At 39.5% G+C, this 115,343-nt stretch carries 89 protein-coding genes, 29 pseudogenes and 3 other annotated features (1 of these 121 only partly in view); of the genes and pseudogenes, 64 read left to right on the top strand and 54 right to left on the bottom strand.

What is annotated here, in order from left to right; all coding sequences use genetic code 11:
- From FOC32_RS01035 to FOC32_RS01000, 8 genes and pseudogenes are all read right to left on the bottom strand, one after another.
- Window positions 1-2,282 carry the beginning of a site-specific integrase gene (locus FOC32_RS01035; RefSeq protein ID WP_175965983.1) on the bottom strand. It extends 2,770 nt beyond the left edge of the window, so 2,282 of the gene's 5,052 nt are visible here — the first part of the coding sequence; the start codon lies at window positions 2,280-2,282; its stop codon lies off the left edge, out of view.
- The gene (locus FOC32_RS01030) at window positions 2,279-2,947 is read right to left on the bottom strand and encodes a hypothetical protein (protein WP_004779994.1); all 669 of its coding nucleotides are present in this window, start codon (window positions 2,945-2,947) and stop codon (window positions 2,279-2,281) included. Before FOC32_RS01030 ends, FOC32_RS01035 begins: the two co-directional genes overlap by 4 nt.
- A 162-nt stretch (window positions 2,948-3,109) precedes the next feature.
- Window positions 3,110-3,358 (bottom strand): annotated as a pseudogene (locus FOC32_RS01025) (IS5 family transposase); the annotation flags it as partial.
- Window positions 3,359-3,523: 165 nt separating this feature from the next.
- Entirely contained in the window at window positions 3,524-6,190 is a 2,667-nt protein-coding gene (locus FOC32_RS01020) for an excinuclease ABC subunit UvrA (RefSeq protein ID WP_104427064.1), read from the bottom strand.
- Between the two features lie 42 nt (window positions 6,191-6,232).
- Window positions 6,233-7,454, bottom strand: a pseudogene (locus FOC32_RS01015) (IS256 family transposase).
- 94 nt (window positions 7,455-7,548) lie between these two features.
- Window positions 7,549-8,526, bottom strand: coding sequence for an MDR family oxidoreductase (locus tag FOC32_RS01010; protein WP_004812046.1), 978 nt, complete (start codon window positions 8,524-8,526; stop codon window positions 7,549-7,551).
- A gap of 99 nt (window positions 8,527-8,625) precedes the next feature.
- Window positions 8,626-9,252: a TetR/AcrR family transcriptional regulator gene (locus FOC32_RS01005; RefSeq protein ID WP_004812047.1), complete on the bottom strand. Its 627-nt coding sequence runs from the start codon at window positions 9,250-9,252 to the stop codon at window positions 8,626-8,628.
- A 341-nt stretch (window positions 9,253-9,593) separates the two neighbouring features.
- Window positions 9,594-10,493, bottom strand: coding sequence for a LysR family transcriptional regulator (locus tag FOC32_RS01000; protein ID WP_004779974.1), 900 nt, complete (start codon window positions 10,491-10,493; stop codon window positions 9,594-9,596).
- Window positions 10,494-10,594: 101 nt separating this feature from the next.
- Between FOC32_RS01000 and FOC32_RS00995 the strand changes: the two genes are divergently transcribed.
- From FOC32_RS00995 to FOC32_RS00965, 6 genes and pseudogenes are all read left to right on the top strand, one after another.
- Entirely contained in the window at window positions 10,595-11,038 is a 444-nt protein-coding gene (locus FOC32_RS00995; protein ID WP_004779973.1) for a CidA/LrgA family protein, read from the top strand.
- Between the two features lie 2 nt (window positions 11,039-11,040).
- Window positions 11,041-11,724, top strand: coding sequence for an LrgB family protein (locus FOC32_RS00990; RefSeq protein WP_004812048.1), 684 nt, complete (start codon window positions 11,041-11,043; stop codon window positions 11,722-11,724).
- Window positions 11,725-11,952: 228 nt separating this feature from the next.
- Window positions 11,953-12,117 (top strand): annotated as a pseudogene (locus FOC32_RS00980) (transposase-like zinc-binding domain-containing protein); the annotation flags it as partial.
- 12 nt (window positions 12,118-12,129) lie between these two features.
- A pseudogene (locus FOC32_RS00975) lies at window positions 12,130-12,767 on the top strand (IS3 family transposase); the annotation flags it as partial.
- Window positions 12,405-12,521, top strand: a sequence feature (AL1L pseudoknot). (Overlaps the previous pseudogene by 117 nt.)
- A 7-nt stretch (window positions 12,768-12,774) precedes the next feature.
- Window positions 12,775-13,443: pseudogene (locus FOC32_RS00970) on the top strand (IS5 family transposase); the annotation flags it as partial.
- 106 nt (window positions 13,444-13,549) lie between these two features.
- Window positions 13,550-14,474: pseudogene (locus FOC32_RS00965) on the top strand (IS5 family transposase).
- Between the two features lie 132 nt (window positions 14,475-14,606).
- Here the strand turns inward: FOC32_RS00965 and FOC32_RS00960 are convergent.
- Window positions 14,607-15,779: a replication initiation protein gene (locus FOC32_RS00960; protein WP_034424580.1), complete on the bottom strand. Its 1,173-nt coding sequence runs from the start codon at window positions 15,777-15,779 to the stop codon at window positions 14,607-14,609.
- An 860-nt stretch (window positions 15,780-16,639) separates the two neighbouring features.
- Here FOC32_RS00960 and FOC32_RS00955 point away from each other — a divergent pair.
- From FOC32_RS00955 to FOC32_RS00910, 10 genes and pseudogenes are all read left to right on the top strand, one after another.
- Window positions 16,640-17,413, top strand: coding sequence for a ParA family protein (locus FOC32_RS00955; protein WP_001274705.1), 774 nt, complete (start codon window positions 16,640-16,642; stop codon window positions 17,411-17,413).
- 13 nt (window positions 17,414-17,426) lie between these two features.
- Complete coding sequence (locus tag FOC32_RS00950; RefSeq protein WP_004812054.1) at window positions 17,427-18,338, top strand: ParB/RepB/Spo0J family partition protein; 912 nt, start codon at window positions 17,427-17,429, stop codon at window positions 18,336-18,338.
- A 643-nt stretch (window positions 18,339-18,981) separates the two neighbouring features.
- Window positions 18,982-19,270, top strand: a pseudogene (locus FOC32_RS00945) (transposase-like zinc-binding domain-containing protein); the annotation flags it as partial.
- A gap of 87 nt (window positions 19,271-19,357) precedes the next feature.
- On the top strand, window positions 19,358-19,741 hold the full coding sequence (gene tnpA, locus FOC32_RS00940) for an IS66-like element accessory protein TnpA (RefSeq protein WP_005100737.1): 384 nt from the start codon (window positions 19,358-19,360) through the stop codon (window positions 19,739-19,741).
- On the top strand, window positions 19,738-20,073 hold the full coding sequence (gene tnpB / locus FOC32_RS00935; protein WP_004642106.1) for an IS66 family insertion sequence element accessory protein TnpB: 336 nt from the start codon (window positions 19,738-19,740) through the stop codon (window positions 20,071-20,073). The genes tnpA and tnpB overlap by 4 nt, the downstream gene beginning before the upstream one ends.
- A gap of 74 nt (window positions 20,074-20,147) precedes the next feature.
- Entirely contained in the window at window positions 20,148-21,773 is a 1,626-nt protein-coding gene (tnpC, locus tag FOC32_RS00930) for an IS66 family transposase (RefSeq protein ID WP_175965981.1), read from the top strand.
- Between the two features lie 29 nt (window positions 21,774-21,802).
- A pseudogene (locus FOC32_RS00925) lies at window positions 21,803-22,187 on the top strand (IS1 family transposase); the annotation flags it as partial.
- A gap of 338 nt (window positions 22,188-22,525) precedes the next feature.
- A complete protein-coding gene (locus FOC32_RS16935) occupies window positions 22,526-22,690 on the top strand; it encodes an IS630 transposase-related protein (protein ID WP_228761251.1) in 165 nt (54 codons plus the stop codon).
- Window positions 22,691-22,697: 7 nt separating this feature from the next.
- Window positions 22,698-23,093 carry a transposase gene (locus FOC32_RS17220; RefSeq protein WP_155757634.1) on the top strand — a complete coding sequence of 132 codons (396 nt, stop codon included), beginning with the start codon at window positions 22,698-22,700 and terminating at the stop codon, window positions 23,091-23,093.
- A gap of 827 nt (window positions 23,094-23,920) precedes the next feature.
- Window positions 23,921-24,610: a GntR family transcriptional regulator gene (locus tag FOC32_RS00910; RefSeq protein ID WP_004812055.1), complete on the top strand. Its 690-nt coding sequence runs from the start codon at window positions 23,921-23,923 to the stop codon at window positions 24,608-24,610.
- Window positions 24,611-24,837: 227 nt separating this feature from the next.
- Here FOC32_RS00910 and FOC32_RS00905 read toward each other — a convergent pair whose 3' ends face one another.
- Entirely contained in the window at window positions 24,838-25,050 is a 213-nt protein-coding gene (locus tag FOC32_RS00905; RefSeq protein ID WP_004812056.1) for a hypothetical protein, read from the bottom strand.
- Window positions 25,051-25,293: 243 nt separating this feature from the next.
- Between FOC32_RS00905 and FOC32_RS00900 the strand changes: the two genes are divergently transcribed.
- Window positions 25,294-25,506, top strand: coding sequence for a hypothetical protein (locus FOC32_RS00900; RefSeq protein WP_004812059.1), 213 nt, complete (start codon window positions 25,294-25,296; stop codon window positions 25,504-25,506).
- 276 nt (window positions 25,507-25,782) lie between these two features.
- Here the strand turns inward: FOC32_RS00900 and FOC32_RS00895 are convergent.
- Window positions 25,783-26,787, bottom strand: a pseudogene (locus tag FOC32_RS00895) (IS3 family transposase); the annotation flags it as partial.
- Window positions 26,396-26,512: a sequence feature (AL1L pseudoknot), on the bottom strand. (Overlaps the previous pseudogene by 117 nt.)
- A gap of 34 nt (window positions 26,788-26,821) precedes the next feature.
- Between FOC32_RS00895 and FOC32_RS00890 the strand changes: the two are divergent.
- The 5 genes from FOC32_RS00890 to pnuC all read left to right on the top strand — a co-directional run bounded on the left by FOC32_RS00890 (window position 26,822) and on the right by pnuC (window position 31,865).
- Window positions 26,822-27,040: a hypothetical protein gene (locus tag FOC32_RS00890; protein ID WP_004812062.1), complete on the top strand. Its 219-nt coding sequence runs from the start codon at window positions 26,822-26,824 to the stop codon at window positions 27,038-27,040.
- Between the two features lie 170 nt (window positions 27,041-27,210).
- A complete protein-coding gene (locus FOC32_RS00885; protein WP_004812063.1) occupies window positions 27,211-27,537 on the top strand; it encodes a hypothetical protein in 327 nt (108 codons plus the stop codon).
- Between the two features lie 300 nt (window positions 27,538-27,837).
- Window positions 27,838-29,043, top strand: a complete 1,206-nt coding sequence (locus tag FOC32_RS00880) for a phosphotransferase enzyme family protein (protein ID WP_034424589.1) — start codon at window positions 27,838-27,840, stop codon at window positions 29,041-29,043.
- A 40-nt stretch (window positions 29,044-29,083) separates the two neighbouring features.
- On the top strand, window positions 29,084-31,267 hold the full coding sequence (locus FOC32_RS00875; protein ID WP_004812065.1) for a TonB-dependent siderophore receptor: 2,184 nt from the start codon (window positions 29,084-29,086) through the stop codon (window positions 31,265-31,267).
- 28 nt (window positions 31,268-31,295) lie between these two features.
- Window positions 31,296-31,865: a nicotinamide riboside transporter PnuC gene (pnuC, locus tag FOC32_RS00870; RefSeq protein WP_004812066.1), complete on the top strand. Its 570-nt coding sequence runs from the start codon at window positions 31,296-31,298 to the stop codon at window positions 31,863-31,865.
- A gap of 172 nt (window positions 31,866-32,037) precedes the next feature.
- Here pnuC and FOC32_RS00865 read toward each other — a convergent pair whose 3' ends face one another.
- Window positions 32,038-33,549 carry an aldehyde dehydrogenase family protein gene (locus tag FOC32_RS00865; protein ID WP_004779936.1) on the bottom strand — a complete coding sequence of 504 codons (1,512 nt, stop codon included), beginning with the start codon at window positions 33,547-33,549 and terminating at the stop codon, window positions 32,038-32,040.
- Between the two features lie 201 nt (window positions 33,550-33,750).
- On the opposite strand from FOC32_RS00865, the gene FOC32_RS00860 reads away from it, so the two are divergent.
- Entirely contained in the window at window positions 33,751-34,932 is a 1,182-nt protein-coding gene (locus FOC32_RS00860) for a hypothetical protein (protein WP_004779935.1), read from the top strand.
- Window positions 34,933-35,446: 514 nt separating this feature from the next.
- Here the strand turns inward: FOC32_RS00860 and mdh are convergent.
- The 9 genes and pseudogenes from mdh to FOC32_RS00825 form a co-directional block, all read right to left on the bottom strand.
- On the bottom strand, window positions 35,447-36,619 hold the full coding sequence (mdh, locus tag FOC32_RS00855) for an iron-dependent methanol dehydrogenase (RefSeq protein WP_004647793.1): 1,173 nt from the start codon (window positions 36,617-36,619) through the stop codon (window positions 35,447-35,449).
- 255 nt (window positions 36,620-36,874) lie between these two features.
- Complete coding sequence (locus FOC32_RS17170; RefSeq protein WP_004779934.1) at window positions 36,875-37,147, bottom strand: hypothetical protein; 273 nt, start codon at window positions 37,145-37,147, stop codon at window positions 36,875-36,877.
- Window positions 37,144-37,353: pseudogene (locus FOC32_RS17165) on the bottom strand (PepSY domain-containing protein); the annotation flags it as partial. The gene FOC32_RS17170 and the pseudogene FOC32_RS17165, both read right to left, overlap by 4 nt.
- Window positions 37,354-37,405: 52 nt before the next feature.
- Window positions 37,406-37,654, bottom strand: a pseudogene (locus FOC32_RS16930) (IS5/IS1182 family transposase); the annotation flags it as partial.
- Between the two features lie 50 nt (window positions 37,655-37,704).
- Window positions 37,705-38,040: pseudogene (locus tag FOC32_RS00845) on the bottom strand (IS481 family transposase); the annotation flags it as partial.
- A 64-nt stretch (window positions 38,041-38,104) separates the two neighbouring features.
- Window positions 38,105-39,205 carry an ABC transporter permease gene (locus tag FOC32_RS00840; protein WP_004812067.1) on the bottom strand — a complete coding sequence of 367 codons (1,101 nt, stop codon included), beginning with the start codon at window positions 39,203-39,205 and terminating at the stop codon, window positions 38,105-38,107.
- A complete protein-coding gene (locus tag FOC32_RS00835; RefSeq protein ID WP_004812069.1) occupies window positions 39,202-40,332 on the bottom strand; it encodes an ABC transporter permease in 1,131 nt (376 codons plus the stop codon). The genes FOC32_RS00840 and FOC32_RS00835 overlap by 4 nt, the downstream gene beginning before the upstream one ends.
- Window positions 40,332-41,462 carry an HlyD family secretion protein gene (locus tag FOC32_RS00830; RefSeq protein ID WP_004812071.1) on the bottom strand — a complete coding sequence of 377 codons (1,131 nt, stop codon included), beginning with the start codon at window positions 41,460-41,462 and terminating at the stop codon, window positions 40,332-40,334. Before FOC32_RS00830 ends, FOC32_RS00835 begins: the two co-directional genes overlap by 1 nt.
- Before the next feature lie 11 nt (window positions 41,463-41,473).
- Window positions 41,474-42,955, bottom strand: coding sequence for a TolC family protein (locus FOC32_RS00825; protein WP_004812073.1), 1,482 nt, complete (start codon window positions 42,953-42,955; stop codon window positions 41,474-41,476).
- A gap of 368 nt (window positions 42,956-43,323) precedes the next feature.
- Here FOC32_RS00825 and FOC32_RS00820 point away from each other — a divergent pair.
- The 3 genes and pseudogenes from FOC32_RS00820 to FOC32_RS00810 form a co-directional block, all read left to right on the top strand.
- Window positions 43,324-43,509, top strand: a pseudogene (locus FOC32_RS00820) (transposase); the annotation flags it as partial.
- 250 nt (window positions 43,510-43,759) lie between these two features.
- Window positions 43,760-45,850: a TonB-dependent siderophore receptor gene (locus FOC32_RS00815; RefSeq protein ID WP_004812079.1), complete on the top strand. Its 2,091-nt coding sequence runs from the start codon at window positions 43,760-43,762 to the stop codon at window positions 45,848-45,850.
- Window positions 45,851-45,962: 112 nt separating this feature from the next.
- The gene (locus tag FOC32_RS00810; protein WP_004812080.1) at window positions 45,963-46,673 is read left to right on the top strand and encodes a hypothetical protein; all 711 of its coding nucleotides are present in this window, start codon (window positions 45,963-45,965) and stop codon (window positions 46,671-46,673) included.
- 511 nt (window positions 46,674-47,184) lie between these two features.
- Here the strand turns inward: FOC32_RS00810 and FOC32_RS00805 are convergent.
- Window positions 47,185-48,465 (bottom strand): annotated as a pseudogene (locus FOC32_RS00805) (tyrosine-type recombinase/integrase).
- A gap of 178 nt (window positions 48,466-48,643) precedes the next feature.
- Here FOC32_RS00805 and FOC32_RS00800 point away from each other — a divergent pair.
- The 3 genes and pseudogenes from FOC32_RS00800 to FOC32_RS00790 all read left to right on the top strand — a co-directional run bounded on the left by FOC32_RS00800 (window position 48,644) and on the right by FOC32_RS00790 (window position 51,425).
- Window positions 48,644-49,512 (top strand): annotated as a pseudogene (locus FOC32_RS00800) (IS982 family transposase).
- A 147-nt stretch (window positions 49,513-49,659) separates the two neighbouring features.
- Window positions 49,660-50,649 (top strand): biotin synthase BioB, encoded by a 990-nt coding sequence (bioB, locus tag FOC32_RS00795; RefSeq protein WP_004812090.1) that lies wholly within the window; start codon window positions 49,660-49,662, stop codon window positions 50,647-50,649.
- A 64-nt stretch (window positions 50,650-50,713) separates the two neighbouring features.
- A pseudogene (locus FOC32_RS00790) lies at window positions 50,714-51,425 on the top strand (alpha/beta hydrolase).
- Between the two features lie 125 nt (window positions 51,426-51,550).
- Here FOC32_RS00790 and FOC32_RS00785 read toward each other — a convergent pair.
- Window positions 51,551-52,491 (bottom strand): annotated as a pseudogene (locus tag FOC32_RS00785) (IS5 family transposase).
- A gap of 107 nt (window positions 52,492-52,598) precedes the next feature.
- Here FOC32_RS00785 and FOC32_RS00780 point away from each other — a divergent pair.
- The 3 genes and pseudogenes from FOC32_RS00780 to wecB all read left to right on the top strand — a co-directional run.
- Window positions 52,599-52,733, top strand: a pseudogene (locus tag FOC32_RS00780) (IS5/IS1182 family transposase); the annotation flags it as partial.
- Between the two features lie 166 nt (window positions 52,734-52,899).
- Window positions 52,900-54,072 (top strand): tetratricopeptide repeat protein, encoded by a 1,173-nt coding sequence (locus FOC32_RS00775; RefSeq protein WP_104427059.1) that lies wholly within the window; start codon window positions 52,900-52,902, stop codon window positions 54,070-54,072.
- 2 nt (window positions 54,073-54,074) lie between these two features.
- A complete protein-coding gene (wecB, locus tag FOC32_RS00770) occupies window positions 54,075-55,220 on the top strand; it encodes a non-hydrolyzing UDP-N-acetylglucosamine 2-epimerase (protein ID WP_104427058.1) in 1,146 nt (381 codons plus the stop codon).
- Here the strand turns inward: wecB and FOC32_RS00765 are convergent.
- The 5 genes from FOC32_RS00765 to FOC32_RS00745 are packed head-to-tail and all read right to left on the bottom strand — an operon-like array spanning window position 55,217 to window position 60,564.
- Entirely contained in the window at window positions 55,217-56,092 is an 876-nt protein-coding gene (locus tag FOC32_RS00765; RefSeq protein WP_045796775.1) for a hypothetical protein, read from the bottom strand. The genes wecB and FOC32_RS00765 overlap by 4 nt on opposite strands.
- On the bottom strand, window positions 56,092-57,912 hold the full coding sequence (locus tag FOC32_RS00760; protein WP_175965979.1) for a hypothetical protein: 1,821 nt from the start codon (window positions 57,910-57,912) through the stop codon (window positions 56,092-56,094). The genes FOC32_RS00765 and FOC32_RS00760 overlap by 1 nt, the downstream gene beginning before the upstream one ends.
- A complete protein-coding gene (locus FOC32_RS00755; RefSeq protein ID WP_004812106.1) occupies window positions 57,909-59,162 on the bottom strand; it encodes a glycosyltransferase family 2 protein in 1,254 nt (417 codons plus the stop codon). Before FOC32_RS00755 ends, FOC32_RS00760 begins: the two co-directional genes overlap by 4 nt.
- Complete coding sequence (locus FOC32_RS00750) at window positions 59,159-60,052, bottom strand: hypothetical protein (protein WP_004812108.1); 894 nt, start codon at window positions 60,050-60,052, stop codon at window positions 59,159-59,161. Before FOC32_RS00750 ends, FOC32_RS00755 begins: the two co-directional genes overlap by 4 nt.
- Window positions 60,049-60,564, bottom strand: a complete 516-nt coding sequence (locus FOC32_RS00745) for a hypothetical protein (RefSeq protein WP_228127312.1) — start codon at window positions 60,562-60,564, stop codon at window positions 60,049-60,051. The genes FOC32_RS00750 and FOC32_RS00745 overlap by 4 nt, the downstream gene beginning before the upstream one ends.
- Before the next feature lie 808 nt (window positions 60,565-61,372).
- Here FOC32_RS00745 and FOC32_RS00740 point away from each other — a divergent pair.
- From FOC32_RS00740 to bioD, 5 genes are all read left to right on the top strand, one after another.
- The gene (locus FOC32_RS00740) at window positions 61,373-62,098 is read left to right on the top strand and encodes a hypothetical protein (protein WP_004812113.1); all 726 of its coding nucleotides are present in this window, start codon (window positions 61,373-61,375) and stop codon (window positions 62,096-62,098) included.
- Between the two features lie 73 nt (window positions 62,099-62,171).
- Window positions 62,172-63,449: an adenosylmethionine--8-amino-7-oxononanoate transaminase gene (bioA, locus tag FOC32_RS00735; RefSeq protein WP_034424591.1), complete on the top strand. Its 1,278-nt coding sequence runs from the start codon at window positions 62,172-62,174 to the stop codon at window positions 63,447-63,449.
- Window positions 63,446-64,615, top strand: a complete 1,170-nt coding sequence (locus FOC32_RS00730) for an 8-amino-7-oxononanoate synthase (protein ID WP_004812117.1) — start codon at window positions 63,446-63,448, stop codon at window positions 64,613-64,615. The genes bioA and FOC32_RS00730 overlap by 4 nt, the downstream gene beginning before the upstream one ends.
- Window positions 64,612-65,367, top strand: coding sequence for a malonyl-ACP O-methyltransferase BioC (gene bioC, locus FOC32_RS00725; RefSeq protein ID WP_004812119.1), 756 nt, complete (start codon window positions 64,612-64,614; stop codon window positions 65,365-65,367). The genes FOC32_RS00730 and bioC overlap by 4 nt, the downstream gene beginning before the upstream one ends.
- The gene (gene bioD, locus FOC32_RS00720; protein WP_004780106.1) at window positions 65,364-66,017 is read left to right on the top strand and encodes a dethiobiotin synthase; all 654 of its coding nucleotides are present in this window, start codon (window positions 65,364-65,366) and stop codon (window positions 66,015-66,017) included. The genes bioC and bioD overlap by 4 nt, the downstream gene beginning before the upstream one ends.
- Here bioD and FOC32_RS00715 read toward each other — a convergent pair.
- Both FOC32_RS00715 and FOC32_RS00710 read right to left on the bottom strand, forming a co-directional pair.
- Window positions 65,995-66,240 (bottom strand): annotated as a pseudogene (locus tag FOC32_RS00715) (ATP-binding protein); the annotation flags it as partial. The gene bioD and the pseudogene FOC32_RS00715 overlap by 23 nt on opposite strands.
- Window positions 66,230-66,352, bottom strand: a pseudogene (locus tag FOC32_RS00710) (ion transporter); the annotation flags it as partial. The pseudogenes FOC32_RS00715 and FOC32_RS00710, both read right to left, overlap by 11 nt.
- A gap of 232 nt (window positions 66,353-66,584) precedes the next feature.
- Here FOC32_RS00710 and FOC32_RS00705 point away from each other — a divergent pair.
- The 3 genes from FOC32_RS00705 to acnA all read left to right on the top strand — a co-directional run bounded on the left by FOC32_RS00705 (window position 66,585) and on the right by acnA (window position 70,827).
- Window positions 66,585-67,502 (top strand): DnaJ C-terminal domain-containing protein, encoded by a 918-nt coding sequence (locus tag FOC32_RS00705; RefSeq protein ID WP_004812122.1) that lies wholly within the window; start codon window positions 66,585-66,587, stop codon window positions 67,500-67,502.
- A gap of 11 nt (window positions 67,503-67,513) precedes the next feature.
- Entirely contained in the window at window positions 67,514-67,825 is a 312-nt protein-coding gene (locus FOC32_RS00700; RefSeq protein ID WP_004812124.1) for a chaperone modulator CbpM, read from the top strand.
- 245 nt (window positions 67,826-68,070) lie between these two features.
- Complete coding sequence (gene acnA / locus FOC32_RS00695) at window positions 68,071-70,827, top strand: aconitate hydratase AcnA (RefSeq protein ID WP_004812125.1); 2,757 nt, start codon at window positions 68,071-68,073, stop codon at window positions 70,825-70,827.
- A gap of 664 nt (window positions 70,828-71,491) precedes the next feature.
- On the opposite strand, the pseudogene FOC32_RS00685 reads toward acnA, so the two are convergent.
- From FOC32_RS00685 to FOC32_RS00670, 4 genes and pseudogenes are all read right to left on the bottom strand, one after another.
- A pseudogene (locus FOC32_RS00685) lies at window positions 71,492-71,731 on the bottom strand (integrase core domain-containing protein); the annotation flags it as partial.
- Window positions 71,732-71,906: 175 nt separating this feature from the next.
- Window positions 71,907-72,191 carry a putative quinol monooxygenase gene (locus FOC32_RS00680; RefSeq protein ID WP_004281848.1) on the bottom strand — a complete coding sequence of 95 codons (285 nt, stop codon included), beginning with the start codon at window positions 72,189-72,191 and terminating at the stop codon, window positions 71,907-71,909.
- 20 nt (window positions 72,192-72,211) lie between these two features.
- On the bottom strand, window positions 72,212-73,210 hold the full coding sequence (locus tag FOC32_RS00675; RefSeq protein WP_004812129.1) for a zinc-binding alcohol dehydrogenase family protein: 999 nt from the start codon (window positions 73,208-73,210) through the stop codon (window positions 72,212-72,214).
- Window positions 73,211-73,281: 71 nt separating this feature from the next.
- Entirely contained in the window at window positions 73,282-74,022 is a 741-nt protein-coding gene (locus FOC32_RS00670; RefSeq protein ID WP_004812130.1) for an SDR family oxidoreductase, read from the bottom strand.
- Window positions 74,023-74,157: 135 nt separating this feature from the next.
- Here FOC32_RS00670 and FOC32_RS00665 point away from each other — a divergent pair, with 135 nt between their 5' ends.
- Window positions 74,158-75,057 (top strand): LysR family transcriptional regulator, encoded by a 900-nt coding sequence (locus tag FOC32_RS00665; RefSeq protein WP_004812132.1) that lies wholly within the window; start codon window positions 74,158-74,160, stop codon window positions 75,055-75,057.
- Between the two features lie 50 nt (window positions 75,058-75,107).
- Here FOC32_RS00665 and FOC32_RS00660 read toward each other — a convergent pair whose 3' ends face one another.
- A complete protein-coding gene (locus FOC32_RS00660) occupies window positions 75,108-76,124 on the bottom strand; it encodes a zinc-dependent alcohol dehydrogenase family protein (protein ID WP_004812134.1) in 1,017 nt (338 codons plus the stop codon).
- Window positions 76,114-77,109, bottom strand: a complete 996-nt coding sequence (locus tag FOC32_RS00655; RefSeq protein ID WP_004812136.1) for a zinc-dependent alcohol dehydrogenase family protein — start codon at window positions 77,107-77,109, stop codon at window positions 76,114-76,116. The genes FOC32_RS00660 and FOC32_RS00655 overlap by 11 nt, the downstream gene beginning before the upstream one ends.
- Before the next feature lie 467 nt (window positions 77,110-77,576).
- On the opposite strand from FOC32_RS00655, the gene FOC32_RS00650 reads away from it, so the two are divergent.
- The 4 genes from FOC32_RS00650 (at window position 77,577) to FOC32_RS00635 (ending at window position 80,693) form a co-directional block, all read left to right on the top strand.
- Entirely contained in the window at window positions 77,577-77,852 is a 276-nt protein-coding gene (locus tag FOC32_RS00650; protein WP_001133624.1) for a metal/formaldehyde-sensitive transcriptional repressor, read from the top strand.
- Window positions 77,853-77,873: 21 nt separating this feature from the next.
- On the top strand, window positions 77,874-78,986 hold the full coding sequence (locus FOC32_RS00645) for an S-(hydroxymethyl)glutathione dehydrogenase/class III alcohol dehydrogenase (RefSeq protein ID WP_000842149.1): 1,113 nt from the start codon (window positions 77,874-77,876) through the stop codon (window positions 78,984-78,986).
- 228 nt (window positions 78,987-79,214) lie between these two features.
- On the top strand, window positions 79,215-80,045 hold the full coding sequence (fghA, locus tag FOC32_RS00640; RefSeq protein ID WP_004812138.1) for an S-formylglutathione hydrolase: 831 nt from the start codon (window positions 79,215-79,217) through the stop codon (window positions 80,043-80,045).
- Between the two features lie 333 nt (window positions 80,046-80,378).
- Window positions 80,379-80,693 (top strand): putative quinol monooxygenase, encoded by a 315-nt coding sequence (locus FOC32_RS00635; RefSeq protein WP_004812141.1) that lies wholly within the window; start codon window positions 80,379-80,381, stop codon window positions 80,691-80,693.
- A 73-nt stretch (window positions 80,694-80,766) separates the two neighbouring features.
- Here FOC32_RS00635 and FOC32_RS17215 read toward each other — a convergent pair.
- Window positions 80,767-81,063: pseudogene (locus FOC32_RS17215) on the bottom strand (hypothetical protein); the annotation flags it as partial.
- A 190-nt stretch (window positions 81,064-81,253) separates the two neighbouring features.
- Here FOC32_RS17215 and FOC32_RS00630 point away from each other — a divergent pair.
- The 3 genes from FOC32_RS00630 to FOC32_RS00620 all read left to right on the top strand — a co-directional run bounded on the left by FOC32_RS00630 (window position 81,254) and on the right by FOC32_RS00620 (window position 84,495).
- Window positions 81,254-82,411: an iron-containing alcohol dehydrogenase gene (locus FOC32_RS00630; protein WP_004812142.1), complete on the top strand. Its 1,158-nt coding sequence runs from the start codon at window positions 81,254-81,256 to the stop codon at window positions 82,409-82,411.
- Window positions 82,412-82,486: 75 nt separating this feature from the next.
- The gene (locus FOC32_RS00625) at window positions 82,487-83,164 is read left to right on the top strand and encodes a type 1 glutamine amidotransferase domain-containing protein (RefSeq protein WP_004761253.1); all 678 of its coding nucleotides are present in this window, start codon (window positions 82,487-82,489) and stop codon (window positions 83,162-83,164) included.
- A 203-nt stretch (window positions 83,165-83,367) separates the two neighbouring features.
- Window positions 83,368-84,495 carry an alkene reductase gene (locus FOC32_RS00620; RefSeq protein ID WP_004812143.1) on the top strand — a complete coding sequence of 376 codons (1,128 nt, stop codon included), beginning with the start codon at window positions 83,368-83,370 and terminating at the stop codon, window positions 84,493-84,495.
- An 83-nt stretch (window positions 84,496-84,578) separates the two neighbouring features.
- Here FOC32_RS00620 and FOC32_RS00615 read toward each other — a convergent pair whose 3' ends face one another.
- Both FOC32_RS00615 and FOC32_RS00610 read right to left on the bottom strand, forming a co-directional pair.
- Window positions 84,579-84,809: a hypothetical protein gene (locus tag FOC32_RS00615; RefSeq protein ID WP_001087973.1), complete on the bottom strand. Its 231-nt coding sequence runs from the start codon at window positions 84,807-84,809 to the stop codon at window positions 84,579-84,581.
- Between the two features lie 111 nt (window positions 84,810-84,920).
- The gene (locus FOC32_RS00610; protein ID WP_004281836.1) at window positions 84,921-85,529 is read right to left on the bottom strand and encodes a TetR/AcrR family transcriptional regulator; all 609 of its coding nucleotides are present in this window, start codon (window positions 85,527-85,529) and stop codon (window positions 84,921-84,923) included.
- Window positions 85,530-85,672: 143 nt separating this feature from the next.
- Here FOC32_RS00610 and FOC32_RS00605 point away from each other — a divergent pair, with 143 nt between their 5' ends.
- Both FOC32_RS00605 and FOC32_RS00600 read left to right on the top strand, forming a co-directional pair.
- The gene (locus FOC32_RS00605; RefSeq protein WP_004812144.1) at window positions 85,673-86,692 is read left to right on the top strand and encodes an NADP-dependent oxidoreductase; all 1,020 of its coding nucleotides are present in this window, start codon (window positions 85,673-85,675) and stop codon (window positions 86,690-86,692) included.
- A gap of 16 nt (window positions 86,693-86,708) precedes the next feature.
- On the top strand, window positions 86,709-87,347 hold the full coding sequence (locus FOC32_RS00600; protein WP_004812145.1) for a glutathione S-transferase family protein: 639 nt from the start codon (window positions 86,709-86,711) through the stop codon (window positions 87,345-87,347).
- A 557-nt stretch (window positions 87,348-87,904) separates the two neighbouring features.
- Here the strand turns inward: FOC32_RS00600 and FOC32_RS00595 are convergent.
- The 10 genes and pseudogenes from FOC32_RS00595 to FOC32_RS00550 form a co-directional block, all read right to left on the bottom strand.
- A pseudogene (locus FOC32_RS00595) lies at window positions 87,905-88,233 on the bottom strand (transposase); the annotation flags it as partial.
- Window positions 88,234-88,584: 351 nt separating this feature from the next.
- A complete protein-coding gene (locus FOC32_RS00590; RefSeq protein WP_004780074.1) occupies window positions 88,585-89,070 on the bottom strand; it encodes a hypothetical protein in 486 nt (161 codons plus the stop codon).
- A 56-nt stretch (window positions 89,071-89,126) separates the two neighbouring features.
- Window positions 89,127-90,401, bottom strand: coding sequence for an MFS transporter (locus tag FOC32_RS00585; protein WP_004812146.1), 1,275 nt, complete (start codon window positions 90,399-90,401; stop codon window positions 89,127-89,129).
- Between the two features lie 72 nt (window positions 90,402-90,473).
- Entirely contained in the window at window positions 90,474-92,108 is a 1,635-nt protein-coding gene (gene mqo, locus FOC32_RS00580; RefSeq protein ID WP_004812147.1) for a malate dehydrogenase (quinone), read from the bottom strand.
- Window positions 92,109-92,543: 435 nt separating this feature from the next.
- Window positions 92,544-92,726: pseudogene (locus tag FOC32_RS00575) on the bottom strand (IS5/IS1182 family transposase); the annotation flags it as partial.
- 49 nt (window positions 92,727-92,775) lie between these two features.
- The gene (locus FOC32_RS00570; RefSeq protein ID WP_004812148.1) at window positions 92,776-93,762 is read right to left on the bottom strand and encodes an IS110 family transposase; all 987 of its coding nucleotides are present in this window, start codon (window positions 93,760-93,762) and stop codon (window positions 92,776-92,778) included.
- Window positions 93,763-94,003: 241 nt separating this feature from the next.
- Window positions 94,004-94,725 (bottom strand): annotated as a pseudogene (locus FOC32_RS00565) (IS5 family transposase); the annotation flags it as partial.
- 158 nt (window positions 94,726-94,883) lie between these two features.
- A complete protein-coding gene (locus FOC32_RS00560) occupies window positions 94,884-95,666 on the bottom strand; it encodes a thioesterase family protein (RefSeq protein ID WP_004780052.1) in 783 nt (260 codons plus the stop codon).
- Between the two features lie 137 nt (window positions 95,667-95,803).
- A complete protein-coding gene (locus FOC32_RS00555) occupies window positions 95,804-96,640 on the bottom strand; it encodes an SDR family NAD(P)-dependent oxidoreductase (RefSeq protein ID WP_004780050.1) in 837 nt (278 codons plus the stop codon).
- A gap of 14 nt (window positions 96,641-96,654) precedes the next feature.
- The gene (locus tag FOC32_RS00550) at window positions 96,655-97,566 is read right to left on the bottom strand and encodes an alpha/beta hydrolase (protein ID WP_004780048.1); all 912 of its coding nucleotides are present in this window, start codon (window positions 97,564-97,566) and stop codon (window positions 96,655-96,657) included.
- Window positions 97,567-97,713: 147 nt separating this feature from the next.
- Between FOC32_RS00550 and FOC32_RS00545 the strand changes: the two genes are divergently transcribed.
- From FOC32_RS00545 to FOC32_RS00530, 4 genes and pseudogenes are all read left to right on the top strand, one after another.
- Entirely contained in the window at window positions 97,714-98,721 is a 1,008-nt protein-coding gene (locus tag FOC32_RS00545; RefSeq protein ID WP_004812151.1) for an AraC family transcriptional regulator, read from the top strand.
- A 135-nt stretch (window positions 98,722-98,856) separates the two neighbouring features.
- Window positions 98,857-100,086: pseudogene (locus FOC32_RS00540) on the top strand (IS3 family transposase).
- Window positions 99,132-99,248: a sequence feature (AL1L pseudoknot), on the top strand. It overlaps the preceding pseudogene by 117 nt.
- A gap of 150 nt (window positions 100,087-100,236) precedes the next feature.
- Complete coding sequence (locus FOC32_RS00535; RefSeq protein ID WP_004780042.1) at window positions 100,237-100,587, top strand: hypothetical protein; 351 nt, start codon at window positions 100,237-100,239, stop codon at window positions 100,585-100,587.
- 202 nt (window positions 100,588-100,789) lie between these two features.
- Window positions 100,790-101,777, top strand: a pseudogene (locus FOC32_RS00530) (IS481 family transposase).
- 118 nt (window positions 101,778-101,895) lie between these two features.
- On the opposite strand, the gene FOC32_RS00525 reads toward FOC32_RS00530, so the two are convergent.
- Window positions 101,896-102,327, bottom strand: a complete 432-nt coding sequence (locus tag FOC32_RS00525) for a PPC domain-containing protein (RefSeq protein WP_004780041.1) — start codon at window positions 102,325-102,327, stop codon at window positions 101,896-101,898.
- A 302-nt stretch (window positions 102,328-102,629) separates the two neighbouring features.
- Here FOC32_RS00525 and FOC32_RS00520 point away from each other — a divergent pair, with 302 nt between their 5' ends.
- From FOC32_RS00520 to FOC32_RS00505, 4 genes and pseudogenes are all read left to right on the top strand, one after another.
- Complete coding sequence (locus FOC32_RS00520) at window positions 102,630-103,835, top strand: tyrosine-type recombinase/integrase (protein WP_004812156.1); 1,206 nt, start codon at window positions 102,630-102,632, stop codon at window positions 103,833-103,835.
- 50 nt (window positions 103,836-103,885) lie between these two features.
- Window positions 103,886-104,002, top strand: a pseudogene (locus FOC32_RS00515) (transposase); the annotation flags it as partial.
- Between the two features lie 54 nt (window positions 104,003-104,056).
- A complete protein-coding gene (locus FOC32_RS17210; RefSeq protein ID WP_302699567.1) occupies window positions 104,057-104,128 on the top strand; it encodes a hypothetical protein in 72 nt (23 codons plus the stop codon).
- A 188-nt stretch (window positions 104,129-104,316) separates the two neighbouring features.
- Window positions 104,317-105,708, top strand: a complete 1,392-nt coding sequence (locus FOC32_RS00505; protein ID WP_004780039.1) for a methylenetetrahydrofolate reductase C-terminal domain-containing protein — start codon at window positions 104,317-104,319, stop codon at window positions 105,706-105,708.
- On the opposite strand, the gene FOC32_RS00500 is transcribed toward FOC32_RS00505, so the two are convergent.
- Together FOC32_RS00500 and FOC32_RS00495 are read right to left on the bottom strand one after the other, a co-directional pair.
- Window positions 105,705-106,373, bottom strand: a complete 669-nt coding sequence (locus FOC32_RS00500; RefSeq protein ID WP_004647714.1) for an epoxyqueuosine reductase QueH — start codon at window positions 106,371-106,373, stop codon at window positions 105,705-105,707. The genes FOC32_RS00505 and FOC32_RS00500 overlap by 4 nt on opposite strands.
- A gap of 173 nt (window positions 106,374-106,546) precedes the next feature.
- Window positions 106,547-107,622, bottom strand: a protein-coding gene (locus tag FOC32_RS00495) for an IS3 family transposase (protein ID WP_175965977.1) whose coding sequence is annotated in 2 segments (ribosomal slippage) — window positions 106,547-107,370 and window positions 107,370-107,622 — 1,077 coding nt in all. Because the reading frame shifts where the segments join, the coding sequence is not laid out codon by codon here.
- A gap of 256 nt (window positions 107,623-107,878) precedes the next feature.
- Between FOC32_RS00495 and FOC32_RS00490 the strand changes: the two genes are divergently transcribed.
- A complete protein-coding gene (locus tag FOC32_RS00490) occupies window positions 107,879-108,355 on the top strand; it encodes a hypothetical protein (protein ID WP_004780038.1) in 477 nt (158 codons plus the stop codon).
- 71 nt (window positions 108,356-108,426) lie between these two features.
- Here the strand turns inward: FOC32_RS00490 and FOC32_RS00485 are convergent, their stop codons facing one another.
- The gene (locus FOC32_RS00485) at window positions 108,427-108,699 is read right to left on the bottom strand and encodes a hypothetical protein (protein WP_004780037.1); all 273 of its coding nucleotides are present in this window, start codon (window positions 108,697-108,699) and stop codon (window positions 108,427-108,429) included.
- Between the two features lie 539 nt (window positions 108,700-109,238).
- Between FOC32_RS00485 and FOC32_RS00480 the strand changes: the two genes are divergently transcribed.
- From FOC32_RS00480 to FOC32_RS00460, 5 genes are all read left to right on the top strand, one after another.
- Entirely contained in the window at window positions 109,239-110,222 is a 984-nt protein-coding gene (locus tag FOC32_RS00480) for a putative oxygenase MesX (RefSeq protein ID WP_004647848.1), read from the top strand.
- Between the two features lie 51 nt (window positions 110,223-110,273).
- Window positions 110,274-111,317: a methionine synthase gene (locus FOC32_RS00475; protein ID WP_004281804.1), complete on the top strand. Its 1,044-nt coding sequence runs from the start codon at window positions 110,274-110,276 to the stop codon at window positions 111,315-111,317.
- A gap of 97 nt (window positions 111,318-111,414) precedes the next feature.
- Window positions 111,415-111,909: a flavin reductase family protein gene (locus tag FOC32_RS00470; protein WP_004780032.1), complete on the top strand. Its 495-nt coding sequence runs from the start codon at window positions 111,415-111,417 to the stop codon at window positions 111,907-111,909.
- Window positions 111,910-111,952: 43 nt separating this feature from the next.
- The gene (locus FOC32_RS00465; protein ID WP_004780030.1) at window positions 111,953-112,753 is read left to right on the top strand and encodes a sulfite exporter TauE/SafE family protein; all 801 of its coding nucleotides are present in this window, start codon (window positions 111,953-111,955) and stop codon (window positions 112,751-112,753) included.
- 107 nt (window positions 112,754-112,860) lie between these two features.
- On the top strand, window positions 112,861-113,778 hold the full coding sequence (locus FOC32_RS00460) for a LysR family transcriptional regulator (RefSeq protein WP_004780028.1): 918 nt from the start codon (window positions 112,861-112,863) through the stop codon (window positions 113,776-113,778).
- Between the two features lie 78 nt (window positions 113,779-113,856).
- On the opposite strand, the pseudogene FOC32_RS00455 reads toward FOC32_RS00460, so the two are convergent.
- Window positions 113,857-115,142: pseudogene (locus FOC32_RS00455) on the bottom strand (ISNCY family transposase).
- Window positions 115,143-115,343: the final 201 nt, after the last annotated feature.

Below are 115,343 nucleotides of genomic sequence, written 5' to 3'. Positions count from 1 at the left end.
AATGTTGGAATATCCTTGATTTTTAAAAAATCAAAATCTTCAAGACACTCGAAACCTAATTGTTTTTGCAAGTTTTCTTGTACATCAAGCCACTGTTTTTTAAAGGCTGATACAGGAAATACGGATAACATATCCCATGGATGGCGACCCCTTACCCAGTGCCCAAGTCCAGCGTCCTTGAACCGTCCAGGTAACTGATTATAATCAGAGCGAACCAACTTCCGTGCCCAATTTCTAACTAAACCTTCAATCTGATGAGGAGCACAAAGTTGCACAGCATAAGATGATAAATCAACACGTGGTTCAACTTGCTCCCCTAGCATTCCCATCAAACCACGTAAACCTTGAATCTGTTTGATCAACGCTTGCGTCAATGGCACATAACGATCGGTTGATTCATCTTGATGATGTTTATCTTGAATCAATGCCCAGCCTTGCTGACTGATCCACTTTGGAAAGGGCTGCTTAATTCCTCGTCCTGCAGTTGCAAGATTCATCCATAATGCTGTATACAATGTTAAGTTATCAAAGAGTGTCTGCCAATCTTTCTGTTCGGCAGCATGATTTATTCTCTTTTTTATTCGTGTAATTTCATTTTGTATTTCAATAATCTTTATTCCAATTGGGCTACCCACCCGCTTATTGGAAGAGTATATATATTCAGGAATATTAATTTTTATCGTTCTTAAACAAGCAGCCCAGAGTTGCTCAAGTTGCCTCTGTTCAAAAGAGGCATAATGAATCAAGTTATCATAATTTCGACCTGATGCATTAGTCACTGCTTTAACGACAGCTAAATCACCTTGGCTATGATCATATAACAAACGTGGAAGAATATCTCGAATGCTTTTGAGGCTGATTTCTAGCTCTTTAGGTACACGGTTAATCAGTTCACTCACGTCACGTTCAACTGCCATATGATGTCTTGTAATCCCAAGATTTTTGACTTGACTCACTAAATCATTGAGTTCAATCGGTAAAACCAAATGTAATTCATTGGTCCATGGCACATGAAATTTAGAATCTTCTGGTTTTTTTTTGAGTGTCGGTGTCCCTGCAAACACACTTAATACATATGCAGATAAAGTATGATCATACTGAATAGCAATATTATTCTGATCTGCATTTTGACTAAAACGAGGCGCTGTTAATTCACTCACCGAACGTCCTGTGAGTAAACTTAATATTAAAGCTAATTTTGCGCGTAAAATTAAGCTGGTATCAGTATGAGATGGTTGACAGAGCCTAAACACTTCTTGAATCGAATTTAATGACAATCGCCATTTGGTCCAAACTAAACCAACATTTGCAGCTTCAACATGCTGAGAAGTAGACTTAGATGCATAAAACCCTCGAATTAAATCGGATTGTTCTGCCAAAAAAAATGTAAACAATGGCTCCAATGGTGGTTCATCTTCTTCAATCTCATCATCCTCAAATACTTCAGATACTAGACCACGATGAATTTCATCTACATCCTCTAAAGGTTGAATAGCAATACTTAATGAGCCGTATCGTTGCAAGATCAGTTTTCTATGCTTTAAACCTATACGGTGTAAAAATTCTCGACGTTTTTTGTTATTTTTTTGCCGATTATTTTGCCAGATTTGTGATAAAAATAGCTTTAATGCATAATAAATTTTATTTAATTGTTCATCTTTATTATGAACAGACATTAACTGAATCAGTTGTTTCGGCGAATTTTGAAGCAGTGATGCTTTTACATCTTCTAAATTCTGTGTATTACCAGCATCACCTAATAGCCTAATCGCTAAAAAGGCATTGTACACACGAGATCCTTTTTGATCTTTCAGCTTTATGCTTCCATCACTCGTTAAATAACTACTATAAAGCTCTAGAGTATGTACTTTTTTTTGAAAGTTAAATATTTGCTCTAAAAACCAAATAATTACTTTATCAAAACTCTCATTATTTCGACTTCGTCCTGCTTGAATCAATAGCAAATCACAAATTCCACTGTCTCCAGTGTATGGACGTAGTGGCGTGGGTGTATGTCTGTTTCTATCTATTGTTTCTGAGAAAAAATGTGAGTATTGATCAGAATACTGTAATGTACTAATGATCTTTAAAGTATTAAGCTCATCACGAAATTCTGGTAATTCATCATCACCAACCAATGTGAAAATTCGCTGACAAATGACAACAATACCAGCTAAGCTATAATGTACACGTAACAAAAATAATGCTTGGATAAGTACTTGTTCTTCTATGCTCGCATTCTGATTCATCCATTCTAGAAGCTGCTTAAAATAAATATTCATGGCCTCCTCCTAAGACGATAGATCCATGCTTTCTTAAAGTCTGTTAAAGCTAAAGCAACTTCTGCCGTTGGTGCCACACGAACAATTTGCTGCTGATGTTTTTGATAAAGTTCCTCTAATCGAGGTAAAAATACAAAAAAGTCAGCTATGTGAAAATAGGGTTGCACAGACTTGCAAAGCTCCTTTACTTTAATTTTTTCTAATAGCAAAAGCTTCTGGGCGATATAACCGGCTAAAACATTTTCGATTAAAAAAATACCACTAACTACCGGTGGTGCCCAATCTACCAATTTTTTAACAAAGGAAATCGGCAGCTGTTTAAAAAAATGCTGTGTATTTAAAAATAAAATCATTTCTTCTAAATCTAAATGCTTTAGTCGAAGTTGGTCTGCAATCACCATCTTATCCTGTGCTTTATCCGCTTTCCCCCAATGTCTTTTTTTCACACTGTTCTCTATAGTTTTTACATTACTTAAATCCCTAGCGACAGCACGCAGTAATTTGCGATATGTCGCGAGCAGTAGTAATGCTTGATTTTTAATCACCTCTGAAAACCCGCTCGTTTCCTCATCAAGTAACAGCATTTTCAAAACTAAAACAGGGCATGGTTTTTTAAACCTGCCTTCAGAAATTGTTAATGCGTCAATGAGCAATGGAGTCATCATTTTTTTCTGCACCGGTAAATTATTTTTAGCGTTACAATAATAGAATAACACAGTCCCAAAATTAAAAAAATTAATTCAAATAGATTTTATATTTAATAAAAAAGTATTTGATTTATATGGTTTATATTATTTATTTACTAACTTTATTTTTATACTAAATCAAAGTTTAATCAGACTTTGCACAAAGCCAGTGACCATATCTAAAGATAGGCGGAATAAGGATTTAATCATTAAGCAGCATTGGATAGCTGCGTCGGAGTAGGTTTGATTTCGTCCTTGTTTGCCTTTTGATGGAGCATACCATTGCGTAGCAGGATCAAACCAAATGGCAATATTTCCGCGACTCATGAGTGCTCGGTTATATGCGGGCCAATTGGTTGTGCGGTAGATTTTGTGTGTAGGCTTCTTCATTTGAAAATTATATCGCTGAAAAAGCCGTTACAGATAGGTTTGTGCAACAAAGCCCTTAGTTGAAAAAAGCTTTTAGATTTCATGCTCACACACCACCTAAACGAAAAATATCTAATTGATTTTACAGGATTTTAATTTAAGGTTTTATTCTACCCACTCGCAATATCAACGTTTAGTATCACGACTCACTAACTCATTAACTAAATATGGAGCAGTACGGCTATCTTGATTTTCTGTTATTTGTTTTGGTGTTCCTGCCACAACAATGTTCCCACCAGCATTTCCAGCACCTGGTCCCACATCAATCACCCAATCTGCTTGTGCAACGGCACGCATATCATGCTCAATCATAACCACGGTATTACCCGCATCGACTAATCGCTGCAATTGAACTAACAATCGATCTACATCTGATGGATGCAAACCTGTAGTTGGCTCATCAAGTATATACAGTGTATTTCCACGCTGATTGCGTTGCAGCTCGGTCGCCAATTTAATACGTTGCGCTTCTCCACCAGATAGTTCAGTCGCTGGTTGCCCTAAACGTAAATAACCAAGGCCAATTTCCTTTAATAATTGTAGTGAACGAGCAATCGAGACCTCTCCATCAAAAAAATCACGTGCTTCATTGACGGTCATTCCTAATACTTCAGCAATATTACGTCCATTCCAGCGAATTTTCAGAGTGTCATCATTATATCGAGCACCATGACATGTCGGACAAGGGGCATATACACTTGGCATAAACAATAATTCTACACTGACAAAGCCTTCACCTTCACAAGTTTCACATCGCCCTTTAGCCACATTAAACGAAAAACGTCCAGCATCATAATGAGCTTGGCGAGCTTCAGGAGTCCCAGCAAATAACTTTCTAACATGATCAAATAAACCCGTATAAGTTGCCAGATTAGAACGTGGAGTACGGCCAATTGGTTTTTGATCAACCTGTACCAGACGCTGTATAGCCTCCACATCACCAGCCAGAGAACCCTGTGTAACCTCGGTAACCAACATTCCTTCATTTAAAGGATTATTTTCATTATTGTTTTCAGTTTCAGATTCATTGCCTAAATATGAAAGTACTAACTCGGGTAAAGCTTGAGAAACGAGACTAGATTTACCTGAACCTGAAATACCTGTAACTGCTGTAAGTACACTAAGAGGTATACGAGCATCAATATTATGCAGGTTATGTCGGTAAATATTGTTAAGTTCAAGCCAACCAGAGGGTGTACGTCCATAACTTTGAGTAACTGGGATTTTATTAAATAAATAACTTGCAGTACGTGAAGCTGAAATCTCACTTAAACCCTGAGGTACTCCACTATATAAAATATTACCACCTTGCTCTCCTGCATCTGGTCCAACATCCACTAACCATTGAGCACGACGCATGAGCTCTAAATCATGCTCTACAACAAATACGGAGTTTCCAGCATCTCTTAATTTATCGAGAGAATCATATAATGACTGACTATCTGAAGGATGTAATCCAGCAGATGGTTCATCCAGTACATAGACTACACCAAATAGCATAGAACTTAATTGTGTTGCTAACCGCAAACGTTGTAACTCTCCCGCTGAAAGAGTCGGTGTGGCTCTATCTAATGTTAGATAACCAAGACCTAACTGGCGTAATTGATTTAAACGCCTCACCACACCATTTGCTAAACGCTGGGCAGCAATTTTCTTTTCATCTGAAAGTGCTGACGTACGTCTTACATCTGGAGATACAGAATGCACTGCTCTACCTGTTGCTGCTCGTTCAGATCTATCAAGTTGGGTTACTTTATTATTAGTCTTTTCTCCAGCATCATGAGCGTCGAAATTGCCAAGAACAATGGGCTCAAGCAGGCAAGTTAACTTATCCAAAGAAAGTTGCATAAACTCACCAATATCTACTCCAGCAAAGGTAATAGATAAGGCTTCTGGTTTAAGGCGTTTACCATGACAGGAAGGGCATATTTTTCCTTCCATAAAACGTGAAACACGTTTTTTCATCAACGTACTTTGGGTATTAGCAAAAGTATGAAGGACATAGCGACGAGCACCAGTGAAAGTGCCCATATAGCTGGGTTCTAGTTTACGTTTAAGTGCAGATTGAGTCTCAGCGGGGCTTAAACCAGCATAGACAGGAACTGTTGGGGTTTCTTCAGTAAATAAAATCCAGTCTCTATCCGATTGCGGTAAATCTTTCCATGGTCGATCAACATCATACCCTAGGGTTACTAGGATATCGCGTAAGTTTTGCCCGTGCCAAGCAGGTGGCCATGATGCGATAGCTCTCTCACGAATACTGAGTGTTGGGTCAGGAACCATTGTCGATTCTGTAACTTCATAAATGTGACCTAAACCATGACAGGTAGGACAAGCACCTTGAGGAGTGTTCGGTGAAAAGTCCTCGGCATATAACATTGGCTGATCGGCAGGATATGCACCAGCACGCGAATAAATCATTCGCACGAGATTTGATAAAGTTGTTACACTTCCAACAGAAGAACGGGTATTACTTGCACCACGTTGTTGTTGCAATGCTACTGCTGGTGGTAGACCATCAATAGCATCAACATCTGGTACTCCGGCCTGATCTATTAAGCGTCTTGCATAAGGTGCAACAGATTCGAAATATCTTCTTTGTGCTTCAGCAAAAATAGTTCCAAAAGCAAGTGATGATTTTCCTGAACCCGATACACCTGAGAAAACAACAAGTGCATTTCTTGGGATAGAAACATCTACATCCTTAAGGTTATGCTCACGTGCACCTCGAACTTCAATACAATTATTAGATAAAGTAATGTTATTGTGTTCACCAAAAGAATGTATTTTCATGTTTCTACGAGCCTGTAAATTATTTTGTGTAAGTCTCATTTTTTATAAATGATCTTTTAAGCGATCATCGAACTGAATCGTAAACCAATTCATTGCTAAACGCCAATTTTGAATTGGCATGGTCCATTTTTTAGCAGCATTTGAAGTTGCTAAATAAATGACCTTTTTCACTGAATCATCAGAAGAGAAGATCTTTCTCTTTTTAGTTGAATGGCGGATCACGCTATTCAATGATTGAATTGCATTTGTTGTATAAATCGCATGACGTATTTCAGCAGGATAGCTAAAGATCGTTCGGATATTTTCCCAATTTGCCCGCCAGGATTCTCCAATTTTTGGATACTGGTGATTCCATTGATCGCAGAAGATATCTTGGGACTTTAAAGCATTTTCCTCTGTACTTGCCTGATAGATCGCCTTCAATCCTGCTGTTACAACTTTGTAGTCCTTCCAGCTCACAAATCTCAGGCTATTGCGTACAACATGTACGATACACAACTGGATATCAGTATGAGGGTAGACAGAGGCTATCGCATCAGGAAAGCCTTTTAGTCCTGAGAAGCGCTGCTTCGCAAGGCAGGCTACAAGAATATCTTGCACTCCTCGATTTTTAAGCTCTGTCATGACTGATAGCCAGAATTTGGAACCTTCTGTTTGAGCAAGCCACATGCCAAGAAGTTCTTTTTGGCCATCCAGGTTAATGCCTAATGCTAAATAAACTGATTTATTGATTACTGTTGAATGCTGACGAACCTTAATAACAATGCAATCTAAATAGACAATAGCATAAAGACTATCGAGTGTTCTATTTTGCCATTCTGTCACTTGTTCAATGACAGCATCCGTCACCTTACTAATAAGGGAGGCAGATACATCGGCATCGTACATTTCTTTAAAAAAGCAACAATTTCTCTATTTTTCATTCCTTTCGCATATAACGAAAGAATTTGATCATCCATGCTAGTAATGCGAGTTTGATGCTTCTTAATAATCTGTGGTTCAAAAGAGCCATCACGATCACGAGGGATATCTAAAGCAAGCTGCCCATCTTGTGTTAGAACTGTTTTGGAGCTAAAACCATTACGTGCATTAGATCCTTTCTTAGGTTGATGCTTTTCAAGCCTAAATGTTCAGAAAGCTCAGTATTCAGAGCGGTTTCGATCATGAACTTTTTAAATATGGCTGTCATTTGGTTTAAATCTTCAGGAATTTTTAAACCTTTAGCTAATTCAGCTGCCATACTTTTGATTGTAGCTTCATCCATGTGAAGTACCTCTTTTTATTATGCTCAGTAGGATAAATGAAAATTAAGTACTTACACAAAATTTAGAACAGTCCCCACAACTCATTTTGTTGAACTATATCTGTACAACAACTCTACCTCGAATTTTTCCATCTAAAATTTCATTTGAAATATTTAAAGCATCTGTCAACTGAATTTCAGTCGTTACTGTTTCTAATTTTGTCTGATCTAATTCTGTAGCCAAACGTTCCCATGCTTCTTTTCTTAATTCGATTGGTGCCATCACGCTATCAATTCCATATAAGGTAATCCCTCTTAGAATAAATGGAGCAACTGTTGCTGGAAAATCCATTCCGCCTGCCAAACCACACGCAGCAACTGCACCACGATATTTTGTACTAGCACATGCATTGGCTAAAGTATGGCTTCCAACAGTATCAATTACGCCAGCCCAAACTTCTTTGTTTAATGGCTTTCCTGGGGAAGATAATTCAATACGATCAATAATTTCACTCGCACCTAGATAGGTTAAATATTCTGACTCTTGAGGTCGACCAGTTGAAGCTGTAATCTCATAACCAAGATGATTCAAAATAATAATGGCAATACTACCTACTCCACCATTTGCACCTGTCACTAAAATTTTTCCATCACTTGGTTTAATACCATGTTTTTGTAAAGCCATGACACACAACATTGCGGTATAACCTGCTGTACCAATAACCATCGTATCTTTAAAAGAAAAAGCAGAAGGTTTTTGTATGAGCCAATCACCAGAAACAGTGACTTGCTCGGCTAGACCTCCAAAATATTTTTCACCCACTCCCCAACCATTCAGTAGAACTTCATCTCTTTCTTTCCATGCTGGATGTTTTGATTCAATCACAACACCCGAAAAATCGATGCCTGGGGTCAAAGGAAAACTACGCACCACTGGTGAACGCCCAGTAATGGCTAAAGCATCTTTATAATTGAGTGTTGAATATTTGACTTCGACTCTAACCTCTCCTTCTTGTAAAGGCTTTGATGCAATCTCAGTAATTTGTGATGTGTAACCTGCTTCATCTTTATTAATTACAATACCTTTGTACATAGAACTTCCTCTCCATTTAATTAGACTGATTGTCTAGAATTAATTAAAAAATAAATACAGACGTCTGCATTTATTTTTTAATTAACTTTTTACGTGATTTTATTGTTTTACAGCTAAAGTAAACAAGCGATAAAATGCATCTAAGGGACTTGTTGATTTGACCAAACGTGCTCTTAGAACTGCACCTTCCCACCCAATCCAAAACTGATAAGCAGCTTCATCGCAATCAGCTAGGCTATATTGTGAATTTGACTGATGTAGGCAATCAGAAACTAATTTCTCCCATACCTTAAAGATACTTTCGATTCGGGCAATGATTTCTTGTGGCAAATACGACACTTCTTGTCCTAAGTTACCTAAAATACAACCTCGTTTAAAATCATATTTTTGCATTTTTTCACCCGCATCTTTTACAAAATTTTGTAGCTTTTCTAGTGGGGAAAGATCAGTTTGACTTAAAAACTTATTCAATCGCTTCACAAAATAAAGTTCATAAGCATCTAAGACTTCTAAAATAAAAGCCTCTTTATTTACAAAATAATGGTAGAAAGACCCTTTAGGAACTTGGACTGATTTCATGAGATCATCCAAGCTCATAGCATTCATTCCACGTTCGGTCAGTAACTCGATACCTCGGTGGATTAAAACTTCTTTAGTGTCTGCATAGTTACAACCGTGTTTGGTTGGTCGACCACGTGGTCTTTTGGGTGAGGAAGAATAATTCATATAATAAAAATAGACTATGTGACTAGAAATAACAACAATAAGATTATTTGACTGAAAATTTTATCTAAACGTCATCTAGTTCTCTTTTTTCACAGTACTTAGTCATTCATATAAATGTTCTTAAAAATCCTATAAGTTCATGAACTAATTTTTTATAACTTTCTATTATTTTTCTTCAAAATATTGAAATTAATAAATATATTGTAAAAATAATTTATAAACTAGATTTTAGGTAAATATAAGTTAAATGGACCTAAATTCCTTAATGCGATAGAACCGATGAATTAAACAGCCAAAACTGATTGTAACGACAATCAAAAACTGGTTGTAAAAGCATTGAACTAAAAGTGAATTTTCTGTTTATGATCTTTTACAATATTTAGCCATGCTCTAGTTGCAGGACTCATTGCTATAGTCGTATTCCAGGCCATACTTAAAGTCCAATTTAAACCTGGATTTTCCAATACGGCAGTGTTGAATTTTTCCTGATCTAATTGCTGGCAATATATTTGAGGAAGTAATGCGATTCCCATATTTGATTCAACCATTTTTGCAATAAAGTCCCATTGACTGCTTTTACAGACAACTTTAGGTTCAAAACCTACTGTATTTGCTGCTTTAATAATCATACTATTCAAAGTAAAGGTATCAGAAAATAATAGAAAGGATTCTTCTTTTAATTCAATCAAATTTACAGTTTTCCTATTTCTCCACTGTGAATCTTTTATGGATAGTAAGCACATTGCTGAATCAACAACTGGGATTGACGCAAAAGTCGGTCGAAAATTACCAAGTAAAATACCAACATCAATACGTTTATCTGCAATTGCTTCCTCAATACTATTTGAGCCTACCTCTAAAAAACTAAGCTGTATATCCGGATGTTGCTTATGAAATAAGGCAATAAGTGAACTAAATAAGACAGAACCTAATGGTGGTAAACCTAAAGTCAGTTTACCCTTTTTAAGTAACTTAACTTGCTCAATCGTGTTATATATTTTTTCATGTTCTGACAGTATGTTTAATGCATGCTGATAAATCAGTTCGCCTGTATAAGTCAGTACGACTTCACGTTTTCTTCCTGCTTCACCTTTTTTAAATAGTGCTGTTCCCAACTCTTCTTCTAAGCTTTTAATGATCTTGCTTAAAGTCGGTTGCGTCATAAACAAGCGTACTGCAGCTAAACTAAAACTCTGGCTATTAACAGTTTCAACAAAAATTTTAAGTGATTTTAGATCCATAAATTATTCCAATATAGAATAATATTTATAAAATTATTCATTATTTCACATACGTACAGCATATAAAATTACCTTATCTTCAAAATCAAGCTGTGATATTAATGCCTGTACAAATCGAACATCCGACCCGACTCAAATATATCAGTAAAATCATTTTGCAAATCAGTTTATTACTTGCTTTCTGGTGGATTGGCAGCATACTTCAATCCTTATTTAAACTTCCAGTATCTGGTGCAGTGATCGGGCTTTTTATTGTTTTAGCAGGTTTATTGACTGGATTTTTTAAACTTGAATGGATCAAGAGTGGCTCCGATTTTATTTTGGGTGAATTGGTTTTATTCTTTATTCCCTGTTTTGTTGGACTAATTAAATATAAACATCTTTTTTTAACAGAAGGCTGGCAATTAATCTTTGCTGTTATTCTGGGCACCATTTGTGTCATGGTGGTTACAGCATATAGTGTACATCTTGGCTTTCATTTTGAAAATAAAATCAAGAATAATCGCTCCCAATCTCTGCGTAATATAGATCAGGATGGAAAATAATCATGACTTTAATCGCCATTGTTTGTCTGATTTCAACTTTACTTTTTTATACTGTCGTAAAAAAAATCCATCAAAAATATTCTTATCTCATTTTATCACCAGCGATACTACCCCCTATCCTTCTGATTATTTTAATCTTATCTTTGAATATATCCTATGATACGTATATGCAAGATAACCAATGGATTGTCTGGATGTTAGGCCCTGCAACAGTCGCCTTTGCCATTCCAATTTATGAATACCGTGAAATAATCAAAACACATCTACTTTCTATCAGTATGGGCGTGGTGATAGGGATGCTAGCAGGAATGATCAGTTCATTTTATTTGGCTAAGCTGTTTAATTTTGATCAGTCAACGACCTATAGCTTAATGGCGCGTTCCATTTCTACACCTTTTGCAATGGAGTTGAGCAATCATATAGGTGGCTCTGTCGAACTGGTTATTTTGTTTACCATGATTACTGGTGTTATAGGTATGATCATTGGTGATATTGTGCTAGCCGCCTTACCGTTAAAATCTCATTTTGTCATGGGTGCATCTTTGGGCAACGCAGCACATGGATTTGGAACGACTAAAGCCTATAGTCGTGATAAAGAAGAAGGGGTGATTGCCAGCTTAACAATGGTACTTGCTGGTATTTTTATGGTTTTGGTAGGTCCTTTTCTGGTTCATCTGCTTGTATAGTTTGGTTCTGTCGTATTAAGGAATTTAGCTACATTCAAGATAGTGGTGATAATGCAAAAATGCGAGCTTATACCTCCCATTTTAGTCTTTAATTCACTTTTTCGCTTCGTCATAAACTATGCTATCAGCTCGTTTTCTAACGGTGTTCAGCAAGATAACTACCTAATCATCTTCGGTGGTGTTTCAATATGCTGAAAAAAATAGGTTGGCTTTTGATAAGATAGTGAGATGCAAATAACACTAGAAATCAAATGTCCAACCTGTCTAAGTGACAGTATAAAGAAAAATGGCTTCAAACTATATGGTAAGCAAAAATATCAATCCAAAAACTGCAAGCGTCACTTTATTGGTGATCATGCTCTTAGTTATCGAGGTTCTCATTCTAATATAACGTGTAGTGTTCCGATGAAAGAACCCAAATATACCCCTGAAATCAGAGAAAGAACGGTTCAATTATTGATTGAATCTGAAAAAGATTATCCATCGAATTCGGCTGCAATCACAGCAATTGCGCCTAAGATTGGTTGTACTCCTGAAACACTACGTGTTTGGTATCAAAAGCATTTAGATCAACAAAATCCTATTAAAGTACAACAGATATCTGATCAAGAAAAAATGAAGCAAATGGAACGTGAAATTAAAGAATTAAAGCGTGCCAATGAAATTCTACGTAAAGCAGCCGCTTTTTTCGCCCAGGCGGAGCTCGACCGCCCACACAAATAATGGTGGATTTTATCCATAACAATAAAGATCGATATGGTGTTGATGCGATTTGTAGGATTTTACCGATCGCAGCTTCAACCTATTACCGAACTTTAGATCTCGCTGATGAAAAGCATCGCTTTGCAAGGGAACATCGAGCGAAACGAGATCTACATGATGAGCATCATGCTGAGGAGATTAAACGAATTTGGAAGGAAAGTTCAGGTCGGAATGGTGTGCGTAAAGTCTGGCAAAAACTGAAACGTGAAAGCTATATTATTGCACGCTGTACTGTTGCTCGATTAATGAAAAAGCTAGGTATACAAGGTGTTGGGTGTGGTTAAGACTAAACAAAATCTTGAAAATTTTATTGAAGTTATTCTTTTTAGGATTCGTACGGGCTGTCCATGGAGGGATTTACCTGCTGCTTTTGGAGAACCAAATTCCATATTCAAGAAGCTTTCCCCATAGTCAAAAGACAATAACTTATTAAAAAATATTAAAGTTAATTTGATCTGATGCTGATTCGGAATAGGTGTCTAATGATGCCCGTAATGTGAGGGCTCTGCAGCACGCTACAGGAATCAAGGATCAAGCAATCTCAAAAAGTATCAGTGGAAACAGTTTTAAAATTCATTTGGGGGGGATTCTAATGGGAATCCTGTTTAGTTTCTAATAAAGGATGGCACAATACACGATATAAAAGTGGCATAGAACTTAGTTAACAACATAGACCTAAATAAGACAAAAATTCTCTATGCTGATAAAAGGTATGACTCTGAGTCATTGAGAAAACAGATAGAAAATACTGGTAATAAAACCAATATTTCCAAAAAATCTAATACGCTTTCAAATAATGATCATATGGGTTGTTATTTTTATAAAATCAGGCATTTAATTGAGAATACCTTTGCAAGGCTAAAGCAATTTAAAGTAATCGCCACACGCTATGATAAATTGGCTCAAAACTTCTTATCAGCGATCTACCTGGCTTCAACAATCATCTGGCTTAATTGATGACACGCCCTAGTAATTTTAGAAATAGATTTACTAATAAGATTAAAAGTTCTAAAACGATTTTGTTGCACGAAACTACTCTACTCTTAAAGGCTTCTTTAGCAATATAGTTTCCAGGACGCCTACATCTAGAATCCACCGTATAACCAATTGGTCCTCGTATAACTAAACTTTAATCAAGCGAGGAAATATATCAATCTGGTTTGACCCTAAGACCCAATGGTGCACAACCACAAGGCAAGCACGAACGAAATCAAACTTATTCCGATAAAGCCATTAAATGCTATTTAATGATCAAATCCTTTTTCCATCTTTTTTTATTCATGGCCACAGGCTTTGTTCGAAGTCTAATTAAACTCTGTAGCTTGAATTGGAGAGTACTAGATTACTCTGTCCTCTATAGATGACAAAAGCATATTGATATTGCGATAAGCTATTAAAAAATTCGTGATAGGTTACTGATAAGTTACACCTATTCATCGACTCTACGGGTTCAAGATCTTTAGGTGAAGGTGAATGGAAGCGTAAGAAACATCACCCAGAATACCGTCGAATGAGATAAACTTATTGTATAGATGTTGAAACCATGCAAATTCGAGCCGTTCACCTTGCGACAAATAATGTGAGTGATTCACAATTACTCAGGATTTGCTGGACCAAATTCAGTCAGATGAGCGAATAGATTCTGTCTATACCGATGGGGCGTAAGACATAAAATGCTGCAGAGAAGTGATTTCAGACCGATGAGCACATACTGTCATTACTCCAGAAAAAAATGCAAAATTCTAAAAAGATCAAACAACAGAATCTTTAGAGAAAAACGAATTATTAAAAACAGTCAAATGTCTAGGTAGAGCTGTTTGGAAAAAAGCCAGGTTATCATCGATGCAGTTTGATTAAAACCAAGGCGCATTGCATTAAATTATTAGGAGATGAGTTGACGGAAAAACATTTTTAAAGTCAGGTATGAGATTCATCTACGGGTAGCAGTTTTGGATAGATTTACGAAATTAGGCAAACTTTATACCTAATTTGCCTAACTTAGGAAGGATCTATCTCTAAAGCCTATATGCAATAGAGCCGTTTTTCTTCTATAGTCCTTACCACTTGTATTTTTTAAGAACATATATCTCCAAAAGTGTAGCAAGTTGCTACACTTTTTTCTAAATAAGGTCTTTACCAAAAATATCATTCAATCTTTCACGAATACTTTGAACGAATTCCGGGTTATTTTTAAGTTTATGCTTCATGTTTCGTTTAAAGTCATTCAGCCCTATACCAATTTCAGCAAAATCCATTTGGAATAAAGTGTCATTAATGACAATATTTGCTTGAGAGTCAGTGAGACACCCTACTTTTTTAAACCACTTCTTGAACTGCTGATAATTTTCATCATTATTAAAAATATACCAGGAACGTACATTCATATCGAATTTAGCACCTAACTCTTTTACGAATGCATTGTCTTCAAATGGAACATCAAGATAGATTTTTTCAATTACTGCCATTTCATCCGGTGCTTTATCAGCAATCCGATGATGCAGTTTGAAATTCACACCTACAATTGGACGGCCTTTCTTAACAGTTTCATACTCTAATTGTAGATCTGTATTTTCGTTAATTTCTGCCACTATTTTGTCTAATACATAGCGTCTAAAATCTACCCAGCGATCATATTTGGTTTCATTAATATCAATCAGTGCTTTCAAGTTTTCTAAAAGTAATGGCACTTCATAACTCTTTTGATTGGCGTACTTAAATTCGTTTTTAATGAAATAAGTATAAAGACTCATACTGGCAACAGAATCTAGGGCAAAAAGATGTTTTAGCTGATAGGTAGTAAAATTACCCCCAGCCAGTTGAGTGAAATACGGCAACACCTCACTAGTAAAACGAATCTGAATCGCATTTTTAGAGTCATCTTCCCATCTTAACTCACGGATAATGGGAACGACAGAATGTACTTTTTTAGTCTTTCTCTTACCATTATCAGCAGGCTCCTCAATAATAAAATGAGCTACCCGGGATGAAAGCTCTTTATAGATCCGATCTATTGCAACATTAATTGAGTTACGTTTATTTAATCCTAGTAAATCTGCCAAATCATCCTTATACAAATAAATATAAGTTTGTTCGGTAATTTCACCATCTACCCTATTTTTCTCACTATAGTTCGCAACCGCCATTGCATATAGAAGTGCCTTATATTCATTGGATGACAACTCGATTGGGCGAATTAAGCGGTTACTGGTACTGACAACGCCATTATGGCGAATGTTGCCTATACAGTAGGGAATATAATTCGTTTCTTCTTGCAATGGTTCAGATTCTGTCATAACCGTGATATTTATAATTTGACTTAAGTTTTTATATACAAAAGTGGAAAAACTTTCAAGACTTTCACCACAAGATTCTAAAAGTGGAAGGTCCGTCATCAAAAAAAAGCGTTATTATCTGGTTTTTTGCCTTTAAAGTGGAATTAAATACAGTATTTCCACCTTACAGTGACAGACCTTCCACCTTTAGCCCCCGAAATTACAGTTCAAAATGCTTATTTTTACTTTTTTTCTTCTAGATTTAGGTAAGCTAGCTCAAATAGAAACCCTCATGTGACAAGGCTTCCACCTTTCAGTTAGATTTGAAAGGTATAACTGCACATATAATCATCAGGAAATATCCAATAAAAACAGATTATCCACAGGTCAAAAATACACAGTGACAACCTTTCCACCTTTAAAGCTTATTTACGAGACTTTATTAACAACCTAAATTATTGTTTTTTTATATATTTTTAAAAAAAAATAGCAGTTTAAAAAGTAGCAGTGACAAACCTTCCACCCTAGTGACAAACCTTCCACTTTAGAGTGACAGACCTTCCACTTTACGATGACAAACCTTCCACTTTAGAGTGACAGACCTTCCACTTTAGAGTGACAGACCTTCCACTTTATGGTGACAAACCTTCCACTTTTAAAGAAATAAGTATTTGTTTTATATAATAAAAATATGCTCTTAATTATTAATTAGCTAAATAACTAATTATTCTAATTATTAATTAAGCTAGCCTAGTTAAAGATTTATTTTTAAAGCTGTTTTACATCTGAACAAATAGGATTTATAAATTTAAAAACTATAGTAAGATGAGTGAAAGTTATTTATATTACTAGACATTCAAATACGGAAGCATCTGACACGCATGTCTGCAAAAATTATTACTGTTGCTAACCATAAAGGCGGATGTGGCAAAACAACGACTGTTGTGCACCTCGCCTCAGAACTTGCCAATCTGGGCAATAAAGTTTTAGTCATTGATTTAGATCCTCAAGCAAACGCAAGTTTACATATTGGGATCCAACATCCAAGCGAAATTGTTGTGACTACAGCAGAATTACTGGTGGGCGATATTTCGTTGTTGGCAGATGCATTACAAGAAGAAACGAACTTTGAAAAAGTATCATTAATTTATGGTTCCTTGAATTTAGGAAAAACAGAAGACCAACTAAAAGAAGAAGCTCCCCGTCCTTCTGAAGAGTTAAATATCAAGCTAGAACTGTTAAAAGATCTTTATGACTTCATATTGATTGATTGTCCACCTAGTCTTAAATTATTAACCAGCAATGCGCTGGCATCTTCAACCCATGTCATTATCCCTATCGAATCCGGATCACAATATGGACTGTATGGGGTAACAGATCTTTTAAACCATCTTGAAAAGATCAAACGTATTAATCCAGATTTAGAGCTTTTAGGCGCTTTACTGATTAAGCATGATGAACGTCAGAATGTTTGTAAACTGATTCGAGATGAAGCCTTGAAACAGGTGGGAAAAATTTTAGAAACCACCATTCCTCAAAGTACTAAAGTCAATCAAGCAGCGATTCTGCAACAATCACTTTTGAAAGTAGAAAAAAATTCAAAAGTACGTAAGGCTTTTGAAAGCCTTGCCAATGAAATTGTAGCGAAAGTTTAAACCTGAGAGCATTATGGCAAGTACCAAGGAGCTTTTAGCTCAGAAACTGAAACAGAATACAGAAAAACACCAGCAAGCACAGAAAGACAATATTAAAGAGCTAAAAGAGTTTAGACGTAATGTCCCTATTGAGGATATCAGCCGCAGTCCAAACCAGCCGCGTAAAGTCTTTGAAGAGTCACAGTTAAAGGAACTGGCGGATTCTATTAATGAAATCGGCCTCTTGCAGCCCATTACAGTGCGTAAACTGGATAATCTGAAATATGAACTGATTGCAGGCGAGCGACGCTTACGGGCGCATCAGTTACTCGGTAAGTCTGTGATTGAAGCCATTATCATTGATGCAAATAATGTAGAAGCATCTTTGTTAACCTTGGCAGAAAATTTAAAGCGTCAGGATCTAACAGATTATGAAATTTTTATTGGCCTGAACTCTCTCGATGAGAAATTAAAGAAAAACAAGCAACGTTTAGCCAATTCACTGGGTTTAAATCGCGAAGATATGTACAAGTATTTAGCGTACGAAAAGCTGCCTCAAGCAATTTTAAATGACCTTGATGTGGAACCAGGCCTGCTAGGTCGTACTGCTGCAACTGCATTCAAAAAATTTCTATCGGATCATCTGGAACAACTTTCTGAGGCCGAAACGGCTTTACTCGGGGCTTGGGAAAAAGTAAAAGACAAAAAACTTGAGCAAAGTAAAGTTACTGCCTATGCTGAAAAAATATTGAGTCAGGATCCAGGAAAACTGACCACAACATCTGTGGTTAGAAAAATTGAATATGCAGGTAAGATTGCGGGGAATATCAAACTCAATCAAAAACAGCTTAAGGTTTCTCTGAATATCTCGGAAATTGACGAAGCTAGTCTCTTACAACTAGAAGATTTTTTAAAACAGCTTATTCAGAAAAGTGAAAAAGTGTAGCAAGTTGCTACACTTTTTTAGCACCCTCAAACTAATTACATCCTCATGCATTATTGAGATTTATTTTCTTAAGTATGCTTCTTTACATTTAGTCTTTGAGAGTGCTGTTACTTTCGACTAAGATTAAACTCTAACTTTCTTCTTGGGGACTAGTTTTATATTTATCCGGAAATATTTTATATGTCCATATAAGCCCCTCAGTTTTCACGTTTTGTATCAAAAAAAAATCAATTCCTATCAGATTTTCCGATAGGGAAATTTATATGCTGGTCGAACATAAATAATTTAAACTCGCTTAATGATAGCTTTTAACTTCAAGCTATTCGTTCTTTCTGGAGACCAGTTAAGCCAACATTAATGTTAGGTAAGCCTACTACTCGAAAAAAATTACAGGATTAATTCTTAGTACATCTTGTAATAAAAATAGTTTGAATCCGCTTTGAATTCGGCTAAACATTTAATGAGAATAAAATAGCAACTAATAATATATAGTTGTTTAAGTTTAGGTTTTAGTTCATTTAGCAGATAAATTTGACTGAATTAAATAATTTCTCTTTGATTAAAGTTCAATCCCTATATTCATTTGGTGGTGTCTCAAAAAGTATGCTGAAAAAAACAGGTTGGCTTTTGATAAGATAGTGAGATACAAATAACATTAGAAATCAAATGTCCAACCTGTCTAAGTGACAGTATAAAGAAAAATGGCCTCAAACTATATGGTAAGCAAAAATATCAATGCAAAAACTGCAAGCGTCAGTTTATTAGTGATTATGCTCTTAGTCATTGAGGTTGTCATTCTGGTATAACAAATAAAATACTACACCTGATGGTTAGAGGTAGTGGTGTAAGACATATTGCAGGCATTGAGTAAATCCACTTATCAAATTCCTCCTGAGCAAAAATATTATGAATGTCTTGAAGTTGATGAGTTTTGTAAGCGTCCGCTGAACACACCTTATGAATTCGTCCTATAAGCCTTAATTTAGTCCTCACTTAAAAACAAGTGGGAACTTAAATTTATGACTACAAATAACCAGACATCCATCGCATCTCTTACGATAAAACGAAGAACATATAGTGCTGAATTTAAACAGCAGATCGTTCAGGCGTGTAAAGCATCGGAGGTTTCAATTGCTTCGGTCGCTTTGCAACATGGATTGAATACAAATCTTGTATCCAAATGGATTCGCTTAATTGATGCTAAGCCAGGGAATGATCGCTCACTACTACCGAATAAACCTGCATTTATTGCCTTATCTTGCTCTGCACCATTAGATCCTATTTCTACTGGCATGTTAACGGTTCAAATTACTTTACCCCACTCAAAAGCAGAAATTGGCTTGAAATGGCAAGTATCAGAAATGTCTGCTTTAGCAAAATTACTCAAGGCACTTACAACATGATCCGTATCGATGAAATCTGGTTGTCTACTCAGCCCATGGACATGCGTGCAGGTATGGATACGGCCATGGCTCAGGTGGTGAGAGCCTTTGGCTACATCAAACCGCATTGTGCTTACCTGTTCTGTAATAAACGTGGCCATCGCATGAAAGTGCTGGTACATGATGGACTGGGGATCTGGCTGTGTGCTCGGCGGTTGGAACAGGGAAAATTTCACTGGGCTAAAGTTCACCAGGGTGAAAGCGTAGCCCTCAGCCCAGAACAGTTACAGGCACTGATCCAGGGTTTGCCTTGGCAGCGCATTGGACGACAGCAAGTGGTCACAATGCTCTAAACTAGCTTGGTCCAAGTTGCTATTCTCCAAACGTTCTATTTCATTCTTCTCATGACCTCAGGCATACTGCGGTCATGAATACACTGCCTGATTTAAGCCAACTGACCCATGAACAACTGCTGGAATTTACTAGACAGTTGGCAATGCAACATCAGTCTCTGGCACAATCAAACCAGCAATTAGATGCCAAAGTTCAGCATCTTGAAGTATCCAATCTGCAATTAGATGCCAAAGTTCAGCATCTTTCCATTCTCAATCAAAAATACGAGCATGAACTTGCGCTGTTTAAAAAGCACAAATTCGGCAGTAAAAACGAACATCTCACCGCAAAACAAATCCATCTCTGGGATGAAGCGGTCGAAGAAGATATTGCCGCTGTTGATCTGGAACTGGAACGGCTGAATGCAGATAAAACTGATGCAGCGACACACAAAGCCACAGTCAACAAACCTAAACGTCGACTGCTGCCCGATCATCTACACACCATCCGTATTGAGCATGAACCTGCATCAACCCAATGCAGTTGTGGCTGCCAGTTACGTCGTATCGGCGAAGATATCAGTGAAAAACTGCATTTCAGACCGGCACAGTTCTATAAGGAACAGCATGTACGTGGCAAATGGGTCTGTGATCAGTGTGACACCCTGACTCAGCAAGCGATGCCCGCCTATGTGATTGATAAAGGTATTGCCAGTCCTGAACTGCTCAGCCATGTGCTGGTATCGAAGTATGCCGATCATTTGCCGCTGTACCGTCAGCGCCTGATCTATCAGCGGGCGGGCATTGATCTGTCCAGATCCACGTTATCTGACTGGATTGGTCGCTGCGGTGTAGAACTGGAACCTCTGGCCAATGCCTTAAAACAGGTGGTGCTGCAACAGCGGGTGATCCATGCCGATGAAACACCAGTCACCATCATGCGGATGGGTGATGATGAGAAAAAACCGAAGAAAGGTTATGTCTGGGCCTATGCCACTACACAGTACAATCCAGTTCAAGCGGTGATCTATGACTTTCAGGATAGCCGTTCAGGTCAGCATGCAGAAGAGTTCCTGAATGGCTGGCAGGGCCATCTGGTCTGTGATGATTACAGTGGTTATAAAGCACGCTTTAAATCAGGCGATGTCATTGAGGTGGGCTGCATGGCGCATGCGCGTCGTAAATTCCATGAGCTACATGTGACTGGGAAAAGTCAGATCGCTGAACAGGCATTAGTGCTGATTCAGAAACTGTATGCGATAGAAGCAGAACTCAGGAAAAAGACCGATAGTACAGCAGAACACCGCCGCGAATACCGACAACAGCATAGCCAACCGGTGATGCAACAACTGTATGAATGGCTCAACCAGCATCAACTGACGGTGCCATCGAGTTCTCCAACCGCCAAGGCCATCAATTACACTCTGAAGCGTTGGCCAGCTTTAAGCCGCTATCTGGATGATGGCAATCTACCGATTTGCAATAATTGGGTGGAAAACCAAGTGCGGCCTTGGGCGTTGGGACGTAAGAACTGGTTATTTGCAGGTTCGCTGCGTAGTGGTCAGCGAGCGGCAAACATCATGACTTTAATCCAGTCAGCAAAGCTGAATGGGTTGGATCCGTATGCCTATTTAAGTGATGTGCTGAAAAGATTGCCGACCCATAAAGTGACCCAAATAGAAGAATTGCTACCACACCGCTGGAAATCCAACTCAAATTAAAAAATAGACATGGGGTTCAGCGGACGCTTACTGAGTTTTGGACTTTTGTAGGGATTAAGAGAATAAATAATTACTTATTTACGCTTACCATAGAGAAACAGGAGAGATTGTGACTTAATTTTGGGATAAAGAGATCTAGCTACAGTCCAACGACTGAAGGAAAAGTGGAAGCAGTTAGGTATTCATTATACCCGAATTTCAAGTGATCAATCGGATAGTTTTATCACTGCATTTAAAGATTGTGAGAAAAGTATTGGTAAGTTTTTTCACTGTAGGTATTGAAGGAAATAATTGCAAAATAAGGCATCAGATTAGATGTTGCTTTAGGAGAAGTTGTAATTTTCAAAAAAGCTTGAAAACCACTTTAAAGCTTTCGACTTAACCTTATTTTATATCAATAATGGCTTCATTTAATCTCAGCATACTTTTTGGAACACTACCTATTTATTTAAATCAATATAGGAATTAAAAAGTGTAGCAACTTGCTACACTTTTTAGTAGCGAACAAATCGCAGTAAATGAAATGCTGGCTTATATAGCCAAGTTCTAAAATATTAACTACGATGCAAACTATGGGATATTCAAAAGATTTTAAAGACAAAGTCATTGAGATTATGACTAGAGATAAAATGTCTGTGCGAAAAACAGCACAGCATTTCAGTGTTTTTACACGTATGATCTAACTGTGGCAAAAGTCCACAGAGCGAAAACCTATTCCTGGGCGTCCAGCTAAAATTATTGAAGCACAAATATTGGCAGATATTGAAAAATATCCTGATGATTATCAGTATAAACGAGCTGAACGTTTGGGAGTGAGTACTCATGCTGTATTTAATGCATTACATAAAGCAGGAATATCACGTAAAAAAGACGTTAACTCCTCCAAAATCAGATGCTCGTTAATGAGAACAATTTAAAAATTTAATTGAAGATTTAGGACCTGAACTTCCCTTAACTTATATTGATGAAAGTGGGTTTCAGAGTAATGATACCCGCTCCCACAGCTATAGTCATAAAGGTGCACGAGCAGAAGGTACATTTAATTGGCAAATTAAGAACAGTTGTAATGCCATTGGAGCCTTGATTAAAAATAAGTTACTGACTGTGAGTTTATTCAACTGCTCTATCACGACAGAAGTATTTGAGGGTTGGATTGAGCATGATCTATTGCCGAAATTAAAAGAGAAAAGTGTTCTCATCATGGATAATGCGACGTTTCATAAAGGTAAAAGTCTTAAAAAATTAATCCAAGAAGCAGGCCATTACCTTGTATGGTTACCCAAATATAGCCCTGACTTAAATCTGATAGAAAAAATGTAGGCTCAAATAAAATCAGTTAGGAAAAGACTTAGAATTAAGGATATAGATTTATTATTCAAAGAACATTGCAGTAACTTATTTGGAATTTAGCTATAGTGTATGGAGGTCTAAAAAATTAATTAATTTATGTCTATGAAAAAATAAAAATAAATTTTCATATATCAATGATGTATTGTTATTTTTTATAATAAATAGCCTAAGCAATTATTAGTAAATAGATGTTTTTTGGATATGGTATAATTAGCTAAAAATCCAGACATCAGTGGTAAATTAAAATAAATCTTAAAGGATGCCAGCCTTAAACTACAGCTTTAATTTTTGTCTACATACGACGTTACCCAGTGTCACGTTACGGAACTGCACTCAGTGCGCTTGCCGGATTCAACAGTCTGGAGATCTTAGTATATTGCCCTATAAAGCTCATTTTATTAAAGATAATCTTTAAGAGTCAAAGGCATTCAAATGTATAAATAGGGACTGTGTCAGGAAATGTGCTAGTAGAGGTGGGCAATAATGTCTAGAATCAAGGTACGTAATTTTCTCAGTCGATTATTACGAATAGCCGCCGATTTTGTAGATGCCTTTTAATTAGATTAGACTGTCACCACTCTCCTAGACAAATTTAGTTTATTCTTTTTGCATAAATGAGAACATTATGAGTGGACAACGATATTCTCTCAGAATCACGTATCAATCATGCTGCTAAACATTCTCATTAAAACAAGGGAATGCATCTTTTTACTGATCTGTACCTTGTTTTCAATTTTCCTCTGTTCTTTAATTTAGTACTATCTTTATCACTTATGAGCACTCACTGGATTCACTGAATGAAGTATATGGAAATCAGAGATTTGATTGAGGCTGAATTAAAAAATTACAGTTCTAATCAAATGATTCCATCCGAACGGTACTTGGCATTAAAATTTGACTGTTCAAGGGAAACAGTGCGTAAGGCCTATGAACAGCTTCGTGCCGAAGATAAAATTTTCAAACGGCAAAATCTCGGCTGGTTTGTGAGTAATAAAAAAATTCAATACTATCCAAACTCAATTGAAAATTTTCGTTCTTATATGAAGGCACAGGGTTTTAATGCCAAAACTGAACTGATCTCGACCAGACAGCTGGAGCGATTTGATCACAGTGATCTTTTTAGTGAAGAAAATCGTAAATTGGGCTTTATTGAAATTATCCGTTTACGTTATGCTGATGATGTACCAGTACTTCTAGAATATAATTATTTACCTGTTGCGCTGTTTCCAGATGTGCTGAATTATAATGTGATTACTTCGGTCCAAGACGTCATTAAAAATCACTTTCATTATAATTACACGAGTAGTCAGTTAAAAATTAAAAATACCGGTGTGTCTCATTTTGAGAGCCAGCACTTAGGTATTCCTTTAAGTCAAACCGCCACTTATATTGAACGTATTTCAAAATCAGATGATCTAGTGATTGAATATGACATCGAAATCTGGTCACAGGACAAAATTGAAATGACCTTAGATATTCAAGCATAAGCTTATATTTATATCCTGCCTATTCAAATCCTAAGAAGTTAAATGGTTTTAGGATTTTTTTTATTTTCTTAGATTAGACCTCCTTCATAAATCATTCTTACTCAGTTGCAAATTATAAATTCCAGCAACTAGATTGAATCTCAAAAGAGGGGGGCTTTTAGCTCTATTGCGATAACGTTCTGAAAGCATTTTGAAAGTTTTTAGACTGCCAAATACATACTTAATTTCTATTCTTCTTTATTGATTTCCTGATTATAGATTTTTAGTTCAGGATCCAGTTTACAGCGGCTTTTGGCCTCTAATGGCAACAGGGTATTGGGATACAAAGTATAAATCCTTTGATAACCTCTATCTGTAAGAACAAAGGCTCCTGATGGGATCTGGTTTAAATTGTGTTTGAACAATTCTAAATCAAGCGTAATTCTCAGCATGACTTTCATATCAGGATGCCAATATCAGTAAATGCCAAGAAACTTAATCCAATATTAGAGGGTATTGGGAAGTGCATTTGATTGAAGTTGAGCAGGAAGGGAAAATTAGACGTTATATCACTTCATTAATGGATCCAAGTTATAGAACCTTGGGTTTATGTAAGAATACTTATCAGATGAGCTTTTTTGTAGTATTGATCGGCCAAATACGGACCGATTTTCTTGAAAATCTTTTATAGGGAATAAAATTTAATGGCAAATTATAAAAAGAGCATAGCAATGGTCAACTACAATAGAATCCAAGAAGACATAAACAATATGAAACTAGGTACGATGAAATGGCTCGGCAATAATATTGAGTTAAATGATATGCAGGGTGTTCATACTTTCTTATTAAGTTTAGAAGAAGAAGGTGGTGTTGATATGATCGCAGTAGGTCATGAGTCTTATACAGGACATCGCTGATACATAAGGTTAAGTTTGAAAAGAATTAGCACCTCCTCTGAGAGATTTTTCTTTACCAACTCCATCTTTGAAACATCAAGTAATTTTTTGTAACTTTATTGTTATTTATCGTTTACTTTGTTTATCATAGAGAACATGAAAGGTGGAGAATTTAAGATGCTCACTAAGGTCGAAGCCATTGTTATTTCACTAATGGTAATTGCATTAATACTCATTATTTATGAGATGGGACAAGGACTTAATTGGACTTTATAAAGGTTTTCTCGGCTTAAAAAAGTCCTCATATGAATCACCAGTTGTACCGACTGATGCTCGTAAATTTGCAGCTTCTAAACGATTGGTATAGCGAATAGAAAGATATTGAACACCTCTATCGGAATGATGAATCACATTCTTTGGCATGCCTCGATCGTGCAATGCTTGCTCTAATGCATCGAGCACCATATCTGTATTCATCCGTGTCGATACTTTCCATCCAACAATTGCTCGTGAGAACACATCAATAATAAAGGCGGTATAGACCCAGCCTGAATGAGTTTGAATATACGTAAAGTCACTCACCCACAGTTGGTCAGGATGATCAGCATTAAAATTACGTTTCACTAAATCATCTGCTCTTTTTTGATCATCTCGGCTACGGGTGGTTTGTTTATTCTTACCCACGCCAAACACCTTGTATACCTAGCTTCTGCATCAATCGAGCAACTGTACAACGTGCGATAACATAACCTTCACGTTTCAATTGTTGCCAGACCTTACGCACACCATATCGACCTGAACTTTCTTTCCAAATTCGTTTAATTTGTTCAGCATGATGCTCATCATATAGATCTCGTTTCGCTCGATGTTCTGGATTGTCAGCGAGATCTAAAGTTCGGTAATAGGTTGAAGCTGCGATCGGTAAAATCCTACAAATCGCATCAACACCATATCGATCTTTATTGTTATGGATGAAATCCACCATTATTTGTGTGGGCGGTCGAGCTCCGCCTAGGCGAAAAAAGCGGCTGCTTTACGTAGAATTTCATTGGCACGCTTTAATTCTTTAATTTCACGTTCCATTTGCTTCATTTTTTCTTGATCAGATATCTGTTGTACTTTAATAGGATTTTGCTGATCTAAATGCTTTTGATGCCAGGCACGAAGTGTTTCAGGAGTACAACCAATCTTATGCGCAATTGCTGTGATTGCAGCCCAATTCGATGGATAATCTTTTTCAGATTCAATCAATAATTGAACCGCTCTTTCTCTGATTTCAGGGGTATATTTTAATTTTGTCATCGGGATACTACGCTTCGCTACGTCTTTCGAAGCAATGCTTCTCATCTCAAGAAAAGTGGTCTCCGACAAACCCGGTACGGTTCAATATGATCAACCTAAATATTACGCTGCAAATATTGATGGTAAGCTGGGTATTGGTTATTGGGAAAAGGATCCAAATACTGTACTGCAAAAAACATTGAAAGAATATGAAAATATGCTTCATCAATCATATGTTAGCCAAGAGGATCGTATTTCCATTAATGCACAATAGAAGAAGTTAAGTGTGAGTGTGCATACTTTAATGATGTTGCCTCTAATACTATTGAGAAACTGATTGATCAAAGTATTTCAAATTAAGAAATAAATAATTTTATATTTAGCTCTGATGGGATAACCATCAGGGTATTTTTTTGTCATTAAAATCTAATTTGAGACATCATTATGAATGATTTTTTTCTAGAAACGAATCGAAGCATCAAAATCAATGACATTGAAGTTCGTCAGATACAGATGAAAGACTTCGATACTTGGGCAATCCCTGCTAAGCCGTTAAAGAACTTCATTAAAGACCAAAATCATTCAAATGAAATTTTGAGAGGGTTATTCAAAGCTCATAGTGTACAGGTCATTTCGACCATGGCATGTGTTACTGATCTGAACAATGAATCACTGGTAGAATTTGCTGCTGATAAACAGGGATTTAAAGAGCTACTTAGTGAAGTCATGAAAATGAATTACGGTACATTTCAAAACTACGTTATCGCTTGAACTGAGGATAAGAAAGCTTGTTTGAATCGATATATTTTCATCCGCAGATTATGCGCGAATGCTAAGAAATCTGGAGTTCGAATATTAACCAAAAAGAAGATCATTTTTTGATTTATGCGAGAGATCTATTCTATTTTTATATTTATAAGGCTAAACTTGCCTTCAATTTAATACTGGTATGTACCACTTAATTTTAGGGCGTGTCTTCAATATTAAATGTATTTAAAAATACTGTTTGCATGTTCGCCTAAACGATGATTTTCCATTATTAGATAATGATCTAGCTCAGGAATAGTGATGATGACCATAATTACCAATGATTTAGGTCATGGTATGGGCAATGCCTGGGAAAATAAAGACTGGGCACATATTTCTGATCCAGAATTACAAAGCCTGCAGCAGCACTATTCCTGTTTACAAGGTCATTTTGAGATTTTGTGGTATAGTCCCCGGCCATTTTCATCTGCGGCGCTGGTCAAGGTGGAGCAGGATTTTGTGATCAGGGATGAAGCAGTCGCGCATCAGTATTTGATTAAGCGCAGCCATTGTTCCTTTCGTCGTGCCCGCGATATTTTACAGGAGCATGCTGTTCTTCAGCATTTAGCTAGCAAAGAAATTCCTGTTGCAGCATTGATTAGCTCAAATCAAGGTCTGACTGCTTTAGAGCTAGGTGACTGGACCTATGAAGTCTATGCAAAAGCAGTCGGCTTAGATCTGTATGCAGATCAGCAATCCTGGAAACCTTTTTTCTATGCTGAACATGCTGCGAAAGCGGGGCAATTACTGGCAAGGTTACATATGGCGATGCAGGATTTTCCCGAACAGCAGGGCAGATCAGCATCTTATTTGGTTTCCAATCAGCAGCTTTTAGACAGTGAAAATATCATTACAGCCATTCAACGGCGCATTGCAAACAGTTCAGAATTAAGCCGTTATTTTGCCGATAAAAATTTAGATCCTTACTTCTTAGATCGAATCTTACAGGTTCACCAGCGTATTCAGCCTGTATTGCAACAGGCAAGCAAAATTTGGACCCATAACGATTTACACGCTTCTAATCTATTCTGGTCAGCGCCGGATGCCAAAGCTGAAATTACTGCCGTAATTGATTTTGGTTTATCTGACCGAAACTCTGCACTTTATGATCTGGCTGTGACGATTGAACGTAATTTCATTAATTGGTTGGAATTAGAGCAGAGCCCACATATTCAGATTGATGAAGCTGGTTTAACTGCCTTTCTACATGCTTATTTTTCTGAAGTACATCCACAAGAAGATTTTAGTATTTTGCCAGAACTACTGAAAATCGTGCATTTGGATTTCGCTTTTTCAGAGCTGGAGTATTTTGTGGGTATTACCCACAACCTCAACCATGCAGATGCTGCTTATTACGACTGGATTATCGGTCATGTGGACTGGTTCTTTGGCGAACAAGGTCAACAATTTACCCAGACCTTAACCCGGCTCATTCAAGATGAATTGCAATCTTCTCAATGCTCTCTCTAAACCCAGCATCATCACCCACTTCACAGACATAAGGTTTCGTATGAACACTCGTCAACTCAAACAGAATGTATTAATCCGATCTTTAAATATGATCATTCTGTCGCAGCTGTGTTTAGTCCCGCTGACTTATGCTGAAGACGATGTTCAAAAGCTTGACACGATTGTTATCACAGCCGATCAAAGCATTCCTTACTCGAGTACCAAAGTGAATATTGAAGGTTTTGGTACGGAGAATTTGCAAAAAATACCTGCATCAGTTTCTATCTTGACTGCCGATCTCATTGCTGAACAACATGCTCGTGTGCTGAGCGATGTGGTAAAAAATGATGCAGCCATCGGTGATGGCTATGCTGCAATTGGCTATTATCCAAACTTTGTCTCGCGTGGCTTTGCACTTGATTTGGCATCAAGCTACCTCATTAATGGCAATGTGATTCGTGGTGAACAAAACGTTGCACTTGAAAATAAAGAGCGTGTGGAAATTTTAAAAGGCATTTCCGCGATTCAAAGTGGGATGTCAACCCCGGGTGGGGTGGTTAATTATGTCACCAAGCGACCGAAAGATATTCAGGCACTGACATTCTCGGCCGATCAACACGGCCAGTTTTCAGTGGCAACTGATCTCGGTGGTTTTTTGGGTGATGAGCAACAATTCGGATATCGCATCAATCTGGTGAATGAACAGATGGATTCTTATGTCAATCATGTGGAGGGTGAACGCTATTTAGCGGCATTGGCATTGGATTGGAAGATGTCAGCGCAATCCAAAGTAGAACTTGATCTTGAAGCACAGCGTTCCGAACAAAAATCAGTGCCAGGTTATCAATTACTGGATGGCAAAGCCCCAGAAAATGTGAAATGGGATCGATTGCTGGGTTATCAGACTTGGGGCAAACCGGTCACGATCGATAGTCTGAATAGCAGTTTAAAATATAGTTATGCTTTGAATGATGACTGGAACTTGGGACTCGTTGCAGCCCACAGTAAATCCAGAGTTGATGACTATTCAAGCTTTGCTTATGGATATTATCGGGAAGGCTGTCTAGAAGCGTATTCCTGTAATACGTTTGGTAAAGCTGGCGAGTATGATATTTACGATTATCAGAATCCAGATGAAACCTTTAAAACCAACCAATTTAAAGTCAAACTAGATGGGGTGATTGATACCAATTGGGCGCAACATTATCTAAATTTTGATATTACACAAACCAATAAATCGCGAGATCGTTTTGCTGGTGTCAATGAATGGATTGGTGTAGGTAATATTTATACAGAAACTATAGATTTTTCCCCAGTAACAGCGAATGCTGGACCAAAATATCAAGCACTTAAAAGTAAACAAACTGCATTTACAGCATTAGACCGTATTGAATGGAATGAACATTGGACCACTTTAATTGGCGGAAAATGGATCGAGCTTGATGAGCAAGCACATGCTTATGATGCAGAGGGTAAGCAGGTAATAAAAGTTCGCGATACCGATTTAGCTAAATTTTTACCGCAATTCGCAATCAGCTATAGCCCCTTGGAATCGACTACCGTCTATGCCTCGTATGCCAAAGGCTTGTCAGATGGAAAATCAGCACCTTGGTTTGCAGAGAATGCTGCTGAAACCCTAGCACCGATCTACTCAGAGCAATATGAAGTTGGTTTCAAACAACAGATCAAGCAGTTTTTATTGACTGCCTCGCTATTTGATTTACGCCAAGACAACCAATATAGCAAGCCGATTTCAGGACTTCGCTATTTTGTTGCGGAAGGCGAACAACATAGTCAGGGTCTGGAGCTCGGACTGAATGGTGCATTAACCGATCATCTGGCCTTAACTTCATCTTTTGCCTTGACTAAAGCCCGTTTAGAAAATGTAGAAGCGGTTGAATATGGTAATCATCAGGCGCAAAACGTGCCAAAAGCTCGTTTCGCAACACATCTTCGCTATAACGTACCGAGCATTGCAGGTTTCACTGTTCTGGCAGGTGGTCAATACAGTTCCAGCAAATATGCCAATAAAGAGGGTGCTGCGAAAGTTGCAGGTTATAGTGTGGTTGATTTAGGCGCTGCTTATCAATTTAAGCTAAATACGACCGATGCATTGCTGCGCTTGAATATTAATAATCTGTTCAACAAGAAATACTGGCGTGATGCAGGTGAATTTTTGGGTGATGATTATTTATTCTTGGGTTCGCCGCGTACAGCAACCTTGTCATTCAATCTGAACTTCTAAATTGGCTGCTTAATCAGGTTATATTGCTATGGAAAATATAGAAATTGCAGCGTTCATTTTAAACGTTTTAGGTGTCTGGCTGACCTCCAAACAATATAAAGTCTGCTGGTTGGTGAATATTGTCGCTGTATTTTTATATATGATTATTTTTTATCGTGTCAATTTATTTGCAGACGCAGCATTACAAGCCGTATTTATCTTGATGCAACTGTATGGCTGGTATAGCTGGTCGAAGAAAAATCATGACCAGGCTATCACCGTGCAGATTGGCTATTTGAATAAAAAAATCTGGGTATATAGCCTGATTGTGGGTATTGTCGCCGGTCTGGTGATTGGCGCCTTATTTGCTCATTTCACCACAGCATCACTCCCTTGGTTGGATTCCATGTTGGCCTCTTTTAGCTTGGTGGCAAGTTATTGGGCAGCCAAAAAATATATTGAAAGCTGGGGATTATGGTGTGTTCTAGATGTAATTTATGTCGGTATGTACACCCATAAATCATTGTATTTAACAGCCGTACTCTATTTTCTCTTTATTCTTCTTGCACTAAATGGCTGGAGGATGTGGCGAAATCTTTATAGAGTGACATTATCTTGAAATGACACTATTGCAAATAGAAATTTGAGGTGATGCTCTTTCCTTTAAAAAAAGTGTTTATAGACTAAAAACTTTATTTGAATTGGCCGCAGCTTGAAGATGTTGCTGATATTTTGTGAAAGCTAGCTACCATACATTCAAAGCGAACCGAAGTTCGCTTTTATTTCACTTCTTAAAAGAACCCGGCTGGTTTGGTCGAATAGCTGACTAGCAAGTTTTTAGTCTGCTGATAATGATCCAGCATCATTCTGTGATTCTCACGCCCAATCCCTGATTTTTTATAACCACCGAAAGCCGCATGGGCAGGGTAGATGTGATAACAGTTGGTCCAGACCCGGCCGGCCTGAATAGCACGGCCTGCACGGTAAGAGGTATGCGCTGAGCGTGACCAGACACCGGCACCGAGTCCATAAATCGTATCATTGGCGATCTTGATCGCATCATCGAAGTCTTTGAAGGTGGTCACAGCCAGTACAGGCCCGAAGATTTCTTCCTGGAAGGTTTTCATGTCATTGGTGCCTTTAAAGATGGTCGGTTCAATATAGAAACCTTGACCCACTTCATGACGTGCTTCACCACCGGTCAGGATCTGTGCGCCTTCTTCACGGCCAGTGGCAATACAACCCAGAATCTTGTCCTGCTGTTCCTGTGAGGCTTGCGCACCAATCATGGTGTCGGTATCTAACGGATGACCAGTCTTAATCCGTTGCACCCGCTCTACTGCACGCGCCAGAAATTCATCGGCAATACTTTCCTGTACCAAGGCACGGGAAGGACAGGTACAGATTTCACCCTGGTTCAGGGCAAACATGGCAAAGCCTTCCAGAGCTTTGTCCAGATAATCGTCTTCCTGATCCATAATGTCGGCAAAGAACAAGTTTGGTGATTTACCGCCAAGTTCCAGCGTTACCGGAATAATATTTTCAGTTGCATACTGCATTATCATTTGGCCGACGGCAGTCGAGCCGGTAAAGGCAATCTTGGCAATACGGGGATTGGTCGCCAGTGGACGGCCGACTTCGACCCCGTAGCCATTGACGATGTTCAACACGCCCGGCGGCAAAATGTCCTGAATCAGTTCAGCTAGCACCAGAATACTGACCGGAGTCTGTTCTGCAGGTTTCAGCACAATACAGTTGCCTGCAGCCAAGGCTGGCGCGAGTTTCCAGGCGGCCATCAGAATCGGGAAGTTCCAGGGAATGATTTGTCCGACTACACCAAGCGGTTCATGGAAATGGTAGGCGATAGTATCTTCATCAATTTCGGAAATGCCACCTTCCTGAGCCCGGATACAGCCGGCAAAATAACGGAAATGGTCAATGGCCAGTGGAATATCGGCAGCCAGCGTTTCACGGATCGGTTTTCCATTGTCCCAGGTTTCTGCTACAGCCAACATTTCCAGATTTTGTTCCAGACGGTCGGCAATTTTCAACAGAATATTGGAGCGGGTGGTCGGCGATGCTCTGTTCCATTGTTCTTTGGCTTTGTGCGCTGCATCCAGGGCCAATTCAATGTCTTCTACAGAAGAACGCGGTACTTTGGTAAAGACTTTGCCATCTACCGGAGAGAGATTGTCAAAGTATTCGCCTTTGACCGGAGCGACCCATTCGCCGCCAATGAAATTATCGTATTGTGCTTTAAATTGAATTTTTGAACCAGGTTGATTGGGATCGATGTAACGCATATTTATTTCCTTTGCTTATTTTCGTATGGCAAAACCGCTTCTACAGCTTTGGTATAAGGTACTTCTGCACCTTATTTGATTAATATAAATGAGGTAAGGTTGGAAAAAGGTTGGAGCTAGCATGTTCACGATCTTTTCATCTATTTTAAAAGAATAACGATTACAGCGGATGTAAATCATGAATTGTTGTGAGAATAAGGAATGATGACAAAACAAGATTTGGCGCAAAAAAGGCACAATATCGATCAGCTTCGGCAAAGTAGCAGTTTATCTCCCCTGCATGCAGAACAGCTGGGACAGAGTATTGCTAGTTCTTGGCAGCGCTCATCCTCGGCTGAAATCCCTAAGAATCGTTTAGCAGCACCACTGACAGATATAAAAAAGACCACTTCTTCTTTAACTTTAGCCTATGCTCTACACCATTGTGCACAAGACTTGAAACATATTGCAGAGCAGTCATCGATGGTGTTGGCAGTCGGTGATATAGGCAGCACCATCATCTGGACAGCGTCCAGCCCGCAAATGCAAAGTGCCGCAGAAAGTGTACATTTTATTGAAGGTGGACAATGGCGCGAAGAGCTAGTCGGAACCAATGCATTGGCACTATCCTTAAAAACTCAACAATCCAGCTGTGTCTTTTCCAGTGAACATTACATGTCCTCCATTCATGATTGGGTTTGTTACGCTGCTCCGATTATTGATCCCTATTCAAAACAGGTCTTAGGTGTCATTGATCTGTCAACTACCTGGCCAAAGCATAACAGTTTAGCACTACTAGCTGCGGAGCGCTGTGCTACGATCATCCAGTCGGCTCTACTAGAATGCCAGAAGCAGCGCCTGTTTATTCGGGCTTTTTCAGTACCTCAAGTGCTGTTTAATGGCAAGGTACTAGTTCTGACCCCTCGACAGATTGAAATTCTAGCCATTCTGGCCTTATGTCCGCAGGGCCTGAGTCTAGATACCTTGCATCAGGCCTTATATGGCGAACGCAAGGTCAGTATAGGGACTTTAAAAGCAGAAATGTCACAGTTACGCGATGTACTAGGTGGTATGCTGGGTTCCAGACCCTATCGTTTATTGGCGGATGTAGAGGCTGACTTTTTAATGATGGAGCAATCCCTAGATGCTGGATATATTGATTCAGCCTTGAAATTATGTACCGGCGTATTTCTGGCTAGAACAGAAAGTCCATTTCTATGCGCTTGGAGAGATTGTCTGGAATCACGCCTGAGCGATGCCATTTTCAAGGCTAATGAAACCGATGTCCTGCTGAAACATGTGGCACATTTTCCTGAAGCGATTGATGCTATAGAACGCCTGATTGAACTGATGCCCAAAATCCATCCCGTTCATCAGACTCTGTTAAAATATAAAAATCTTTAAAGCTGATGTAACTGTCGGTAAAGCTAAACAGTTAAAATAGGAAAATTCTGGAATATTAAGTATTATCCTTGCTTACTGTGGGTTTACTTATTGATTTAGACTGAACCTGATCCTAAAATTTTTATCAGTGGCTACCCAGTTTGCCTAGCTGCTTGATGGGATGCTCTTCATTAAAATCAGCTACGCTCACCTTCATGTCATTTGAAGGACGCGCAGTTTATTCCTCAGGGATCAAATATAATCGTAAGATAATACGCTATGAAATTTTATTTGTGGCTGAAACGGGCTAAAAAAATCTTGGCATTTTTCTACCATGGGATTAATGTCGATAATCATAATGAAAGGGGCTTGATAAAAAAGAAACACCCCCCGTTTTTATCCTCTTATGAAGGCAAAAGGATCAGCCAGGAACAGGAAAATGCATGTCTGCTCTTGGCACACTTCCTCAGAAAGTGAAACAGGGGCTGTTAAAAATGTAAGTCAGATGATTGGAAAGAAGACTTACATTGAGGCACTACATCGCCGCTTTAAAAATATCTACCACTTGGGCATGGCTGGCTTTACGTGGATTGGTCAGCATGCAGGCATCTTTTTGTGCATTTTCCGCCATGATGGCCAAGTCAGCTTCTTTTACATTCAATTCCGTCAGCCCAGATGGAATACCAATTGAAGCCGAAAGCTGACGAATGGCGCCAATCGCTTCATAAGCTGCTTCAGTTACGGTTAAGCCTTCTGTATTCACCCCCATCAATTGGGCAATTTTGGCATAACGTTCAGGACAAGCAATCAGGTTAAATTCACAAACATGGGGGAGCAGAATTGCATTACAAACACCATGCGGCAAGTTGTAGAAGCCTCCGAGCTGATGTGCCATCGCATGCACATATCCTAAAGAGGCGTTGTTAAAGGCCATTCCGGCAAGATATTGGGCATAGCTCATGGCATCCCGTGCTTCCAGATTATCCCCATTCGCCACTGCCGGGCTAAGCCATTCGCTGATCATGGTAATCGCCTTTTCTGCACAGGCATCAGTGATTGGGTTTGCTGCTGTAGACACATAGGCTTCTACTGCATGCGTCAAGGCATCCATACCTGTTGCCGCAGTCAGCCCTGCAGGTTTGGCCAACATAAGTTTAGGGTCATCAATCGCAATGAGTGGTGTACAACGCCAATCTACAATCGCCATTTTCACATGGGTATCGGTATTGGTAATGATACAGAAACGTGTCATCTCCGAAGCTGTCCCTGCTGTAGTATTGATTGCAATCAGTGGTGTCATCGGGACGGTACTTTTATCAATCCCTTCATAATCACGGATATGTCCGCCACCTGCAGTGACTAGGCCAATGCCTTTGGCACAGTCATGTGATGAACCCCCACCTAACGATACAATAAAATCACAGGCATTTTCATTATAAGCTGTAACTCCATGATGCACGTTAATATCAGTTGGATTGGGTTCCGCGCCTGGGAAAATATAACTGTCAACACCCGCCTCTTTCAAATAGTTTGCAATATCATCTGCAACACCAAATTTAAACAGCCCCGCATCAGTTACAATCAGCGCTTTCTTGGCACCTAAATTTTGTGCTTTTATCCCGATTTCTTTAGCACAGCCCGGACCAAAAAGTGAAACACAGGGAATATAAAAACCGTTAGTTTGATCTGAAATATTTTTAAAAGCCATGGTGTGATTCCTTCTACCATTCATTGATTATTTTATCGGTGACCCTCACCGTAATATGAGTATTGGATGAAGTTAAAAAGAATCCTACCTACCAAATACCTACCAATTTAAATTTTTGATTCTAGCCAAAATAATGAATCTGAAATATTTAAAAGTAGGTTGGCAAGGTTTAGCAGATACTGGGTAGATTGGTTCAATAGAGGGCATGTAAGTAGCGCACTAGGCTGTTTGCTACTTTCTGATTTTAAATAAATACTAAAGTGCTTTATTCATTTTTAAGATAAAGATAAACAGTACAGGGCTTAGAAATATCCATAGAGCCACAAAGCTGATACTGGAGCTAAACCGGGTCCGTAATAAAACCATTGCAACGAATAAGAAAATACCTGCTGCGAATTTAGTGTACGTAGGAAAATTCGCTAAAAAAGCGTACCGAGATTTTCGGGTTTTTAGAATCTGCTTTGCACTTACAGTATAAAAGGCAAAGCAGCTTAGCCAAAGCAGACCGATCACTGCAATCCATATCATGTTGATGATTCCTGTTGCGTAACTTTTAGTTTGGCGTGAATTTTATTGACCGCCTTTTGATGAATAGGGGTAATTTTCTGGTGTAACAATAGGGCGAGAAGTGCCAAGCTCCACAACATCAGATCGATTCGCAGAAATGGCCAATAAGTCGCAAAAGAATCAACATATTACTGGGAAACTAAATAATAAATATCAATCAGGGGAAGGGCTTTGTTGCACAAAGGTTTGAAAGACAATGCTGCCCTAATTGAGCTAAATTCAAGTGACAACTTGGGTATTAGGGCGATCTAATTCTATGAATTTATTCAAAACTGCTACACGTGCATGAATCTCATCCACCTGACTAGCAAAACTCCTTGCTGTTAATTTATCGCCTAATCATTTGATGCAATGCATTTTGGTTTCCACTAAACTTCGATGATGATAACCAGACCATTTTTTCCAAAGTGACCGACCTAGCCGTTTGACTGATTTTAATAATTCATTCCTCTCTAAAGATCTCAATTTCTTATGAAGCGCTTTCTGACAGGCCGATCACCTTGTACCTTAGGCAGTCATGAAATACCATGCCGCTGCAAGCAGCGGTGTAACGACCAGCGTGTCAGATAAGGAATACTCGGCTGCAATGTATAAGGGCAATCGTCTAGCGGCAACAAAGTGCGTTTTCGAAAAGCAACAATTGCCGCCTCATTTTCAGGCGATAACACGCTTGAGCGAGGATTCTTTGGCCCTGTTGTAAGATCATCTACTGAAGTAAGTTTCTTCCATTTTGCGACAGTCTTTTGATTGATGCCGTAACGCTTGGCTAGCGTTATTAAGCTCTCTTAACTATTTTGTATTGCTCGACGCACTGTCTGTGTCGTTGTGGCGCTGTTGTGTAGAACTTGTCCCATAGTGCTGCATCTTTCCATTTCTCTGAGAATATTACACCATTAAAATCTGGGACTAAACACCTAGCTAGAAAGTTCCACAGTTTGAAATTAAACGTCGATAAGCCAAGAAAAAGCACAAGCTGCCGATCATTCCGAGATAAAGCAATTTAGGCAAGACTAGCTCTGTAGGTACACCCATCTGATTGAGTTGAATAAACATCTGCACAATTTGGGTGGAAGGCAGGATTTCGCCAACGACTTGCATCCAGATAGGCATTGCAGCATGCGGCCAGGCCGCACCAGATAAAAAGAACAGTGGAATGGAAGTGAATACAATCACATGACCCGCACGTTCCGGCAAATCCAGAAAACTGGCGAATAGGCAGGTCATGCCAATTATTGTATAGATAAAAACTGGAACAGCCAGTAGCATCCCGAACAGGTTGCCACCACGTGGATAATCAAATAGCCAGAAGCTAAAGCCGAATAAATAGAAACATCCCAGACAGCCAATAGTAAAGACCGCTAAACACATCCCAACCAATGCATTTGCGTTTAATTCTACTTTTCTTTCCCGATATACTAAAATTAGCATACTCAAACCCAAAAGAATGGTTTGGTGAATAATTAAAGGTGCAACCGCAGGAAAGACATAGCTGCCATAGCCGGACAGCGGATTAAATAAAGGAATTTGATGCACAGAAAGGGCAGGTGAAAAATCCGAGACCTTGCCAAAGCGTTCAGTATAATCTGCCAAAGTTTGCTCAACTGATGTAGCTAAGCCCAGACCAATTTGTTTGGTCACTAAAAAGTTGGCCGTGCTTAAATACAGTCCAATTCCGCCTGTTTCACCATGCCTTAAGCTTTGCGATAAATTGTCCGGTAGTAACAAGATACCATCGGCTTTTTGAGATTCCATCCATTGTTTGGCTTCGGCAAAATTTCCGGTAATCGCCTGAATTTCGACATTGGGGCTTTGTGCCACCTGACCAATAATGCGGGTACTTAAGCTACTTTGTTCTTCATCGACAATAATAATCGGTAAGGCTTCAGCCTGCTGTGCCTGATAAGCGGTTGGATAAAAAAAGCTGTAAAACAAGACAGATAGAATCAGCGTGGTAAAGATCGTGCCGTGACTGACGATATCTTTAAAGCTTTGTAGATAGTAAAACCAAAGGGATTTCATGGTGTTGCTCCTTTGGCGATTTTTTTAAGAAACAGATAAGCCAGCAGAGCGTAGACTAGGGCATAGATCAGCAGCATTAATCCAGCTTGCAGTGAAATATGCAATGGACTACCAATCACCCATTGTTCAGTTTGTAATTTGGCATAGGGCGTGAACGGAATAATATTGGACCAGAACTGGGTGAATAGGGGCGCATTATTTAAAGGTAAGGTCACACCGGCAAAACTTAAAGATGAACCACCATAGACCGCAATGATGCCAAAAGATTTACTTAAATCTTTGGTTGCTAGAACCACTGCACTGCTTAAAAATGCATAAGCGCTATATAGCAGAAATTGTGCCGATAGAATCAGAGCGAGCGAGCCGGCAACAAACCAGCCGCGAATTTCAATCAGCCAGAACATCCAGATCCAGGTCCATAGACTAAAAATAGCCACATAGACCAGGTTCTTAGACAGTAATGTCATCCAGATGGATGAGTTGCTAATCCAGCTTGTTAAGGTCTGCCGCTTCAGTTCCTGACCGACGGAAAATGCCACACAACAACACAGCAGTAAATGCAGAATTGCCGGAATGACATAGAGTTCCAGATAGAATTCATAATTCAGTTGTGGATTATACAGCGGCGATATTTTGATATGCGGTGACGGTGCTTCGAGAGAAGGCAGCCGGTTGCCCAGATATTGCTGTCCGCTAAATTCAGCCAGTGCTTGCAGGGTACTGACCAGCATGGCAGAGGAAATGGTATTTCCGATACTGAAATAACTCTGGTTAAAGGCAATACTGATGTCAGCATCCCGGGCACGAACCAGACGTTGCTCGGCACCGCTGGGAATATGGATATAACCCCAAATTTTATTTTGATTTAACAGGCGCTCAATTTCAGCTGTTTGTTCCGACACCGTAGCAATTTTAAGAGTATGATTCAGCGCCACATGCTGATAAATGCTTTGACTCAGCGCACTCTGGTCTTGATCAATAATCGCAATCGGTAAATGATCCGGTTTCCCTTGAGCAAACATGCTGCTGAATAAAATAATCACCAGTGCAGGTGCGAGCGTGACCAGACACAGATCCCATTTTTCGCGGAGCAGATAGCGCAGTTCGCGCCATATACCCGTCCACATTATCGGGTCTCTTTCAGTTTAAATAACACGCTCATCCCAACTTTCAGTTCAGGAATCGCTGGTGTGGGCACAAGATGCAGCTTAAAACTTCGCACATCATAACCGCCGGTTTGGCGTGTGGTCTTAATGGTGGCAAATTCACCTTCAGCACTGATCTGCTTGATTTTAAAAGTGGCGGTTTTATCTAGGGCGGGAATATAACCTTCAATACTGCTCATTTTCTGAAACGGGGCATATTGGTCTTCACGAATATTCAGGCTCACCCACATTTGATCTTCAAACAGGCTGACCACAGGGACTGCGGTGGCTACCAGCTCCGAGACTTTGCCATAGGTTTTAGACACCGTTCCGTTTACAGGTGCTACTAATTGGGTTTCTGCTTCTAAAGCATTGGCTTCATTCAGCGCAGCCTGGGCAATATCTACCTGTGCATCGGCGGAACTCTTTTGCTGCGAAGTGCTGCCACGTTTGGCACGTGCGTATTGCTGATACGCCGCCTCTGTCATTTGCGCCGCTGATTGACTGGCTGCATACAATTCATCACGGCGCTGGCGTGAAATCACACCTTCCTTCAATAAATTTGCACCACGCTCATAAGAAACTTTGGCTAAATTTTGCTGTGCTTTCAGCGCTTGCCAGTTGGCATACAGACTGGCGATATTTTCTTCCTGCGAGCCGCGTTCAGCAGTCGATTGTAAGGCTAGCGCAGATTGTAAAGCCGCTGCGGCTTGCTGTTTTTTGGCCTGAATTTCCGGGCTGTTTAAGCGCACCAGTACATCGCCTTTTTTGACCCGCTGACCTTCTTCTACATAAATTTCTTCAATACGGCTTGGCACTTTGGTCGCCACCTGAACTGTTTCAGCTTCTACACGACCCTGCAATTCAAGCGGAGCCGGTTGGTAGCTTTTCCATAATCCAAAAGCGATGACTGCCAGCAGAACTGGAATCAGGGCGAGCAATAAATATTTTTTCTTTTTAGCGATTTCAGGAGCTTGTTGTTGCTCGGTCGAAGTCGTCGCGTTGTTTTCTATTTCAGTTTTTGTTTCTATCTGTTGCGCAGGCGATTTATCTGTATCGCTGGATGAAGCCGCTTCATTCACAGGATCATTGGATTGTTGATCTTCGTTCATGTTCGGCTCCATTAGCGAATATAGTGAGTGTTGGTATGTTGGATGTAGTTCGGAAATTCTGCAATCGAGCCATGGCTTTGTAATAGTGTGGCCAGTGACATCACATATTTGTAAGCATTCAAGGCAGTTTCGGCTCGTAGTCCGCTCAGCATATTTTGTGCATCGATGACCTGTATGGCGGTGCCCGTATCTTCTTTAAAAGACAATTCTTGGATGCGTAAATTTTCCTGTGCGGCTTTCAAGTTTTGTGCCAGAAGTGCATCACTTTGCTGTGCGCTGAGTGCTTCGCTATAAGATTTATAAATCAGATTTTCAATTTCCTGCTGGGTGCGTGCAGTGAGCAGTTCTGTGGCAGAGCGTTTGAGTTCGGCAGCCTGAATATTTTTGTTTTTATCGATCCCGGAAAACAGGTTATAGCGTGCGGCAACTCCGACAATCCAGTTTTCATTTTGATCCAGACTATATTCACCAAAAGCAAAAATATTCGGTTTTTTAGCTGCTTGCTGGGCTTTGACATTGGCTTGGGCCAATTGGGTATCCAGCTGCATTTTTTGAATCAGCGCAGAGTTTTGACTAAAGGTTTTCAGCAGATGATTTAAAGCCTGTGGCTCAGTTTTATTGACAAATAAAGGCGTCGAAAGTTCGGTGATGCCGCTTTCCTGAAGCAGATTATTCAGCTGGAACAGGGCAGCATTCAAATTGGCTTGCGTATTTTGCTGGCTGCGCTCGGCATTATTGCGTGCTACTTCAAACTGCATGCGTTGGCCTTTACTGATAAAACCTTGCTGTTCCATCTTTAAGGCATTGCGATAATGCTGCTGCATAGCATTCAGATTAAACAGCGCTGCTGCATGCAGTTGCTTTTGGAGCTGCACATTGAAATAACTTTGAATCAGTTCAAAACGCTGCGTGTCTTGCTGCTGTTTGTTGCTGAGCTGACTACGACCGACCTGAATATTGGCAATTTCTTTGGCACTACGGGTGAGGCCTCCGGTATATATTGGCATAATCACGGAAACAGTGGGGCGAATCACCTGATCTTCAAGGATGACATTAGACGTATCCGGAATCAGACCAACTCCGCTATGAATAGTATTGTTAAGTCCATCACGCAGTGGATCGGTAATACCTGCAGGTAGATCCACGCCATTACTGGCCTCCCACTCATTAAGCCGGCCATTCACGCCTTGGGAGAGTGAATTCTCCAGATTATTTTTAAATTGCTTTAATGGAATATCGACTTCACTGTGAAAGGCATAGGCACGAACATTCAGATCGACACGCGGTAGACCTACGCCTTTTACTGCTTCAGCTTCAAGTTTTGAAGCCTGTTCCAGACTTTGATAGGCTTGGCTGCTATAAGAATTTTGCAACAACTGACGTTCAGCGTCCTGAAAGCTGATGCTCTGTGCATGAGCAAAGCTGCCATACATCATCGATGCAAGCAGATTTAAACCCCAGACAAGCTGTCTTTTATTTTTCTTTAAGTTCATAAAGTCGCTAAACTGATTTAAAGCCGGTGATGTTATCCGGCTAGTATAAATCAAAGGTTCGTAGATAGAACTAGTGTAAAGTTATAGTATTGTTTCTTGTACATTTGTCTATAAAAAAGGAAGCTTATGCATCCTTAATTAACCCGAATCGCGGATAAGAAATTGACTTGAAAAATAAGAGGACTAGAGGCATCAGTTGAGTTACCACTGCTTCCGCCAAATGTTTAAATAAACCCTTGTTTTTAAAAGGTTTTATTTTTTATCTAGGGTTTTACCCCTCAACCTACCCCTCATCAAATTTTGGATGTGAAAAGGGCTTTGTTGCATAAACCTAGCCTAGAAAGATTATTCAGTCCTATAATTTCAATATGAATAAACCTGCTCCTAAAATCTATCGTACAACTAACTGGTCTTCCTACAATCGTGCCCTCATTAACCGAGGTAATATTTCCATTTGGTTTGATCCAAACACTCAGTGGTATGCACAAGACAAGCAAGGTCGAAATCACACTTACTCTGATACCGCTATTCAATGCTGTTTAATGATCAATACTCAGCAAGTTTTATATAGACCGCAATATTCGGGGAAATTTTTACTGGAAAATAACGAAAATGGTGGAAAACGATTCATTCTAAGTCATCTTGACGATGTGATCAGATTCAAATTTTGTAATATCTCGATTTCTAGTCTCCCAAAACAGTGCATATATTTAATAAATAGTAAATATAAATAAAAATCATTATTATTTGTTGTTTTGGTTTTTTTATAATGCTTCCATACATTTCCATTCGTTCTGCCGCCAAATGCCATATAGATTACTCCCACTTAGTTCAGCAATATTAGCAATCATTAATGTGTCGACTCATGCTCAGGCAACGGATACTGAAACAGCTCAAAGTTTACCGACGATAACAATTCAAGCTCAAGCCGAACAAAAGGAAAATAAAGAGTATGCTGCAAAAACTGCATCCTCTGTATTGCGTTCAAATGATCCTATATTTGAAACGGCACAATCCATTAGTGTCATAACGAGTGAGCAAATTCAAGAAAAACAGCTTAAAACTGTTGCCGATGCTTTAGAAGGCGTTGCTGGTGTTACATCAGGTTCATATGGGCGTCGTGGTTGGGATGATTTTATCATTCGTGGTCAAATTTCGAGTGCGCAAACCTATGTTGATGGATTGCGCGTGCAAACTTCAACAAATGTCTTAAGATCTGAAGATATTAGTGGATTAGATTCTATTCAAGTTGTGAAAGGGCCTACTTCTGTGGGTTTTGGTTTAGCTCTGCCAGGGGGCTTGGTGAATTTAACGACAAAGCGCCCCGAAGCGGAAACGTTTTATCGGACCAATTTGAGCTATGGAAGCTATGGGCTTAAAGAAGGCACATTTGATATTAACTATGCGCCAAATCAAACTGAAAAAGGGGCATTTCGTTTCGTTGGCCGTGTGTCTGATCAAGATGATCCGACAGATTATGTATATTTTAAAAATCAGTATTTAGCATCATCATATAACTTTGATTTAAATGATAAAAATGATCTTTCTGTGATTGCTAGCTATCAGCACAGAAAATATATTCGAAATCAGGGAATTCCGCAAAACTATCAAAATTATGGACGTAACATTTTTATTGGAGAGCCTGATCGCTATTATGATGTGGACGTATATCGTGTAGGCAGTAACTTCACTCATTATTTTGATAATGATTGGATTTTTAAGCAGAATTTTGCTGTGACGAAAAATAGCAGCTGGAGTAACTCAGTTTTTGCGGCTTCTGGAGCGGCCTTCCCAATTGTGAAACGGCAAGTCAATTATCAAGATAAGCAGGATACTAATTTTGCATTAGATAATTATCTGCAGCGAAGTTTTAAAACAGATCATATTGATTACGAAGTGACAGCCGGAGTTGATATGATGAAAGAGCGCAGTGACTACTATCAGCGGGTTGATAATGTAAACCCGATTGATGCAGATAACTTAGAGCATGGCATTACCCCTACGACGCAAGGCAAGCCGTCATGGAATTTGACCTATAATCAATATACCGGGCTTTATTTAAGAAATACCATTAAAATTGATGATCAGTGGATTTTAGGCTTATCTGGACGCCATGATTGGACGCAAGTGAGTGTTGAAAACCAAATAAATAATACAACCGTACAAAACTCGGATAATGCATTTACGGGCAGTGCATCATTGATGTACCGCATCAATGATTTCTTTGCGCCCTATATTAGCTATTCAACTTCATTTATGCCTGTAACCGATACTGGAGCGAATAGTACATTACTCGACCCCGAAGAAGGTAAACAAACGGAAGTTGGTATGAAGTTTCAAGGACTTGACCAGCGTTTACAAGGATATATCGCTTACTATGATCTCACGCGCCGCAATGTTACAGAAAATGATTCAACTCTAGGCTATTCAATTCAAACCGGTGAGCAGCAAACCAAAGGCTATGAAGCAGAATTATCTGCAGCTCTGTCTAACCAATGGCATGTATCCGCTGCCTATAGCTATATCCCAACTGCTGAAGTCACCGAAAGTTTAACCAGTAGTGAGATTGGGAAGCGCATTAATCATGTCCCTAAAAATGCAGCATCATTGTCTAGCCAATATTATTTTAGCCCAGATAAACTGGGATGGAATATGGGGGCAGGAGTACGTCTTCAAGGGGAACGAACAGCACAGCGTGGAACATATTCTGTCCGTATGCCGAGTTATACGTTATTTGATGTGAATGCTGGCTACGATGCTCAACGTTGGGGCATGGGTTTAAGCATTAAAAATTTATTTGATAAAGATTATATTCAAGGTACAACACCCAATGCCCAGTTGCTCAGTTTTGGCAGCCCGCGAACTTTTCTCTTTAATGTGAAGTTTAAATATTAATCAGTTCTTGTTTTTCGTCCATTGAACATTTTGTAGTTAAATTTAACCATATATTTTTGAGGAACTTTGATTTGAACGATCAAAGTTCCGATGTCTTTCAAGGTATCACACAGTGAAAAAACTTTTTTTAATGCTGATTGCTGCACTGAGCCTAGGTTTTTTAACAGCATCCATGAGTGCATTTGCAGCTAAAGTGAGTACGCATATCGCATTAATTTCTCAGATAAACGGGCCATCATACGCAAATGATTTGGCTATAAAACAGCACTTAGAAGCCTTGGGATATGCCGTTCAAATATTAGACCAGCTCCAAGATCCAAAACAAATTAAACAAGTTGATGCAATTATTTTGTCTTCAACAGTTGGATCAAAAAACTTAAAAGCAGGGTGGCGTCAGTTAGAAATTCCACTGATGACATGGGAAAGTGATTATATTGATGATTCAGCCATGACGGGGAAACGCTCAGGTCAGGATTTTGGTGAAGTCGATAAAGCTCGATATTTATGGCTTGTAAATGCGCCACACCGCTTATCTGCGAATTTACCTGCGGGCACGCTGAATGTTTATAAAAAACAGACCATGATGAATTGGGGGAAACCTGGATTAGGGGCTACGATCATTGCGACGGTCTACGGCGAACCTGAAAAAGCAGCGATTTGGGGATATGAAAAAGGTGCAACTATGGATTATGAATCTTTAGCGCCAGCTAAACGGCTGATGTTCTTTCTTCATAATGACACTTTTTCAGACTTGTCTTCAGATGGGGTTAAGCTATTCGATGCGAGTGTAAAGTGGCTGATGGCGCCGGAAAATTCAAAGTGATGGCAATATAGTTACAATTTTTAGGGTGTATCCTTATTTGATGTATATATTCCATTCTTCTCATCTATTGAAATAAAATATTTTTATGCCCTGTCTAAAATTAATTATTTGAATAGATTTCGCAGAGTTTGAACTGATGAAATTTGGATAAAAATCTAACAAACCACGAAATTTTATGGTAGCTACTTGTTGGAAGATTATGAGGCGGGGCAACTACAAAAACTTACCTTGCCTTTGAGGTAGATGTATACCCGACTTATTTTGAAATGATTGTGGAAATTCCACAATTGTCAAGTTGCAAGTTGATTGAAGTCGTAGGAATTATCGATGATCTGATTGTCGATAAAAGCTATGTCTGAAACAGCACTTCTTGCAGTAAGCAATTTGTTTGGAAGTAAAAATATTGAATAGTTATGTTTCGATACATAAAATAAATTTTGTGCCAAATTGACATCACAACTTTATTTTTAATCTAAGTCTTTGTAATAATATAATTATATTTTTTAATCCATCACTGGATAATATTTTGATAGCAAAACTTTGCCCAATCACTCATCAATCCTTTTCGTTTTTCTAGATAAGCACCACGTAAATAAGCCGCTTCTACTTCATCTGGTAATTTATGTGCAAGCACATGCTCACAAACTTCACGTGGATAATCGGTTTTGTCAGCAGACCAGTCACGAAATGTAGAGCGGAAGCCATGTGTCGTGATTACTCTATTCTGTTTAGGGTCAAGATAGCCTAAGCCATTTTTCTTTAAACTTCTGTTCATGCATTCGTTTGATCAGAGTGGTCAATTACATGTCAGAAAGCATCTGCCCATTACGAGGTGCAGGAAAAATGAAATCTTGTGCTTGAGTATATGCTTGAATTGATTTAAGCAAATTAATAGCTTGTTGAGACAAAGGAACACGATGCTCTTTATCTGCTTTCATTCGTTCTTTAGGAATAATCCAAACCTTTTTCTTAAAATCAATTTCTTGCCATTTTGCCCCAAAAATCTCACCAGAACGGCAAGCAGTTAAAATTGCAAATTCTAGGGCTTTAGGAGAAATACCTTTTTTCTGTCTTAGGTGCTGAATAAATTCAGCAAGATGTTCATAGGGTAACGATGGGTGAGGGCGTGATTCCTGCTTTAAATTACCTAGAATTGGTTCTAGATTGCCTTTCCATTCAGCAGGGTTATCACCTACAAAATATCCCATAGCTTTGGCATAATCAAAAATGGTTTCTATACGACCACGAATACGTTTAGCTGTTTCATTTTTATCAATCCAGATAGGCTTAAGAACTTCGGCAATATCAACTTTAGTAATGGTACTAATACTCATATCACTTAAAGTTGGGTAAATATAAGTTTCTAATGTAGAAGTCCATTGACCAATATGTTTTTCATTTTTGAGTTCACGGGTTTTATTTGCTATAACAACTTTTGCACACTCAATGAATGTTTTGTCACGTAGTTTCTGAATATGAAGCTTGTTGAGCTGTTCTTGTTTATGTGCAATTGGATCAATGCCATTTCGAATTTGTATTCTTAATTTTATTGCTTTAGCACGGGCTTCAGCTAAAGAAACTTCGGGGTAGGGACCAATACCAATATCACGGCGATGAGGCTTTAACTTTCCGTCTTTATCTAGACGTTTTCCCACTACTGCACGTAAAATCCAGACACGAGAACTATTCACAATACGTAGGTGCAAACCATCTACACCACCGACAGCATGCCTACCATTTTTTTGATTTTTGCTACACTGAGTGCCGAGAGTTCTTTGGCTTTTTTAGGCATAGGGTTATTCTTGTCCCACATAACAACCCACATAGAATATTGGAAATGGTTGGATTAAGCAAGACGTGGTTGGGAAGTTTTTGTTTTAAGTTATTGAAAGATAAATTTATATTGGATTGAGGCGGACTGTGTAAAACAAGTGTTATACGGACACACCAAACTCAAAACTCTAGTTCTGATGTTCAATAGTACCGAATTATTCTGCGTAATTGATGATTTTTCTTAAATTTGAATCAACTTATTGAGAGTTTCTCAAACAAAACCGTGGTTCCTTAAGAATCAGAACTGCTCAATTTACAATTTCAGAAATCTGCTTTATTGCCATTTGATACAAATGCTCTCATTTCAATAATTTCAAAGCCTTTTTTTAGCTGGGTAAAAGAAGGTAAAAGCCATTTATTTAAGTACTTGCCTTGCTATCAAAGGATGATTCATCTAATCAATATGCATGAATTAGCTCTACAAGCCTTACATGTGACACTGATGAAAGGCCAAGGTACACAATATCTATGGATTGATTCAACAACTCTGCCAGTTTGTAAAACTCAACGTATTCAGCATCATAAATTATTAGTCCAAATTGCATCTCGTGGTAGAAGCTCAATGGGCTGATTTTATGGCTGTAAATTACATATTGCGATGAATCAATTTGGTGAAATTGGCTGTTCTGCTTTATCGAATGGATATGTTGCTGACATAAAAATGGTTGAGCAATTGGTTGCTGGTGTAGAAGCAAAACTTTACGGGGATCGAGGTTACATCAGCCAAGAATTAAAAATTAGATTGAAATATCAAGGTATTGATTTAATTATTTATCATCGAAAGAATATGCAGGCTATTCAACTTTGTGTATCAGATGAATATCACCTAAGACAACACAATAAGATAGAAACATTATTCAGTTTATTGAAGGGGCAATACAATTTAGTGACGAGTAAAGCACGTAGTCTTCATGGATTTCTGCGTGGAATTTACGCCTCACTATGTGCATATCAACTCCCTCATCAAAATAAGCCAACAATTCAAATTAAGGAATCATCGGCTTAAGCAGGATTCGAGTTAAATAAGCTTTCAAAATAGCTTGATAAACTAAAGCTATTTTAAGCAGGCAATGAATATGAAATAAAACGCTAAAGAAAAATAAAAAAAACAGCGTATGATTTACTCAATTGAATTTTAGATGATGCAGACAAGATGATCCGTAATGATTGGTCACGTGCCGAAATACAAGAAATTTATGACTTGCCTTTAATGGATTTACTGTTTCAGGCACAGCAAATTCATCGCCAAAACTTTGAACCGAATACTGTTCAGGTCAGTACTCTGCTTTCAATTAAAACGGGCCGTTGTCCGGAAGATTGTAAATACTGTTCGCAATCTGCACATTATGATACTGATCTGGAAATTGAAAAACGCGTAGAAGTACAAAAGGCGATTGCTGAAGCCAAACAGGCCAAAGCTTCCGGTTCGACCCGTTTTTGCATGGGCGCAGCATGGCGTAACCCGCATGAACGCGATATGCCGTATGTGCTGGAATTGGTGCAGGAAGTCAAGAAACTGGGCATGGAAACATGTATGACCCTAGGGATGCTGAATGCCTCACAAGCGGAACGTCTGAAAGATGCAGGGCTAGATTATTACAACCACAACCTTGATACCTCACGTGAATATTATGCCAATGTCATCAGTACACGTAGCTTTGATGACCGCTTAAATACGCTTGATCATGTGCGTAATGCCGGAATTAATGTCTGTAGTGGCGGTATTGTCGGCTTGGGCGAAGGCGTACAAGACCGAGTCGGTTTGTTATTTGAACTAGCGACTATGCCGATTCACCCGGGTTCGGTGCCCATAAATATGCTGGTTCCTATTGAAGGCACACCACTGGCCGATGTTGAAAAACTGGATGTGATTGACTGGATTCGTACTATTGCGGTAGCACGGATTATTATGCCGAAGAGTTATATCCGCTTGTCGGCAGGTCGTGAATCTCTCTCTGACTCTGATCAGGCACTGGCATTTATGGCTGGAGCTAACTCATTATTTTCAGGTGATAAATTGCTTACTGCCCCGAACAGTGGTGAAGGTAAAGACAAAGCCTTGTTTGCTAAATTAGGCTTAAAAGCTGAAGCTGCCAAGAAAACAGCTAAAGAATTGGCTGTAGATGCGATGCAACCTGCTTAATTAATCGTGTAACAAACAGGGATCATTTCAACTTGAATTGGTCCCTTTTATTGGAGCAGACAAAATGAAGATACTGATGATTACGGGTTGGGGGCTAGGAACAGCGGTCTTAACCCCCGTTTGTAGAACAGTTACGGCAGCAGCATCAAGTTGAAGTATGGGATATTTTTGATCCTAACGTGGAAAGTATTTTGGCCGAAAAAGTTAGGCAGGCGAGTTCTTTTGATGTCTTGATGGGATGGTCTTTGGGTGGACAGTTGGTACTTTTGCTGACTAATGAAATCCAGCAACAATTGAAAATTGCCAAGCCAGTGATTTGCTGTATGTCAAATCCCTGTTTCGTGGCCAACGAAGCATGGCCACAGGCAATGCCAGTTGAACAATATACACAATTTAAATCCTCCATACTGGCTGATCCCAAACGCGGGATGCAGTGCTTTTGTACCTTGGTCACTTTAGCTGGCGCAGCAGCACGTGAACGTACAAAATTATTGCACCAACAGTTAAATAGTATTGATTTAAACTATCAGGTTAAGCATCTTTATCTATTGCAGCAATTAAATCTAGTGGATATCTTAAAAAATCATTCAGTCAAGATGCTATTTATATTTTCCGAGAATGATATGTTGGTTCCTTACAAAGTTAGTCAAGAATCTGTGTTTTTAACAACCCAAAATCTGAATTTGGTAAAAATACAGGGCACGCACGATGCCATCCTTTTTGATACCAAGTTACTCGTTGAGCCAATTTTAAAATTTTTAGCCGATCTGGCTTAAGCAAAAAGAAATTGGTAGCTCTTGACGTTTCATTTTCAGATTTAACGCGCTAAGATCAGTTTTAGTTTTAATAGGCTTTGTTGCACAAAGATTTAAAAGACAGCACCTGCTTATCTGAACAGAACTCAAGTGACAACTTGGGTATGAGGACGACCTAATTCTGTAAATCTGTTTAATACTGCTATGCGTGCATGAATCTCATTGACCTGACTAGGAAAACTCCTTGCTATTAATTTATCGCCTAATCATTTGATGCAATGCATCTTGGTTTCGACCAAACTTCGACGATGATAACCAGACCATTTTTTCCAAAGCATTCTTCCTAAACGTTTCACTGTTTTTAATAATTCATTCCGCTCTAAAGATCTCAATTTCTGATCTTTCCATGGTTTTGCATTTTTTCTTGGTGGAATGACCGCATGTGCATCTCGATCTAAAATGACTTGTCTGCAGTACTTCGTATCATAAGCACCGTCGGTATAGACCGAATCAATTCGTTCGTCTAAAGGAATTTGAGCAAGTAAATCATCGAGTACTTGTGAATCGCTCACATTATTTGTAGTGAGCTGTACTGCACGTATTTGCAAGGTGTCGGCATCAATACCAATATGAAGCTTACGCCATTGGCGACGATATTCAGGTCCATGTTTCTTACGTTTCCATTCACCTTCACCTAAAAACTTCAAACCAGTTGAGTCTACGAGTAGATGTAGCCCATCGCTACTTTTTTGATAGCTAATCGCAATATCAATATGTTTTTGTCTTCGACAAAGCGTGCTGTACGAATATCGCTGATATTCGGAGCAGCTCATCCACACAGTTTAATCAAACTTTGAACAAAACCTGTGACCATGCGTAAAGAGAGTCTGAATAGAGATTTGATCATTAAACAGCATTGAATAGCGGTATCGGAGTAAGTTTGATTTCGACCTTGCTTGCCTTGTGGTTGTGCATACTACTGAGTGTTTGGATCAAACCAAATGGAAATATTACCTCGGTTAATGAGGGCACGATTGTAGGAAGACCAGTTAGTTGTACGATAGATTTTAGGAGCAGGTTTATTCATATTGAAATTATAGGACTGAATAATCTTTCTAGGCTAGGTTTATGCAACAAAGCCAATTGGATCCTGAATTGAAAATCTATAATCAGGAAATCAATAAAAGAAGAATCGGAATTGAGCATGTATTTGGCAGCCTGAAAACCTTCAAAATCCTTGCTGAGCGTTATCGAAATAGAGGTAAAAGGCTTGGTTTGAGATTCAATTTAATCGCTGGAATCTACAACTTGGAACTGAGCAAAAAATGATTTATGAAAGAGGTCTAATAGTTACAGCAAATCTCTCTAGCTCTTATACATATTGTATTTTTTTATAAAAATAATAGAGAGTTTGGTAACTTAATTTCATCCGCTCCAAGCTTAAAATAAATTGCTGTTATAGTGTGAACTATAATATTCTAATTCATGCATTAAAATGAAAAGATTACCTACTATTTCAAGTATTTGCCTATTTCTCTTGAGTATTTCCATTCAAGCAGAAACCTTTCCTGAAACTTATATATTATGGGAACAATATTACCAAGTTGAACAAAAGGATCTCGAACAGGCAACACAACTTTTACAGCAGATTAGCCAGAAATCACCGCGAGATCCAAAGGTCTGGAAAACTTGGACATATCTGGAAATGCGCAAAAATAATAATCCCGAAGCTTTAATTTATATTGATCGAACTCTTGAATTAACGCCAGATGATGAACAATTGTTGTTGCAAAAAGCCTATCTGTTGAATGCTGCTCAGCGTAATCCCGAAGCTTTAGAAATATTTAAAAAACTGCAAAGTTCCTCAAATCCTGAGACTGCAGCAAAAGCCCAACAGGCCGTACTTAATTTAAATGGAACAACAAGTGGTCAGACTAAAAATACCTTTGCCGATATCTATTTTTCTCCTTCTTTTGAAGGACGTTATGACACGGCCATCTTACCCTTGAAGCTCCGTTATGGACGTTATTGGGGAGAAGAAAACCGTGGCCAGATTTATGGCTTTGCCAGCATTAACAGGGATACCCAATCTACCGGCGGTGCACGACCTGAGATTATTGACCAGAATGCAGCCATTGTCGGTGTTGGAACAAATTACCGTCCTTGGGAATGGCCGCTCTATCTATATCTGGAACTCGGCGGAAGTTATGATCTAATCGATTTAAACCGAGACAAATTCAGAGAAAGTATTAATTTTGGTTTGACCGGTTATCGGGAATGGTATTGGCATGATTCCGAAACTAGTCATAGTCCGGTTACCCAGAAAACTCAGTATTTTGCCGAACTGTATGGCAATGCAGCGAGCTATTCACGTGAGGATTATAATGTAATTGGCGACCTGCGCCTGCGTACCGGTTGGAACTTTAACCGGGATCAACTAGGCAATATCCAGACTTATCTGAAGTTACATACGATTAATGATTCCAATAACGAATTTTATAATAACCTGGCAGAGTTGGGGCCGGGTATAGCCTGGCAACCTGCAGACTTCCCGGTCAAGCTACGTATTGAACAGATGTATGGCAAATATGTAAATGGGGCACCTGAGTCTGGAAAAAGAACTTTTGATAATACCCGAGTGGAACTGACTTATTACTGGAGCTTTTAACCATGCCGATTGATCTTTCTTTTATTTTTGGTACCCGCCCTGAGCTGATTAAATTAGCACCAGTCATCTTAAAAGCCCAGCAAGATTCACGATTTAGAGTCAATGTGGTATTTACCGGTCAGCATCTGGAATTGGTACAGGATGCGATCGAGTTTTTCCAAATCAAGATTGATCATCATCTGCAAATCATGCAACCCGGCAAAAGTCTAAATATTCTATTAAGCAAGGCATTGACCGAACTGGATCAAGTATATCGTGACATGCCGAAATGTGATGTAATTGTAGTGCAAGGGGATACCACCACTGTACTTGCAGGTGCTCTGGTGGCCTTTAACTTGAATATTCATTTAGCGCATGTTGAAGCCGGATTACGCTCTTTTGATCTGATGCATCCATTTCCGGAAGAAGGAAACCGGCAACTGGTTTCCCGCTTGGCTCACTGGCATTTCGCACCGACCCGACGTTCTGCAGAAAACTTGCGTCAGGAAAATATTCCAGACCCGCAGATTTTTATTACCGGTAATACCGTGGTTGATGCTATTTATCATGCCCGTGATTTAATGCAATCTTCTTCTCAGCAGTCTCAGCAAAGGTTAGAGCGAATGGGGCTGAAATTAAGTGAACAAGATAAACTGGTCTTGCTGACCGCACATCGACGGGAAAATTTTGGTGAAGGTATTCAAAATATCTGTGCCGCCATCCATGCACTATGTCGCCGTTATCCAGAGCTGCATTTTGCCTGGCCTGTGCATCTCAATCCGCAGGTATATGAAATTGCCTATCGCGAGTTTCTGGATCATCCGCAGGTACATTTGTTAAAACCTCTGGATTATCCGGACTTACTGGCTGTTTTAGGTGCAGCCTATTTTATTATGACCGATTCAGGCGGTATTCAGGAAGAAAGCCCCACCTATCAAAAACCGGTGCTCATACTGCGGGATGTAACTGAACGTCCGGAAGTGGTTGAAGCAGGTTGTGGAATACTAGTCGGTACTAATCAGGCCAAAATCGTACAAGAGTTTTCTCGTCTCATGGATGATTCAGCCTATTATCGACAACATGCAGAAGTCGAAAATCCATTTGGTGATGGTCATGCTTCGGAACGTATTTTGGAACAGATGCTGCAAGATTTAATAGTCAGAGCTTAGTAATTGATTTTCATCCACAAATAAAGCCAGAGCACACTGGCTTTATTTAAATAATGTGGACCGTCAAAAATATAGACACGCTCTCCAGCATAAGCTTTTAACTGTTTTGCAATTTCCCAAGGATAAGCTGCACGGAAGCCGCCTCCCGGTTTAGGCCGGAAAGCTTCGAGAATAATCACAACTCTTTTGTCCCCAACCTGATGTTTAAGATTTTGATAAATCACCGCTGCTTCTTCGGGGCTGCGCGTGCCCACACCGACGCCATCCTGAAAAAAAACTTGGGCATTATCAGGCAACCAGCTTTCAAGCCAGTAATGTAAAAACCGTGATTTGCGATCTGCACTATAAATGCTGATCCAGATTGGTCGCTGGAACTCGGCAACATAACGCGCCAGATTGGCAACTCCATGCCAGCTTGGATCAGCTTCTACAGGAAAATAATAAGCAGCAGGCTGAACTGGAAGAGAAGTTTTAATAATCTGTTGGGATTGTAAAAAGAGCTGGTCAATATTTTCACGTGCCACAGGTTCCTGAAAAATGCCTGCCAGACCTAAGATAACCTGCTTGGACCAGGGTTGTTCGGTAATCGTATTCCAGTCCGGCTGATGTTGCCATTGGGCTCCGGGGATTTCTTTAAAAAAGGAGCGTCCGTCTACAATACTCCATTGAGTGACTAAGGTATCGATGCCTAATAAGTGCCAGTTACCGGAGGCGTGACTCATCTGGTCAACCTGCCAGAAAATACCCTCAATTTTAGGCGCTGTTACCGCTTTAGCATCTGCACGTGCCATAAAAAACGCAGAGCCAGTAAAAGCCAAGGCAGGAAGTGCCAGTAACACCAGTAAGCCTAAAATCAGGTATTTTTTCATCATTATTCTTCTTTGGTTTTTTGTGCCTTACGGGTTCTGCGCCAGAACAGCAGCCCTATAATGAGCGCAGCAACAATCACTAGAATAATAGCAATAGTTCGCATGGAAATCTGTTCAATTATCGGGGTTTCTGCTTTTTCTATAGCTGTTTGACTAAGTACGGTAATTTGCCCTTGGGCAGAAATAAACAAGGCCGCAGTATTGTTCGGGATTTTCTGCTGGATTTGCGGCCAAAAGCGGGCAAAATTTTCTACCCCGAGGTTGTTGTCGCTATAAATCCAGAAATTCCCGTTTCTGACGGTGATCAAACTACCATTTGCCGTAGTAGGTAAGTAAAGAATCTGACTGTATTTTTGCAATTCGGATTGATAACGCTGGGCATTCAGCAGGATGTTAATGGTTTTAGGTGTACTTGGATTCAGCTGGGTGATATTCAGACCAATTGGATCATTACTGAGCAGCATGTTCTTGGCAACTTGAGCCAAACTGATCGCGATGGGGGTGGCTACAGGCGTATTCATGGCAATTTCAGGAGTCTTGTCAAAAACTGTAGACAGGCTGATGACTCCCTGTTTCATCTGGTAAGGCAGACTAAGCTTAGATTTTTTAGCATCAATCCATAAGGCATTACCCGCATTAGGTAGACAATTATTGCTATTTAACTGGTTATTACTCACCGTCATGTTAAAGCTGTTGGTATAGGGATAATCTGCACCTACAAATTCAAACTGCCGCTCAACCGGGCTGGAATCCAGTTTTGCCAGACTGGTACTACCTGCGAGTACTTCATTGAGCCAAACCTGTAAGGTCGAGCCTTGTAAGAGTCCGCTTTGCGAACGGAAATTAAGCTGACCCTTTAAAATATCCGTAGCCTCCCAAACAGCAGGAAAGACCAGTGAAATATTTTTGGGAGTATTGTCTAGTTTGAAATCGGAAATGCCCAGATCAGCCAAGCTTTCAAAACGGCGTACACTGGCCCAGTTTGGTCGTGCGACAGGGCCATTTAAACTCGCTGTTGCAGTATTTAGTTGTGCCAGATATTGCTGATTGAGCAGGGCATTGACGGCCATCAATAATTGGGATTCTGAAGAGTATTCAATCGTGAGACTTGGTATCTGGTTGACCTGATTTAGACTCATCCTGGCTGCGGGTAATTTTGCGGCCGAACGCTGAATATTGATCATGAAATCAGGTGCTGATTCAGGAGTGGTATTTAGCCGCCATTGCACAGGTGTCGCAAAATTCCAGGCAGTTGCCAGCCTACTCATCATGGTGGCTTCCAGGAAATTTGCCGTATTAAAACCTAGCAGTGCCTGTACTGGTTCTGGTCGGTTCAATTGACTATTGAACAGGACATCCGGGAGTTGATTCAGCTGCATGCTGTTACGCTGCGATTGATAACTCAGATTTGGTTGAGTCAAGGTAGTCTGTAAATTGCTTGATTCAAGACAAATATTGGCAGTACTTTGTCCAGGTCCTGGTTTTTGTAAAATACTGATATCCAGCCGATGAAAACCGCTATCGGCAGGGGGGAGGCTAAAATTTAATGTGCCTTTACCACTCAAATTTTGTTGATGAATCAGCTGATTGTCATACCGGACAATCACCGTACTGCTACCCTGTACATTGAACTGACTGCTGAACTGGACATCCTGCCAGCTTTCACCTTTTCCAACATAAAAAAAGTAAGGCGTAGTTTGCTCTACATGCCGCGCAACTACATCATCAAGCTTCCAGATGGCCGCATAGAGAGGTGCACTAGACAATGCCAAGATAAGTGAAGACATTAATCTCAAAGGAGCTGTTTTTATGTGCATGATCATTTTTTTTCCTTCTTTCGTTCTGTCTTGTACCAGGTAATTCCTTCACCTTTGATTTTGCCTTTTAACATGTCCCAGGCAGCTTTAAAGACAATCAGGAGAAAGATTTGTGAATAGGTGAAATAGGCAATAAAGGCATAGAAGTAAAATCGTTTAGGCACTTCTTTTTCCAGACTGAGGGTGAACCAGATCTGGACCAGATAAAGAATAAACGCCAAAATGAAGAGTAAGGTAAATGGGCCGGGAATCGTGGTGCCATCAATACCGAGTAGGCCAACCACCAGCGTCATATGACTTAAGAACAGGGCTGGCACAAAAATGATGTAACACATAATATTATTGCCGATCTCCATTCCGATTGGAAAAGGATGCCGGAGCGCTGTTCTTAAATATTTACGGGTTACATAAAAGTTACCTTGAGTCCAACGCGAGCGTTGTTTGATAAAAATATTCAGGTCGCCCGGATCCTGTTGCCAGCCTACGGCATAAGGCACCCATTTAATCCGTTTATGTCCTAGAAAAATCCGGTAACTCATTTCGGTATCATCGACTAAGGATTTTTCGTCAAATCCCCCTAGAATATCGAGTGCATCTCGCCAGATCACATAATTGGTTCCCATTAGGGTGGAAAGACGGAAACGCAGCCAGCGTCCACCCTGAAAAATCCACTGAAAATAGATAAACTCGATAGCGATAAAGGTACTAAGGGGGCTGTCTTTCCAGTTGCGGGTACGGACTTTGCCATTCACTGCGACCAGACTAGAATCTGCCAGCAAGGTCTGGGCAATCAGCCGTACACAATCCGGCTCTGGCGTACTGTCCGCATCATAAACCGCAATCAATTCTCCGCGGGCGTGTTTGAGTCCGTTATTCAAAGTTCTGGATTTACCTTTACCACCTTGACCTTTAGGCACATTGATGACCCGAATGACTGGAAATTCGGCTGCTATACGATCGGCAATTTCCTGGGTATTGTCTTTGGAGGCATCATTAATTAGTAGTACTTCATAACTTTCAGCCGGATAATCCTGTGCAGCTAGAGAGCGTAAGGTATCTTCAATCACCAGTGCTTCGTTATATGCCGGCACCAGCACACTCAGCATGGGCCAACGTTCAGGTATTGGTAAATTGGTCAGTTCCTGACTGGCACGAATCGAATAGCGCCAGGCAGAAAAGCTGAGCCAGGCCCAAAAGGCCTGTGGAATCCAGATCCCGATAAAGCCGGTAATAAACAGAATATCGATCATGCTCATGATTTTTTGAACCTCCGCCATAACATGGTGATCAGGAGGATGAGCATTAAGATAACGATCACAACAACGGATGCCCAGGAAGTTGAGGTACCCCAGAAGCTTAATAAATTAGGGTAATGGGTCGAGAGCACCAGGTGTAATGGCAAGATGACGATTCCTGCTGAGAGCAAAACATAGCCGAGTGGATTGGTATGCACCCGGTTCAGTTGGCTGTCAAAGCGTGTATTTAAAAAGGTCCAGGAAATTCCCAATTCAGGATAAGCAATTTCATTTTCGGCAAGTGGCCCCTGAGGATTCAGGATAATTCCGGTACCATTGAAAGCAGTTTGTGGGTAGGCGGTGTAAAATTGTTGCTGACCAGATTGAATTAAACGGGCGGGTAAAGGCAGTTGTCCTGGATTGGCCTGAACAATGTAAAGTCCCGCAGGTAAAGTTTTGAGATTCGGATTCCAGCCATCCTGTATATAGGCAGCCATGGGACGTAGACCTGCACTGGTGGCGAGGGTCGCAAGTCCGCGAAAACGCTTTGGTTCGATACTGCTTAGATCAAGAATCGGGATAGCACCTTCCGAAACCTCCTGTTTGATCTGAAAGTAGATTGATGGTTTCATGAAATTTTCAGGAATGATTAAACCCGGTTTAATACCCTGATTTTTCATGGTTTGATAAGTTTCGTACTGTAGTTGATCCAAGCTAAATACCGGCCATAACTTCCTAGGAGCTGGGAAATAGGCTGGAATTTGCTTAATATCTGAGGAATCTTGCTGCTGAACCGGATCGGCTGTTTTAAGCTCACATTGATAATATTGTTGATAATAAGAACTCAGTACCGGGTCAGGCAGTGTATTGACTGAAACGACCAGACCGCAGACATGCAAAAAATGACTCATAGGCGTTCCTCCAAGGAGGGTCGGCCCTGATGATGGGGTAAATGAGTAATCTCTGTTTTAATCAGTTCAATCTGTTTGATTTTTTCAATCAGTTGTTTGGAAATAGTAGATTCTCGATCGGCAATCATAATTACGCGCAAGACCGAGAGCCGGCTATCAGTAAAGGAAAAATGAGGAACTTCGAACTTACTTTCCAGCACATGGATAATTTTTTGTTGTAACAGTTTTAGTTCATCCACCTGCAACATATCTCTTAATAAATTGTGGTTGGTAATTTCTATATAAATTTCATCATATTGAGGAATCAGATTCAGATTTAACATATCCTGAACCTGAGTTTGGGTATAGAAATAAGTACTGATAGGTAATGTTTTATGGGTCAGGTTTTTACGATAAGTATCTAGTAAATTGTCGGTTTGCCTGTTGGTCGACATCATTTCATAGTAAATACTGAGTAGAAGTGGCGCTAAAGGTAGAATAAAAAGCTGCAAGAAGCGAGTATTGATATCCATGCTATCAGCCTGGACATTAAATAAAATATAAATAAAAAGAGTAATAAAAATGACAATACTCAGTACAACGGACTGAACTACATTTAAAAAGCGTCCCAGTAGAATAAAGCCAATTAAAAGAATCCAGCTTCCGACCAGTTCTGTACGTACCCATTCATAGCCAATTAGTCCTATAAATATAACTATGACCATGGGCAAAAAAGTAATAGTTTGATTTGTCCTTACTAACCAATTTTTTTCCATTAAAATAATTATTTAAAGTAATAATTTAGGATGTTAATGAAATAATTACATGAATAATGTATGAAAAATATATATTTGTTTTTCAGAGTTTAAAGTAATAATATTTTTTGTATAGAAAGAATAAAAATTATTTTTAATATAAAGCATTATGATTAATTTCATATGCCATTATTATTTATTCAAGTATAGAGATTTATTCTTGAGATTAAAGACATAACCGTATGTCATAAGTCGTAAGATACAACATGATGTGTGATTGTCTTATATATGAATATGGCTTAAATGTTCTGGTCATGATGTGAATATTCTTACTATCCCGTTTTTCAGCCTGAGATAGCAGTTTTTTCTTGTAGCTATCGGCTAACTTGCCGAATTGTGAATAAAGAGGGCATGGCCTAGGTCGCTTTATTCGTACAAAGATCTAGGCGTTGGGTTATTAGCGTTAAGACAGGCACTTTTTTCTTTTTTGGTTAAAAGTATTTTCATGCTTTTTTGAAAAGCAATAATTTTTAGCCGAGAAATTTTATGGCTTGAAGGCCTAATGTATTTTCACAGGGAATAGCAGATGAATATATTATTGATTGCAGGCTGGGGACTGGGGACAACCGTCCTGAAAGAATTTTCTGAAAAACTCAGGACAGATCATACAGTAGCAATCTCTGATATTTTTGACCCCTTTGATGCGGTGACCCTGCAGGAAAAGATAAAGCTCGCACAAGATTATGATGTGCTCATAGGCTGGTCTTTAGGAGGACAATTGGCCATATATTTGGCGAATGAAATCTTTCAGCAGACACGAGTAGCAAAGCCTGTCATTGCCTGTATGTCCAATCCTTGTTTTGTTGCCAATAAAGATTGGCAACAAGCAATGCCTGAAACTGATTTTGAACAGTTTCTCCAGGCCGCCCGACTAGACATGTTAACGACATTGAAACGTTTTTGTCATCTCGTCTGTATGGGAGCGAAGGATGCACGGCAACGGGTAAAATATTTACAATCCAAACTGTCTTTAATTGATTTAAATCATCAAGAAAAGCATCTTTATCTTTTAAAGCAATTAGACTTGGTAGAGATATTAAAAACCTGTTCAACGAAGATACTGTTTATATTTTCAAATCAAGATTCACTAGTTCCTTGCCAAGTTTCCATAGAACCTGTCTTTTATCAACAAAGTTTAATCAAAGTCAAAGAAATCGAGGCCGCACATGATGCAATCCTGTTCGATACAGAATTGGTGCTAACACCTATTCTGGATTTTCTGGATGATTTATCAGTTGCTTCAGCAAGATAGAGAGTTCAGTCATTTGCATTTTCAACTGAGCAGGCTAAGATCGATATTTCCACAATTTTTCAGGATGAATTTTGTGTTTGACGCTTTTGATCAAGAGCATATTTGGCATCCTTATACCTCAATGACTGCCCCCTTGCCATGTTATCCGGTCGCTAGCGCCAGCGGTGCCCAGATCTATCTGGAAGATGGCAGGGCGCTGATTGATGGGATGTCCTCCTGGTGGTGTACGATTCATGGCTACAGTCATCCTGAGCTGAATCAGGCCGCCATTGAGCAGCTGAATAAGATGTCACACGTGATGTTTGGCGGATTGACCCATCAGCCTGCCATTGAACTTGCGAAAATCCTGCTGGAGATTACGGCATCTGAGCTTGATAAAGTCTTTTTTGCTGATTCCGGTTCTGTTGCTGTAGAAGTTGCCTTGAAAATGGCGGTGCAATATTGGCATGCCCAAGGTCAACCGGAAAAAAGTAATTTTGTCACGACACGTTCGGGCTACCATGGTGATACATGGAACGCGATGTCAGTTTGCGATCCCGTCACGGGTATGCATCAAATCTTCGGTTCAAGCCTGCCTAATCGATATTTTGTTCCTGCACCTGAAAGTCGCTTCAATGGCGAATGGCAGGAGCAGGATATCCAGCCACTGAAACAGTTACTGGCAGAAAAGCATGAGCAGATTGCAGCCATGATTATTGAGCCGATTGTTCAGGGTGCGGGAGGGATGCGTTTTTATCATCCTGAATACTTACGCCAAGCCAAAGCTTTGTGTAAGCAATACGATATACTCCTGATTCTGGATGAGATTGCGACAGGTTTTGGACGCACTGGTAAGCTATTTGCCTATGAGCATGCCGATATCATCCCTGACATACTTTGTTTAGGTAAAGCCCTGACCGGTGGCTATATGACATTGTCTGCTACGCTCACCACTAGGCAGGTTGCAGAGACCATTTCTCGGGGGGAAGCGGGTGTTTTTATGCACGGCCCGACCTTTATGGCCAATCCGTTGGCGTGTGCAGTTGCAGTAAAAAGTATCCAGCTTTTACTGGCACAGGACTGGCAAGCCAATATTCAGCATATTGAACAGCAATTAAGTACTTTGTATGTTTTAGATGGGCATCCTGTAGTCAAAGATGTGCGGGTGCTTGGGGCAATTGGAGTGGTTGAGCTGCATCAGGCAGTGAATCTGGCTGAATTCCAGGCAGAATGTGTTCGTCGTGGTGTATGGATTCGTCCATTTGGCAGACTGGTGTATGTCATGCCACCTTTTATTATTTCTACAGCCGAATTGCAGACATTGCTGGAACATATGATCGCTATGATTCAGCACCTGGAGCTTGCAGCATGAATCACCTCGAACATTTTGCACAGCAACTTGATGTATTAAAGCAACAAGGGCAATACCGCGAGTTTAAATCCAACATTACCAGTGCTGCCCATTTTGAACTCAACGGCAAAAACATGTTGAATCTGGCATCGAATGATTATCTGGGTCTTGCCAGCCAAATGGATTTACGGGAAGCATTTTTTGATATGACTCCTGTTTCTGAACGGCAGATGAGTGCCAGCTCCTCCCGATTGCTGACTGGAAATTTTCCCGCTTATGAACAGCTTGAACATAACATGTCGCAAGCCTTTGGCCGTGTGGTACTGCTGTTTAATAGCGGCTATCATATGAATATCGGGATTTTACCTGCGCTTGCAGACAGTAAAACCCAAATCATTGCTGATAAACTGGTTCATGCCAGTATGATTGATGGTATCCGTTTATCTAAAGCGAATTATGTGCGATATCGGCATAATGATTTAGATCACTTGGCACAACTTTTATTGAAATATCATTCAGATGAGTCGATTGAACGTATCATTGTCGTCACAGAATCCATTTTTAGTATGGATGGGGATGAAACCGATTTAACTGCTTTGGTGGCGCTAAAAAAACAGCATCCTAAAGTCATGCTGTATGTTGATGAAGCGCATGCGGTAGGCGTACGCGGTTTACGTGGACTGGGCTGTGCCGAGCAATACAATGTGATAGGGGATATCGACTTCCTGGTAGGTACCTTTGGTAAAGCGCTTGCTTCGGTTGGTGGCTATTTGGTCTGCGAACCGATAATCCAGGAATATTTGATTAATTCAATGCGCCCGCTCATTTTCAGTACGGCCCAACCTCCCATCTGTATGGCTTGGACAAATTTTATCTTTCAGCATCAACAGGGCTTACAGGCAGAACGTCAATCGTTAACTGCATTATCACAATACAGTCAGCAGGCAGTAAAAAATCTGGGTTATGACTGTCCGTCAAGTTCCCAGATTATTCCGGTCATTATTGGAGATACGCATCAGACCGTAGCTTCAGCAGCCTATTTGCAAGATCATGGTTTTTATGTATTGCCTGTACGTCCACCCACTGTTCCCAAAAACTCGTCACGACTGCGGATATGTTTGCATCACGGAATAAAGAATCAGGAAATTCAGCACTGTTTTAGTGTACTGGAGCAGTATCAGCCATGAACAACACACTGGTTGCACAACGATTTGCTCAGGCTCAGCACAGTTATGATCAGCATGCCGTAGCACAGCACCATGTCGCTCAACATTTACTTCATTTAATGCAACAGTATATTCCCCAACCACATATGCAACGTGCGCTAGAAATTGGTTGTGGTTCAGGTCTGTTTAGCCATGCTTTTTTACAGCATTATGAGGTTGATCAGTTGTTTTTAAATGATCTTTATCCTGAAGTGAAACAGCATTTTCCTGAAACTGAGCAATTCATCTGGGGTATAGGCGATATCGAACAGTTGCCATTACCGCAGTCTTTAGACTTGGTGGTGTCCTGTTCAGCCTTGCAGTGGATTCAGGAGCTACCAGCCTTAATCCGAAAAGTGGCCAATGCCTTGAACCCATCAGGATACTTCTGTTTTGCCAGTTATGCAGAAGACAATTTAAAAGAAATTAAAGCATTAACAGGACAGGGTCTGGATTATTTACCACTGGAAACTGTAGCAAATATCTTGCAGGCACAGGGCTTTGAACTGCTGATGGCAAATGAAGAACGGATCCAACTCAACTTTGCCCAGCCTAGAGATGTGTTAAAACACATGAAATCTACCGGTGTGCAGGCAACGGCTCAGGGTTTTCGTTGGAGCAAAAGCTCACTTGCGCAGTTCGAGCACCATTATGCTCAATTCCAGATCCCGGAAACAGAGGGTTATCCTTTGACTTACCATCCCATTTACCTGATTGCACGGAAGGCTCTATGAGTTTGAAAATCTATTTTGTCAGCGGCATTGATACCGCTATTGGTAAGACCTATGCCACCGGTTTTTTAGCCAGAAGCTGGAATGAACAGGGGATTCGAACCATTACCCAAAAGCTGATTCAAACTGGCAATGTGGATGTTTCAGAAGATATTGAGCAGCACAGGATGATCATGGGGTGTGGACTGCTGCCTGAAGATCATGACAAGCTGACCATGCCAGAAATTTTTAGCTATCCAGCCTCACCGCATCTGGCATCTGAACTGGATCGGCGTTCAATCGATTTCGAAAAAATTCAGCAGGCAGCCACTATACTGGCCGAGCGTTATGACCGGGTTTTGCTTGAAGGGGCAGGCGGATTAATGGTGCCGCTGACCCGGGACATGCTGACAATCGATTATATTGCAGCGCACGATTATCCTGTCATTCTGGTAACTTCAGGCCGTCTGGGCAGTATTAATCATACTTTACTGAGCCTGGAGCTACTCAAACAGCGTAAAGTCACACTTCATGCTGTGGCATTTAACCATACTGATGACCATCAGGACCAAACGATTGCGATGGATACTATTCAATATTTAAAGGAGTATCTGCCCCAGTATTTTCCAACAGCCGTATGGCTGGATATTCCTAAGCTTGCAGGTCACGCTTAGACACGCCGCACTTGATTTCAATGCGAAGCCCATAGGGCCGTCGGGCATTAAAAGAGAGCAGATAACCATATTGTTTTAACAGGTTAGCGGTTAATGTCAGCCCCAGACCATGGCCGTGCTGCTGAGCAGATTTGCGCCAGAAGCGTTGTCCTAAATGTTGGATATCCTCGGCTGTAAGTTGTTGTTCATTATCTTTAATCACTAGGCAACCAGGATGCAGGGATGGAGCTAAAGACTTCCGGTTGCGCCTTGTTTTCAACCCCATATGCGCCAGCCGCCGCGAAAATGATCATGATCAGCAGGATAAAAATAACCGCCTGAAATGAGCCATTTTGCGCTATCTACCAAAAGGCAGACTGATCCTAATCATGATTTCGAACAGGCTAATTCAAAAAAGACAAGATTATTTAGCGGCTGTCGTCAGAAAAATATAGATTATCCTATGATTTTAAAGAATTATTTCTTATGTAAAAGAAATAATTTATAACAAGAAAAATCTTTAAAAGGTTTTTTTAGCTATAAAAAAATTGAATAATGAATAAAACATAAACCACCAATAGGGCAGAGATGACCAAGAATTATTATGAAATATTAGGTGTACCTCGAGATGCAACTGTTGAGCAAATTAAAAAAGCTTATCGTAAACTTGCCAGAAAATATCATCCCGATGTCAGTAAAGAAGCTGATGCAGAAGAGCATATGCAACAGTTAAACATTGCTTACGATGTGTTAAGTAATGATGAAAAAAAAGCAGAATATGATTTTGAATTAGACCATCCACAGAATAGCCAGGGTAGGGATGCTCATAAATATTATTCAAATATGGGCGGACAGGATTTTACAGGGTTTGAAGACTTGTTTGGTCGCTTTGGTGGCGGTTTTGGTGGTTTCAATGAACAGCGTTATCAGGGTCGAGCATCCTATAGAGGTGATGATCAACACGCGACTCTAGAAGTAGATTTGGATGTTGCATTCCATGGTGCAACTCAAAATGTCACTTTACAGATTCCAACTATCAATGCGTACGGGCAAGCAGAAGTACAGCGTAAAGTCTTAAAAATTAAAATTCCAAAAGGCATGAAAGCAGGGCAAAAAATTCGTTTAACCGGACAGGGGCAACCGGGTATTCATGGGGGGGAAAATGGTGATCTGTATATTGAAATCCAATACAAAGCTACAGATTCAACTTATGCTGAAAACGCGGATGTCTATCATCATCTGAAGATTAGTCCATGGGAAGCAGCACTTGGACAATCGATTACGGCAAGCTTACCCAATGGTAAACAACTCAATATTCAAATTCCAAAAAATGCCAAAACAGGTCAACAATTACGTTTAAAAAATCAGGGGATTCCTGCTAAAGATGCAGGGCATTTATTCCTCATCCTCGATATTGTGCAACCACCTGCACAAACTGAACAAGAACAACAGGCTTATGAAGCATTTGCAGCAGCATTCTCCAAATTTAAGCCGAGATCATCATAAGGAGTAAAATTATGACGACAGTTAAATATTATGAGGTGGTCTTAGAAGATATCCAACAGGCAGAAGTTGTAGATGAGCAACAACGTTATGATTTAAATAGTTTTGCTCAAGTTTGTGGTCAAAGTCCTGAATGGATTCTGCAACTGATTGAATACGATATTTTGCCAAATCGCGTAAATGCATCAGATTTATATTTTTTAGTGGATGATGTGGCACGTGCACAAAAAGCGTATCGTTTACAGCGTGATTTTGATGCAAGTTTTACTGCTGTAGCCATGATGTTGGATTTAATCGAAGAATTAGAGAGACTTCGACGTTTATAGACACAGAACAAAGTAATACGCTGGTCAATTTAGCTTATGTCCTTAGGATGGGCAGAAACGTTGTTGATGCCAGATTTGAAATGTCGGCAACTCTCTGGAAAAATGCCCTGGCAGCCTTGCATTTAACTGGCTAGCGCAATCCGATAATAAATAATAACAAACCCACCGCTCAGTTAGCATACAGTAAGTAAAGAAGTGGTTGACTGTGATCATAAAAATAACAGCTCAAGCAGGAGGGAAGCTAGATGGCCAAGTATACTGATATCAATAGTTTTAATACCTTAGAAACATTAACCGTCGGTTCAGAACACTATCAGATTTTCAACCTATCCAAATTGCAAGTGCAGTTGGGCGACCTGTCCCGGCTGCCCAAATCTTTAAAGGGCTTGCTGGAAAATTTATTACGTTTTGAAGATCAGCTCACGGTGAAGACCGAGCATATTCATGCCTTGGCAGGATGGCTTAACGACCGAACTTCAGAACAGGAAATCCAGTATCGTCCGGCACGGGTGCTGATGCAGGATTTTACCGGTGTTCCTGCAGTGGTTGATCTTGCTGCAATGCGTGCAGCAGTGGCCAAAGCCGGCGGTGATCCGGAAAAAATTAATCCGTTGTCACCGGTGGATTTAGTCATCGATCACTCGGTGATGGTCGATTACTTTGCCAGCCCGCAAGCTTTTGAGCAGAATGTTACCATTGAGATGCAACGCAACGGCGAACGCTACCAGTTTCTGCGCTGGGGGCAGGCGGCACTCAATCAGTTTCGCGTGGTGCCGCCAGGAACCGGGATTTGCCACCAAGTCAATCTGGAATATCTGGCACAAGTGGTCTGGAGCAATGAGGTCGATGGGCAGCGCTTTGCCTTTCCTGATACCTTGGTCGGTACCGATTCACATACCACCATGATCAATGGCTTAGGCGTGTTAGGCTGGGGGGTAGGTGGTATTGAGGCGGAAGCGGCCATGCTAGGCCAACCGATCTCCATGCTGATTCCGGAAGTGATCGGCTTTAAGCTTACCGGTAAACTCAAAGAAGGGATTACAGCAACTGATCTGGTGCTGACCATTACCCAGATGCTGCGCCAAAAAGGCGTAGTTGGAAAATTTGTCGAATTTTATGGTGATGGCCTGGCCGATTTACCCTTGGCGGACCGTGCCACGATTGCCAATATGGCACCGGAGTATGGCGCTACCTGTGGCTTTTTCCCGGTTGATGAGGTGACGCTTTCCTATTTACGTTTAACAGGACGTCAGCCGGAAAGAATTGCCTTGGTAGAGGCTTATAGCAAGTTGCAAGGATTATGGCGCAATCCGGGGGATGAACCCGTCTTTACAGATACGCTGGCTTTAGATATGTCGACGGTAGAAGCCAGTCTAGCGGGTCCGAAACGCCCACAGGATCGTGTACTATTGTCACAAGTGCCGAGAACCTTTGATGCCTTCATGGATCTGACCTTGAAACCGGTCAAAGAAGAAAAAGAGCGTCTGGAAAATGAAGGAGGGGGAGGTACGGCTGTTGAAGCGAGACAGGCCAACCTGCCCCATGAAAATGTTTTTTGTATGATTGAGGGTAAAAAATATCCGTTGCAGCATGGTGACGTGGTGATTTCAGCGATTACCTCCTGTACTAACACTTCGAATCCCAGTGTCATGTTGGCAGCAGGGCTATTGGCCAAAAAGGCAATCGAAAAAGGTTTGCAGCGGAAACCCTGGGTGAAAAGTTCACTGGCTCCAGGTTCCAAAGTGGTTACCGATTATCTCAATGCAGCAGGGTTGACGCCTTATTTGAATCAACTGGGTTATAACCTGGTAGGTTATGGTTGTACCACCTGTATTGGTAATTCGGGACCTTTACCTGAAGCGATTGAAGAAGCTGTGCAATGTTTCGATTTGAATGTAGCCTCAGTGCTTTCCGGAAACCGTAACTTTGAAGGACGAGTGCATCCTTTGGTGAAAACCAATTGGTTAGCATCTCCCCCCTTGGTTGTTGCCTATGGTTTGGTCGGGAATATTCGAACTGATCTCACTGCTGAGCCGATAGGTGAAGGCTTTGATGGGCAAGCAGTTTATTTAAAAGATATTTGGCCGACACAGATGGAAATTGATGCCGCACTGCAGAACTTGAATACTGAGATGTTCCATAAAGAATATGCGGAAGTGTTTGAAGGTGATGCCAAGTGGAAAGCGATCCAGATTCCTCAAAGTCAAACCTATACTTGGGATGAACAATCGACCTATATCCGACATCCACCCTTTTTTGCAGAAATTGATCAGCCGGTGCGACCAATTCAGCAGATCAAACAGGCACGGATTTTGGCTGTATTGGGAGATTCAGTCACGACGGACCATATTTCCCCTGCAGGCAACATCAAAAAAGATAGTCCTGCCGGACGATATTTGCAGCAACAGGGGGTTGATGCAAAAGACTTTAACTCTTATGGATCCCGCCGTGGCAACCATGAGGTGATGATGCGAGGCACCTTTGCCAATATCCGCATCAAAAACGAAATGCTGGGTGGGGAGGAAGGTGGCAATACTCTGCATATTCCAAGTGCAGAAAAACTCTCGATTTATGATGCGGCAATGCGCTATCAGGCAGAACAAACCCCACTCGTGATTATTGCCGGGAAAGAATATGGCACCGGTTCTTCACGTGACTGGGCGGCCAAAGGCACCAACCTATTGGGGGTGAAAGCAGTGATTGCTGAAAGTTTTGAGCGGATTCACCGTTCTAATCTGGTCGGCATGGAGGTGTTACCTTTACAGTTTGTGGAGGGTCAGAACCGGCAGATCTTGAACCTGACCGGGCATGAAACCCTATCAATTCTAGGATTGTCGGATGATATTCATCCGCATCAAATGCTGGATGTAGAAGTGCAACATACCGATGGTACATATAGCCATTTTCAGGTGTTGTGTCGTATTGATACCTTGAATGAGGTGGAATACTTTAAGGCAGGTGGGATCTTGCACTATGTTTTACGCAATTTGCTCGCTTCCTAAATTGGATGATGAAAACCCGACACCGGCCACAATGCCGGCCAGTTAAGCAGTTTTACTGACTTATTTATGCGAAATGATTTTAATGACATTGCAAATTATGACTAAATTGAAAGAACTCTGCGAAACTTAGTTCAAGAAGGTGAGCTAATTAAAGTGGATTATGGTATTTATACCAAAGTAAGAAAAAACCAAATGACCGGAAAAATAATACCAGCCTTTCTAGAAGGCGCTGATGCAGTGATCTTCGAGGCATTAAAAAGATTGGATGTACAGATTACGTTGGGTAAGGCTACGGAAAATATTTATCTGGTCAACCCACCCAGATTCCAGTCTTTACTCAAATTAAAACCCTACATCGTTTTATACGCCAATTGTCTGTAGGTTGTAGCCAATTAATGCCTGATATAAAAACAGTTTGCAGATGTCGCTGATGGACTTGGTATTGGTGCAATTTCTATGTGTAGACAGGTAAGTGTCCGCCGAACCTGATATGATCCTCGAAAGTTAGACGGTTGATTAAGCAGCTTTAAGGACTGATTTCTATATACAAAGGGAGAGCCTTTTAATATCACCTTGATTCATCATATTGAAATACTGGTACTACAAAATAGCACTATTCATGTGATTAAACCGTACCGGGTTTGTCGGAGACTTTTTATTTAAGTTAGGCCACAAACTCAAAAGGTGACACATAATCTAACGCACTATGTAAACGTTCCTTATTGAACCAATCTACCCAGTTTAGTGTCGCAAGTTGTACATCTGCTAAACCTTGCCAATCTGCTTTTAAATATTCAATCACCTCTGTTTTGTATAAGTCATTCACAGTCTCAGCCAAAGCAATATCATATGAATCACCAGTCGTACCGACTGATGCTCGTAAATTTGCTGCCTCTAAACGATGACATTATTGTCAAAATGCAGGGTATGGGTGGCTCCCCTTAGGGGCATAATTTGTTGAATCCTAGGTTACTATTAAAAAATCAGAAAAAATAGGAGCTTATAGCTCCCATTTTTTGTTAGCTTTCCAAGTCCCTATGTTAATTTGAAGAATACTTCATCATAACGTTCGAATACAGCTATATTTTTTTGATTTCTACAATATCACTGGATTCAATGAGCGATTGGATATTACCAAATAAACTTTGAATATAATCAGACGCTATATGGATATCTAAATCCTCCCTGCTACGCCATTCTTCTAAGAAGAAATATCTACTCGAGTCATTTTCGCTAATATAAAGCTCATATTTCAAGCATCCTTCTTCGTGAAGCGTAGGCTCTATTACACTTTTTAAAAGCGCTTCTAACGTCTCTTTTTGATCTGACTTTGCCTTAAAGTTCGCAATTACTGAAATAGTCATTATTTCACCTTTAATTTGTTTTAGAAGTTTTCTAGTACAATTTTGCCTTTTGACTTACCTGATTCAAGTAACTTATGCGCCTTCTCCAAGTTTGCAGCGTTAATTTTGCCTAGATTTTGGTTGAGGGTACTTCTAATTTTTTGCTGGTCAACTAATTGAGCAACCTGTTGCAATAGATCACCTTGCTTTTCAATATCATCGGTTTCATACATTGAACGGGTGAACATCAGCTCCCAATGGATAGAAATAGATTTAGTCTTAAACGGCATAATATCAAATGTTTGTGGATCATCGATCAATCCAAGCTTGCCTTGTGGTGCAATCAGAGAAACTATTTGCTTGATATATGTTTCTGTATGATTTGTAGAGAATACGTATTTTGGTTTTTCAATGCCTAGTGTATCGATTTGTGCATTCAAATCTTTGCTATGATCAATGACATGGTCGGCACCCAGTGATTCAACCCAAGATTTCGTTTCTTCACGTGAAGCTGTTGCTATAACGGTCAGATTTGTTTTTGCTTTTAGGAGTTGGATAGCGATAGATCCTACACCGCCTGCACCACCAATAATTAGAATACTGCCAATTTCTGTTTCTGAAATTTGAAACCGATCAAACAGCATTTCCCATGCCGTTATTGCAGTTAATGGCAATGCTGCTGCTTCTGCATTAGATACTGTAATGGGTTTAAGACTGATAATTCGTTCATCGACTGCTTGAAACTCAGCATTACTACCATCTCGGGTTAAATCGCCAGCATACCAAACAGAATCTCCTACTTTAAATGAGGTAACTTTTGAGCCAACTTCGATAATTTCCCCAACGGCATCCCAACCTAAAATACGATTATTTGCTTCAGACGAATTTTTTCTCACTTTGGTATCAACTGGGTTCACAGAAATTGCCTGAACTTTTACCAGTACATCACGCTCCTTAAGCGTAGGCTTAGCTTTTTCAATATCTACCAATGAATTTTTAAAATCATCATGGTTATTTATAACATACGATACGGCTTTCATAGATTTGTCCTTAACTTTAAAAATATAGTAAAAATGGGAGCAAGGTGCTCCCATTTTTTGTTATTCAATTATTAAAACTCTTGGCTCGTTGGGCGTAAAACAATTTCATTAATATCTACATCCGCAGGCTGTTCAATTGCATAAGCAATTGCTCGAGCGACTGAGTCAGCTGGTATAGCTTGTTTGTAGAAATCAGTAACAAACTCTGAACTTTCTTTATGAGAAGAACCAAATTTTAGTTCTGACTCAACTGCACCAGGCTCAATAGTAGTCGTTCTAATTGTTCCCCCAACTTCATGACGAAGTCCTTCAGAGATGGCTCTTACAGCAAACTTAGTACCGCTATAAACAGTACCTCCTGGACTAAATACTTTTATCCCTGCAACAGATGCGAGATTAATAAAGTGTCCAAAGTTTTGTTTTTGGAAAACAGGTAGAGTAGCTGCTATACCATAAAGAACACCTTTAATATTAATGTCGATCATACGATCCCATTCATCAACTTTTAGCTCACTTAATGGTGCAATAGACATTAATCCAGCATTGTTTACCAATACATCGATTTGACCAAATGCGCTTAATGCCTTTTCAATAAGTGCTTGTACTTCATGTGGTTTGGTTATATCCATACCAATAAATTCAGCTTGACCACCTTCAGTACGAATGTCGTGAACAATAGCCTCTAATTTTTCAGTACGTCTAGCACCAAGTACAACCTTTGCACCTTTTTTAGCAAGTAAGCGAGCAGTAGCTTCACCTAAACCACTACTTGCACCTGTGATAACAATAACTTTATTTTCTATATTATTCATACAAGTGCCCTTCAACCTATCTGTCAATCATATTTGATGGATTAAGTATTACAGCCTTGTTAGGTATAATAAATGAATAATATTATCTTTCAGAATTCCTATTTACGGAATAATTACCAGACCACAGGATTGGACATGCAGAACAAATTGGAAATGATGCGTATCTTTTGTGTCGCAGCAGAGTCTCGAAATTTTAAAGAGGCAGCAACTCATCTGGGTATTTCCCCACAGGCAGTGACACGGGCAATAAAAGAGCTAGAAGAGCAGCGCGGAGAGATTCTGTTTTACAGGAGTACTCGACAAATTAAAATTACCGCTGATGGTGAGCGTCTGGCAAAGCAAGCACGTTTTGCGGTGGGATCGATCGATGCTTTGTTTGTAAAAGACACCAAGGAAAAACGAGATGAAATGCGTGGGACTGTGCGTCTTACTGTGTCGTCTGTGTTAGGGCGCAAATTGGTAGTACCTGCACTAGCAGAATTTGCCACACGTTATCCAGATATTGTCGTGGATTGTGTGCTAACAGATTCACACTCGGATGTGATCGATGAGCGGATAGATATCGGGATCAGATTTGGATTTTTGCCGGACAATCGATATGTGGCAAGGGAATTGGCGAAAGTGAACTTTTATTCTGTGGGTACGCCAGAGTTAATTGATAAGGTTGGAATGCCCAAAAAAATTATTGACCTAGATAAATACCCTCTAACAGCATTAGTCGATCATAAAACAGGACGTTACTGGCCATGGACATTCACCGAAAGTCGAAGCTTTACGCCATCAAAGCCCCGTTTTATTACAGATGATCTAGAAGCTGAATTTCAAGCGATTCTCGCTGGAGTTGGATTCGGACACATGCCTGGATTTCTAGTTTTGCCGTGGCTTAGGAGTGGTAAGCTCATTCAGATACTTCATGAGGAAACCTCTCCTGTTTGGCGCCTGTATTTATATCGTCCACAGCGGGGCCCGACACCTTTGCGAATCCGAGCATTGTTTGATTACTTAGTGGAAGTGCTGGGCCATATAGAAACCTGAATCAGAAGGAACTAACCTTTTTTCTAGAAAGTAGAAATCAGATAAGACCATCATGTATTTAGAGTAACTACAATTTTTCCTATTTGCTGATTTGATTCAAGATAGCGCTGAGCGTCATGCATGTCCTCAAAGTTAAAGCAACAGTCGATCACTGGACGAAGATATCCTGCACCTATACTGCTAAGAATAAATCGTCTGGCTTGCTCCCTTAGAACAGGGTCATGCAGAACCTCAAGGAACAAAAAACCTCGCATAGTTAAGCTCTTGCGTAATGCAATTTTTAGGGGGAATGGTGTGATCTCCGGGCTAAGTGCACCATGCATAACCATCGTTCCTCCCACAGACATCGCTTTTGCAATCTGTTCAATATGTGGCCCTCCTACAGCATCGAAGGCGACATCAAGATATTCTCCACCCAAACGTGAAACAAGCGCCTCATACAAATCTGGTTCATCTTCACTGGCTATAACATTTTTAACACCGAGATCCAGTAAACGTTGCTTTTTCTCTATCGTCTGTGTACTTGCAATGACCTTAGCACCCGCTGCTTCAGCGATCTGTATCGCAGCTAGTCCTACGCTACTTGAAGCTGCTGTGATCAAGATCGTTTTGCCTTTCGAAACTCCACCAGCATGGATTACACCACCCCAAGCCGTCAAATACTGCATCCAGATTGAAGAAGCTTCTTCCCAGCTTAAACTATCGGGTTTGTGAACTAAAAAAGTTTCTGGAATCAGAAGCTTGTCCGTATATGTCCCATATTTGGCTAGATTGTCAGTCGGAAGAATCGATACTGCATCTCCTGGAGAAAATTGGCGTACACCTTCACCTATTGCCAGAACTATGCCTGCTCCCTCATATCCCAGACGAGAAGGGAATACTGCCTTTTGAATATAAGTACCACGCCGAAACATTACATCAGCCCGGTTGAGTCCGATCGTTTTCATCTGGATTAGAACTTCTCCTGCTGCTGGTAAAGCAACAGGAAGTGTTTCTAATGTCAGAACATCTGTATCTCCAATACTATTGAAGCGCCAAGTCTTGGCCTGAAGTGCGTTAAATGACATCAATCACTACCTTAATATTGGCAGAGCGATCTTGAACAGCATCATGAGCCTCAATCGCTTGGTCTAGAGTAAAATGACGAGGATCAACAATAGGACGCAGTTTACCTTCCTCAACGAGACGAGTCGCGATCTTAAGGATATCACCATGATGAGAACGGCGATTGCCTGTTAACATCGGCATTAGGACGAATACGCCAGACACTGTGGCACACCGTAGAGATGAACTCGCTAAATTATGATTACCAAATGCAGCACAGCTGGTAATGTGGCCATAGTGAGTTGTCATGGAAAGTGAAGCTTCGAGTACTGGACCACCCACAGTGTCGTAAACAATGTTAAAACCTTGACCCTCAGGGCTTGCAGCAATAATGTCATCGGAAGATGCTGTTGTGTAATCGAGAGGTGTTGCACCGAGTTCTGAAATCAGTGATTGATCAGCTGTACGACCAGTCGCCCAAACATTTGCATCAAGTGCTTTTGCAAGCTGAACCACCATATAACCAACGCCACCAGCACCACCTTGAACCAGTACAGTTTGCCCTGGTTGGACCTTCGCATTATCCACTAAACCTTCCCAAGCGGTGAGGAACGTCAATGGTAGTACTGCTGCCTCGCGCATAGAGATATTCCGTGGCTTTAATGCGATCAGATCAGCATCTGCTACAACATATTCTGCTAAAGATCCTTGAAGATTACAAACGCCACCAATCAGACCGTAAACTTCATCTCCGACGTTGAAGTGAGTGACACCTTCACCAATAGCAGTTACAACCCCAGCCATATCTGTTCCCAACACGGCAGGAAGCTCTGGCATAGCATATGGTGCTTCACCAAGACGAATTTTATAATCAATAGGGTTTACACCACTGGCATGAATACGTACTAGAACTTGCCCAGCCTCTGGTTGAGGTATAGGGAGTTCTACACGTGTAAATTCATGAGCACCAAAATTTTCTAGGATAAGAGCATTCATCATCTTATTCATAGTTGTTCCTTATTCTTAACTGGGGGATGATATGCACAGTACCAAAGTAAATTAATCCAATAAATGATATTTATAGGATTTAATAATTCCTAAATAATGAATAATAAATATCATCCGCTCACTAAAAATATTCTAGTACAGTCTGTAAAGGCAGTTTAATCTAAACTGTCGGTAGTATTTTCAAGGCTTGAAACGTTCAAAATATCTACAAAGTGGCTAAAATTTGAAACATAATTCTAAAAGGTCACAGCATTACAAAGAACATGAGCCAAAATAAAAAATGGCAGCTAAAAGTCCCATTTTTTTGTGACCTTCGCATAAGCTCTACGACGTTAATTTAAAAAAACTAAAAACAGGGATAGAAAATTTTCGCTAAAGACCTTTTTGATTTTTCGATTTATAAAAATTATTGCTTTTTTTATACTATGGGGTACTATAGTATAAATGCTAGCAAATAAGGAGGTCTGATGCCTAATCAGGTTGAAGACAAAAAAAAGATTCTTCTACGCGTCAGAAAGATCAAAGGTCAGACGCAAGCGATTGAAAAAGCGTTAGAAGACAATGTGGAATGTGGTGCAATTCTGCAACAAATATGCTCTGTGCGTGGTGCTATTAATGGTTTAATGAATGAGATGTTAGAGGTTCATTTAAAAGACACTTTAGTATCAGGTGAAACCACAGAACAACAACGAAAAGAAGAATTGGCTGAAATCGCCAAGATTCTAAAATCATATTTAAAATAGATCTGTATAAGGAATTATTCCATGAAGTCACGTGCTGCCGTTGCGTTTGGTCCTGGTCAACCTCTTCAAATTGTTGAGGTTGATGTTGCACCACCGAAGAAAGGTGAAGTATTAATCAAGATCTCCCATACCGGTGTGTGTCATACAGACGCATTTACTTTATCTGGCGATGATCCTGAAGGTGTTTTTCCGGCTATTCTCGGGCATGAAGGTGCTGGTGTCGTAGTTGAGGTTGGTGAAGGCGTGACTAGCGTCAAACCAGGTGATCATGTAATTCCACTTTACACCGCTGAATGTGGCGAGTGCGTATTCTGTAAATCTGGAAAATCGAACTTGTGTATTTCCGTTCGCGAAACTCAAGGTAGAGGCGTAATGCCAGATGGCACAACTCGTTTTTCCTATAATGGTCAACCGATTTACCACTATATGGGCTGCTCAACGTTCAGTGAATACACGGTAGTGGCAGAAGTATCATTGGCTAAAATCAATCCTGAAGCCAATCACGAACATGTCTGCTTACTAGGTTGTGGTGTCACAACGGGTATCGGTGCAGTACACAACACCGCTAAAGTACAAGAAGGTGATAGTGTTGCGGTCTTTGGTTTAGGTGGTATTGGTCTAGCAGTCGTACAAGCCGCACGTCAAGCTAAAGCAGGACGTATTATTGTGGTTGACATGAATCCAGATAAATTTGCGCTGGCAAAAGAGTTTGGTGCAACGGACTTCTTGAACCCTAAAGACTACGATAAACCGATCCAGCAAGTAATTGTCGAAATGACTGGCTGGGGTGTAGATCATTCATTTGAATGTATTGGCAACGTGAATGTAATGCGTGCAGCCCTTGAAAGTGCACACCGTGGCTGGGGACAATCCGTAATTATTGGTGTAGCTGGCGCAGGTCAAGAAATCTCTACCCGTCCATTCCAACTAGTTACTGGTCGTAAATGGTTAGGTTCTGCTTTTGGTGGCGTAAAAGGTCGCACGCAACTTCCAGGAATGGTTGAAGATGCCATGAAAGGTAAAATTCAATTAGAACCATTTGTGACACACACCATGGGCTTGGATCAGATCAATGAAGCCTTTGATCTAATGCATGAAGGTAAGTCAATTCGTACTGTAATTCATTACGAGTAATTCCGTCAGGCCTTATACTTTTCCATGCATGTGCATCATGAATGACATGCATGGAATCCTCTAAAACGGCACATCATCTGTAAAACAGATCTATCTGTGCAGGCATCGTGTATAGCTTCAATAAACCTGCCTACATTTTAAATCTTTATCACTATTCTCTGTGAAGAATGTCAGACTCTTTGTTTACTCGATTTCTCATGAAGTCTTGCTCAACATAGGTAATTGATTATGGAAATAATTGAGAAACATGCTTCTTTTGGTGGATCGCAAGAAGTGTATCGCCATCAGTCAATAGCATTAAACTGTTCAATGAAATTCTCAATATATCTGCCACCTCATGACAAAGATGAGCGGTTGCCAGTTTTATATTGGTTATCAGGACTGACTTGCAACGAACAGAACTTTATTACTAAAGCCGGCGCACAAAAGTATGCGGCTGAACATAAAGTCATTATTGTTGCACCAGATACCAGCCCACGTGGAGAGGATGTACCAGATCATGCAGATTATGATTTAGGCCAAGGCGCAGGATTCTATGTAAATGCAACAAAAGCCCCCTGGTCACAGCATTTCAAAATGTATGATTATATTGTGGAAGAGCTCAGAAATCTGATAGACCTGAATTTTCCGACCAATCAAGTCCAAAGCATTATGGGGCATAGCATGGGTGGTCATGGTGCATTAGTAATTGGTTTAAAAAACCCTGAGCTGTATAAAAGTATTTCTGCTTTTGCACCAATTGTTGCACCTAGCCAAGTACCTTGGGGGAAAAAGGCTTTCACACACTACCTAGGTGAAACCGAAACTTTATGGAAAAGCTATGATGCGATTGAATTAATCAAAAACGCTGAAGTTCATTTACCTATTTTAGTCGATCAGGGAACAGCTGATGATTTTCTTGAAGAACAGTTAAGGCCTAAGCTTCTTAGTGATATTTGTTTGGAACAAGAATATCCTCTTACACTTAACCTAAGAGAAGGGTATGACCATAGCTATTACTTCATTGCGAGCTTTATAGAGAAACATCTAGAGTTTCACAGCAAATTCCTAGCTAAATAACTTTCATAGATATGAGGATGTACATGTTGTTCTTGAATGTCTCTTGAGCAATATAATTTCCAGATGAAGAGGTCAGCTTATAAATCTAAGGACGAATCAATTGATCCTTATATAACTAAGATTGAATTTAATCATCTCATATCTTAATTTTTTGATTCAAATGTTAATGATATTAACTTGAATAAATTCATAGCATTATGCCGAAATAAAAAAATCAGATTTTGGCTCAGCTATGGGAATTTTTTTTAACTTTTATACAACAAAACTTTCTGACATGCATCCATTAGCAATGTCAGAATCGTTTGAATTCTAATCAATTGTGGAGTTTTAGTCATGCTTAAAACAGCTTTATATGTCCGCCTTGAAGCTAAACCGGGTAAAGAAGACGAAGTGGAAGCTTTCCTTAAAGCCGGTTTACCTATTGTAATGGAAGAACCTGCGACAGTTGCGTGGTTTGGCCTACGTCTTGGGCCTACAACATTTGGTATTTTTGATGCATTTCCTGATGAGGCGGGTCGCCAAGCACATTTATCTGGCAAGGTTGCAGCTGCTTTGATGGCTCAGGCCGATGAGCTATTTTCAGAGCCACCATCAATTGAAAAAGTAGATGTTTTGGCTAGTAAACTACCAGCTCATACTGACGCCTAAATGTATGAAAGTGCTGCCTGAAATTTCGAATGAAAGACAGCACTTCAACCCTTTGAGGTTTGTCGGAGGCTTTTTATTCAAGTTGGGCTACTTTATTTAATGGCTTAATTTCATCATTTACATGGATCAATATCAAAACAGGGTAAATAAACGAATGCACCCATGTACATGCTTTATATTGAACCAATATATTTAATTCACTGTCGCATTTGTACATCTGCTAAACCGTGCCAATCTGCTTTAAATATTCAATCACCACTGTTTTAGCCAATGCGTTCATGACCATGTCAGTAGTCATACGTGTTGATACCTTTCATCCAACAATCGCTCGTGAAAATACATCAATAATAAAAGCGGTATAGAACAAGCCTGGATTTTTTAACCATCACTAAAGTTGCAAGCTGAAATAATTTTTATAAAAATAGACGACTGGTCTATTTTTATGTATAGTCACCACATGGTATAGGCAAAAGCCGCAGTGTTGTCCAATTTTTTAAAGTTTATTTGATGAATAACGGTGGTTTTTCAAATCAATTAGTTGATCATCCTAGGATAAAAATATGCTGAATTTTAACTTTTATAATCCGACCCGCATTATTTTTGGTGGCGATACAATAGCTAAAATCAATGACTATGTGCCTACAGAAGCAAAAGTATTAATGTTGTTTGGTGGTGAAAGTGCACGTAAGAATGGTACTTTAGCTGAGGTGCGTGAAGCATTAGGTGCAAGAGAAATTCATGAATTTGGCGGAATTGAGCCGAATCCGAGTTATGAAACCCTCATGAAAGCCGTAGAGCTGATTCGAGAACAAAAGATAGATTTCTTGATGGCTGTCGGTGGTGGATCGGTAATTGATGGTACTAAATTTATTGCAGCAGCAGTCAATTATACAGGGGATACATGGGAGATTTTAGAAACCCATGGTACTAAAATTACTCAAGCTTTGCCTTTTGCAAGTGTACTCACCCTTCCGGCAACTGGTTCAGAAATGAATAGCGGTGGGGTAGTCACCAGAAAATCGACCCAAGCCAAGTTGTCATTTAGCAGTCCCTATGTTTTTCCGCAATTTTCCGTACTCGATCCGAATAAAACTTTTAGCTTGCCGACACGCCAGTTAGCTAATGGCGTGGTCGATGCATTTATTCATGTCATGGAACAGTACTTAACTTACCCTGTGAATGCACAAGTACAAGATCGTTTTGCCGAAGGTCTATTGCAAACTTTGATTGAGATTGGGCCGAAAATCTTGGAAGATTCAGCAGATTATGACACGCGTGCGAATTTGATGTGGGCTGCTAGCATGGCACTGAATGGGCTAATTGGAGCTGGTGTACCACAAGATTGGTCAACCCATTTGATTGGACATGAGCTCACGGCTTTACATGGTATTGATCATGCTCGTACCTTGGCGATTGTGTTGCCGGCCAATCTACAAGTGCGTCGTCAAGAGAAGCGAGAAAAATTACTACAGTATGCAGCTCGTGTCTGGCAGATTGTCGAAGGTGATGAAGAACAACGTATTGATACTGCTATTGCTCGTACTCGAGCCTTCTTTGAGGAACTTGGATTGCCGACTCGTCTTAGTGATTATGGGCTGGGGGAGACAGATATTGAGATCATCATTACGCAACTTAAATCACATAATCTTACACAGCTAGGCGAACATAAAAATGTTTCATTAGAGATCAGTCGCCAAATTCTCGAGATGAGCATCTAAGCTAAATGCGCGTATCTGGCATGCTCTGACCCTGTAACAATGCTCCTCAATCATGAAAATTATCGGAGAAATAACATGAAAATTTTAATCGTTTTAACCTCACATGATCAACTTGGCAATACTGGTAAGAAAACAGGTTTCTGGCTAGAGGAACTTGCTGCACCGTATTACACCTTTATTGACTCTGGTGCTGAAGTTACGCTGGCGTCGCCTCAAGGTGGGCAGCCACCACTAGATCCGAAAAGTAATTTAGCCGATGCTCAAACTGAAACCACTCATCGTTTTGAAGCAGATCCAACTGCAATGCAAGCATTGGCACAGACGCATAAACTTAGCGAAATTTCTGTAGCTGATTATGATGCAGTGTTTTATCCAGGCGGGCATGGCCCATTGTGGGATTTAGCAGAAGATCCGATTTCAATTTCTCTGATTGAACAGGCGATTCAGTCTGGCAAACCTGTTGCAGCAGTGTGTCATGCCCCGGGTGTTCTTCGTCATGTGAAAGCGAGTAATGGAGCGCCTTTAGTTAGCGGTAAATTAGTGACTGGTTTCACCAATACTGAGGAGGCCGCTGTAGGTTTGACTGAAATTGTACCATTTTTAGTCGAAGACATGCTTAAAGAAAACGGTGGTCATTATTCTAAAGTGGATGATTGGCAAGTATATGTTCAAGTAGATGGCTTGCTGGTTACTGGACAAAATCCAGCCTCTTCTGCTGCAACCGCTACAGCATTACTTCAATTGTTGAAATAAAGAGTAGCTAGTGTCTGTTGTGGTGCTTAGCAGTGAATAAAACTTCTGACTTTGAGCAACTGGCTCAATAAGCAAAATAACCCTCATTTAATGGTGAAGGGCCTGAGTGAATAGCTTTTCTTCCTTTATTTTTCTATATACAGGAAGGAAGGGTATTTTTTTAGTTTAGATCAATTTAGTCATGATTACTTGGATACAATGACATGAAGACCAGCAAACTTTTTCAAAACTTAAGCTTAGGCCCTTATGTTTTACAAAACCGTATTGTATTGCCACCATTAACGCGGTCGCGCAGTACTCAGCCAGGGAATATTCCAAATGACTTAATGGCAACCTATTATCAACAGCGTGCCGGGGCAGGATTTATGGTCACCGAAGGTACGCAAATCGAGCCACGTGGTCAAGGCTATGCTTGGACTCCCGGTATTTATAGCCCTGAACAGATTGCTGGATGGCGTAAAGTGACGGAAGCAGTGCATGCTAAAGGAGGCATTATTTTTGCACAGCTTTGGCATGTTGGGCGTGTTTCACATACATCTTTGCAACCCGATCATGCATTACCGGTCGCGCCCTCGGCTATTAGGGCTGATAGTAATGTTAAAGTCTTTATTGAGACCGGGCCCAATGCAGGGACCTTGGCTGATCCTTCCATGCCACGTGCTTTAAGCAATGCAGAGGTTAAAGAATTAGTGCAACTCTATGCTCAAGCAGCACGCAATGCCTTGGCTGCTGGTTTTGATGGGGTTGAAATTCATTGTGCAAATGGTTATTTGGTAAATCAATTTATCTCTGCACATAGTAACCACCGTGAAGATGAATATGGTGGATCACTAAACAATCGTTTGCGTTTTTTACGTGAAGTAGTAGAGGCAGTTGCTGAGGTGGTTGGTGCAGATCGTTTAGGAGTGCGTTTTGCCCCGCTATTTGAAAGTACAGAGGAAGATCGTGTTTACATAGGGTTGGTTGAAGATGATCCACATGTGACTTATATTGAAGCCATAAAAATACTTGAAGAAGTTGGGATTGCCTATTTATCGATTGCAGAAGCTGATTGGGATAATGCACCAGAACTTCCTCATGATTTTCGTAGAGATGTCAGAGACACTTTCAGTGGTCGGATTATTTATGCAGGTCGATATACGGCAGAAAGAGGGACTCGAATTTTAGAGGCAGGACTGGCCGATTTAATTGCATTTGGACGCCCATTTATTGCGAATCCAGATTTACCCGATCGCATCGTTAATGGCTGGCCGTTGAATACAGTAGATGCAAGCACTATGTATGGTGGGACGGAAAAAGGCTATATTGATTATCCAGCTTACGCAGATTAATCTCGACTAAGTGAGTTATTTTGCCAACCACAAAGGTTGGCAAAATAAGGGCTTAGGATTGCTGTTGCCAGCACAATTTCTTGTTAAAACAAATTCTTAAAATTTTTTAGCTGTGTAATGAGCCAACCTGCCAGTGGGAAAGAAATCAGTTGCGTTACTGGCACTAATACTATGACTTCAATCAACACCATCATCGGGAAACTTTGATGCTGAGTAATTGGCTTTAATAAAGTGAGTACTAGTAATAGTGTGGGATATAAGCCTAAATATCCGACTAAAATACGAGTCATGAGGGCTTTAGAAGGAGAATTCATTGCACGCTATACTCATGGATTGTAAATCGATCTAATAGCAATACATGAATAAGTAATCATTGGGTTGCTATCATAAACCATTAATTATGTTGTTGATATTTAATTTAATTTTTATGAATCTTCACTTTTTAATAGAAATTTAGTTGCTCTCAGAGCTTGATGTAATGGCGTTTTATCTTTTTGCAACTTACTCAGTAATGCTGCACCTAACCACATTTGGTAAAGTACTTGTGCCAACGTCGAGGCCTCAGTATCTGCTTGGATAGACTGATCCTGTTTTCCCAAATCAATTAAAGCAGCAATCCGTTGGATTACATCATCGACGCCAGCGGACATAATGGAGCGCATATCTTCAGATAGATCGGCAACTTCTGCGGCAAGTTTCACAATTAAACAGCTATCCGCCCAACCACACTGTGTTTCAGGATCTTCTATCCATAAATTAAAATACTCAATCAGCTTTTGATAAGGGGATTTATCACTACGCCATACATCATTTAAACGGACTTGGTAATTATCTACATAATGCTGTACCAATTCACATCCGAAAGCTTCCTTGGATTGGAAATAATGATAAAACGAGCCTTTGGGGATCTCACAGCTCTGTAAAATTTCCTGTAATCCTACACCAGTAAAACCTTTATGCAAAATCAGGTCTGAACTGGTGTTAAGAATGTGTAAGCGCTTCGCTTCAGACTTTTTAATAGGAGTAGGCTTCATATTAATTATTTACTCTATTGTAAAAAATAGACCAGTCGTATTGTTTTTTATTATAACTCATCTACAATGGATGTAAAGAAATTTTAATCATAATTTTTGATTGTGAAGAGAAATACTTCTAAATAAAACATGGAGTTATATGTGTGAAAACAGTTATTAATCAACGTATCGTTTTAGCTCAACGGCCAGTCGGTGAGCCAAAACACAGCGATTTTCGTATTGAGCAAGTTGAGCTCAATGAACTTAAACAAGGCGAAATGTTGTTAAAGACCATTTACTTGTCACTCGATCCTTATATGCGTGGTCGCATGAGTGATGCTCCTTCATATGCAGCACCGGTTGAAATTGGCGAAGTGATGGTCGGTGGAACAGTCAGTCAAGTGGTAGCCTCTAAAAACCCAAAATTCAAAGAAGGCGAGTGGGTTCTTTCAGGAAATGGCTGGCAGGGATACGCAATTTCTAATGGGACTGCATGTCAAAGCTTAGGTATGCAACCTGAACATCCATCTTGGGCACTGGGTATTTTGGGAATGCCAGGATTTACTGCTTATATGGGGCTGTTGGACATTAGTCAGCCTAAAGCCGGTGAAACTTTAGTCGTTGCAGCTGCAACGGGACCTGTTGGTGCTACGGTTGGACAGATTGGCAAAATTAAAGGTTGTCGCGTGGTTGGCATCGCAGGTGGGTCTGAAAAATGTCGTTATGCAGTAGAAGAGCTCGGTTTCGATGCTTGTATCAATCATCATGATGAAAATTTTGCAGAACAATTACAACAAGCAGTTCCCAACGGTATTGATATTTATTATGAGAATGTAGGGGGTAAAGTGTTTGATGCGGTATGGCCATTGCTTAACTCTGCGGCACGTGTACCGGTGTGTGGTGTGGTTTCCCAGTATAACGCTACCGAGCAAGCACAAGGGCCAGACCGTTTACCGGGCTTTATTTCCACCCTTTTAAAAAAGCGTATTCGCATGCAAGGCTTTATTATTTTTGATGACTATGGCAGTCAGTATCCGGAATTCTATCAGCAAATGTCTGAATGGTTGAAAGACGGAAAAATCAAATATAAAGAGCATATGGTGCAAGGTTTAGATAACACGATCAATGCTTTCAATGGTATGTTGAAAGGCGAAAACTTTGGCAAAGTCGTTGTAAAAATTTAAAAAAATAGGAATTATCATGATTACACTACATCATTTAGATCAGTCACGTTCTTTTCGCATTTTGTGGTTACTTGAAGAAATCAAGCAGCCTTATGAGCTGAAACGCTATTATCGTGACTCAAACACGCATTTGGCCCCTGACTCTTTAAAAACCATCCATCCTTTAGGGAAATCTCCAGTATTGGAATGGGATGGCAAAGTTATTGCAGAGTCAGGCGCAATCATTGAGTTATTAATTCAGAAACTTGCGCCGCATTTAGCACCAGATATGGATGAACCTACCTATGTCGATTATCTACAGTGGATTCATTTCTCAGAAAGCTCGGCCATGCTGCCATTTTTGTTAAAAACGTTTAATGCGATAGAAACCAAGCAGGGTACGAAGTTGGTATTTCTAGAAAATTATACTCAAGTTGAGTTCGATAAAGTATTTAGCTATTTAAATGAATATTTAAAAGATAAAGAATTTCTAGTGGCAGACCGTTTAACCGGTGCTGACTTTATGATGGGCTTTGGACTACATGCTTTAGTTTATCATATGGGACAAGGTGAAAATTATCCGCATATCCAACGTTATGTAGCAGGTTTAAGCCAACTACCTAGCTGGCAAGCCGCAGTACAAATTGAACAAAATGGTGTGAAAAGTCAAAAATAGCAAGATTGTTTTTTTAAGGCAATTGAGAAAAAGAATCATGATTGACAAGTACATCTGGTTATAAAATAAGCTGACATTTAGTTAAAGTAAACGCCTAATGAATTTCATCGGGCGTTCTTTATTTTAAAGATAAGGAATTACCATTATTTAAGACAAGTTTCGCCTATTCTTTCACTGCAAATTCCTATCAAAAGGGCTTGAATATCACGTTGGTTACGTTGAAAGATATAATCAACTTTTGAAAGAAAAGTGACTAACGCACGGCAAGATTAAATTATTCCTCGGGGGATTGAACAAGTGATCTACATCATTTTACTAACATAAACACATATACGTAAAAATCACGCCCCAGTTTAACTGGCAATAGTTTTTGAACCCTTGTATAAAAGCTTAAACGAATCTAGCAAGTCTTTATTTAATGTCAATACTCATCCAGTATTGAGGTTTTTTATCTTTTCTTGCCTGTGATCTAGGTTGTAATACTCTAATTTCATACTCACCTGAAGCAGGTAAAATATAAAGACCATTATTATCAAGCTCTGGAGAATATTCTCCAAGATTGCAATATCAATATGCTTTTGTCTTCTACAAAGCGTGGTGTACGAATATCACTGATATTCGGGGCTGCTCATCCGCAAAGTTTAATCATACTTTGCACAAAGCCTGTGACCATACGTAAAGACAGACGGAATAAGGATTTAATCATTAAGCAGCATTGGATGGCTGCGTCGGAGTAGATTTGATTTCGTCCTAGTTTGCCTTTTGATGGAGCATACCATTGCGTAGCAGGATCAAACCAAATGGCAATGTTTCCGCAATGAATGCGTGCTCTGTTATATGCGGACCAATTGGTTGTGCGGTAAATTTTATGTGTATGCTTCTTCATTTGAAAATTATATTGCTGAAAAAGCCCTTAAGAACATCTTTGTGCAACAAAGCCGTTCGAGATTGTTATGATCTTTTTTGACGGAGAACAAATTTTCCCTGATCAAGCAAATAACTTTAAAATTTTCTTAATGAGCAAGATGGCCAATACTTATTAGAAGAAAAATCTTTTGTTTATGATGCTGAAAATGATCAATTTCTAGAATCTGATATACAGGCATTTTATTCTCTTTCGTCTGCAATTCCAGACTAGCAAGACCCGCCTTTTAAAGGCAGTTTTCCTATGTAATAACATGATAAATCAGAATTAGGATTGTAAATTTTTCACCCACCGAATTTTTTGTGCCAGCTGTTATAATGCGCCAAATTGCTGCCAAGTCTCATCATTATGTAAAGAGTCATAATAATTTTGCAGTTCTACTAAATCATAATATTGAATATAAGCTAATAGTAATAGGCCGAGGATCAGTCCAACTTTAAGACAACTAAGTCTATTTGGCTTTCTATATAAATTATCTATTCCAAAGGCAGTTAAAATTAAAGCAGGAACCAATACAATTGTTTTTAAATGGTTTAGAAAGTGAATTCCATGTGTATACAATAACCCAATAATAAGCAAAACTAACCCTAAACTGGTGTAAATACGGTCATGCAGAGAAGTGCGTAACGCGAAATTACATTGAAAAGCTAAAATAAAAGTTGCAAATAAATAAAAACCAGTTCCACCAATAATGAACGTATAAATTGCATTGAATAGGCAATAAGCCAACAGCACTGATAGTACGAAAGAATAGAGTTTGGTATAGAGAATATGTGAAAAGGGGAAAATCTGTTTCATAATTTGCTCTATTGAAAACTCACATCATATTAAAAGAAGATTTGAAGCTTAACATGCTATTCACTTTTTGCCACTGTGGCATGTTTTTTTAGTGTTGGAGATGGCTTGAATAAATGTCGCGTACGAGTAAAGCTTAGAACACAGATTATTAAACACAGCGTCCCTCCAATAAGTACTGCTGACACCACAGAAAAATAGCGCGTCATCAGGCTCATGTGTAGGGCACCGAGCTGATTGCCTGAAGTGACTAATATGCCATTTAAAGCCGCTACACGCCCTAATAGTGCTTTTGGGGGGAGTTGCTGTAATAAAGTTTGTCGAATGACCATGCTGATGCTATCAAAGGCACCGATTAAAACAAGGAAGAAGACTGAGAGCCAAACATGGGAGGATAGTGCAAAGGCTAAAGTACACAAAGCAATTGCAAAACTACTATAGAGCATATTTCTCCATGCATTTTGCATCGGAGAATAACAGGTCAACATCAACATCATGATACAGGCGCCAATAGCTGGTGCAGCTCTGAGTATACCTAAGCCTTCAACACCAAGATGCAGGATATCGTGTGCAAAAATAGGCAGTAAGATAATGACACTACAAAAAAGCATGGCGCCGAGATCCAGCAACATACTCCAAAACATTAGTGGATGTTTAAAAATAAACAAATAGGCTTCTTTCAAACTTTTGCTTAAATGCTGTTTATGGGGGCTAGGGAATTGACGAGGACTTAATCCGAATAAGCAGATGCTACCCACGCAACACAAGAAAAAAACAATAAAGAAGGTTTTTTCAAGCCCAAGTTGGCCGAGTAAAAGTCCTGCGCATAAAGGTGCTAAAATGCCGCCTATTTGCCAAATGAGCGCGGTCCATGTGGCTGCATTGCTATAGGCTGACTCGGGGGTTAGAAAAGGGCGTAATGAATTAAATGATGGGCTGTAAATGCCTCTAAGTATGCCTAAGCAAAAGATGAGGCTATAAATGCCGCATAAAAGTGTATTTTGTTGAATGTGCTGTTGTTGATACTGAGAAAAAAGAACAATAAATAATAATGGAATTAAAGTGCTACAGCTAAAACTCCACTGCACAATTTTTTGTCGGTTATAGCGATCAGCCCAGTCGCCACTGATCAGGGAGAGGCAAATAAAGGGGAGTAACTCAATTAAGGCAATCATGCCAAGGCTGAGTGGATTTTGAGTGAGTTGATAGATACTATAGGCAATGACGACTTCTTGAATCATGATGGTTAGAATTAAGCACAACTGATTGACACTCAGAAGTGAAAAATCACGTGAACGAAAAGCCAAAAAAGCATCGGAATGGAAAAGCGACATAAATAGAATAGTTTCAAATATGAATTAAAAAAGGATGGCGCAAAGTCCATCCTTTTTAGGGTTTAAAGCAGATTACTGTGCTTTTGCTACCGCAATAGTTTCGTCATTTGCAGCTTTAGCCATAGGTGTATATTTCAAACCAAGGGTTGTGCTGGTGTATTGGCGAACTTGGTCAAGAAGCACAGGATTAGTGCTGAGTTCTTGTTGGTACGATTTTACAATTTCATGTAATTTCGGATTCCATTTACCTGCTACTTGCTGAGGGAATGCTTTTTCAAGCAAGCTCAACATAATATAAGGGGAAGTTGAAGCACCAGGAGACGCACCTAATAGGGCAGTCACAGCACCATCTTGTGATGCAAAAATCTCGGTACCAAATTGCAAGCTTGCAGGTTTGCCTGGTTCTTTCTTAATGATTTGAACACGTTGACCACCTTGATTCATGCGCCAGTCTTCTGGTTTTGCATCAGGATAGTATTTTTTCAACTCATTAAAACGGTCTTCATCGGTCATCATGACTTGGCTAACTAAATATTTCACCAAATCAAGATTTTCCATACCTACAGCGGTCATTGGTAAAACGTTGTTCTTAGTGGTTGATTTCAATAAATCAAGCTGAGAACCTTGTTTTAAGAACTTGTTTGAATAAGTTGCAAATGGACCAAACAACACATATTTTTTACCGTCGATATAACGTGTATCAATATGTGGAACAGACATTGGCGGTGCGCCTAATTCAGCACGACCATAAACTTTTGCAGTATGACCTTCAGTGACTTTTGGGTTGTCGGTCATTAAGAACACGCCACCTACAGGGAAGCCAGCATATTGCTTCGCTTCTGGTAAGCCTGTCATTTGTAAAAGTTTAACCGCTGCACCGCCTGCACCAATAAAGACAAATCGCGTTTTCACGTGATCTGTTTTCCCTGTAGTGAGGTTTTTAAATGCAACAGTCCACGTTTTATCATCGTTTTGGCTAATGCCAGTCACTTCAGTCGATGTTTGTAACTGGAAATTAGGTTGTTTTTTAAGGTGATCGACCAATTGAGTGGTGATTGAACCATAGTTCACATCCGAACCTACATCCATGCGTGTTGCAGCTACTTTTTGTGCAGCATCACGGCCATTCATCACCAATGGTGCCCATTGTTTAATTTCAGCAGGATTCTCAGAGAATTTCATGCCATAAAACATTGGGTTTTTAACCATTGCAGCGTAACGTTTTTCGAGGAAATTCACGTTATCACCCCAAACGAAAGCAATATGCGGTACAGGGTTGATGAAACTATTTGGTCGTCCCAAAACACCTTCTTTGACTTGATAAGACCAGAACTGTTTTGCAACTTCAAATTGTTCAGCCACTTTTACAGCTTTGGTAATGTCCATTTTCCCATCTTTTTCAGAGGTGTAGTTCATTTCCATAAAGCCAGAGTGACCTGTGCCAGCATTATTGAAGCCGTTAGAGCTTTCTTGTGCAACTTTGTCTAGGCGTTCATACATGCGAATTTGCCAGTTTGGCTCAAGTTCACTAAGATATGTGCCTAGGGTTGCACTCATGATGCCACCACCAACTAAGACTGCGTCAACGACAGGCTCATTGCTGGTGTTTTGAATTTTCTTAGACGCGATAGGTCTAAATAAAAAGATTAGTGCTGCAATAATAAGCAGAACGATGAATACCAATAGGTATTTTAAAAATTTGTTCATGCGATTATGACCATGGAGGGCAGGTTTGGATCGCTTTATAGCGAAGACAAGAATAACAATTATGGTGATAGGAACACTTGTAAAGAATTAGCTTAGAGAATTGAAGTAATACTCAAAATTACAAGTATGCAAAGATTAACGTTCGAAGCTATCACACATTTTTGATTGATGGATATTTTAGACTAAATATGTATTGACTTAGTAATTTTTATTGTAAATGAACATAATTAAAATATAAATACCAATGATGTTTATTCTTGTTTATTGGTTTTTATTTTAATTCAATATCTGGTTTAAAAAAAATCAGATGTTGAATATTTATACAAATACTCAGTAATTTATTAAAAAGAAGCTTATAACTTGTTTCAAGGTTACTTTCCAACGGCTTTATTGCACAAATATTTGAAAGGCAAAGCGCCCCTAATTGAGCCAAATTTAAGGCGTAACTTGGGTAAGTGGTCGACCTAATTCCGTAAATCTATTAAGGACTGCTACACGTGCATGAAGCTCATTGACTTGGCTATCAAAACTTCTTGTACTGAGTTTATCTCCTAATAATTTAATGCAGCGCATCTTAGTTTCAACTAAACTTCGCCGATGATAGCCTGACCATTTTTCCATAGTGTCTACCTGAGATACCGTCTTGGTAGTCAATCAGGTTTTGAGATTATTCGACCACTAAATAATCTCTTTGATAGGCAGTCTGATGTTTTAAAACGCCATAACACAGATGTATAAGCTTGCGCATTGCAGCACCTAAAGCACACATTTTATTTTTACCCTGGCTTAATAATCGTTGATATAAAGCTTCAATGTGTGGATTATATTTAATCGCTGTTAATGCCGACATATACAATACTGAGCGTATTTTACTGTCACCTGCTTTTGATAAGTGACTTTGCTTGTTGACTGAACTGCCAGACAACTGATGTACTGGAACCAAACCTACATATGCAGCAGCTCGACTTGCTTTTTCAAACTTGTGCGAATGAAATAACCCCAACAGTAATAAGTCTGATCGTTCACCGATTGACGGAATAGTTTGCAGTAATTTCAAATCCTGTTTCAATGTTGGATCTTGATCTATGTGATTATTTATTAACTTATCAATATTTTCAAGTTGCTGATTTAAATACTCAATATTCTCTTCAAGTAATTTGATCACAACAACGGAGGTATGAGTGGACTGCGCCTTTTCAAGTCGATTCTTTTCCTGCAATAGACTACCTAGATAGACATCTCGTCTGCCTAGTAAAGCTTTTAATAATCTGACATTTTCAGGTTCAGGCTGCCATATGATTAACTTTGCGGTGTAACCATAACGTGAAAGAGCTTCACTATCAGCTTTATCCGTTTTATTTAGCATGGACATGGCTTTGGCAAAGGCTCTTACTCGTGAAGGATTAGCCACACAAACCTTTACACCTGCATCATATAGATAATATCCCAAATTCTCATGATAAACCGAAGTCGCTTCCATGATTGCTGTCACTTGATCAGGTTCAATTTTAAGAGTGATGAGCCATTTGAGCAGACTGCCAAAGCCACTTTCTGTATTGGTAAATATTTTATTTTTTCTTTTTCCAGTCAAACCTTGAGGGAAAATGCAACAATCTATTTTGGTTTTACTGACATCAATACCTAGCATAATCATGGTGATATTCCTTGAGTTTAAGCTATGATTTTTATCCCATTAACCATCATCTTACCTTGTGAATACAGCATCAAAGTGCTTAGTTACCGTTCAGAGTTGTATGAGGGATAAGGGCAAATTGTAGGTTTTATCTCAGATTCAAATTTAAGATTTTAGCAGCACTCCAAACTCTACAATTTGCGTATAGTGGTAGCTAATCACTATATCAATCAAGATACAAGAAGCACTGCTTCGCTAGATTAACTGTTCGGAGTAATTCATTTCGCTCTAGCGAGCTACTCTTTGTATCTTTCCATGGTTTCGCATTTTTCTAGGTGGAATCACCGCATGCGCTTGCCGATCTGCAATGACCTGATGGCATTGCTTGGTGTCATAAGAGCCTTCAGTATAAACAGAGTCAATCCGCTCATCTTGTGGAATTTGATCAAGTAAATCACCAAGAACCTGTGAGTCACTGACATTATTTGTTGTAAGCTGAACTGCACGTATTTGCAGTGTTTCAGCATCTATACCTATGTGCAGTTTACGCCATTGTCGTCGATATTCAGGCTGATGCTTCTTACGTTTCCATTCACTTTTACCTAAAAAACTCAAGCCAGTAGAGTCAACGAGTAGATATAGTGCATCACAAGTTTTTTGATAGCTAATCGCAATATCAATATGCTTTTGTCTTCTGCATATGGTCGAATAATCTGGGCCGTCCCATTTAAGCCAGAGAGTTTAATCAGACTTTGCACAAAGCCTGTGACCATACGTAAAGACAGATTAAAAAGTGATTTGATTATTAAACAGCATTGGATGGCTGCGTCGGAGTAGATTTAATTTCGCCCGTGTTTACCGATACGGAGCATACCATTCGGTGGCTGAATCAAACCAAATGGCAATGTTTCCGCGATGAATGCGTGCTCGGTTATATGAAGACCAATTGGTTGTACGATAAATTTTAGGTGTAGGCTTATTCATTTGAAAATTATATTGTGGAATAAGCCTTAGAGATAGGTTTGTGCAACAAAGCCAGTAGCAACTATAAAGAGCTCATCGAATGATTTATGTAAAGTATCATTATTTTCAATAAAAAATTACTTTGATTACATTCATCATTAAAACTAAATAAATAAAACTCAAGCAAAAATGGCAACAGTTTGAGTTCCAGATAAAACCAACTCCCCTTTTTCATTCCACGCATGCATCATTTGATAAGAATATCCTTGATCAGAAATCAAGCTAAATGACTTCAAAAGATACCATTCGCTATGTTTAGCAGATTGTGCAAAATCGACAGCCCAATTCATTGAGCTAATAGGTGCTGGAGTCTTGAAACAAGCCATTGATGCTGGTGGGAGACAATCTCCGATAAGTAGTAATGCAATTTCAGGTGATATAGAAGTTGCGTCCTTTAGATGTACCCAAGCCAGTAATTCTGGCGTTTCGGAGTTAGATACCGGTGTAGATTGACTGACAAACCGTACACCAAAATTATCGAAAAAATCTGGAACAAACATTTCCTCAGGTGGAGGTAAATATGCTTCAGGACGGTCTACCTGTGGCATTTTAATATGATTGTGCTGAATTGTACTTTTTCTGGGCGCAGCAAAAATAAAACCTGTTCTGAGCACGAGTGCATCATGAACACGCGCATCAACAGCAATCTGTGTCGCGGACTTTCCTTGACGTAAAATTTCAGCATGAAATGTCACATTTTCAGTGACCGGGCCAATAAACGCAATTTGCGCACTTTTTAGTGGAGGAAGCCCCTCTGGAAATTCCTTTAATGCAATCTGCAAAGCCAATGCTGCTGAAAAACCACCATAGGCAGTTCTTCCCTGTAACCAATGTTTTGGCGGTGTATACGGTGTTTCAATGGTGAGACCGTCAAATATATCAGCTAATTTCGGCATGTACATGCGAGTATCCTTACTTATAAATCAAACTTATGTCGACGGATTTTTTTTAAGACAACATATATGGGTTTGAGTTGCATACACAATAGAAAATCACAGACTATTCTCTAAAAAATAATCTATGATTTTGTTATATAAAATCATTTTTTTAATGCTGCAAGCCGAATCGCTTCAATGACGTCCTCGTTTTTAAACCCAACTCGTTCTATAAATCCACGGAAAAGCCCAGGTGTACGAGCAACAAATCCATTTTTCTTCGGAACTACGACAAATTCACGGCGATTTTCTACAGCATCAACAATTGCATTGACCACTTCTTCAAGTGCAACCATTTTCCATAAGCCTGTTTGGTTACCGCCCCAAAGTTTCAGACCGGCCGGATCATCAAAAGTTTGATCCATCAACGGCGTATGAAAGAAAGTAGGATGGACACTGCCAACTCCGACATTAAGATGTTTAAGCTCCATACGAATACTGTTGCTTAAAGCCCAAACACCAGCTTTGCTTGCACAATAAGATGACTGTAACGGTGAATGGAAAAAGGCAGCCAATGAAGAGATTGCTAGTAAATAACCTTGCTGCTTTTGCACGTAAGGCAAACCTGCTTTAAATGTTCGCCATACACCATTTAAATTAATATCCATTACTCGATCAAACCGTTCTGGACTTGCACTTTCAATTGGTTCAAAACAGGTAATACCAGCATTGGCAATCACTACATCAATCCGGCCAAAATGTACTGCAGCGCTATTAATAGCATTCTGAAGACTTTCCATTGAACAAACATCGGCTTGCCATGCCTTGGCAATGGTATCTCCGCCAAGTGATGTAGCCTGTTTGTCTGCTGCTTCTAAATTAATATCCAATAAGGCCAATTTAGCTCCTTTCGCTGCAAAAGCAGTTGCCAAAGCTGAACCTAAACCACCTGTAGAGCCAGTAATTAAAATTACCAATCCATCTAAGTCATATTTTGCCATAATCAATTCCTTTTTTAATTTGCTGAAACAGTCCGGTTAAGAAAATCAATTTGATCGTGAATGACTTTTTCAAAGCCTTGATTCACATAGATATCAAAATGACCTTCTGAATAGATTTTGATTTCTTTTTGTGGTGTTTTTTGAGCATGTTTTAAGGTGGTTTTTGCTGGAGCAACGCTATCTGTTTCACACACACAAAATAGCACTGGGCATTGAATTTTTGAGGTGAATTTACCCGGAAAATATGTCAGTAGATCGAGCGCAAATCGAGCTGCTACATAATTTCGAAATTCTGAATTTTCAGGTACAAGCTGTAGATATCCATCCTCACAATCTTTGGCTGTCATTAATGCCGCACTGTGCGGTTTCCCAGCCGATGCAACCATAATAGGTTTTGCACCAAAAATAGCACCTATTCGATCTGTTAAAGCAAGTGCAGTAACTTTAATTGAGCTGATTGGACTGGTTGCTAAGCTAGAAGCTAAACCATCTGTAAATGGGCATTGAGATATTACTGCTACAATTGAATGATCATTTGCAGCAGTAGTAAGAACATGCCCACCACCAAATGATGTCCCCCAAATCACAATTTTAGATTGAACAACATCTTTCTGAGTACGAACAAAACTCAAGGCTGAACGCCAGTCCTCCAATTGCTTATTGATATCCAATAACTGGCGAGGTTCACCACCACTTGTACCAAAGTGACGATAATCAAAAAGCAAGCATCCATATCCTGCCTCAACAAATCTTTCAGCATAAGCAGGCAAGCGCATCACACGGACTGAGCCTAGGCCATGTCCCATCACAATGATCGGATATGGTCCATTTGTAGTGGGTTTATAAAGCGTTCCACTGCAATAAGAGTTTCCAGATTTAAATTGTATTTCATTGATTTCTGGCTTCTTAGTATTTTTTACTGCCATTTTGCACTCCATTGAAACAACAGATACCGTTCATTACTGCAACGAATGATGCAAAAGATATTGAATGAAAATGAAGCTTTTAGCTTGACTCTTAATGACAGCCTACTTGATACTTCACGCCATAAAGCTAGAAACTCAGGTTAATTAATGAGCAAACCAATCTATAGAAAAATGATTCCTGAAACATACGTGCATGTACTCTATGACTATCTTGAAGCAAAAAAAATAATCCCAGACGAAATCTTAAAATATCCTCGCCCACAACCTCTTACAAACGCTTTAAAAGGTATTTCTATTGAATTATGGGAACAATTACTTTCACGTGCTGCAATCGCCCTAGCTGATCCAATGTTAGGTTTACATCTTGGACAAAAGATTACTCCAAGGCATCTTGGCGTTTTGGGCTATGTATTATTAGCTTGCGACAATCTTGCTTCGGCTTTAGAAAAACTGGAAAAATATCAAAGGTTAATATTCGATGTGATTCCAATGATTACACGAGAAGGTCCAGATTGGGTGGAATTAGTTTGGGACACCACCTTATACAAACCAGATTTATTGGTTGATGAAACAGGTATTACTGTCATTATGCAGTTCTGTAGAAGTTCCGTTCAGAAAAATATTACACCTATATTTGTACAATTTATGCATGATTGTCCTGATGATTTGATGCAGTACGAGCAATATTTTGGTTGTCCAGTTTTATTTAATCAATCTGAAACTGTGATACGAATTAGTAAAGAAACTCTAGAGCTCCCAATAAAGACCTTAGACCCAAGTCTATTAACAATTATAGAACAGCATGCAAACCAGCTATTGGAGCAATTGCCCAAGGAAGAGCCAATAATTGAGGCAGTGCGTAAAGCTATCGCACATCAATTGCCACATGGTGAACCAACAATAGAACTTATTGCAGAAAAACTTTGTCGTTCACCTCGTACACTTCAACGAAAGCTTCAAAATGCCAATACAAATTTTCGCAATGAACTTAATATAGTCCGCCAAGAACTGGCAGACTCATATTTAAAAAATACAGATATACAAATTGCTGATATTGCATTAATGCTTGGATATTCTGAACATAGTGCTTTTACTCGGGCATATAAAGCCATGACAGGTGTTTCACCGCAACAAAGCAGAGATCAAGTTTATTAATAGGGAAAAATGAGAAGCATCTCCTACTTATTTTTATTTATGCAATTGAATAGTTACAGCTATATCAAACTGAACCGTACCGGGTTTGTCGGAGAGTCAATATTCTGAGTGAGAAGCACTGCTTCGCAAGGTTCGATGACAAAATTAAAATATACCCCTGAAATCAGAGAAAGAGCGGTTCAATTATTGATTGAATCCGAAAAAGATTATCCATCGAATTGGGCTGCAATCACAGCAATTGCGCCTAAGATTGGTTGTACTCCTGAAACACTTCGTGCCTGGCATCAAAAGCATTTAGATCAGCAAAATCCTATTAAAGTACAACAGATATCTGATCAAGAAAAAATGAAGCAAATGGAACGTGAAATTAAAGAATTAAAGCGTGCTAATGAAATTCTACGTAAAGCAGCCGCTTTTTTCGCCCAGGCGGAGCTCGACCGCCCACACAAATAATGGTGGATTTTATCCATAACAATAAAGATCGATATGGTGTTGATGCGATTTGTAGGATTTTACCGATCGCAGCTTCAACCTATTACCGAACTTTAGATCTCGCTGACAATCCAGAACATCGAGCGAAACGTGCTCTGCATGATTTACATCATGCTGAACAAATTAAACGAATTTGGAAAGAAAGTTCAGGTCGATATGGTGTGCGTAAGGCCTGGCAACAATTGAAACGTGAAGGTTATGTTATTGCACGTTGTACAGTTGCTCGATTGATGCAGAAGCTAGGTATACAAGGTGTTTGGCGTGGTAAGAATAAACAAACCACCCGTAGCCGAGATGACCAAAAACGAGCAGATGATTTAGTGAAACGTAATTTTAATGCTGATCATCCTGACCCTTGCGAAGCAGTGCTCAGGTCGATGACTTCACGTATATTCAAACTCATTCAGGTTGGGTCTATACCGCCTTTATTATTGATGTGTTCTCACGAGCAATTGTTGGATGGAAAGTATCAACACGTATGAATATAGATATGGTGCTCGATGCACTGGAGCAAGCATTGCACGATTGAGGTATGCCAAGGAATGTGGTTCATCATTCCGACAGAGGGGTTCAATACCTTTCCATTCGCTATACCAATCGTTTAGGAGCAGAAAATTTACGAGCATCAATCGGTACAACGGGGATTCATACAATAATGCTTTGGCTGAAACAGTGAATGGCTTATACAAAACAGAGATGATTGAATATTTAAAAGCAGATTGGCAAGGTTTAGCAGATGTACAACTTGCGACACTAAACTGGGTAGATTGGTTCAATAAAAAGCGTGTACACAGTGCACTGGGTTATGTATCACCTTTTGAGTTTGAAGCAATGTACTATGATAAGATTAACCCGTTAGATCAGGTGGCCTAACTTAAATAAAAAAATCTCTGATAAATCCGGTGAGGTTCAAAATGCGATTTATGGCTTTTTTATGTAAAAAAAAGTAATATCTGTTTTATTATTAAATTATAACAATTAGTATAAATATACCTATGATTTACAGATGAAAAAGGTATTTAAATGAAATATTTTTTAAGTTTAACTTTGTTAGTTTTAGCAATGACTGGGTGTACTTCGAGTTCAAAGACTGAAACTTTACAAGATAAGGCTACAAGAAATACTTCAGCTGATACGCAGGTCCTTAAATTTTCTGGTCCAAATGGTTTATTAATTTTTCTGAAATCATCGGATAACTTTGAAACTGCTTTAATGACTGATAACTCAGGCATGGTATATCGTTTAAAGCAAACAGTTGCTGGTAGTGGTATTCGTTTAGCTAATAATAATGGAGTTTCAATTCACTTTAAACGTGGTGAAGGGGTTGTTGAATTTGTAAAAGACCAGCCAATCAGCATTACTGAAGTAAAATAATAAGGTTTAAACTTTAAGAGAACCCTACACCATAATCTGCATACCGAAAGTTGGACACTATTCCTTGAAATGTGGTCAAACATAATCAAGGACTAATTCGCACTCTGTTAATGGGTGAATTCAAACATGAGGTGCGACAGTTGCAAAAGTCTTATGATAATCTGTGTGATTCATAGACATCACTTCAATATAATGGGTGTCTATGACCAGAGAAATTCAACAAAGACTCGTATGGGTTAAATTATTTGAAGAGACCAATAATGCTGGCCTGGTTTGTCGGAGATGTGGCATTTCTAGACCAACTTTACGCAAGTGGTGGAAACGATATTCTGAACAAGGTATTGATGGATTAAGTAGTCATAGTAGATGGATTAAGTAGTCATAGTAAATGTCCCTTAAAATCGCCAAATACTAAAATCAATGCTGAGCTAGAAGCTTTAATATTGGAAATGCGCTCAGCTAGAAATCTTGGTGCTCGACGTTTGCAAACCGAATTAATGAGCTGCACGGAGTCTCGTTGTCCTTGGCGACTATCCATAAAGTACTATCCACCCATTAAGTCAAACCGATTAAAAAATTCCGTCGTAAAGTAGATTACATTTGTTATGAACGTCCATTACCAGGCGATAGAATTCAAATGGATACCTGTAAACTGGGTGCTGGATATATCAGTACACATCTATCGATGACTGCACACGATATCGCGTTTTAAGGATATATAAACGCCGAACAGCTGCGAATACACTCGACTTTTTAACTGTGTAATTGAAGAAATGCCTTTTCCCATACAGCGAATACGGACCGATCGTGGACGAGAATTTTTTGCTGAAAAAGTACAGAAAAAATGATGCAGTATGGGATCAAATTTAGGCCGAATAAACCGGGTTCACCTTATCTGAATGGCAAGGTAGCGCTCACAAAAGACTGATGAATCTGAGTTCTACGCTACTGTAGATATCGATTCAGAGGAAATTCAGAGCAAACTGGCAGAATGGCAGCATTACTATAACTGGATGAGACCACATTCAGCTTTGAAAGATAAAACACCGATGGAAAGGTACTTTGAATTATGTGAAGAAACTCCTTTCTTAGGTGAAGTCCAGAAGCAATACGACCCCTCAAATGAACGGATTCAACATGCCAATGACAAAATGTATTTAGAAATTGCTAAATTGAAACGATCTCCATGAATTACGTATCTATATCATTTTTACTAATATAAAAACATATGAATAAAAATCACGCCCCGTTTAACTGGCAATAGTTTTTGAACCCTGGTATAAAAGCTTAAAAAAATCTAGCAAGTCTTTATTTAATGTCAATACTCATCCAGTATTGAGGTTTTTTATCTTTTCTTGCCTGTGATCTAGGTTGTAATACTCTAATTTCATACTCACCTGAAGCAGGTAAAATATAAATACCATTATCATCAAGCTCTGGAGAATATTCTCCAAGATTGATGGAGTCTTTTAATTGATTACCCCATAAGTAAGCTTCAACATTTCCTCCAGTCAACTTCACTTTTAACTTTTGCCCTTTTTTAGCATAAAATTTGTAGGAATCATACTTGTATCCATCTATCCTTCCATAATAATTTGCAGAGTAAGCTTTTTTAGCAAACTTAACTACAATAGTCTTTCGTATATCATTGTTATCATTTGCAAGTACGACAGGGCTAACTATAGTTAAAGTTAGGGCTATCAAAGCGCCAGCTAGTAATTTCGTATTCGCTATTTCCATAATAAGGTTACCCTAATTCTTGTATCGCTCCTGACATAATAACATTACTAATAAGTAACCAGGAATCATGGAGCAGAAATGTGAATAGTCATAACATGGGGTTGCACTTCAAATGCCAATTTAAGACTTGCAAAATTAATGGTTAATTAATTGGTTACTAGGGAATAACCAATCTAAATATAAATTTTATTTAACAATTACTTATAAAAATATGTGATGCGTATGATACGCATCATATGAATATCGCTTAAATTTGCTATAATTGAATTGAGCAGTGCCATTTGTGGTTAGGTTAAAAATTCATGAGTCTTACTGAAATTAAGGTACGTCAAGCTAAACCAAAGGAAAAAATCTATTTTCTGGCAGATGATGACGGCTTAAGTTTGAAGGTAGAACCAAATGGACGTAAATCTTGGAGTTACCGCTATTCACTTGCAGGGACAAATAAACGTCCTCGCATCAAGTTGGGTGAATATCCTGTAATATCCTTGAAAGAGGCTAGATCAGTCCGGGATGAATATAAATTTAATAATTATGAAAATAAACCACCGCATAAAAAATACATCAAAACTTTTCAGGATATTTGTGAAGAGTGGTTAGAATTTAAAATTAAAAATTCCTTTGAAGATGAACCACGATGCGGTGTAATTCAGCTCGCAAAAAAATGTTTAGATCAGGATGTTTATCCAAATATTGGACTAATGCCATTTATTGAAATTAAAAGATATGATCTAGTTAAGATTATTAAAAATATAGAATCTAGAAATGTAAAAGAACCTGTAAAGAAAGCCTATAGTTATTTAAATCAGATTTATGATTATGCTGTAGCAATGGGTTATTGTGAATATAATATTGCCCATGGTCTTCATAAAATATTAATCAATAATAAAATTAAAAAAAATTATCCGTATTTAAACTCAGATGAACTATCTAGCTTTTTAGCTAGATTAAAGCAGGTTAATACAGATCCTATTATTAAAAAAGCCCTATTATTTAAGTTATATACAGGCGTACGAGGTGGAGAATTACTGCTTTGTGAACCGCATCATTTCGATCTGGATAAAAAAATATGGAAAATACCAGCCTTACATATTAAACAATATAGAAGAAAAGTTATTTTAGGTCATGATATTCCTGAATTTTTAGTTCCACTATCTGATCAAGCACTTGAAGTTGTAAAATCAGCACTCGTTTGGTCTCATGGCGAAAAATATGTGTTTTCTAGCCCCCGAAACAATAATAAACCTATTCATTTTAATACCCTGAACTTAATTATTAGAAAGATGGGATATACTAAAAATGAACTATCATCTCATGGTTTGCGCTCAACATTTAGTACCATATTAAATGAATCCGGTTTATTTCAATCAAATTGGATTGAAGCACAGCTATCTCATACTGATAAAAATAAAACCCGTGCAAGTTATAATCATGCAGAATATTTTAATCAGCGTATGGAAATGATGCAATGGTGGGGCGATTTTATTGATAGTTGTACTGTAAATTAATGGTTATGAAATCCAAGTTTTAATTAGAATAGGCTTTGTTGCACAAACCTATTCACCGCCATAAATCATTATCTAAAATTGCATCTCGTGGTAAAAGCTCAATGGGCCGGTTCTATGGCTATAAATTACATGTTGTGATGAATCAACTTAGAGAAATAGTCTGTTCACAATGATGATTTCTCTTAACTCGTAAAGTTTATGAAGGTGTTGAACGTGTTCAATTGAATCTTAAGCAAGGTAAATGGATAGAAGAGAACTTCATTAAGTCGTATCAAAATATTCTTGAAAAATAGGCATTTCATTTCACATTAGAGCGAGAATCTAATGAGAAAGTTGCCTGATTGAATGTAGTGAATAGATTCATTGCATAATTATTGACTAAAATTTTCTATATCAGCCTATTTAAGATTAATCGGGCTGATTCTATTAGGTCGAATATAATTGCGACCTGCTTTAATCATTTTTATTTGAACTTTATTTTATGTCACAGCTTGCTTCCCATTTTAAGCACAATCAGTTTTGTATTTTGTTGGAATATTTAAGTTCTGCTAAGGGCATTGCCGTACCAATGTCTTTAGCAGAATTTCCATGTGCGATCACTTTGGCAGATCGAGTGCATGCCGATAGTGATTTGCCACCACTTGAATGTGCGAAGACATTTCCTTCATCAGTGGAAAAAATCATCCATTATTCAGGGAAAGGTCGGGATATTACTGATTTTGAGACCTTCTTAAAATTAACTCAAGCTTCGGGACAAAGAAATTTACTGCTTCTCACAGGTGATAAGTTAAAAGGGCATACAAATGGTCAAGATGGAACGAATCGCACCCGATATTTAGAGTCTGTAAATGCGGTCATGGCCGCAAAGTGTTATGGTGGATTTCATATTGGTGTAGCTTTTAATCCCTTTAAATATGCTGAAGCTGAACGTGATGCACAATATTTAAAACTTCACAAAAAGATTAAAGCAGGAGCAGACTTTATCGTTACCCAGTTGGGTTACGATATGGAGGCTTTAAAACAAGCCAAGGCTTTTTTAAATCGTCATCGATACCCACAAAATATACTTGCTTGTGTTATGCCACTTAGTTTGGCACGTGCCAATTTTATGGTGAAACATAAGATCGCAGGAATTGTGATTACACCACACATGTTACGAGTGTTGGCTCAGGAAGAACAGGATGGACGAACTGAGAATGCTTATAAACGTTGTGCTATACAAATATTGATGTGTAAGTATTTGGGTTTTGCAGGTGTGCATCTTTCAGCATGCCATAAGCCTGAAGAGCAAAAGCTTTTAGAAAAATATATTGAACAATATCGACATTATGGTTTACAGGAACTCGAAGCACTCTGGAATGCACTGTGGCAAGTGGAGACTAAAAAGGAACTCGTGCCACAATTAGCTTATTATTCCCGCCAACCATCCTCTAGCCAGCTTATTAAATATCAGCAATTGCATTTCATGCACAAGGCTCTATTTGAGTCCAAAATTGCCAAAGGTGTGGGGCATTTTATTTTTAAAGCCTCACTCTGGGAAAATACGCCTGCAGCAAAAGCATTGTTAAAAACTGAATTTATCTCTAAGCAAGGGGTCGTGGGTTGTGAAAGTTGTGGTCAATGTAGGTTAGGAGATACTTTATATATTTGCCCTGAAACTTGCCCCAAAGGATTGGCGAATGGTCCTTGTGGTGGTACGACATTGGATCGCTGTGAGTTTGGAGATCGTGAATGCATTCATTCTGTGAAAGCCCGACTTGCCAAAGCCGTGGGACAGACTGACGTTCTAAAAGAAAAACTGATTCCAACTGTACCCATTGAAGTCCGTGGAACCAGTTCCTGGAAAAATTGGTATCTGGCGACCGAAGCTTAGCTTTCATCATCCATGGCATTCGAATAAAATTTCACGCCCAATTTGATGCGATCACGACCTTGGCTCATACGCCAACGGTTGGTATCACGTAAGGAGTATACACAGCCACAATATTCTTGTTGGTAGAATTCTTCCTTTTTGCTGATTTCAAGCATACGAACAGCACCACCATTTTTACGCCAGTTGTAGTCCCAATAGGTGATACCTTCATAATGTGAAGCAGAACGATGCCCACAATCATTGATCTGCTTCATATCTTTCCAACGAGAAATACCCAATGAGCTACTAATTAGGCTGAAGCCATTTTCAGCTGCATAAAGGGCAGTCCGTTCAAAGCGCATATCAAAACACATGGTACAGCGAATACCTTTCTCTGGCTCATTTTCCATGCCTTTGGCACGTGCAAACCAATTGTCTGTATCGTAATCACAGTCAATAAAAGGAATATTATGTTTTTCTGCAAAGCGAATATTTTCTTCCTTACGGATTTCATATTCCTTGACAGGGTGAATATTGGGATTATAAAAAAAGATCGAAAAGTCGATGCCTGATTCAATTAGGGTTTCCATCACTTCACCCGAGCATGGTGCACAGCAGGAGTGAAGCAGAAGCTTGTCGTGACCTGCTGGGAGAGTCAATTTCTGACGTTCAAGTTTGTTTGACATAGTTATATGGGTTTAAATCTAAACCCTATATTTTAACGATTTAATTAGATAGTAAGGATTTGATATACTGATATTTTCTAAGGTTAAGATGAAAGAAATTCACTAATTGAAATTTAATAAGGTAATACCCCCATTTTTAATTGAGTTAATGAGTAGAAAAATCGAAGCCTTTATCATTGTTTAAATTTAGGTGGTTTACCATCAACTGACATATGAGGTCGTTGATGATTATAAAAGTGTTGCCATGCTGTTGTATAGTCTTGAACATCTTCAAGTTCTCGAAATAAATATTGATTTAAACATTCATAACGTACTGTCCGATTGAAGCGTTCTACATACGCATTTTGTTGTGGATTGCCAGGCTGGGTAAATACATGCTCAATTTCATGCTGCTTACACCATGCCTCCATTAAATCACTGATGTACTCTGGTCCATTGTCACTTCGGATTCGTTTTGGTTTACCTCGCCATTCGATGAGTTGATCCAACCCTCGAAGTACTCGTTCGGCGGGTAAGGAGAAGTCAATCAAGATATCTAATGACTCACGGTTATAGTCATCAATGACGTTGTGCACACGGTAACTGCGGCCATCACTGAGTTGATCGTGCATAAAGTCCATTGACCATGATTCATTCTGCGCTTCTGGTACTGCAAGAGTTTCAGGCTTTATTCGTTTAATGCGTTTGTTGGGTTTAATCCGAAGGTTAAGCTCAAGCTCCTTATAAATGCGATAAATACGCTTGTGATTCCAAGGGTAGCCTTGGACATTACGCAGGTACAAAAAGCAAAGCTTAAATCCCCAAGTCTTATTCTCATTGGTGAGCTTAATCAGCCAATCTGCAATAACCATATTCTGCTCCTTCAATTGAGCTATATAGCGATAACAGGTTTGACTGACTTGGAATATGAGACAGGCCTTATTCACTGATATCTTATATTGCTCAACGGCTTGTTGAGCAAGTGACTTGCGTTGCGTTGGCCTTATAACTTTTTTGACAGTGCATCCTGAAGAATGTCTGCTTTAAGACGTTCATCCGCATACATGCGCTTTAGGCGGGCATTTTCTGTCTCTAGCTCTTTAAGTCGAGTCATCATGGAAAGATCCATGCCGCCATATTTGGACTTCCATTTGTAAAAAGTGGCAGAACTCATGCCATGTTCTCGGCATAGATTAGGCACTGGAGTACCTGCTTCAGCTTGCTTCAAAATACTCATGATTAAGCTGTCCGAATATTTAGTTGTTTTCATAGAAAATCTCCTTAGGTCAAGGCTATTCGATTTTCTACTTTTAAGTTCAATTATTTTTAGGGAGCATTACCATAAGAACTAAAGTATATAAGAGAATAACTACAATAATGCTTTGGAATCAGAACATTGCAAGTTAATCAAGAGTCATTGAATGAAGCTTTAAAATTAAGTGAAGAAATTATTAGTAATATTGAGTTAAGTACCTCTTCTTTATCTAATTGCGCATTAAAGGCGAGTAGATTGGCAAGATTGCTAAATGAATTCGATTACCAAAGTACCATTATCAGCACAAAAATTTGCATCTGTTTATGAGAATTTAACGTCCGAAAATTCAGAGGATTGGTCAAATGCCGTTCATAGTTGTAGGCGAATATTACAAGATACTGCTGATGTGATTTATCCTGCTAGAGAGGATAAGACTATTAATTTAGATAATGGTAAAACTAAAATTATTAAATTAGGTGTGGATAATTATTTAAATCGAATTATTACATATGTTGATGAGCAGTCAGACTCTAAAAGATTTGAGGAAATCGTTGGTTCACAGATGAAATATTTGGGTGAACGGTTAGATGCTATTTTCAAAGCTGCTCAGAAAGGTTCTCATAATATTATTATTTCTAGGCAAAAAGCTGATCGTTATGTTATTTACACATACTTGATAGTTGGAGATTTATTATCTTTGGTAGAGTTGCAAAAAACATTACCAATTTCAGATAAAGATTTTAGATAGCCGCTTAGCTTGCAAAATCAATAAGTATTTGGACACCCATTCTTCTTTAACTTGGACATTTTAATAAATCGTTAATTTTTGCAATGTTCCTCAGTTGGCAATATGAAGACCATGCCACTCACCAATGAGCTAATACGATTACTTTCAGCCTTGCGCTGCTTAGTATTCACCGACAGAGCATAGATGATCATTGTGTCCCGATACATTTTTTCAGGCTCAACTTCATAGTCAATTTTCGAAGCACAAATCATTTGCCTGCTGACTTTGTGTGATGCTCTACTATAGGCTTCACGATCATCACTAGCCAACGTCAGCTTTGTTCGTAATTCTTTTGCATACTGCATATATACGCTAACAAATTTGGGTTATTTCCATATTTGAGATTTATGTATCCCTCAATATCATCTCGAACACCATTACTGTTTGCATCAATCCCACCAATGGTTTTTGTTTTATCTTCATTTTTTAGGAAGTTCGATGTTCTCACTTCTTTTAGTGAATTGTGAATACTTGGATTAAGAAGCGAGGAACAGCCTGTCATAAATATACTTAAGCAACTCAGTGCAATAACTGCTTTTTTCATAGGACTTATTTTACTTTTTCATTTAAATTTCGTTTTAGATACAAAGAGTATCTGAAAATCAGAGTATCCAATTAAAAGAAGAATCTATGTCCAGTACGATATACTATTAAGTGTCCAATTGGACCAGAATATGCTCTTAGCTTACTGAATAACTAAAAATCCTCAGCATCTTTAATTTATTAAGATGAGTATTTCTCATCTTAAGCTGAATTTATATCGTTTTACTCACTTTCTTATTCACGTTTAAATACAGCCATTCAGAAATTTAGCTTTTTATAAAATTTTTAGGTGGTAATCTCCATGAGTACAGCATTTGAGTGTTCAATTAAACGTATCCGTTTTGATGAAAACTACACGCCAGCAGAAAGCACACGTTTAACCACAAATTTTGCCAATTTGGCACGTGGAGAAAGCCGTGAAGAAAACTTGCGTCGTACCCTTGCGATGATCAACAACCGTTTTAATAGCTTGGCGACCGTTGATAACCCGAAAGGTGATCGCTACTCACTTGAGATCGACATCATTTCTGCTGAAATTGATATCGAAGGCAATGGCCAAACCTTTCCATTTATTGAAACACTGAAAAGTGTAGTGATTGACCATAAAACAGGGGAGCGTATTGAAGGCATGATCGGCAATAGCTTCTCATCTTATGTGCGTGATTACGACTTCAGCGTAGTATTGCCTCAATTGGGTTGTGGTGTAGGTGAAAAACCTGAAGATTTTGGAGATCTACATGGTAAATTGTATCAACATTTGGTGAATTCAGATGTATTTAAGGCAGAATTTACCAAGCCACCTGTGATTTGTTTAAGTGTTTCAACCTCTAAAACCTATTACCGTACGGCAAACGTACATCCTATTTTAGGTGAGGAATATACCAATGATGAATATTCACGTACCGATGAATATTTCGCCAAAATGGGCTTACGTGTACGTTACTTCAAACCAGAAGGTGGTAATGCACCATTAGCATTCTATTTCGCTGGCGACTTAGTTCGTGATTATACTGATTTTGAATTGATCAGCGCGATTGCAACCATGGAAAGCTTCCAAAAAATTTATCGTCCTGAAATTTACAACACCAACTCTCCGGCAGGTGTGGAGTATCAACCAAGCTTGAGCTATGGCGATTACTCACTGACACGTATCGTTTATGACCGTGTTGAACGTGGTGAGTTAGCGGTTAAGCAAGGTAAATGGACAGAAGAAAACTTCATCAAACCATATCAAGATATTTTAAATGAATGGGCAGCAAACTTTAAGGTCGAAACAGCTGCTTAAGACATCGAATTGACACACAGACTGACGAATTTTAGAGAAAGAAGATTAGACATGGCGCTTACACAACCGAAACTTTTACTCCCAACTTCAACTGCGGGTAGCTTGCCAAAACCGTCTTGGTTAGCTGAACCTGAAAAATTATGGTCTGCATGGAAGCTTGAAGGCGAAGAATTATTAGAAGCTAAACGTGATGCTTTGAAATTATCATTACATGAGCAAGTCACTGCAGGTATCGATATCGTGAGTGATGGTGAGCAAACCCGTCAGCACTTTGTAACCACGTTTATTGAACATCTTGAAGGTGTAGATTTCGAAAAGCGTGAAACCATGCGTATTCGTAATCGTTATGATGCAAGTGTACCTTCAGTTGTGGGTGAAGTTTCTCGTAAAAAAGCAGTGTTTGTAGACGATGCGAAATTTTTACGCAGCCAAACCAGTCAGCCAATTAAATGGGCGTTGCCTGGTCCAATGACCATGATTGATACACTTTTTGACGGACACTACAAGAGCCGTGAAAAACTGGCTTGGGAATTTGCCAAAATTTTGAACCAAGAAGCTTTAGAACTTGAAGCAGCAGGCGTAGACATTATTCAATTTGATGAACCTGCGTTTAACGTATTCTTTGATGAAGTGAATGACTGGGGTGTACCAACCTTAGAACGTGCACTTGAAGGTCTAAAATGTGAAACTGCAGTTCATATTTGCTATGGTTACGGCATTAAAGCCAATACAGATTGGAAACAAACTTTAGGTAATGAATGGCGTCAATACGAAGAGTCATTCCCGAAACTACAACAATCTAAGCTCGATATTATTTCACTTGAATGCCAAAACTCACGTGTACCAATGGATTTAATCGAATTGATCCGTGGTAAGAAAGTGATGGTGGGTGCCATTGATGTGGCAACCACTCAAGTGGAAACTGCAGAGGAAGTAGCAAATACGCTACGCAAAGCATTGCAATTTGTTGATGCAGATAAACTGTATCCTTCAACTAACTGTGGTATGACACCGCTATCTCGCCAAGTGGCACGTGGCAAACTTGAAGCTTTAAGCGCAGGTGCTGCCATTGTTCGTAAAGAGCTAGAAGCTTAATCAAACGTAGTCTCGTGCGAAGCAGAACAAATCATCGCAAGGTCATTTGTCCAGCTTTATGCACGAGCACGTGATATGTACATTTGAGATGAAAGAGATGATTGAAGCAACAGACTTTAGAAATGCAATGTCTTTACTCACCACAGCAGTGAATGTTATTACGACTTTGGGTGAAACAGGTATGCATGGATTTACTGCATCTGCCGTATGTAGCGTGACGGATACACCGCCAATGTTATTAGTCTGTATGAATCAATCCTCCCGTTCACATGCCCATTTTGTTGAAAATAAAGTCTTGGCTGTAAACGTACTAAGTACTCAGCATGAACAGCTTTCAAATGCTTTTGCTTCAAGTAAATTCAGCTCAGAAGATCGTTTCAAACTCGGTGATTGGAGTACGATGGAAACTGGTTCACCTATTTTGAAAGATGCCTTGGTCAGTTTTGACTGTGAGATTCAAGATATTCAGCAAGTCGGTACACACAGTGTTTTCATGTGTCGTGTTCTTAAAGTTCAACAAAGCGATCAAGAAGAAAGTCTGGTGTATTTTAACCGTGCTTATCATCAAGTGGGTCAATTGGAACACGTTTAACCCAATGCCTTAATTCCTTCATCTTTTTAAAAGTTAGTCTATTGTGGAACTTATAACCTTTTTAATCATCGGTGCTTTTGCTGGTTTTGCGGCAGGGCTGTTTGGCGTCGGCGGTGGTACGATTATTGTACCACTGCTTTTTATTGTCTTTACCCAAATGGGCTATGACCCCGATGTGGTTATGCACCTCGCATTAGGCACATCTTTGGCAACCATTGTTGTAACCTCGATTAGCTCATTGATTGCGCATCATAAAACTGGTGCTGTGATTTGGCCTGTTTTTAAAAATCTAGCGCCACCTATGGCAATTGGTTGTTTTTTTGGGGCAGGTATTGCTGGTTTGATATCAGGATTACATCTACAAATCATTGTTGGCTTATTTCTGATTTGGGTCGCATATACGATGTTTACAGGTGCCAAAAAAGCAATTGACCCAACGAAAACGTTACCCTCATCAGGTCAACAAGTTGCTGCAGGTAGTATGATTGGGGTTGCATCAGCAATCTTTGGTATTGGTGGTGGAAGTCTGACAGTTCCATATCTGAATCGCTATGGTGTGGTCATGCAGAAGGCTGTTGGAACATCTGCGGCGTGTGGGTTACCGATTGCGGTTGCAGGTGCATTAGGATTTATGATTTTTGGCATGAATGCTGAAATCAATGTGCCGAATACTATTGGTTATGTTCATATTTATGCCTTCATTGGCATCAGTATCATGAGTTTCATCACTGCAAAATTTGGTGCGAAGGCTGCACATGCCTTATCGCCAGTAATGTTGAAGAAATGCTTTGCCGTTTTATTGGTCATTGTTGGATGCTTTTTCCTTGTGAAAGGATTCATTTGATATTACGCAATGATCATTCATCATGTTAAATAGCCTGCTTCATGTGGGCTTTTAATCTTTGCTTTTAATGTATCCTTACAAGGACAATGATTTGAGTTTCTCCCAAGATGATCGAATTAAAACACTTAAGAATGCTTTCAGCTTTAAGAGAACATGGTTCTTTAGTCGCAGCTGCGAGCGATCTTTGCATTACACCTTCAGCGGTATCTCATCAGCTACGTGAGCTTGATCAGTGGATGGGTGTTGAGGTCGTGAACCGCAAGACTCGACCTATTACTTTTTCTAATGTTGGTCAACGTCTACTAAAACTAGCAGATGAGATTTTGCCACAAGTACAAATCGCACAAGCTGATATCAGTAGAATTCTACATGGTCAAACAGGTCGAATCACATTTTCTTCTGAATGCCATAGTTGTTTCGATTGGCTTATGCCACTATTAAATCAGTATCGTATTCAATATCCAGATGTCGATTTAGACTTCGCATCAGGATTTGAAGCGAATCCACATGAGTTATTGCAAAATGGCGAATTTGACTTACTGATTACAGCAGATCCAATCGCTTTAAAAGGTGTTGAATACTTTCCGGTATTTGAATATGAATCGCGACTTGTTTTATCAACAACCCATCCATTGGTACGTGTAGAGCAAATTACCGCTAAAGAGTTAGCTGAAGAAACACTGATTACTTATCCAGTGGATAAACATCGTTTAGATATCATGTCGAAACTATTTATTCCTGCAAATATTCAACCTAAAAACATTCGAACCACTGACTTAACCCAAATGCTGATTCAGCTTGTGGCGAGCGGACGTGGTATTGCAGCGCTACCTGATTGGGTAGTGAATGAATATGAAGCGAAAGGCTGGGTCACGTCACGACGTCTAGAATGTGTTTCACCTGAAGGATTACGCCGAACCTTATATGCAGGTTTTAGAACGGATGAAAAACAGAGAGACTATTTTGAAGGGTTCTTAAAGCAGCTTGAACGATTTTCTAAGAAACGAAATAGCTATTATGCTTAAATCTAGGCTTTTTTCCTTTACTTCAGGGTCAAAGGAGTGCTAAAAAAGTGTACAGTAGATTTGTATGTTATTCACCAATTAAAATGTCCTGTTTTTTACCCCACAAGAGTCAAGCACAGGATTCAGATTTCTTTGTTCAATAACAGCTTTCTGAGATTTACGACTCGGCATACTTTTCTTGAAACGAGAACGTTTATTTTGTTTTTCTAATTCTTCATGTTGATGTTAAATATGCGCCAGGACTGAACCTAACCGTTTATTCTCAACAATCTCTCACTGATTCAGCTGACTTAATTTATCGAAGAGGCTGTAGTTGAGCTTTCGACCATCACACATGATGGCTACAGTACCTCCGGGTATTCCAGAAACTCAAGATATTTACTGATCAGCCTCTGATTTTCTTCTTTCTTCTCTAGGAGATATACGCATTTATCATAAGTAATGGTCAGGCTATTCGTGACTCTACGGGGTTCACGCCAAGTAAAAATATCATCCAGTTCAAGATCAGATTCGGTTAATGGCTGATGCAGGTTCTTTGAGTTTCGCGCACATTTGGCAAACTTCTCTGATTAAACTGCTCAATGAAGCAGGGTAGCCAGGCATTCGCTTTGGCAATCGAACTGATGCCTTCCCAGACGTATCTCCTTTATCAAACGGTTTTGAAGGGTTCTATTCGCGCGTTCTACGCGACCTTTAGCCTGTGGTGAGTTGCCAAAGATAATATCAATGTTTAACTCATTCAGAATCCGGTTAAATTGCGTGATCTGGCTGTCCTGCTTGGATTTCTGCTTAACTCTGAATACCAAATGTTTGTCGCTATAAAAGTCCAGAGGTTTGCCGTATTGTTCAATGTAGGCTCGGGTTGAAAGCATGTAATCAAAGGTCGTTTCAGCCTCACAAAAGCACAGATGCAACAGCTTTCCAGCGGCATCATCGATATAAACCAGCAAGCAGCATTTTACAGCTCGACCTTCAAACCAGTCATGGTATGAGCCATCAATCTAGATCAGCTCACCGAAGCAATCACGGTTATAGCGTGGCTGGTACGGACGTTTCATGCGCTGATCTCGATCCACAGGTCATTGGGCGTCATCCAGCGCCGAACGAACTGTTTCTACCGGGATATTCAGGTCAAATATGCTGCTGAGCTTCTCATGTGCCAATTTAGGTCCAAAGCCCAGCAGATGTTCAGAAATAATGGAAAGACATTTCGATTTTAACAGGACGTCATGGCGACGATGGCCAGGTTGACCACGACTGGCATGCGCCAGACCTGAAACCCCATCTTGATTAAGCTTCTGCAATAACCGGGCAATTTGACGGGTAGAAAGATTCAGGATTTCAGCAGCACGGACCTGGGTAATACGATGATCTCAAACGTCTTACAGAACTGCAAGACTTTGAATCTCTTTATCAGACATAGTAGACTTCTTGCGTTAGTCAAAATTTAAACAGCCCAAAGCTACATTTTATAAGGTTTTAGCCAATTCAAAAATTAGGTAAAACGATACTTTCGCAAGAGGTCTAATATGTCTGAGTTTTTGTAGTTCTCAGATTATTTTAAG

This window comes from Acinetobacter sp. FDAARGOS_724, from assembly GCF_013364475.1.
GTDB lineage: Bacteria > Pseudomonadota > Gammaproteobacteria > Pseudomonadales > Moraxellaceae > Acinetobacter > Acinetobacter variabilis.
This window is presented reverse-complemented; position numbering and strand designations above follow the sequence as displayed.

Excerpts from the sequence above, each read along its gene's own strand:
- acnA (WP_004812125.1), top strand. The coding sequence starts at position 68,071 with ATGGCCAAGTATACTGATATCAATAGTTTTAATACCTTAGAAACATTA.
- FOC32_RS00490 (WP_004780038.1), top strand. The coding sequence starts at position 107,879 with ATGAATTCGATTACCAAAGTACCATTATCAGCACAAAAATTTGCATCT.
- FOC32_RS01000 (WP_004779974.1), bottom strand. The coding sequence starts at position 10,493 with ATGGATCTAAAATCACTTAAAATTTTTGTTGAAACTGTTAATAGCCAG.
- FOC32_RS00885 (WP_004812063.1), top strand. The coding sequence starts at position 27,211 with ATGAATGATTTTTTTCTAGAAACGAATCGAAGCATCAAAATCAATGAC.
- FOC32_RS00665 (WP_004812132.1), top strand. The coding sequence starts at position 74,158 with ATGCAGAACAAATTGGAAATGATGCGTATCTTTTGTGTCGCAGCAGAG.
- FOC32_RS00620 (WP_004812143.1), top strand. The coding sequence starts at position 83,368 with ATGAAGACCAGCAAACTTTTTCAAAACTTAAGCTTAGGCCCTTATGTT.
- FOC32_RS00460 (WP_004780028.1), top strand. The coding sequence starts at position 112,861 with ATGATCGAATTAAAACACTTAAGAATGCTTTCAGCTTTAAGAGAACAT.
- FOC32_RS00630 (WP_004812142.1), top strand. The coding sequence starts at position 81,254 with ATGCTGAATTTTAACTTTTATAATCCGACCCGCATTATTTTTGGTGGC.
- FOC32_RS00590 (WP_004780074.1), bottom strand. The coding sequence starts at position 89,070 with ATGAAACAGATTTTCCCCTTTTCACATATTCTCTATACCAAACTCTAT.
- FOC32_RS00660 (WP_004812134.1), bottom strand. The coding sequence starts at position 76,124 with ATGTCATTTAACGCACTTCAGGCCAAGACTTGGCGCTTCAATAGTATT.
- FOC32_RS00505 (WP_004780039.1), top strand. The coding sequence starts at position 104,317 with ATGTCACAGCTTGCTTCCCATTTTAAGCACAATCAGTTTTGTATTTTG.
- FOC32_RS00600 (WP_004812145.1), top strand. The coding sequence starts at position 86,709 with ATGATTACACTACATCATTTAGATCAGTCACGTTCTTTTCGCATTTTG.
- FOC32_RS01010 (WP_004812046.1), bottom strand. The coding sequence starts at position 8,526 with ATGTACAAAGGTATTGTAATTAATAAAGATGAAGCAGGTTACACATCA.
- FOC32_RS00835 (WP_004812069.1), bottom strand. The coding sequence starts at position 40,332 with ATGTGGACGGGTATATGGCGCGAACTGCGCTATCTGCTCCGCGAAAAA.
- FOC32_RS00500 (WP_004647714.1), bottom strand. The coding sequence starts at position 106,373 with ATGTCAAACAAACTTGAACGTCAGAAATTGACTCTCCCAGCAGGTCAC.
- pnuC (WP_004812066.1), top strand. The coding sequence starts at position 31,296 with ATGGAAAATATAGAAATTGCAGCGTTCATTTTAAACGTTTTAGGTGTC.
- FOC32_RS00535 (WP_004780042.1), top strand. The coding sequence starts at position 100,237 with ATGAAATATTTTTTAAGTTTAACTTTGTTAGTTTTAGCAATGACTGGG.
- FOC32_RS00485 (WP_004780037.1), bottom strand. The coding sequence starts at position 108,699 with ATGCAGTATGCAAAAGAATTACGAACAAAGCTGACGTTGGCTAGTGAT.
- FOC32_RS00555 (WP_004780050.1), bottom strand. The coding sequence starts at position 96,640 with ATGGCAAAATATGACTTAGATGGATTGGTAATTTTAATTACTGGCTCT.
- FOC32_RS01020 (WP_104427064.1), bottom strand. The coding sequence starts at position 6,190 with ATGAAAATACATTCTTTTGGTGAACACAATAACATTACTTTATCTAAT.
- FOC32_RS00995 (WP_004779973.1), top strand. The coding sequence starts at position 10,595 with ATGCCTGTACAAATCGAACATCCGACCCGACTCAAATATATCAGTAAA.
- FOC32_RS00880 (WP_034424589.1), top strand. The coding sequence starts at position 27,838 with ATGACCATAATTACCAATGATTTAGGTCATGGTATGGGCAATGCCTGG.
- FOC32_RS00865 (WP_004779936.1), bottom strand. The coding sequence starts at position 33,549 with ATGCGTTACATCGATCCCAATCAACCTGGTTCAAAAATTCAATTTAAA.
- FOC32_RS00740 (WP_004812113.1), top strand. The coding sequence starts at position 61,373 with ATGAATATATTATTGATTGCAGGCTGGGGACTGGGGACAACCGTCCTG.
- FOC32_RS01030 (WP_004779994.1), bottom strand. The coding sequence starts at position 2,947 with ATGATGACTCCATTGCTCATTGACGCATTAACAATTTCTGAAGGCAGG.
- FOC32_RS00765 (WP_045796775.1), bottom strand. The coding sequence starts at position 56,092 with ATGATGAAAAAATACCTGATTTTAGGCTTACTGGTGTTACTGGCACTT.
- fghA (WP_004812138.1), top strand. The coding sequence starts at position 79,215 with ATGGAAATAATTGAGAAACATGCTTCTTTTGGTGGATCGCAAGAAGTG.
- FOC32_RS00635 (WP_004812141.1), top strand. The coding sequence starts at position 80,379 with ATGCTTAAAACAGCTTTATATGTCCGCCTTGAAGCTAAACCGGGTAAA.
- FOC32_RS17170 (WP_004779934.1), bottom strand. The coding sequence starts at position 37,147 with ATGATATGGATTGCAGTGATCGGTCTGCTTTGGCTAAGCTGCTTTGCC.
- bioD (WP_004780106.1), top strand. The coding sequence starts at position 65,364 with ATGAGTTTGAAAATCTATTTTGTCAGCGGCATTGATACCGCTATTGGT.
- FOC32_RS00950 (WP_004812054.1), top strand. The coding sequence starts at position 17,427 with ATGGCAAGTACCAAGGAGCTTTTAGCTCAGAAACTGAAACAGAATACA.
- FOC32_RS00525 (WP_004780041.1), bottom strand. The coding sequence starts at position 102,327 with ATGGAAATAGCGAATACGAAATTACTAGCTGGCGCTTTGATAGCCCTA.
- FOC32_RS00705 (WP_004812122.1), top strand. The coding sequence starts at position 66,585 with ATGACCAAGAATTATTATGAAATATTAGGTGTACCTCGAGATGCAACT.
- FOC32_RS00550 (WP_004780048.1), bottom strand. The coding sequence starts at position 97,566 with ATGGCAGTAAAAAATACTAAGAAGCCAGAAATCAATGAAATACAATTT.
- FOC32_RS00655 (WP_004812136.1), bottom strand. The coding sequence starts at position 77,109 with ATGAATAAGATGATGAATGCTCTTATCCTAGAAAATTTTGGTGCTCAT.
- FOC32_RS00960 (WP_034424580.1), bottom strand. The coding sequence starts at position 15,779 with ATGACAGAATCTGAACCATTGCAAGAAGAAACGAATTATATTCCCTAC.
- FOC32_RS00760 (WP_175965979.1), bottom strand. The coding sequence starts at position 57,912 with ATGATCATGCACATAAAAACAGCTCCTTTGAGATTAATGTCTTCACTT.
- FOC32_RS00815 (WP_004812079.1), top strand. The coding sequence starts at position 43,760 with ATGCCATATAGATTACTCCCACTTAGTTCAGCAATATTAGCAATCATT.
- FOC32_RS00875 (WP_004812065.1), top strand. The coding sequence starts at position 29,084 with ATGAACACTCGTCAACTCAAACAGAATGTATTAATCCGATCTTTAAAT.
- FOC32_RS00475 (WP_004281804.1), top strand. The coding sequence starts at position 110,274 with ATGGCGCTTACACAACCGAAACTTTTACTCCCAACTTCAACTGCGGGT.
- FOC32_RS00730 (WP_004812117.1), top strand. The coding sequence starts at position 63,446 with ATGAATCACCTCGAACATTTTGCACAGCAACTTGATGTATTAAAGCAA.
- FOC32_RS00990 (WP_004812048.1), top strand. The coding sequence starts at position 11,041 with ATGACTTTAATCGCCATTGTTTGTCTGATTTCAACTTTACTTTTTTAT.
- FOC32_RS00750 (WP_004812108.1), bottom strand. The coding sequence starts at position 60,052 with ATGAGTCATTTTTTGCATGTCTGCGGTCTGGTCGTTTCAGTCAATACA.
- FOC32_RS00675 (WP_004812129.1), bottom strand. The coding sequence starts at position 73,210 with ATGAAAGCCGTATCGTATGTTATAAATAACCATGATGATTTTAAAAAT.
- mqo (WP_004812147.1), bottom strand. The coding sequence starts at position 92,108 with ATGAACAAATTTTTAAAATACCTATTGGTATTCATCGTTCTGCTTATT.
- tnpC (WP_175965981.1), top strand. The coding sequence starts at position 20,148 with ATGAATACACTGCCTGATTTAAGCCAACTGACCCATGAACAACTGCTG.
- FOC32_RS00700 (WP_004812124.1), top strand. The coding sequence starts at position 67,514 with ATGACGACAGTTAAATATTATGAGGTGGTCTTAGAAGATATCCAACAG.
- FOC32_RS00910 (WP_004812055.1), top strand. The coding sequence starts at position 23,921 with ATGAAGTATATGGAAATCAGAGATTTGATTGAGGCTGAATTAAAAAAT.
- bioC (WP_004812119.1), top strand. The coding sequence starts at position 64,612 with ATGAACAACACACTGGTTGCACAACGATTTGCTCAGGCTCAGCACAGT.
- FOC32_RS00755 (WP_004812106.1), bottom strand. The coding sequence starts at position 59,162 with ATGAGCATGATCGATATTCTGTTTATTACCGGCTTTATCGGGATCTGG.
- FOC32_RS01005 (WP_004812047.1), bottom strand. The coding sequence starts at position 9,252 with ATGAATTATTCTTCCTCACCCAAAAGACCACGTGGTCGACCAACCAAA.
- FOC32_RS00545 (WP_004812151.1), top strand. The coding sequence starts at position 97,714 with ATGAGCAAACCAATCTATAGAAAAATGATTCCTGAAACATACGTGCAT.
- FOC32_RS00840 (WP_004812067.1), bottom strand. The coding sequence starts at position 39,205 with ATGAAATCCCTTTGGTTTTACTATCTACAAAGCTTTAAAGATATCGTC.
- mdh (WP_004647793.1), bottom strand. The coding sequence starts at position 36,619 with ATGGCTTTTAAAAATATTTCAGATCAAACTAACGGTTTTTATATTCCC.
- FOC32_RS00560 (WP_004780052.1), bottom strand. The coding sequence starts at position 95,666 with ATGTACATGCCGAAATTAGCTGATATATTTGACGGTCTCACCATTGAA.
- FOC32_RS00775 (WP_104427059.1), top strand. The coding sequence starts at position 52,900 with ATGAAAAGATTACCTACTATTTCAAGTATTTGCCTATTTCTCTTGAGT.
- FOC32_RS00860 (WP_004779935.1), top strand. The coding sequence starts at position 33,751 with ATGATGACAAAACAAGATTTGGCGCAAAAAAGGCACAATATCGATCAG.
- FOC32_RS00745 (WP_228127312.1), bottom strand. The coding sequence starts at position 60,564 with ATGGATATCAATACTCGCTTCTTGCAGCTTTTTATTCTACCTTTAGCG.
- FOC32_RS00645 (WP_000842149.1), top strand. The coding sequence starts at position 77,874 with ATGAAGTCACGTGCTGCCGTTGCGTTTGGTCCTGGTCAACCTCTTCAA.
- FOC32_RS00670 (WP_004812130.1), bottom strand. The coding sequence starts at position 74,022 with ATGAATAATATAGAAAATAAAGTTATTGTTATCACAGGTGCAAGTAGT.
- FOC32_RS00610 (WP_004281836.1), bottom strand. The coding sequence starts at position 85,529 with ATGAAGCCTACTCCTATTAAAAAGTCTGAAGCGAAGCGCTTACACATT.
- FOC32_RS00890 (WP_004812062.1), top strand. The coding sequence starts at position 26,822 with ATGCTTCTCATCTCAAGAAAAGTGGTCTCCGACAAACCCGGTACGGTT.
- FOC32_RS00825 (WP_004812073.1), bottom strand. The coding sequence starts at position 42,955 with ATGAACTTAAAGAAAAATAAAAGACAGCTTGTCTGGGGTTTAAATCTG.
- FOC32_RS00955 (WP_001274705.1), top strand. The coding sequence starts at position 16,640 with ATGTCTGCAAAAATTATTACTGTTGCTAACCATAAAGGCGGATGTGGC.
- tnpB (WP_004642106.1), top strand. The coding sequence starts at position 19,738 with ATGATCCGTATCGATGAAATCTGGTTGTCTACTCAGCCCATGGACATG.
- FOC32_RS00470 (WP_004780032.1), top strand. The coding sequence starts at position 111,415 with ATGATTGAAGCAACAGACTTTAGAAATGCAATGTCTTTACTCACCACA.
- FOC32_RS00615 (WP_001087973.1), bottom strand. The coding sequence starts at position 84,809 with ATGAATTCTCCTTCTAAAGCCCTCATGACTCGTATTTTAGTCGGATAT.
- FOC32_RS00900 (WP_004812059.1), top strand. The coding sequence starts at position 25,294 with ATGGCAAATTATAAAAAGAGCATAGCAATGGTCAACTACAATAGAATC.
- FOC32_RS00480 (WP_004647848.1), top strand. The coding sequence starts at position 109,239 with ATGAGTACAGCATTTGAGTGTTCAATTAAACGTATCCGTTTTGATGAA.
- FOC32_RS00830 (WP_004812071.1), bottom strand. The coding sequence starts at position 41,462 with ATGAACGAAGATCAACAATCCAATGATCCTGTGAATGAAGCGGCTTCA.
- FOC32_RS00905 (WP_004812056.1), bottom strand. The coding sequence starts at position 25,050 with ATGAAAGTCATGCTGAGAATTACGCTTGATTTAGAATTGTTCAAACAC.
- FOC32_RS00520 (WP_004812156.1), top strand. The coding sequence starts at position 102,630 with ATGAGTCTTACTGAAATTAAGGTACGTCAAGCTAAACCAAAGGAAAAA.
- FOC32_RS00650 (WP_001133624.1), top strand. The coding sequence starts at position 77,577 with ATGCCTAATCAGGTTGAAGACAAAAAAAAGATTCTTCTACGCGTCAGA.
- bioB (WP_004812090.1), top strand. The coding sequence starts at position 49,660 with ATGATCCGTAATGATTGGTCACGTGCCGAAATACAAGAAATTTATGAC.
- wecB (WP_104427058.1), top strand. The coding sequence starts at position 54,075 with ATGCCGATTGATCTTTCTTTTATTTTTGGTACCCGCCCTGAGCTGATT.
- FOC32_RS00585 (WP_004812146.1), bottom strand. The coding sequence starts at position 90,401 with ATGTCGCTTTTCCATTCCGATGCTTTTTTGGCTTTTCGTTCACGTGAT.
- tnpA (WP_005100737.1), top strand. The coding sequence starts at position 19,358 with ATGACTACAAATAACCAGACATCCATCGCATCTCTTACGATAAAACGA.
- FOC32_RS00625 (WP_004761253.1), top strand. The coding sequence starts at position 82,487 with ATGAAAATTTTAATCGTTTTAACCTCACATGATCAACTTGGCAATACT.
- FOC32_RS00570 (WP_004812148.1), bottom strand. The coding sequence starts at position 93,762 with ATGATTATGCTAGGTATTGATGTCAGTAAAACCAAAATAGATTGTTGC.
- FOC32_RS00680 (WP_004281848.1), bottom strand. The coding sequence starts at position 72,191 with ATGACTATTTCAGTAATTGCGAACTTTAAGGCAAAGTCAGATCAAAAA.